This window comes from Calidifontibacillus oryziterrae (assembly GCF_000331575.1).
Taxonomy (GTDB): domain Bacteria; phylum Bacillota; class Bacilli; order Bacillales; family Bacillaceae_J; genus Calidifontibacillus_A; species Calidifontibacillus_A oryziterrae.
Window position 1 is genome coordinate 159,842 of record NZ_KB223527.1, and the last position, 115,343, is coordinate 275,184.

A 115,343-nucleotide genomic window follows, 5' to 3' on the forward strand; every position below is an offset into this window, starting at 1 on the left:
TACGGCCGTTTTGCTGATAGTAAACCTTATTTATCGTCAGCAAATTGAGAATACGGCCGTTTTGCTGATAGTAAACCTTATTTATCGTCAGCAAATTGAGAATACGGCCGTTTTGCTGATAGTAAACCTTATTTATCGTCAGCAAATTGAGAATACGGCCGTTTTGCTGATAGTAAACCTTATTTATCGTCAGCAAATTGAGAATACGGCCGTTTTGCTGATAGTAAACCTTATTTATCGTCAGCAAATTGAGAATACGGCCGTTTTGCTGATAGTAAACCTTATTTATCGTCAGCAAATTGAGAATACGGCCGTTTTGCTGATAGTAAACCTTATTTATCGTCAGCAAATTGAGAATACGGCCGTTTTGCTGATAGTAAACCTTATTTATCGTCAGCAAATCGAGAATACGGCCGTTTTGCTGATAGTAAACCTTATTTATCGTCAGCAAATCGAGAATACGGCCGTTTTGCTGATAGTAAATCCTATTTATCGTCAGCAAATCGAGACTACGGCTGTTTTGCTGATAGTAAACCTTATTTATCGTCAGCAAATCCCATCTGAATCAATTTTGGTGATAATAAAACTGATTTATCGTCAGCAAATCGAGAATACAGCCGTTTTGCTGATAGTAAATCCTATTTATCGTCAGCAAATCGAGACTACGGCTGTTTTGCTGATAGTAAACCTTATTTATCGTCAGCAAATCCCATCTGAATCAATTTTGGTGATAATAAAACTGATTTATCGTCAGCTAATCGAGACTACTGCCGTTTTGCTGATAGTAAATCCTATTTATCGTCAGCAAATCGCATCTGATTCAATTTTGGTGATAATAAACCTTATTTATCGTCAGCAAATCGAAAATACGGCCGTTTTGCTGATAGTAAACCTTATTTATCGTCAGCTAATCGAGACTACGGCCGTTTTGCTGATGATAACCGCTTGTGTCGTCACCAAGCTTTACTTCCAACCTATTAAATTAGCAATAGACAGTAAAAAAGCATAGTTCTACACTACAGTAGTACTATGCTTCCATTATGCTTTCATATAGCAATATTTAAATACACACCTTCAAAAATTCCAATACAACCATATTTTGCTAAGCGATAATTAGATTTTCAATATTCCGCCTTTGCTCGCATTTGTAACTAGCTTAGAGTAGCGAGCAAGGTAGCCAGTTTTAACCTTAGGCTCAAAGCCCTTCCAGTTTTCTTTCCGCTTGTTCCACTCGTCCTCAGGTACTTGAACATCCATTGTGCGGTTTTCAATATCAATTACGACATGATCACCGTTTTCTACAAATGCTAGTGGACCACCTTCGGCTGCTTCAGGTGATACGTGACCGATTGATAAACCACGAGATGCACCTGAGAAACGTCCATCCGTTACTAGAGCAACTTTTGTGCCAAGTCCCATACCAACAATTTGGGAAGTTGGCGCAAGCATTTCCGGCATACCAGGGCCGCCTTTCGGACCTTCATAACGAATAATCACGACATGTCCAGGCTTTATATCACCATTGACAATCCCAGCTAAAGCATCGTCTTGAGAGTCAAAAACAATCGCTGGACCTTCATGCCGAGTGATTCCGCCCTCAACTGCACCTGCTTTGATTATTGCACCCTCAGGAGCTAGGTTGCCGAATAACACAGCAAGGCCGCCTTTTTCAGTGTGTGGTTTGTCAATTGGTTTAATAACATTATAGTCTTTCACTTCATGACCAACGATATTTTCTCCTAATGTTTTACCAGTTACTGTTAAAGTATCTAAATGAAGAGCTCCCTCTTTCTTAGCAAGTTCATTAAGAACAGCGTGAACACCACCTGCTTCCTGTAAATCCTCAATAAACAGATCAGAGGCAGGGGCAAGCTTTGTTAAGTGAGGGACGCGTTCAGCTACTGCATTAATTCGTTCAAGCGAGTACTCTACATCCGCTTCATTGGCTAAGGCAAGGGTATGTAATACTGTATTTGTCGAGCCACCCATTGCCATATCTAAGGCAAATGCATTATCAATTGCTTTTTCAGTTACGATATCACGCGGCTTAATGTCTAGCTTAATTAACTCCATTAGCTGCTTCGCAGATTGCTTTACAAATTCTCTTCGTTCAGGAGAGACTGCCAAAATAGTACCATTGCCAGGCAAGGCGAGACCAAGTGCTTCAGCCAAGCAATTCATTGAATTTGCTGTAAACATACCAGAACATGAACCACAGGTTGGACAACCGTACTGTTCAATCTCGGTTAATGCCGCATCATCAATTTGACCTGCTTGGTACGCACCAACCCCTTCAAAAACAGACGAAAGTGAAAGTCTCTTTCCAGTGCTTGTTACACCAGCTTTCATTGGGCCACCACTTACAAAGATGGTTGGAATATTTAAGCGCATCGCTGCCATCATCATACCTGGTGTAATTTTATCGCAGTTTGGAATACAAACCATCCCGTCAAACCAATGTGCAGCCACAACTGTTTCAACAGAGTCAGCAATAATATCACGGCTTGGCAATGAATAACGCATACCAATATGACCCATTGCAATACCATCATCAACACCAATTGTATTAAACTCAAATGGCACACCGCCAGCTTCGCGGATTGCATCCTTTACAATTTTCCCAAACTCCTGTAAATGTACATGGCCTGGAACAATATCAATATATGAGTTACAAACTGCAATAAATGGTTTATCAAAATCCTCTTCCTTTACACCTGCTGCGCGCAGCAAACTGCGGTGAGGTGCTCGGTCAAACCCCTTTTTTATCATATTACTTCGTAATTCAGCCACCAATAACCCCTCCATTTTTAATTAAATTATCTGCAAATTAAGATTATTTAATAATTGTACCACTTCTTTTTCCAACATTAAATAATAATTTACATGGGTAATTTTGGTTATTCCCCCTATTACCTGTCTTCAGATTACCTTATAAACATATTAAGTCGCATAGAAAAGGTCTAGAAAGATCGGATTTTTTCAGAAAAGCAAAAAGATGGACTTAGGCTTTGGTCTATTGTTTGAAGGGTTTCTTTATCGCATTAGAAACTTAATTTATCGGGATAGATGATTCACTTTATGGTGTAGAAGGCTCAATTTATCGTGCTGGAAGATTCCCTTTATCGCATTATCTCATATTGTTTGGTATAATCTGATAGATATTATGAATTTGGAGGAATTGTCAGGAATGATTACAGTTAGTAATGTAAGTTTGCGTTATGGGGACCGGAAGCTATTTGAAGATGTGAATATTAAATTTACCCCGGGGAATTGCTATGGTTTAATTGGGGCAAATGGTGCGGGAAAATCTACTTTTCTAAAAATTTTATCAGGTAAAATAGAACCACAAACTGGCGATGTTTTTATGGGGCCGGGCGAACGCCTTGCCGTATTGAAGCAAAACCACTTTGAATATGAAGAATTTGAAGTATTAAAAACCGTCATTATGGGGCATGCACGCCTTTATGAAGTAATGCAGGAAAAGGATGCCATTTACATGAAGCCTGATTTTACTGATGAGGACGGGATGAAAGCCGCTGAGCTAGAGGCGGAATTTGCAGAAATGAATGGTTGGGAGGCTGATTCTGAGGCAGCCATTCTTTTAAAAGGGTTAGGAATAGAAGAAGACCTTCACTATAAAAAAATGGCGGATTTAACAGGTGCTGAAAAAGTAAAAGTATTATTAGCTCAGGCTTTGTTTGGAAAGCCCGATGTATTGCTCCTAGATGAGCCGACTAACCATCTCGATATTAAAGCGATAGGGTGGCTAGAAGAATTTCTTATAAACTTTGAAAATACAGTGATTGTAGTATCCCATGACCGCCACTTTTTGAATAAAGTTTGTACACATATTGCAGATTTGGATTTTGGAAAAATTCAAATCTATGTAGGTAACTATGATTTTTGGTATGAATCAAGTCAGCTAGCACTAAAAATGGCCCAAGATGCGAATCGCAAAAAGGAAGAAAAAATTAAAGAATTGCAAGCATTTATTGCCCGCTTTAGTGCAAACGCGTCAAAATCAAAACAAGCAACTTCTCGCAAAAAACTGTTAGATAAAATCCAACTCGATGATATTCGTCCATCATCGCGGCGCTATCCGTATGTTGGCTTTACACCTGACCGTGAAATCGGTAACGACTTGCTGCGAGTTGAAGGGCTGACAAAAACAATAGATGGAGAAAAAGTGTTGGATAACGTTAGCTTCACGATGAACAAAGGCGATAAAATCGCGCTCGTTGGTAAAAATGAAATCGCTAAAACAACTTTATTTAAAATTTTAATGGGCGAAATTGAGGCGGATAGCGGGAGTTTCAAATGGGGTGTCACAACATCACAATCGTATTTTCCAAAGGATAACTCAAAGTATTTTGAAAATAGCGACCTTAATCTCGTAGATTGGCTACGCCAGTTTTCACCAAACGATCAAAGTGAAAGCTTCCTTAGAGGCTTTTTAGGACGAATGCTATTCTCTGGAGAGGAAGTATTAAAGAAAGCCAGCGTTCTTTCCGGTGGTGAGAAGGTTCGCTGTATGTTATCAAAAATGATGCTTAGCGGTGCGAATGTGCTTTTGCTTGATGAACCTACGAACCATTTAGACCTTGAATCTATTACAGCGTTAAATAATGGACTTATTGCGTTTAAAGGGTCAGTTCTTTTTGCTTCACATGACCATCAATTTGTCCAAACAATCGCCAATCGGATTTTTGAGTTAACACCTAAAGGTCTTATTGATAAGCAAATGACGTATGATGAGTTTTTAGAAAACGAATCAATTCAAAAGCAAGTAGCAGAAAAGTATGCGTAATAACTTAAACTGCATTTAAAACAAAAACTAGACTGTAATTACTGCTGTTATAGTGTTTAACAATAGTTAGTCAAAAATAAAAACCCGACGATGCCAAAATCACTGGCTTTGTCGGGTTTTAACTGTATATGTATGAACTGTTATGTTTAAAACAGACATTTAATCATATTTTAGAACAGATATTCATTTATGTTTTAGAATAAACACCGATTTATGTCTAACAACAGACATTTAATCATATTTTAAAACTGATATTCATTTATGTTTTAGAATAAACACCGATTTATGTCTAACAACAGACATTTAATCATATTTTAGAACAGATATTCATTTATGTTTTAGAATAAACACCGATTTATGTCTAACAATAAACATTATGGATATTAAGGGATAGAAATGTATTCATCATAACTTACATATGAATTACAAAATAGTCATTGTTAGAACGATCAGATGTGTTGGTAAAAGTATCTCCATATTGTTTAACACCAAATGCGGTTCTAATCAGTGGAAATTCTAATCCCCAGCGACTAAACCATTCCTTTGCAATTTGATCTTTATAAAGGTTTTTCTGCGCCATTTGTATTAATTCATGCTCATATAATTCACTTATCTTTTTCGTCATTTTACTTCACTCCTTTCCCTACATTATTTGGTTTGCCCACATTTCATCGTCAACAATCTTTGCTTTGAATGACAACTAAAACTCCTGAAGAAATTGATATTCGTCCATTCGAATCAGTAAGGACGTTACTAATTCCAAGTGAATCACCAATTTTGAGACTAGCATTATGAAGCGGATATTGAAAACCGTTTAGCGTAATGCCATGTACTTCACTAAATAAGGGAAGCAATGAAACATATTGAAAATCATCTTTTGTTATTGTTATTGTGTTGGCAGTAAGCTGAATTTTATTCATTTTACCAATAATTGTACAGCAAATACCTGCTTGTAACCCTTTGTATAATAAGTGAATATTCGCAATAGAATGGTCAAATCGACTTCCTAGCACACCAAAAAGAAGAATCTCCGTTGGATTCAGTTTAATTGCATAGTTAAATGCCATTTCAGTATCTGATTCATCCTTATTTATTGGATCACATGCTATCGTTTCATTTGCATAAGATCTAATTTCATTTGCCTGCTCGTATGTCACAGAATCAAAGTCACCGATTGCTAGATTCATTTTAGCTTTATGCGAATAAAGAAAATATGCCCCGCGATCAACGCCAATTATGTAATCATCATCCTTTATATATGTAAGAGCAACTGTATCTAAATTCCCACCACTAAAAATGAGGACTCTCATCAATAATGTACCTACCTCTACTATGATAATATAAAACAAGACAAAATAGGTTAAAATTTGCATAAAATACTTTGAATATTTTTAGAACAATCTATGACAATATATAGAACCGCGAGAAAAATTGCAACTATATATAGTATAATATACGAAATTTAGAAGGGGTTTCACATCCAAAAAAATAGTAAGAGGAACTCTCCTCCTACTATTATTTTTTTATTAACTGTCCTCTCGTCACACCTAATTGGTTCGTTGCTTTTAACTGCCGCCAAACACTTGAACCAGTTCTCTTTCCTTCAAGCGCTTCACGATAAAGCCTGATAACCTCTTTCACCTTCTCGGCATTTTCTTCGAGAAATTCAATACGAAAATGATCAATACCTAGATCGGTAAAATTCGATAAGTATTCAGCACCTGATTGTTCAATAGCGTTATAAACGGTATTTCGACAGCCAATATCCACTCTTACTGGGTGCTCCATCCCTACTCGATCCTTAAGCGAAATCCGATGCTGCTCACAAGGGCGTCCACAATTTGTGAAATTAGTACCCTCGCTTAAAAATGTGCAATATACACAATGCTCTGTATGAAACATCGGCAAATGTTGGTGAATGACAACCTCTAAATTACTTGCAGGTGATTGCCCGATTAGATCAAGAACTTGTTGAATATTTAAATCATAAGATGGCGTGATCCGTTCTAATCCTCGTTTTAAAAATAATTCAACAGCCTTCGAATTCGTAATATTTAAAGAGAAATCACCAATTAGTGGAATTTCAAGCTTTTGCTCTGCATAAAATTGAAGAGCACCAAGGCTTCTTACTAAAATCGCATCTGGGTTTGCTTTCACAATTCCCATTAATATCCCATTTTCTCCCGGCATATGGATTCTTGGAGTGGCAAGCGCGATTTGTTTGTTATGTTGTCTAACAACATCAACTGCTTTTGGATAGTCTGTTGTAAATTCAAAATCAGCATAGATAAAATCAACATCTTCTTCGCACACCGCGTTTATTTGTTCCATTGTGCGGCAAAGCGTGTTTAACTCAGCACGATGATGTTCTGTTGTACGAAAATGATGAGCTTGTGAACGTTCTATTTTTAGCTCACTTTTTTTATACTTATATGGCGTTTGCCTTAAGGTAAGAAGCTGTTCAATTGCTTCACGACGAATTCGGTTTAATTCTTTTACTGGAACAATTACTTCTTCAGGTAAAAAGACATCTACCGAATCAAGAACAAATATTGTTCCACCTAAACGTCCTAGCTGTTCTCGCAAATAGTCCTTTGTTAACGGACGTTTAAAAGCTTTTTCCAAAGTCTCTATCGATTCAACAGTAACATAATTATCAGTCAGGATATCATGCCACACTGTTGTTAGAGGTTGCCCAATCGATCCGCTAACACTTACTGAAATAGGGAATAATCGATACGCTTGTTCTGTTTCAAATGTTTTACGCAAGCGACGGTCCAGCTCCTGATCACTCGTCTTCCAAATCTTATCCCCTACATGCAGCTTCGTTAAATTAATATCATGACGACCGGTTACAATTTCGATTAATCCATTTGAAACCCCGCCATCGAGCTTTTTCCCTTTTTTTCGAAGATCATATACACGTCCGCCCTCTTCTTTTTCCTCTGGCCTTCCGGCATCAAACACTATACCATCACCGCGTTTTAAAGGTGCTTCAAGCTCACAAACAATAGCATCGCGTAATACTCTTTTCACTGTGCCAACGTAAACACCTCGGCTTTTCGGAAAGGTTCCATCTAGTAACAGCTTATTATTTGTTCCCTTTAAAAACCCAAAAGTAAAGCCCCGGCTAAAGCTTTGTTGTAGCTCACGAACTTCTGCTTTCGTGGGAAAATATTCATTACCGGCTAAATACTCATCAATTGCTTTTCGATATTTACTAACAACATTTGCTACATATTCTGGAGATTTCAATCGCCCCTCGATTTTAAACGATGATACACCATTTTCGATGAGTTCGGGAACAATTTCCAACGCGGCTAAATCTTTTGGAGATAAAACATAGGCAATATTCCCCATTTCCTTTAGTTCACCATCAACAACTAAATCATAAGGAAGGCGACAAGCTTGAGCACACTCACCTCTGTTTGCAGAACGTCCACCCCACATTTCAGATGTGAGACATTGTCCGGAATACGATACACAAATAGCACCATGGACAAAAACTTCGAGGGGGATATCGGTTTTGTTTGCTATTGTTTTAATGTGTTGTAAATTGTTTTCTCGGCCAAGGACTACAACCTCCAGATTATATGGTTTTAAAAAATCAATTGCTTCCGGAGACGTAACGGTCATTTGTGTTGATCCATGAATTGGGAAATCAGGCGAGAGTTCCCGTATTAATTTAAGTAAGCCCATGTCTTGAACAATTAAAGCATCTACCCCAGCATCCATGCATGCCTCGACAAGTGAACTGGCTTGATTCAATTCATTTTCAAATACTACAATATTAAAAGTCACATAGCCACGTACATTGTATTTATGTAAATATGCCATGACAGCAGGCAATTCATTCATTTGAAAATTTTTTGCCCGAACTCTTGCATTAAAATTTTCAACTCCAAAATAGACAGCATCTGCTCCATTTGCAACTGCAGCCCGGAGAGCCTCCCAATTACCGGCAGGCGCTAGCAATTCAACCGTATTTCTTTTGATGCGTTTCACTATTTCAAATCCTCTCTACTCAAGTATGAGCGCCATATTACTCTGCTACTTCAAAATAATCCTTGTAATAGCCGCCTACTTTGCCAGTATTATCAATAATAAATACAAATTCATCCGTTTCATTTTTCACATCATATAATTTTCCAACTGTTAAAGCAGTGTCAACCTTGTATTTTGCAGCATTTGTATGTACACACTTTACCTTTTTAATTGTTTTTGCATTTTGCCATGAATTATGAATCATATTCCAAAAACCCCTTTCATTTGAAAAACATTTCTTCTCGTATTATATACGTTCATGCCCGATTTCCAAAGCTTTTTCGTTTTATAATTGTTCAAATTCGATAATATCCACTCACTTTCCACTGACGAAGCATTGAGGACCATCACCTCACACCTCAGCTCAGGGTCTCTCAGGCTCATTGAGCCGTAGGAGTGCCTCGTTTCCCGCTCATTTCTTTCACTTACAAGTCAACAATACAATTGCTTACAAATAAGCAGAAAAGAGATTGCTTATGTTCGCAATCTCTTACAAATAAAAAGTTGAATTATGATTCTTGACAGCATTCCTCAAACCACTCGTCTAAAACCTTTGCATCGAGAACTTTTTTTTCAATAAAACCAAGTTGATTCGTCGTAAAAAACGTTTTCCATTCGATATGGAGCTCTTCTGCTAATTTAACAATCGTTAACAACTCCTGCCAAGCAACATATCGCTTATACCAGAAGAAAGTCGGCTGTTCACTCATATAAGGATATAAATCGTCAAACTCTGTATGTTTACACTCAACTGTTCTTTCGAATTGAATCTTTGCAAGATTAATTTTCTCTTCAAAAAAACGTGCAAGCTTTTGATCGTCCATCCTTTTTTACCCCCATTTCATGTCCTCATAATATTAATGATTCAATAATGCATCAATTGTCATAACTAAAGTGGAATTACATATCCAAATTGAAATTATCCATAACTAATTTCATTATTAATTATAACACATCAGTTCGCCTACTTTTGTTTAATCATTTAAAAATTTTTCCCTTTCTTTGATTCAAAATAAGATCAAAATAAGATTATGAATTATATAGTAAAAAATAGTATTTTTAACCATTGTGGTATAATATTTATTTACGGCTATATACGAAATATAATGAATTGGGGATTTGATGATGGAACAGACAAACACGATTAACGAGAAGCTCAGTCAATTATATAAAATTTTGTTTCCAATTCTAATTACGCAATTAGGTATGTATGCGATGAATTTTTTTGATACAACAATGTCTGGAAAGGCTGGAGCAAATGATCTTGCAGGGGTTGCCATCGGTTCTAGTTTGTGGGTGCCAATATTTACTGGAATTACTGGTGTTCTGATGGCAATTACACCGATCGTTGCCCAGCAAATCGGAGCGAAACAAACAAACACTATTCCTTATTCGATCACACAAGGAATGTATTTATCAGTTGGCCTTGCTTTACTCGTTATTATGTCAGGCTTTTTATTTGTTGACATGATCTTGAACAATATGTCACTAACGAGTCAGGTTTCTTATATTGCTAAGCATTATTTAATCGGTCTATCCTACGGGATTATACCATTTTTTATTTATACAGTTCTTCGCTGCTTTATTGATGCTTTAGGTCAAACAAGAGTCACAATGATGATTACACTCATTTCATTACCAATTAATATCTTTTTTAATTATATCTTAATTTTTGGTAAACTAGGATTTCCAAAGCTGGGTGGAATAGGCACTGGTTATGCTACTGCTATAACATATTGGTTTATATTATTTTTAGCAATCATTATTGTCATAAAACAAATGCCATTTAAGACGTATCAATTATTCCAAACTTGGTTTAAAGTAAATTTGGCAGCTATGAAAGATATTTTAAAAATAGGAATTCCAATTGGCTTTGCAATGTTTTTTGAGACAAGTGTTTTTTCGGCTGTAACATTGTTAATGAGTAAATACAACACCATTACCATTGCTTCACACCAAGCAGCGATAAACTTTTCATCCTTTATATATATGATCCCGTTAAGCATTTCGATAGCTATGACAATTGTTGTCGGACATGAAGTTGGGGCAAGACGATATAAGGATGCAAAGGAATATAGCTATTTAGGGCTTACTGTTGCTGTTTTGCTTGCTGTTGTAACATCTATTTTGTTATTCCTTTTCAGAGAAGAAGTGGCAGGACTCTATACAAATGATCAAGAGGTGTTGCTTTTAACGAAGCAGTTTTTATTATATGCGATTTTATTTCAACTTTCTGATGCATTTGGAGCACCAATTCAAGGAGCATTGCGTGGTTATAAAGATGTAAATGCGACATTTATAATGGCGCTGATTTCTTATTGGTTAATTGGTTTACCGATAGGTTATATCGTAGCAAACTATACATCCTTTCAAGCTTTTGGTTATTGGATTGGTTTGATAATTGGTCTAGCGGTTGGTGCTACGACATTATACTTTAGATTAAACTTTATTCAAAAACAAAAATTTATCCCTATGCCAAAATCTGACCCAAAACTTAATAATGCGTAATGTTTGTTTAAGTCCCCTAAAATTTGTTACCATTTAAAAAAATTGGGAAGAAAACGACTGCGATGTAATACATATATAAAAACATTAAATGGAATCGCAGTAGTTTGAACTGCAAATGGTTATAAGGGGGGGCTTTTTTGCGTACTAAAGTTGCTATTATAACAGGTGGAGCGTCAGGTATTGGGAAACAAACAACAAAGGAATTAGCCACACTTGGTGTCAACCTTATCATTAATTACCGAAAAAGTGAACGACAAGCAATTGAGCTAGCTACTCAGTTAGCTGAGAAATTTAATATACAAGCTATACCAATCCAAGCTGATATTTCAAAGCAACACGAATGCGCACGATTAGTGAATAAGGCATTATCTTTGTTTGGTACAGTACATATTCTTATAAATAACGCTGGACCATACATTCACGAACGCAAAACGTTGATGGAGTATTCTGAAGAAGAATGGTCTTACATAATCAACGGAAATTTAAATTCGGTTTTCTATTTATGTAAAGAAATCATCCCAATCATGCGTAACAACAACTGGGGGCGAATCATCAATAAAGGATTTGATCGTGCCGAAACTGCGCCAGGTTGGGCATATCGTTCTGCGTTTGCTGCCGCCAAAGCCGGCCTTGTTTCGTTAACACGGACTATTTCTATTGAAGAATTCCCATATGGAATAACCGCAAATATGATTAATCCTGGGGATATTCGCGATGAATGGAAGGAAAGCTCTATCGAGAAAACAAAACGGCATGAAAATCAAACTGTGACATTTTCAAAACAAGGAACTGGCCAGGACATCGCCCGCGTCATCGCATTTCTTATTGATTCTCATTCAGACCTAATTACAGGAAGTGTTATACCGGTTTCTGGAGCGAACGATGTATTATCAAAAAGTAATCACATGTACTACAAAAAATTTTTGCCAGACCACTTTACATTATAATAGTCGTAGATAATATTTTATTAGTATAAGTAGATATGAACTCACAGTTGTGTTATTGTTCAATAGTTTGATTAAAGCTTTTAGTAGAATATAAGGTAGAAATGAACTCTAGGAGGAAGTACTACATTTTTAATTCCGAGTCAAACAATAAAGTACTAACAGGCTGAGTGCAAAATTTGCATCCAGCCTGTATACCTTTACATCTATAATTCAAAAATTTGGCTAATATTGCCTATGCTTCTGTTTGCTGTTGCTCATGAAGCTCAGCGATTTTCTCGTCACTTGGCAACCACATAGTAAATATTCCGATCAGCGGTAAAAAGCTTGCGTAAACAAGTGTTGTTGAAATACCGATTTGGTCCCCTAACCAACCTAAAACAACAGAGCCAATTGCGCCAAGCCCGAAGGAAAGACCAATGATCAAGCCGGAAACCATCCCGATTTTCCCCGGCATAAGCTCCTGGGCATACACAACTGAAACCGAAAAGCTACAAAGGAGAATAAAGCCAATCACAGTTAATAATATCATCGAAACTGCTAAACTAGCATAAGGAAGCATTATACAAAGCGGTGCTGCTCCAATCATTGAGAAAAACAAAACATTTTTCTTGCCAATTCTATCGGCTATTGGTCCCCCTAAAAACGTCCCTACCGCACCAGCAACAAGGAATAGAAAAATGTAATTTAATGCTTCATCAATATCTACCCCAAAATTTTCAATTAAGTGAAAGGTATAAAAATTGGTGATGGCAGCATGGTAAAACTGGCGAACAAACACTAAAAATACGAGGAGTACCATTGCAATTTTGATTGCTTTATTTACACCAACTGTTGCTGAGGGGTTATTCCCCTTCTTTTTTTCATATAAACGAACTTCATCGCCATACCATTTAGCGATATATATTAAAAATAATACCGCTATAAAGGCTACTAGTGTAAACCATATTGCTCCAAATTGGCCGAGCGGTACTAAGATTAGTCCTGTTATAAGCGGAGCCAACGACTGTCCGGTATTTCCGCCAACTTGATAAATTGATTGACCAAATCCTTTTCGTGTTCCAGATGCCATATGGGCAACGCGAGAAGCTTCCGGATGAAAGACAGCGGAGCCTAAGCCGATAAACATCACCGAAAGCAATATCAATATATATGAAGGTGCTAGCGCTAAACCTAACATACCAACAAATGATAAGCTTAAGCCAATAGGCAGTGCATAGGGCATAGGCTTTTTATCCGTATACGAACCAATTAACGGTTGCGATACGGACGCTGTCATATTTAATACAAAGGCGATTATACCAAGCTGCGTATAACTAAATCCCAATGAATCAGCAAGAATCGGAAACATTGCCGGAATAACAGCCTGGAGTGAATCATTTAGTAAATGAACTAATCCGATAATAAATAAAATATTATAAACAGGTCTTGTATTTGCTATTGCGTACTGTCCCATAAAAATTCCTTCCCTCTTCTGTCGTGCATCATTGCATCATATTATGAAATTAATTGCTATAATATCCAATCCTACAAATTTTCCATGAAAAGTACTTTACCACTAATGCGGTTATTTGAAAAGTATTAAAAAGTCACCATACCCTTCCCTCTCAAGATCCTCCTTCGGAATAAACTTAAGAGCAGCCGAATTGATGCAATACCGTAAGCCTCCTGGTTTTGGACCGTCTGTAAATACATGGCCTAAATGGGAATCACTATTTTTTGCTCTTACTTCCGTCCGAACCATCCCGTGTGACAAATCGACCTTTTCCTCTATTAAATCTTTATGAAGGGGTTTTGTGAAGCTAGGCCAACCGCAGCCTGAATCAAATTTATCTAAAGAAGTGAAAAGAACATCACCGCTAATAATATCAATATAAATGCCGGGGCGTTTTTCGTTCCAGTATTCATTTTGAAAAGGTGGCTCTGTGCCATTATTTTGGGTAACCTCATATTGCATCGAGGTCAATTTTTCCTTTAGCTCCTCGTTTTTGGGTTTTCCCCAATGCTTTTTGAGAAAGTTTTCACGACCTGAGCCTTTTTTATAGAGATGATAGCGAAAAGAATTCTTTTTATAGTAATTTTGATGATACTCTTCTGCTGGATAAAATGGCTTTGCTGGTAAAATTTCAGTAACTATCGGTTTCGAAAACCTTCCACTTTCCTCCAACTGTTTTTTTGATTGTTCGGCAATAAGCTTTTGCGTTTCATTATGATAAAAAATTGCAGTTTGATAGGAAAGTCCACGATCATAGAATTGTCCTCCCTCATCTGTAGGATCGATTTGGCGCCAAAAAATATCTAGCAGTTTTTTATATGAAAAAAGCTGAGGATCAAAGATGATTTGCACCGCCTCATAATGACCAGTTGTATGTGAACAAACTTCCTCATACGTTGGGTTTTCTTTATAACCACCCGTATATCCAGATGTAACACTTATAATTCCAGGTAGTTCATCAAAGGGAGAAACCATACACCAAAAGCAACCGCCAGCGAAGGTTGCAAGTTCATGTTGTCTATTATCCATTTCCTTCCGCTCCTCTTTTTTACTTTTGTCACCTTACCATCAGTATGTATATTTTATCTTTTATTATAAAAATTTACACTTTTTCGCTCTTTTACTTGAAAACAACCTTAAATTCTGTTAAAGTTTCAATAAACTTGATAATTTTACTTCAATTCAAATTGAAGTGAGAATAGAGGTGCAAAAACCATCAGTACACATTGGGAGGAAAATGAGTTCCATTGAACTTTGTGGAAAGGGGAATTTGCCGAAGTGATGAGAAGCTCATTATTCTTAGACACTGGTTTTGTAGTTAACAGCTGCAAGATTGTCATATAGCACATCTGCTATATGGAGGGCTATCTCACGCATAGGAATAAATAGATCATACTTCCAATGCAACAGCGATAGCCTTCGTTGTTGCATTTTTTATTCTTCTTGAATATTTATAGTAATATCATAGAAACGGGGATGATGAATATGAATTTTGGTCGTATTTTAACAGCTATGGTGACACCTTTTAAAGAAAATGGTGACGTAAATTCCGAAAAAGTAAATGAATTAGTTGAATATTTGATTGCTAATGGCACAGAGGGAATCGTTGTCGCCGGTACTACTGGAGAATCTCCAACTCTTACAAATGAGGAAAAGCTATCATTATTTAAGCAGGTTGTTGAAACTGTAAACGGGCGAGTACCTGTGATAGCTGGTACTGGTTCAAACAATACGAGAGCATCGATTGAATTAACTAAAAAAGCCGAAGCTTTAGGTGTTAACGGAATTATGTTAGTAGTCCCTTACTATAATAAACCTTCTCAGGAAGGACTTTATCAGCACTTTAAGGCAATTGCTCAAGAAACATCATTACCAGTCATGCTCTATAATATCCCTGGTCGTACATCCGTAAATATGACGCCCGAAACAATCATTCGCTTGTCAAAGGTTGATAATATAGTATGTGTTAAAGAGGCAAGCGGTAATTTAGAAGCAATGGCAAAAATTATTGAGGAAACTGATGATAATTTTAGTCTTTATAGCGGAGACGACAGTTTGACAATTCCGGTCTTAGCAATTGGTGGAACAGGGATTGTATCTGTTTCATCACACGTAATTGGTAACGAAATGCAAAGCATGGTGACAGCGTTTTTAAATGGTAATACAATAGAAGCTAGTGCCATCCATAGAAGGCTATTACCAATTATGAAAGCTTTGTTTACTGCACCAAATCCTACACCCGTGAAAGCTGCTCTTGTCTTAAAAGGCATCGATGTTGGTTCCGTCCGTCTGCCACTCGTACCTTTAAACGATCAAGAGATAGCAGCATTAGAACAAGCACTACAACCAATTTTAAATAAAAATTAATTGTGTTTTTGAAATGTGCCCAGCAGTTTTAGCTGGGCTTATTTTGTTTGAATAGTACTATGTATAAAAAGTGCTATACTGACGTTGGGACACAATGTGTCGTTTACGAACAACGGATCGATTATTTTGATTATGCGAGACCAATACATTGTTTGCGGACAGCAGATCCGTTATTTTGATAAATACATGACCAATAGCATTGTTTGCGGACAGCAGATCCGTTATTTCCTTATAATCATATAAAAATGGCTCGTACATTATCAATTAGCGGATTGTATGTCCGTTAACTAATAATACAAGCCAATTTTCATTAAATAACGGAACCCATGTCCGCTACCGATTTTAAATTTGCGTTGTGAACCCAAGTTGTGAACCCAAGTTGTGAAAAAGCCGAAAACACTTGTGACTTCTCAGTCTACTATTATTCATGACAGCTTAAATACGTGTGAAAAACCTTCGTCTTTTTAAACTCATCCCATTCATGGAAAATATCTTTTCCATCTCCAGAGTAACCCATTATTTCAAAGTGGTATTTATCATAGTAGACATGCTTAAAGCCATGTTTTTTCCAAAACGGCTGGGAATCATTCCATGCATCTAAATAAATGAAAAAATGGTGTTGGTTTGCGTAATCCATTATTACTTTTAAAATTTTAGAACCTAAGCCTGTCCTTCTCATAGTTTTTGGAAAGCGCAACAACCCGATAAATAGCACTTTTTCTTCTTCATCAAAAAAAACATCTAAAACGACATTGTCGCACCCAAAACCTGCATCGCACATCATTTCATCAATTCGAAACATAAATCTTCCTTCACATTCCATATAGCGGGCATTTAAACCATTTTCCTTGAATAGAGAAAGAATTGTATTTAGTGAATTTTTAAATCCAGTTAGCATTGGTTCGCACCTCCCTATCTATATATTACCAAGTTAATTACCAATAGTCTGTTAGTAATAGGAAAAATTAACGAACATTATGTGAAATATTTAACATATTTAGAAAATCCAGAAAAGCAAAAAGGCTTCATCCTTTTGATGAAGCCTCCTTACCGATCATATTGAAGCTCGTTTTAGCTAATAAAACATTTTGCTTTATGATTTTCTTCTTTTTGCTGAGTATTCCTCACTATGTGCAATTTCTTTCGCCATAACAGCATCCTCAGGTGTATGATTATTTTTCTTGGGCTGCTGGCGATTGCGGTCTTTTTTACCCAATCTTTACCCCTCCAAATGTTTATGGTTTCGGTCATAGTGTAGGTAAATTTATTACATTTCATGCATCTATTATATTGTTACGACACAAATAACTCATTGTTCTATTAGATGTGGTTCTTTCATTCACTTGCAGTTTCTATAAATTAGCATCTACATATTCTAACAGGATCTTTATAAGGATGGAATTAATTTTTTTTAAAAAGCACCTGTACATCGTAAACGTCACTTACAGATCATGCCATACAAAAGCTTTGCCAGTTTCTTTTGAAACAATGTCAACGCCGATTTGTGCACCTTGACCAGCTGCAATAACGCACTGCGTTGACAGATTGGCTAATAAGCCAGCAATAAATACGTTTTCAAGTGAAGTTTTTCCGTCAAAACCTACGCCTTGTACACGCTTGATTTTTCCACTAGGAACTTTATCATTGACCTCGACAACAAACCCTAATCGTTCTAATAGCTCCGTGTTAATATTTGTTGCAATTATAATGTATTTTGCCTCATACGTTTCATTATTTGCTGTTACAACATTGTAAATCCCATCGTTTTCTTTTAAATCTGTAACAACTGAATCCAACCAATCAGCACCGTTTTCAAGGGCTTGTCCTTTCATTGTTTGTAAAAGCTCTTCTCCTGTAGTTTTTTGAATGCCGGGATAGTTCACTACTTGACTGATTGGAATAATTTGAGATTTTTTTGCATCAATCACCAATGTTTTTAGTTTTCCGAAAGCAGTGTATATAGCGGCAGAACATCCTGATACGCCTCCACCAATAATAATTACATCATACATAATAACTCCTCCAATATACGTATAGTGGTATTTAGTAAAATTATATACTGAACTAAATTGTTTGTGAATTGCAATTCGATACAGATCGTTATATGCGCTAAAAATTTCTAAATTTGTTATAATTTATTTAGGGGGGGTGTCGATGAAAGTAAAGGTTTTCGCTAACTTAAGGGACATATGTGGATCAAGTGTTGTTGATGTACCGACACATTCACTTGTTGTAATTGATATTTTAGAAGATCTTGTAAAGATGTTCCCTGCTCTCGAGGATGAAATCTTTACAGACGAAAGAAAGTTGAAGCAATTTGTTCATGTGTTTATAAATGGACAAAACATCATTCATAAGGATGGACTATTAACGAAGGTAAAAGAAGACGATCAATTTGCTTTATTTCCTCCCGTGGCTGGTGGTTAAAATGAAATCTGAAAAGCATTTGGAATTTAGAGGAATTCAGTTAAAGCACTTAATTGATTACGTCAAAGAGCTAAATGGTGTGCAATTATCAGACACTTTTCCGATTAACTTTGAAGGGAATCAGTGGAGAATTTCAATTATTAAAGAAGAAGAGGTGAAAATTACGTCTACATTTATCGTAAATGCCGTCCATATCGTGTTTCGTGCTGAAACTGATGCAATATTACAATCTCTGCTCAAAGACTTCCGTAAGAAAACAACTCGTGTTGGCGGCTGAATAAGAACAAATGCGCAAGCGCCCTCCTTAGCGACGTATAAACTAAGAGCGCATCGACTGAGATAAACAAAACACGACGAGGGACGAGGCGATGTTGACTTAACGCAAAAGAGATGAGCGAAGTTTACCAGTCGCTGGGCGCTGGGGCTGGACGACTACACTCTTTGCTATAGTATTTATCCACAGGATCAAATGAATTTCCTACAGAACAAAAAAGACACGAGGAGTTCATTCCGATCGTAACTCAAAAAGCATAATAGTTGCTTTACGTATCGATCATTTACGAACATCCTCGTGCCTACTATTATTTTTCCCCTTAAATAATCTCTAACTCTCTCAGCTTTTCTTCAGGAACAACGCCATCCTTCCAGCCACGAACTTGATAGTATTCATCTAACATAATATCCATGCGGCTTAACATTCCAGCACTATTACCCGTACCTGGCTCCTCAGTGAACCGTTTAGGTAGAAAATCATCTTCACGTTTATTAAATCCAGCAAGATTATTGTAATAACGTTCAAGATTATAAATTCTCTCGCCAATTTTCATGACATCGTCAGCAGTAATCTCGTTTCCTGTCATTGCACTATATTGCTCCGCATAATGCTCTGCATTTTCAGAGAAGGAAGAGAACTTACAAATATTCATCGAATCTGAGAACGATAATAAATCCTGGAATATTTTTAATAGCTCTCCTTTGCCTTCAGCTTTCGTGCGGTCTGTCGGCTCTGGAATACCAGCGATTTCACTTGCAACTGTATAGCCACGTAAATGACACGCTCCTCGGTTACTCGTCGCATAGCCAAGCCCAATTCCTTGAATACCACGTGGATCATAGGCAGGAATTGCTTGACCCTTCACGCACATCGCAAGTTCAGGTGCACCAAATTTTTCGGCAGCACGAGCAGGTCCATCTGCCAATACATTTCCGATTCCATCACGGAAAGGGATAAGTCTCGCAACCTCAATCATCCGGTCAGCATCGCCCCAGTCAAGCTTTTCCTCCGTTAATCCACGCTCATACGCCTCCATTAAAACAGATAATGAATGGCCTAGTTCGATTGTATCCATGCCATGCTCATTACAAATATCAATTAAATAAGCGATCGCTTCTTTATCAGCTACCCCACAATTCGAACCAACTGCAAATGCAGATTCAAATTCAAAGCTTTCCACTCTAGTCTTATACTTGCCATCCTTCACTTCGACCTCTTTTTTACAAGCTACAGGACAAGCATGACAGGCATTATCACTAACTAGAATCGAAGAACGAACAGCTTCACCACTATGCTGCTCGGCACCATCAAAATGAGTAAATTTTGAATTCATCGTTGGTAAGGCACCAACCTCATTTATAATATTCATTAATACATTTGTACCATATACAGACAATCCACCCTTTTTAGGTGCTGTTAAGCCACCCTCCATAACGGCTTTTGTCGCTTTTTTATTCGCATCTAAATATTGTTGTTTATGTGTTGGTTCTGGCATATTTCCCTTTTGGGCAGCTTTAATAACAATTGCTTTTAAATTTTTATAGCCTGCAACGGCACCAGTACCACCACGACCAGCGGCACGATCGTGCTCATTCATCCAGTTCGCAAACAATACTTGATTTTCTCCAGCTTGACCGATTGCGAGTACACTCAAATCGTCCTTTCCATAGCGAGATTGCATCGCTTGAACAGTGGCACGAACACCCTTCCCCCATAAATCACTTGCATCACGAAGCTCCGCTTCACCATTTTCAATATACAAATAAACAGGTTTACTGCTTCTTCCAGAAAAAATTAAATTATCTATGCCCGCCCATTTTAAACGAGCCGCTGACCAACCACCCATATGCGAATCTGTCACAGTTCCTGTCAAAGGAGATTTCGTAACTACGCAAAGTCTGCCACTCATCGTTGAACGAGAACCTGTAACGGGACCTGTCATAATACAAAGAAGATTATCGTCTGAAAACGCTTCCACTTTTGGGCCGTTATCTAACATATACTTAACTCCTAAGCCTCTCCCACCAATATACTTTTTGGCTAAGTCTTCATTAATTGGCCGATATGTAACGCTCGAGTTCGTCAAATCAACAACTACCTCTTTGTTCTTAAATCCACCTAAACTCATTAAGTACACCCCTTTGTAAAAATTTTTACGAAAACAGAAGAAAATTAGTAACAATTATGCTAAAAATCTATCTTTTATTCCTCTATTTACAAGTTAATTATATTATAATAGTAGCAAGTTGAATAGTCCGTATTTTATGAACATTTAATAAATTTAGGAGAGATCCAATGAATAATAACATGTTGGAAAGGTATTCAAGACAACTATTATTCCCCGAAATCGGAATTACTGGACAGCAAAAACTAATAAACAGTAAAGCGGTGATTGTCGGCATGGGTGCATTAGGAACTGTTATTGCTAATCATCTTACGAGGAGCGGAGTTGGTTTTGTAAGAATAATAGATCGTGATTTTGTGGAGATAAGTAATTTACAAAGACAAACGCTTTATGATGAAAATGATGCATTAACAAACAAACCTAAAGCAATCGCTGCTTATCATAAACTAACCAAAATTAACTCTACTATTACTATAGAGCCAATTGTTACCGATATTCATTCGTGGAATGCCGAAGATCTTTTAAGTGATGTTGATATAATTATTGATGGAACAGATAATTTAGTAACACGTTATATCATTAATGATGTGTCAGCTAAATATAAAATACCTTGGATACATGGTGGTGCTGTTCGTTCTCGAGGCATGTTTGCGGTTTTTGACTCCAGTGTAGGTCCTTGTTATCGTTGTCTTTTCCCTACCCCTGTGGTAGGGCAGCTAGAAACGTGTGATTTAGTAGGAGTCATTTCACCTATTACCCATTTAGTCGGTAGTTTGCAAGCGACAGAAGCTATTAAAATTCTCGTAGGCGACCATAATAATAGAAATAGTAATTTAGTTCAATTTGATATATGGTTAAATGATGAAATGGAAATGGATTTATCACTTAGTAAAAATCCAAATTGCCCGGCGTGTTCCCTTCATCAATATGATTATTTAAAAAATGAACAACATGGCGAAGATTACACCGCATTGTGTGGTCGTAATGCTATTCAAATATCGCCAAAAACAGAAAGAGATATCAATATGACTGAAATGAAAGAAAAGCTAATGAAGATCGGTCCAGTCGAAATAAACCCTTATTTACTAAAATGCAAAATTGATTGTACTGTAACGCTCGTTATTTTTAAAAATGGACGCGTTGTCATTCAAGGAACAGATGATATAACAAAAGCAAAATCTTTATATGCAAAATATATAGGATCTTAGCACCCACCAACATAAAGAAAACTAGAAGCAGTACGGTAAACCCTATTACCCCCTGCTTCTAGTTTTCTTTAAGACCTTTATTTTATTTGAATTAAAATCGCATTGCTAATATCACGACCAGGTGTTGTGATATATTTCCCGTCATAATATAAACCACTTGATGCGCCGCCATCTAAATTCATAGCGTCATAAGCTCCTGCTTGCTTCATCATTTCAGCAACCTCATGCATTGTGGCAGCTGTTGTTAATAAAATCAACTTATTATCTTGAGTTATTCCAATTGCGCTTCTAGCAGCACTGCCTGTCCGTATTTTATCTTCAGTGAATTTCTCTAAATCAAAATCAATCGATGTTTTTCCTGCAGTAAGTAAACGAGGGCCTGCCCCAACTGCTCCTTCAATCGTACTAAAATCAATTCCATCACTCACAATTTTGTAATCGACTGTAGTACCCACTTTAAATCGACTTAATAAACTGTGTACTTCCGATCCCATAAGATTAATAACATAGCCATTTTGTGGGATCGCAACATCCTTACCACTGACAATTTCTTTCACTTTCCCGTCTTCGACAATTACATTTGTACCATGCGTAAAGCCAACAGTTTGTCCTCGATCTCGTGTAAATATGATCGCATTCGCAGCAGCGTTAGCTTGGGGCGTACGATTAATCCAATACGCATACCAATTATTTGGCCATTTATCCGACCCATCTGTTGCACCTTGTACAGTTGGATTCATAATAGCAAACGAGACATTATTTTCACCATCAAATGAGAACACTGTTCGTTCACGACCAAGGTGAACAATATTACCATCAACAATCAACATTCCATATGGTTCTTGTAGCTCTTCGGAATAGGCATCAAAAAATGTTCCGTTTATCGCGATTGTTGCATTGTTACGTTTTGCAATATCAGCTAATGACTCGACCTTTCCTACTTGATCCTTTGCAAGAGCAACCTTTAAATCAACAGACGGATTATTCAAGTCTACTGTCAAAACATTTGCATTAATTGTTTTTGTTCCTACTTTAAATGATTTTGAAGCAACAGTAATCGGAGTATCTTTAGATGTTATAGGTTGCGTTGAATGATATTTAACAACATTTAAAGTAATCGTCTTACCTTCTATTTCTATTGATACAGTTGCTGTTTTATCATTCCAAACGGGCTCTACACCAAAAACAGTCGAAATAAACCGCAAAGGAACATATGTAGTACTATCTTTTATAAATGGGGGAGCATCAATTGTTTTTGTCACTTTATCGACTGTAACGTTTGTATCGCCAATTTTAAGTAAAATCTTGCTATCTTGTTTTTCAATTAAAACAGTTTGATGAGGGCCATCCCAAGTTACTTTAGCTCCAAATTGTTCTGAAACAAAGCGAATTGGAACAAGAGTACGGCCTTTATTAACATCGAGCAAGGCGGTATTGGCGGTTGCTGCATCTCCTACTCTATCATTGAATAAAGCAACAAATAGCAAAACAATCATAAACAAGTTAATTTTTTTACACTTCATTAGCCTACCCCTCTGCAATAAGTCTATGTTTCTATCATACTACACATTATGTTTATAGGACTAGGCAAAAAAACCACCAATTATATACATTAATAAAATTTAATAGAATTTTGCTTTTGATTTATGGTTGGGATACTCATTCCGAGCATCAACGTAAAAGGATTTACCACTTTTTCAATATCAAAAAGCTTCGAGGTTACAGGTGCGATTAAACTATTGTCGTCAGTAGAATGAGCAGTTGACTTTTCAAAAGCAAAAGCCAGTGGTTGAATTCTTTCGTCAGTAGTTAATAAAGAATGGACATCTAGCTTAACTAGTCGGTCATTTTGTGGTTGCTGCTTAACATTAACAAATAATGTCTTTAAAAACGATTGGGCAACATACGTTCTTCCTTTATATATAAATAATTGATCGTTAGGTTCGTAAGTTTTATCATCGACAATAAGAGAATTTTTAAAAAACTTGACATTTATTTTTTTTACCTCTTTTTGATCATAATCATATCTTGCTTTATAAGCCCTCAATAATAGCTTTTTCGTATCAATATAGCGGCCATCTCGATTACCTTTTAATGTCACTACAAAATATCGATGTCCGTTATGCTCTGCGACCGTGGCTAACGTATGACGAGCTAAACCTGTATAACCGGTTTTCCCGCCAATTATTCCATCAGTATTAAAAGCAGAATTTTGAAATACATGATTTGTTGTCCTCCAGTTTCTGGTTACTTTTTTTCCATCTTTATTCTTGAAAACAGCTTTATATGTAGGTGTTTCTAACACCTCTAAAAATTGTGGATATTCAGATGCCGCCTTTAAAATTAAAGCTAAATCATATGGAGTTGTATAATGGTCAGGATGGTCATATCCATGGGAGTTAACGAAATTTGAATTTCTCGCACCTAGTTCTTGAGCTTTATTATTCATTAGCTCAGCAAATGCCTCTTCTGATCCAGCTATGTGGACTGCAATTGCGACTCCACAATCATTCCCAGAATTTAGCAATAAACCATATAGGAGCTGCTCTAATGTCAGTTCATCTCCTGGATTAATATAAGCTTTTGAACTATCATACGGAATTTTATATACGTCTTCTGTCACAATGACTTTGTCCTCTAAATTCCCATGCTCTAATGCAACTAAAGCTGTTAAAATTTTTGTTGTACTTGCGGGAAAAAATTTCGAATGAGCATTTTTTGCAAACATTATGTTTTGCTCACTATCTTCGAAAATTATTGCACCAGCAGAAGAAATGTTCTCTTTTATAGTAATAGTTGGCCAAAATTCTGATGAAGGCGACGTTTTTAGGTCTGGACTGTTTTCTATAGTATCAGAAGTATCAGAGCTTTCAATCACGATATTATTTGTTTGATGATCTAAGTAAATTCCTTTTCCAAGACGATTGGCAATTACTCTAAGAGGCAAGTATGATTTCCCCTCAAAGTAAATCATCGGTTCCGCAACTGTTTGATCTCCTTCTTCACTTTCAACAACCAAGTCTTTAAATACAGCATGACCACTTTGATCCTCAGCTTTGGCAGAAGGAGTTATTATAAACAACAGTAAAAATAATAAGCCTATGCGAAAGATTGTCCACCTGTCAATCATATATGCCCCCACCTTACGATCATTAATCATATTAATAAAACAATATGAGCTTGTATGAATGATTATGATAAGAACATACACTCGAATACAGGAAGGTGAATTGTAAGAGTTGAAAATATAATGGCAACATTTTGTCTATTATTTTAAAATATCTTAAAGTATGTTATCGTAAAATTTATGAAAAGACGATTAAACAGTAAGTAATGGAATGGACAATTTAAAATACTGTGAGGGAAAAGCCGTGACCAAAAAAGATGTGCAAATATTGGAATATAGTTTGTTCATTAGCTGGGGTGCTGCCCTAATCGCTACTCTAGGAAGCCTTTATTTTTCGGAGGTACTAAAATACATTCCTTGTGATCTTTGCTGGGTACAAAGAATCTTTATGTATCCACTTGTAATTGTACTAGGGGTGGCTATCGTCAAAAAAGATTATAAGATTTATCGTTATGTTTTACCTTTATCTATCGTTGGTGGTATTATTTCTATATATCATTATCTGATTCAAAAGGTACCTTTTTTTGCAGCTAATGCAAATACTTGTGGTGTAGTCCCGTGTACCGGTGAATACATAAATTGGTTAGGATTCATCACCATCCCAATGCTAGCGCTTATAGCGTTTATTATCATTACAATTTCAAACGCATTATTATTTAAGTTTAATAAGAAAGGTGGCAAATAATGAAGAAGATCATTATTTTCGGTTCTATTGTTGTTGCTTTATTTATTTTGCTTGCTGTTGTTACCAACATGAATAATAAACAACAAGCTGTTGGGAATCCATATGGAAAAGACACCCTTCATCCTGAAACAATTAAACAATTAGACGATCCGATCTATCAAAATCAAATCGTACCTAATCAATTAGATGAAGTATTACATAATGGCGGTTCGGCCTTTGTTTATTTTTATAGTCCAACCTGTTCGCATTGTAAAACAACCTCGCCTGTCGTCGTTCCATTGGCAAAAGAGATGGGGATTAATCTTCAGCTTTTAAATTTATTAGAGTTTGAATTTGGATGGGATCAATATCAGATTGAAGGAACTCCAACAATTGTTCATTTTGAAAATGGCGCTGAAGTCTCAAGAATTGAAGGCGGATTTGAAGCAGATGTATTTGAACAATGGTTTAATGAAAATAAATAATCAATTGTGATCTAATAGAGCTTAATAAAAAGAGGTTGTCATTGAACTATAACCAATTTGCATTACAAAATTGATTGTACAGTTCACTTGACAGCCTCTTTTTTATGTTATACTTGAAAATCTCTCTGTTTGTGGCGAGAGTACTTTGTATTTGGATCCTTTTCTTCAAATTTCATACAAGAGTGGCCTGATGCATGGAACACATAGTCAGCCGGAATATGTGGAGATTTAAACCCATACGCCCTACATCCTCTCGGGAATCTTTGATCCCATGTTGTATAAAAATATTTACATTTAAAACAATTTATTTTTCGTTGCTGCTGCTTCATTGTTATCTCAACCCTTAGAAAAAAGTATTTTCTCCATACATATTGATTTATAATAAAACATAAGTATGGACAAGAACGAAGTAATTGAAGGAAAGTGGAATTATGAACAAACCTATCATAACATACATCTTAATTTTTATAGGAGCAATTTTACAAGGGTTGGCTATGTCTTTATTTTTATTTCCACATGATATCCCTTCTGGCGGCGCAGCAGGTTTAGCAATTTTAGTGAATTACTTAATTGGAATTCCATTAGGGCTGGGATTATGGATTGTAAATTTTATTTTTTTAACCGTTGCTTTAAAATTTTTTGGATATAGCTGGACGATCAAAACAATGTTTGCTGTTACAACAACATCTGTAACTGTTAGTCTTCTTACCACATATTTAAAACTACCTCATATACATTTTTTCCTAGACCTACTTTTTGGTAGCATTATTTTTGGTACAGGTGTGGGTTTATTAATTCGAAATGGGGCATCAAGTGGCGGGATGGTCATACCAGCATTAATGATATCAAATTATTTTCGTTATCGACCTGGGCAGGTAATGTTTTTCATAAATTTATCTATTTTTCTACTAACTTCAATTGTTATTAATTGGAAAATAGTGATTTTTGCTATTGTATGCCAATTCATTTCAACGACAATTATTGATTTTGTAAATGAATTTGAGTTACCAAGCGTTTCGTCGCCTTCATTTGGCTGGCGTAAAAAATAAAATGCAAAAGAGCCTTTATTTAAGACAAGTGAAGACCGCATTCTGTTTTTTGATGGTTTTTCCAACGCCCGGCACGTAAATCATCATTGTGACTGACAGGCATTGTACATACTTCACAGCCAATACTTGGATAACCTTGATCATGTAGTGGATTATACGGTAGGTTATGAAAGTTAATGTACATCCAAATTTCTTCCCATGTCCAATGGATAAGCGGACAAATTTTAACAAGCTTAAATTTATCATCTTTATTAATATATTGAATCCCCTCTCTAGTTTTTGACTGTTCTCGTCGTAAACCAGATATCCATGCTTTGTATTGTAACAATTCTTCTCTCAATGGTTCAATTTTCCTAATTTGACAACATTGATCAGGATTAGTTTCCCAAAGCTTTTCTCCAAACTGATCTGCTTGTTGCGTCAAGGTTAAGTTTGGGTTTAGAAAATGAATAGTAAAGTTTGGGTATCTTTTCTTAATATGTTCAATTAATTTATATGTTTCTATGAAATGTAGGTTTGTATCAATGAAGGATATAGGACAGTCCTGTTTAATTTTACTTATTAAATCTAATAGAACGATACTCTCTGCCCCAAAACTACAAGCATAAACAACCTCATCCTGATAATGCTGAAAGGCCCACTTTAAACACTCCATGCTATCCTTGATCGTTATTGATTCAATATATGAATCGGTCCATGTATCATATGTGAGCACCAAATTCTCTCTCCTTCTTACGTGAAGTTTGAAAAGGAGCGTGCTAACACTTGATGATATCCCCTGATAATTGAAGATTAATCATTTCGTTATTCTTCACGGTCATTTTATTCATCTCTTGGATCGTACCAATACGAGAAATTGATAGCATCCCCCTTATCCAAGACCCGTGACCAAACACTAATACACGCGAATATTCTTTATAATAATTAATAAAACGAACTAGTCGCTCCTCAAAATCAATCATTCGTTCTCCAAGTATTAGCGCCCGAGGATTATGAATCCAGTCCGAAACTTTTAACAGCTCCTTTTTTTCCTTTCCTTCATACATTCCAAAATTTAATTCATTTAATAACGGTTCTATTTTTGGTTTATTATAACCGTACGCAAAAGCGGTTTGTTTTGTTCTCACTAATTGACTAACTAAAATAATTTCCGGGCTAAAATCTTCAATTGCTTTCCTTTTTGTTTGAATATCGTGCTTAACTTCATTGCATACAGGTAAAATCGGAATATCTCTTAATCCTTGTAAAACTTCATTTTGATTCCATTTCGTTGGAAGATGTCTAATTAAAAGAAGTTCCATGATTATTGCTCCTTATTATTCCTATTGAATTGTAGTTTTGTGTTTACAAGTAACAACTAAATAACGTTAAGCGCACCGCTAAAATTTGGTTTGAGGAAGAGTGTTTCACTTCGAAGTCCTACCCGTTCTGCTTCTAATAGGAGTACATCTTGTACTTTAACATTACCCAAATTGACATTCGGTCCAAAAGTATTAATAAAAAACATTTGTTGCTTATGGGTTGGAGCTTCAAAAATAATCTTATTTATATCCATTGATTTTGAAAGCTTAGTTACTAGTGACTTATTTACTTCACCTTTTGCGTTGTAAATTCCTGCAGTTCCAGAATCTCGTCCCTCTGTAATAACGTATTGACAGCCAGCATCTAGTAATTCTGTCATTTCAAGCGTCCAGTCGTGTAGTGATAAGTCCTTAGTTTGATCCTTGGAACCAATTTCTCCAACTAGATGAAAGTCTCCTTTTAATTGATTAACTAGCCTAATTCGTTCAGGTAACGAAATATCCAATGTACCATTAGAAATCTCTAGCCACTCTATTCCTAACCTTTTTAAGTACTGTATATATTCCTTAATCTTTTTTTGTAAATAACATTTTTCAAATAATGTTCCGCCAAAGTACACTTTCACACCATAAGCTTTATATAGACTAACCTTTTCCTCAATATTTGGTGTAACATATGCAGTACCCACACCTAGCTTTGCAATATCTATATAGTAATGATAATCCTCAAGAATATTTTTCAATTCCTTTACCGGTATACCAAAATCTGATACTGATGTTATTCCAAACGTACGCTCACGTCCTACTCTCTTTGGAAGATCTAGGAAGTTCATCAGGATTACCTCCTCCTTTAGCTTTCAATGGTTATGCTATTCAGCTCATACCTAATTGGTGCAATATTTAGGTTACATTCGTTTATTAAAATACAAGCATCTTTTTGAATATAAATCGTTAAAGTTCAAACAATAAGAAAGTCATAATTACTTCCTAAAAGGAGTTGTACGACACTTGTCAAAGCAAAATGCATCATTTATGACAATAGCAGCCATCGGATCCATTCCATTAATCCTAGTATTAGGAAATTCGATGTTAATACCAATCTTACCAAAAATGAAATCAGAATTAGCGATCTCCCAATTACAAGTAAGCTTAATTATTACAGTGTTCTCAATTGCAGCTGCAATTTCTATACCAGTATTAGGTTACTTTTCCGATCGTTTCTCGCGAAAGGCTGTCATAATACCCGCACTTATCGCTTATGGCGTAGGGGGTATAATAGCTGGATCTGCAGCGGCTTGGTTTTCAAATGCTTATATGTGGATTTTGATCGGACGTATACTCCAAGGTATTGGGGCAGCTGGTACAGCACCAATAGCAATGGCATTAACTGGTGATCTATTCAAAGGAGGCCAACAAAGCCGCGTACTTGGATTGGTTGAAGCATCAAACGGCTTTGGTAAGGTAGTTTCACCTATCATCGGTTCGTTATTAGCATTACTTGTATGGTATGCGGTATTTTTTGCATTTCCCGCTTTTTGTCTTCTGTCTGTATTACTAACATTATTTTTTGTTCATGAAAAAAAGAAAAAGAAGGAACCTCCTCCTGTAAAGAAATACATCTCAGGATTATTTTCAGTTTTTAAACAAGAAGGTAAATGGTTATTCACAGCTTATTTAGCTGGTGCTACATGCTTATTTACTCTATTCGGTATTTTATTTTATATATCCGATGTACTAGAGAAAACATATGACACAGATGGTGTGTTAAAGGGCAGTATATTAGCAATACCACTTTTGTTTATGACAATCACATCGTATACAACCGGAAGTAAGATTGGTAAAAATATGCAGTTAATGAAAAAACTCATTATCATCGGCTTTTTATTAATGACCGCTTCATTTGCGACCCTTGTTTTTTTTGAGAAACTAGTTCCTTTTATTGCAATCTTAGTTTTCTCAAGTATTGGAACTGGTTTAGTACTTCCATGTGTAAATAGCTTTATTACCGGCTCTGTTGAGGCTGCTAGAAGGGGGTTTGTTACTTCCCTTTATGGATCTGTTCGTTTCCTAGGAGTAGCAATCGGACCACCCATTTACGGTTGGCTTATGGATTGGTCACGTACTGGTATGTTTTTAACTACTGCAAGTTTAACTTTACTCGTTGGATTTCTTTGTATGGTTTTGATTCAAATTCAAAATGAGAATTCAAAAAGTCAAATTGGTGACTCTTTATTTAAACGCCTACAACTTAAAACGGAATAACGTGAGGTGAATGGAAATGCAAATATATTTTTCACCAGAACTAATAAAAAATGAATATCAGTTGTTAAATATCGTTGACCAAAATAATAAACCAGTTGGATTCGTGACTTTTTTATTTGATGAAAAAAAAGTATATGTGTATGGTCAGGCAGAGGATGGTGTTGAAGAGGACTTCAAGGATTTAATGAAGCCATTTATCCATGGGGTAAAAAAAGCTAAAAAAGAAATTGAAGAAGTCCTTTGCTACTTAACAATTGGCGGGAAAAATATTGAACTAAAGGAAGAAGAATAAAGTAGAGGAAGAGGTACCAAATTGGTGCCTTTTTATATTTAGGTCCACTACCTATATTTAAAAAACACAGGGCCGATTTTTCACAACGAAAGCTTTAATTGCAAAGCAAATTCTCGCCTTTCATAGGTAAACCGAACCCATATTTAGGATAAGTACAAGACTTAAATTATTTCTCGGGAAAGCGCAAATTTTGACATTGTGGTATTAATATGCTCGTTCGGTAGCGAAGATTGTAAAACCACCAACTCTGCTGTCTTAAATTGTTAGCTTTATTATTAGTTATCGGCGAATTTAGTTGTTCAGATCAGTCGTTACATCCTGCAAAAACTGATCTACAATTTTATTGAATTCCAGAAAGTGTTTTGTTGGGATTTGATGACGGGCATTTCCAATAAAAATAGTTTCTGTGTGCTTCACGTAGCTTTCAAATAACTTATAATGCTTATGCAAATAATGTATCTTTCCACCGTATGTTAGTAAAAAAGGTTGTGTTATTTGTGATAAACGCACAGAACAGTTATAGGCTAAACCCTCTCTATATAATTCGTAAAGAATGCGAGGGTTTACTTCTAAAATATAATGATATAGCTCCCATCGAAATTGTTTTTCAGTGGTATGACTCATTGAAAGAACTTTTGCTAGCAGTTTCACTCCCTTCCATTTAGCTGTCAACATACCTAGTCGAAATTGCTGTTCAAGTAGGTAACTGTTTACTTCTGGAAAACCACCTGATAAAATGACTGCCTTAGTTCTATCAGGATATGCTAAAGCAAATTCAAGAACAATTGAACAGCCGTTTGAATAACCAGCAATTATAGCTTTATCAATATTTAAATGGTCTAATAACTTTAACAAATCCTTTGCTAAGAGCGGCATCGTTATTTTTTCAGCTGTGAAACCACTACGTCCATTCCCTCTTATATCGTAGGTTATTACTTTATATTTTTTAGCTAATACTTTTTGTTTTTTGAATGTTACAAGCCCCATTGCTGGGGGGTGGACAAATACAATTGGGATTCCATTCCCCTCAACTTCATAGTACATGTCACAAGACTCGTCAATTGATAAATATGGCAAGCTTCCCTTCCCCCTTTCTGTTTTCTTCTTTATAACTAATGAATAAAAACCACCTGTTCGGTGGTTTTGTTACTTGTTTAGGAAATTATAAAATTTGATCCTGTGGATAAAATACTATAGCACAGAGAGTAGTCGTCCAGCTCCAGCGCCCAGCGACTAGTAAACTTCGCTCATCTCTTTTGTGATAAGTCAACATCGACTCGTCCCTCGACGTGTTTTGTTTATCTCAGTCGATGCGCTCTTAGTTTATACGTCGCTAATCAGTGCGCTTATAGCTTTTGTTACTGATCGTATCCCTTTTGTGGTATATCGAGGTTTGTACCATTTGCATTATAAATCTTCCCATCAATTGTACCCTCAATTAATGTATCGTTTGCTTGTTCATGTGTCATAGCCAATGCTATATCGATGTCTTGGGAGCTTTTGTAATTACTCCCTTGATGATTCTTTTCTGCAATTTTTGAACTTTGTTTGTTCTTTTCCGTCATTTTTTTCACCTCATTTTGCAAATTGTTTACGTAAGCTCAGCTTCCAATAATAGTTTGTGCAACTTTTGAAAAATGAATTCGTAAAAATATATGGGTAAAAAAAAGCTTAACTTTTAACAGATTAAGCTTTTTTGAGATAGAACATATTGATTTTTCCTATTCTATATTCCTGAACAGTTTTTTGAATATCTTGTGCTAATTCATTTGAATCTTGTTCTATTTTTAATAAAATTTTAAAAGGCTATCCTTTTAAAGGATAACCTCTTAAAATTAGTTTACATATTATCAGGTTCATACAAAACCTTGTAAGCCGTGTTCTGTTCATTCGGTGCTCCAAGCGAATACATAGTATTCTCGCACAGGAATGGAGAATCATCTATCTCATAACCATTAAGGTTATGGTGTCCTTTCGGTTTGATTCCCTCTAGACACTTCCCCTACCAAATTTGGGTTTCTCGCTCGTGGGGTTTACCTCGTTCCACCTCTAACGTTTCCGTCAGAGCTCCGTCACTGTGGCACTTTCAAGGTATTCACACCATATCCTGATGGACGTAGGTGTTTTCCCTGCCGTCAACTCGAAATGATTCGAGCTGCCCTAGCTTACGGTTTCGCTAGGCACGAACACTACAGGCATCGCAGCCTGTGCGAGCACGGACTTTCCTCACAGATCCAAAATCTGCGCGATTCTCTCCGGTTTTGTATGACTAATTTATAATTATATCTTACATTGCTTATAATAACAATAAACTTCATAGAAGTCAATTGTTTGTTAAAAAAATAAACACTTCTTAATGTGACATGAGGAGTCCTTTCAGGTCGCTGGTGAAAGCAAAATACGCTTTCAAGGCTCCTTCAAGGACATCCTCATGTCAAATAATAAATTTACTTCATGAACGTTCTGCTAGCCAATCACCAATCGTTGGATACGTTACATTATTTGCTTTAGGACCAAACGTAACAGAAACATGGCCGGTAGGAACACAAACATATTTTTTGTCACTGCTTGACACTACATTCATCAACGCTTCAACTTGATGTGGCATCGCAATTAAATCTTTTTCTGCTGCTATATTTAATATATTAGCTTCTATATTTCGCAAATTGACTTTTCGTCCTCGAATTGTTAATTCACCTTTCATTAGCTTATTTTGCTGATAAAAATCACGAATCCATTGACGATATGCCTCACCAGGGAATGGAATACCATCTGTTAACCATTTTTGCATTAGCTTCCATGAGTCTACAAACTTTTGATTTTGCGAGCGATCCATTAAGCTTACATATGGTCCATAAAAGTTCGTTATCGGTTTAAGCATTTTATTCCCAAAGTCAATCATTTCCGGTGGAACATTTCCATAAGTTTCAATGACATTATCAAGATTGAAATAACGCTCATCGAGAAATACTTGATAAAGACCTGTCTTTTCAAAGTCAAATGGACTTGTCATAAAGACAAGATTTTTAATCGGTAAGTTAGGATGAAGACTTGCAAAAATAGATGTCATTGTTCCACCCATACAGTAACCAAGAATTGATATTTCGTCGGTGTCGGCTGTCCGCAATACTTTTTTTACAGCTCTAGGAATGTAATCAAGTATATAATCATCAAGCTTCATATATTTATCTTCTTCACCAGGTGTCCCCCAGTCTAGTAGATAAACATCAAAGCCTCGATTAACAAGATACTCAACCATACTAAAGCCAGGTGTTAAGTCTAAAATATATGGCTTATTAATAAGAGCATATACCATTAATAATGGAGTTTTATACTGTTTTGGCTCATCTGTTATATAACGGTAAAGCTTCGTTTTATTCTTTTTCCAAATGATTTCTTTTGGAGTTAAGCCAACTTCTGGCTCGGCTTCAACCGTCATAATTTCAGAAGCCCGTTTAATCCTCGAATATGAATCCTTTATTTCAGTAGGAATTGTTTTTTCAAGCACAGCTTCCCATTCTTTTACTAATGAAGCTATCATTGTTCTTTTATACCACCTTTCTTAAATAAGAATCGCAAAGATAGAACGAATCCTGCTCCACGTCTTTTGTTATTTACATGTACAGTCCACCGTTAATATTTAACTGTTGACCAGTTATATACTCTCCATCCTGGCACAAGTATAGAACACCACGAGCGATTTCTTCGGCATGCCCGAAGCGTCTTGCCGGAATTCTTCCTTGAATTTGTTCACGGACATTATCTGGAACTTCACTTAGCATTTCAGTTTCAATAAAGCCTGGACAAATTGCATTTACTGTTACACCAGTACGTGCTAATTCTAACGAAAGTGATTTAGTGAAACCAATTAACCCCGCTTTTGCGGCTGAATAGTTGGTTTGACCAAATCCGCCTGCTTGACCGATGATTGATGAAATATTAATGATTCTTCCATTTCCAGAATCTATTAAATGTTGTAAAGCAATAGAAGTTGTATTAAAGACACTATTTAAGTTAACGTCGATTACTTTACGCCAGTTATTTTCATCCATTTTTTTAAAGGTACGATCACGAGTAATTCCAGCATTATTAACGAGAATATCTAAGCGACCATATTTCTCAATTGCTTCCTCGACTAAAACAGAAGCCTCCCTTAAATCAGACACGTCACCTTTGACAGCTATGGCACTCCCGCCGTTCGCTAAGATCTCGTTAACAACACGCTCTGCACAATCTTGACTGCTATTATAATTAACAACTACCTTCACCCCTGCATTTGCTAATTCTTTCGAGATTGCTGCCCCAATTCCTTTTGAACCACCTGTAACGATAGCTACTTTCCCCATTAAATTCATTTCATTACACCCCTATTTTTTAAATGATTTCTTTACACCCTAGTACTTTGACTCAGTAAAATTTCTTAGGATGATTTGTTATGGCTTTTGTAGAATATCTACTATTTGATCAATTTTTTTGTGAAGTTCTTTTACTTCTGATTTAAGTGTATTGATTTCACTCATTTGCTTTTGTTGAGTCATTTCAATGTCAAGAAATCCATCGACTACTTCTTCAATATGGTCGATTTTTTCTTCTACATTTATCATCATCGTTGCTAAATTGGCGAGATCTTCTTTTGATGGCATATTCATTTGTTGTAAATAAGCTTTAGTCGAGTCATTTACTAGTTTTTTGTATTGCAGATTCATATCAAGTACCTTTCCTAAGCCTCGTGAAAAGTCCTCTGTTGCAAGATTTTCATCTAATACTTTGCTCCAATACGTTTCCGCTTGATCATAGAGGTTTTTCCACATTTCAAAAGGATCGATCGTTTTCGTTCCGTTGTTCACAGTTATTACTCCTTTCTTGACTTTGTGTTTTTGCTCACAATTTAAAAAGTATGAAGCAATTCGTTAAGTAGAACTAAATAATTTATTTTTTTAAAAATATTCAATTTTAAGTTCTGCCTATATCCCCATATGTGTAAATTACATGTAGGAGAAGTTTTAAAATTAAGCAGGTGATAAAATGTCTAAACACACTAAAAGCTCGACAAGCGAATCCGATCATCCTTTTCAAGCTCCGAGAAATTTCATTATTCCTTTTGTCCTATTAAGCCTTCGTGATTTGAACCTACATGGATATAAAATAATGCAACAATTAATCGATTTTGGTTTTTCAACGATCGATCAAGGAAATTTATACAGAATGCTTAGACAATTGGAAAGAGAAGAAATGGTTCAATCAAAGTGGGATACTTCTGAGACAGGACCTGCAAAAAGAATTTACTCACTAACGGAGGTAGGTGAAAAATACTTAAGTACTTGTGTTAGTTCGCTGGAGCAATATCAGCTTTTAATCAATCGTTTTTTTAACATGTATACCGATATGTTTATGATTCAAACAACAAAGAATGGTTGGGAAGACAAAACATAACTATTTTAAAGTGAGGGGAATTTGTATGCTAAGTAACTCGAAAAATATAATAAATTTAATGTGGGATCGTTGGTATGATAGTATATCCATGATTTATGACGGACAAAAACAAATGGAATTGTTATTTTTCCAGTCTATTTCAAAGCAGAAGGAAGTATGGGAAATTCTAAATAATCAAGTAGATATTTATTCTAATGAAGTAAAGTCAGAGGTGAAAACATACCAAGAAAAAGCAAATGATTTCGTCGAGTCGATTTCAGATCAAGCAACAAAAGAATCCATTTTGAAAATCCAAAACCAATTAGATAATATTGTGGAGTTGTTCTCTAAAATGTCACTTACTCCACAAAATGTCATTAACCATTTCGTTTCTGAAAATTTAAGTCGTGTGGAGACAAATGTGAATGAGTTAATGAACCAGCAAGCCAAAAATCGTGAAGAAATGAAAGTTATGGTAGAGAAATATTCAGAGGAACTAAAAAACACCCTACTTAAACTCTGTGAAACAATCGAGGCAAAGCAAAATATCAATTTGACGTTAACTAAATAACTATATCGATTGTTTGTTTTTTTCATCACCATTTCTTAATAATAATTTTATACATTTTTTAATTATTTTTTAACGAAACTTGTCCCAATTTCCATTATAATGGTATTAGAAAGTTTATATTATGTGGGAGGAGGGACAAGTCATGGTATATGGATATAGACGTCATGAGGGCTTTCGTTATACTTTTAATGAACCGATTGAATGTTATTTTAAATTGATAAAAATTGATGATCGAGAAATAAACTCTGATTATGGGAATGGTCATATTATTGATATAAGTCCTACTGGTATAAAATTAAACGCATCTTTAAATTTATCCCACTCCAACAGCCTAATTAAAATTGAAATTAATTTTACTATTGCAGGAACTTCGTTCGATTTACCCGGTATTATACTATGGCAAAAGAAAGGGTACCATCAAGACTACTATTATGGTGTTAAACTTCTTGTTTCAACAGATACAACGGAGAGAATAGTGGAGCAAATCAAAATTCATGCCAAAAACTCTTTAACGAAAAAAGGGGTACAAAAAGTCGAAGTTAAAACAAAATCAACAACTTAAACAAATACAAAAGGCTGCAAAAACATTAAAGGTGATTTAGAAATCACTTTTTTGACAGACGCATTCCTTATAACGATGCTCAAGCAGCCTTTTTATTTTATAATTCAATTAAAATTTAAAATGATCAGGGTCCTGCCCCGTGCGTTCGTTTGTATTTAATGCATCAATAGCGTTCATATCAGTACCGTCTAATTGAAAATCAAATACATTTGCGTTTTCCTCGATCCTTTCTCTATGTACTGATTTTGGAATTATTACGACACCATTTTGTAAATGCCACCGTAAAACAATTTGCGATGGCTTCTTATTATATTTTTGTGCTAATTCGATAATAGTTGGATTATCTAAAATTCTCCCACGCATCAACGGTGCCCATGCCTCTATTTGAATTTCATTTTCATTACAAAATGATCTAAGCTCTGTTTGTGACAACCGTGGGTGTAACTCTACTTGGTTAACCATTGGCTTTATTGTGCAATTTGAAATGATGTCGTTAAGATGATGGATTTGAAAATTACATACTCCTATTGCCCGTACTGCCCCATCCTGATAAAGCTTTTCAAGAGCTTTCCACGTCTCAATATACTTTTCCTTTACAGCCCAATGAATTAAATATAAATCGATATAATCAACATCTAGCTTCCTCCTACTCTCTTCAAATGCAATTAGTGTTGAATCATATCCTTGTTGATCGTTCCAAACCTTTGTTGTAATAAATAGTTCTTCCCTTGGAATATTCGTTTGCTTGATCGCCTTGCCAACACCTTCTTCATTATTGTAAAGAGCTGCTGTATCAATGCTTCGATATCCGATTTCGATCGCTGTTTTTACAGTATTGATAACTTCATTCCCATCGTTTACTTTATAAACTCCTAAGCCAAGCCACGGCATCTTCACACCGTTATGTAAAGCCGTACAATCTTCAATCGTTTTAAAAGTCATCGTAAAAAATCCTCCTTTTTACAAAATTTAAGTCTTTCCTTCAATTTTTTTCTTACTATGTTAAGAATATCATAAATTATTTCCAAACATTAATAGCTACTCGTTACTTGTTATCATGGTAAAATGATAAATAGAGAATTTATGCAAAGGGGCTTTTTCAATGAAAGTCATTATATGCGAACCAAATGTTCCTCCATATGTTGAATTAATTAACGGAAATTATAAAAATTTAAAAGAAATACTTGGTAATGATATTAAAGCAATCCCAACAAGTGAACCTAATATTATTATTATATGTAACCTCGAACGGTATGAAAATAAAAAAAGCTGTATGGAAAACCGTATGAATATTCCCGGTAAATTTCTATTTGTTGGTCGGAGAAACAATAGACTACGAAGCTTAACCGACGATGAAATTAATCAAGTTATCGATGCGATTCGAAAAGATGATTTAACTGTTATTCATTAAATTTAATTTAATATATTGGACTCTAGCTGTTTATCTTAAGTTAAACGGCTTTTAATTTTGACTATTTTTTTGGTATTATCTTACATATATATTTATATTTTTATACTCGAACATAATAGTGAGGAGATTGATAACTAAAAATGGACAAATCAAAAGTTAAAGCAATCGTATTTGATTTAGACGGTACTCTATATGAGGATACTCATCATTTCGATTATTACGCAAATCAGTTAGAAAAAAGAATTACGGACAATCATAAAGCTGATTTTCGTGACGATTATGAACTCTCCATTGTTTATAAACATCCAATGCAAGTAGGTCGAATTTATGATGTCAAGCGAGACCTTATTTTAGTAACAGATAACGGGTATGTAAAGAAAGCATTTGAGTGGAATGGTACCCAACTTAATAAGGAATTAATCAATGAATTATATCCTGACCAAATTACATACGATTTCCACTCCATGTTAAATTGTGGTGATATATGGTGGGTATTAATTAGTATTGCTACACATTATGGACTAGATGGTAAAGAAAGTAATGAAGCGTTTTTAGAAACACGGAGCTTTATGATGTGTGAAGACTTTATCATGAAGCCAATCCCTGGTTTAAAACAGATGTTGAATTCACTTAAAGATAATCACATTGATTTATTTATGTTAACCAATAGTCCTGAGCCAGACAGTGAGGCTATCTTAAAAAAATTAAAAATTGATGAGCTCTTTTCAAAAAAATTTTTCAATGGAAATAAACCAATTTCAACACAAAAATGGTTTGAAGAAATTCAGCAACACTATCATGTTCCTTTCGATGAGATTTTGAGTGTTGGTGATAATTTAATTAATGAAATCGATCCAGCTCGTCAGCTAGGCTGTCAAACAATCCTTATTGATACGCACGGAGTAAATAAAGGAGCAGGAGCTGATTACATTGTTAGGAATATGAGTGAGGCTCTTCCAATTATCGCCAAGCTAACTAAGATAACTGAATAAGGAAGGAACTGTCCAAAAAGTCATAATGTAAGATTTTTGGACAGCCCCCTTTGTTCGATCTTTATTTTTCTTCTAATTCTGCAACAGGTACAATCATCACATCGTCTGGATTATCCTTCATAAATACACTTACAGACTGGTCCGTTTCATTTGTATGCTTTAACCATACAGATACACCATTATATTTCACTGTGACCTCGTTTGGCGAAGTAATAATTTGCTTGGCCCGCTTAATATCCATATATCATTCGCTCCTTAAGATTGTTTTCATTACTAGAATTCACTAGGGCGAATAAATGTATTCATCATGATCAAATCGGAATAAAAAGAATTAGTCTCGAGCTACATCTACAAGTAGTGCATCTCCATTTTCAGCAACCCGAACATAAGCATAGTTGATAATTTCTTGTAAATCCCATCCAGTTCCTTCGGGCACAAAATAATTTTCAATTCCATACTCAATATTTTCATACCCTTTAAATTTCCCTGTTATCCATACATCTGCACGATTTTTTATATCGTCGGGAACGGCTTTACCAGTTGCATAAACTCCGCTATATTCATATACACCGCCGGTCTTCTCCTCTAAACCTACAAAAATACGCTCGTTCCAAGATACATCCTCGTCCAGCTCAAGCGATGAAATGTCATAACGTAACACTAAATAATCGCCTTGGAGTAAAGAACGCGGGTCAATAGGGGCTAATTCCAGCTTGATTAATTCACCATTTGTTAATAGATGTTCACTTTTCTGAATTTGCACTCCAAGAGTCACAATTTGAACCGCAATAATGGTTACAATTGCTGTAACCATTGCCATTGTTCTTGGTTTCCTTCCACTACCTTCGAGTTGTATGTTATCAAATTTAATTGTAATTGCAATAATGATAAGACCTGTTATCAAAAATGTTACTGATTTATGCAATAATCCCCATACAAGGTCATAGTACTTATAAACGATAAAAGCAAACCAAAATAACAATAATATCCAGTGATGGACTTTATGATTTTGTTTTAAAGTTAGCAGCACATAAAGTGTGGTCAAAACGAAATAACTGCCATTTGTGAAATAATATAAGATCGGCTCATTTTCAAATAAAAAGGTTAAAAAGAAAAATGAGAACATCCCATAAAAGATACTGTTATTTATTAATACGTCTTTAAGACGCCCATCATCGATAACTTTTGTTGTACCAAAATAAATAGCAAGATTAATCGTTAGTATTAAACCAAAAACAAGTTCAATATCGTAATTAATATCATTAATTACAGCAAAAAACGAAATCATTGTTACTAGATAAGTTACATAGCGAAAGCCTGAGCTTTGAATACTCCAAAAAACAAATACTAATGCTCCGATAAATAATAAGCCTAACCAACTACTACTTTCTAAAAATGTAGCGGGTACTCCAAGAAAAAAGGCTGTAAACAAGAGTGTGTAACGAATAACTTGATCCCATTTTTCCATAAGAACCCCAATTATAATTAAGGCAATGGCGAAAAACAGGAAAAACGTAAATGATACATCGTCAAAAAAGAGATAGGAGATACCGAGAATAGAGCTTCCTGCAATAATCGAGGCAACTGCAGTGGCTACCCCAACAATTATTTTTTTCAAAAATGATTGTTGTTCTCCTCTTTGATTTTGCCTCCACTTCCTCAACCCAAATATGACGAAACCAACAATAACAAACGGGATAAATATTGTAAATAAAAAAACATATTCTGAACCAATATAATCAATAAATTCAATAAATTTAATGATGATAAATGCTATTGAAAATAACCCTACTAATACTAAAAATGGTTTATTAAATTGTTTTTTCAATATATAAATATATAAAGCGATGGATAGTAGGATGAATAAAGAACTGACAAAAACATTAAACCAATCAAATAATTCCTCCATCGTTAACCCAAGCAATATGATTTGCATCATAATAAAGCTACAATATTGAAGCGGTCTTGATTTCAAAATACCTCGGTCCGTTACTAAATACAAGATTCCGTTAACAAGCGCTGTTATAAGAAGTATCCATTGTGCGAACTCTTTCGGTACATATTGAAAACCTGATGATGGAAAAAGATAAAACCACAAAGTAAAATGAAGCAATCCATATGAAAGAATATAAAAGGGCTGATATTTCGTAAAAATACTAAATAATAGTGCAGGAATGGACCAAATCATAAATAGCATATAACTGTCCGCATGTGAATTATAAATCTGACCTAAAAGTGCAACTCCAACTCCAAATGATAAACATCCTAAAAAGAGAAACAAGTCACTTAAAAATGGATGTTTTTTAACAAGCTTTCCTAAAACAAAGGAAATAATATAAAAAAAGACGATCAAGCTAACGCTTAATCCAATTTTCATCCATTTGTCAAAACCTGGCCAGTTTGCAGCAAAAAAGTAAATAATTGCCGTAATAATTAAAGAAAGACCAAATATATAGGAAATCTGTATCCCTTTAACCTTCCATTCTTGCTTTTTTCCATATTCCACAGCGTACACTCCCTTACCTCTAAGCTTACCATATTATATCATGTGACAAGTTCAATAGTTTGTAGTACATAAAAAAAGAAAAAAGCCATTGAGAAATATCTCTAGGCTTTATTCACTATGTTGAGTTGTATTAAAAAATTGTTCCTCTGCTACTTCCATTTCTTCCTGAATGTTTTTTGACTTTTGGGAACCCATTTCTCCATCAGACTCATAGCTTAAATTGAAGTCTTCATTCTTCTTTTTCACCACAAGCACCTCTCTTCTGTTGTCGTAACCATATTAAAAAAGGTTCACCTTAGTTTTTACGAAAAAACAAGAAATGTATACACTTGACAGCACAATATTTCTATTTTCTAATCATTTTATAAAGGTTCATTAAATCCTCCGGCCAAGGTATTGAAACCTGGATTTGTTCGTTACTAAACGGATGGCTGAACGAAATGTGTTCTGCATGTAATGCTTGTCTTGCTAAGCCTCTAGCTGTAGCACCGCCATAAAGCTTATCTGCAACGATCGGATGGCCTAAATAGCTCAAATGAACACGAATTTGGTGTGTTCTCCCTGTATCAAGCTTTATCTTTAACATTGTTATATTATGTGTTGCGAATACCTCAGCTACTTCATAGTGAGTAACAGCAGAATCACCGCTCGTAGAGACCCTTCTCCTTGATGGATGATGACGGTCTCGTCCTATTCTCTCATTAATCGTCCCACATTTTCTCTTTACAATTCCATGTACAAAAGCTATGTATGTTCTCGATATTTGTCTTTTTTCAAGCAAAAGATCAAGAGCTGTCCCTGCAAGCTGGTGTTTCGCAAACACGATACCACCTGAAGTTTCCTTATCTAAGCGGTGAATATGGCGAACTTTCGTTGAAATTCCTTCAGATTGTAAATGAAAAGCAACTGCATTTGCCAATGTATGCCCTTGGCCTTCATTAGGATGGGTATTGATGCCAGCGGGCTTACCCACGATTAATAAATGGTCATCCTCATAGTAAATAGAAATCGGTATATATTCAGGAATTACACCATAGTCCTCATGAATAAACAGCCGTATTTGTAACCGATCACCTTTGTTTACCTGCATATTAAAGTGTGACAAGGCAGTCCCATTAAGTTGAACGTTTTTTTCCATTCGGTATTGGTGTAATAGCTTTTTTGGTGTTTTCCATTTTTCTTTAAGGATGGTGTCAACCGTTTGTCCAACCCATTCGTTAGTAATGAGCACGTCAAGCCATTCACCTTTTTTTACTGCCTGCATAAAAATACCCCTCTTACAATTTTTTACGATTTGTCTCATGATTTTATATTTTACTACTTTGACTACTAGTTTCTTTATACTTATCAATAATAACTATATTATATTAAACAGATGTAGTCTATTATAGGACTTCATTGTGGCTATCCTTAACGGTACATATGTTCATCTTCTTGCCATAGTACAATACCTGTAGATGTATCACGAAAAAACTCTTTATTATCATACGAGCTTTCATCCTGTAGCCTTTTCTTCTTAAGTTCAGTTGTTGTCCACTGATTCACATACATAGCAAGTCCGGTTAAATCAGGGAAAAGAGCTAGCTGATTCATGCCGCTCAAATTTAAAAACAAATCAATATCGTTTTCTAAATCACAATCTATTTGAATATGCTTTAATATTTTTTTCTTAAACAGGATGCCATTTTCTTCATCCTCAAGCCCATTTTTTGTATTCCCTTGAAGTGTGAAAAATCCTCGTTGAGACAAACTCCGATACGTATTCATAGTTGGACTAAGTGCCATTGTTTTATTAAAATTTATTCTTTCTTTTAGGAAAGAACCTGTTTTCGGCATACTTTTTAATTCTCCAAAGTTATGAAAGGTAAGGTTTAATTTGATAGGATCAAGAAGCCACACGGAGCATGGCTTATTTCGCTGCCAATTTTTTGTGGCAAAGTATAATGCAACCGCAAAGGATTCCGACCAATCAAGAAGTCGCGTTTTCACTCCATATTGTTGCATTAAATAAAGTAGGTCCCATTCATTATCAGTTTTGTGGAGTTCATAACCATTCTCAAAAAAACGCTTATAGCTAAGTTCCTCCCACTCGATAATTCTTTCTATCGGAAAGTTTAATCTAAATAACCCTGATAATAAAGAATAACGGTCGCCCTCACTATGATTGTTATTTTGTCCTCGATACCATACAACCTGGCTTTTTTTAGAAAAAAAAAGTAACCTCTTCTACTATTTCGAGCCATTTTTTTGAGAAAAAATGATTTGTAATATTTTGTTTTCTCTGCAACAAAATCACCACCTAATTCATAACAACCTCATTACAAATTATAGCCAAACTCACTAAAGTAATATGCAAAGTGATTTTTACATAACAAAAGCTATAGGCGCCCTGATTAGCGACGTATAAACTAAGAGCGCATCGACTGAGATAAACAAAACACGTCGAGGGACGAGTCGATGTTGACTTATCGCAAAAGAGATGAGCGAAGTTTACTACTCGCTGGGCGCTTGCGCTGGACGACTACTTTCTGTGCTATAGTATTTATCCGCAGGATTTTAAACAATAAAAAAAAGATAGCAGTACATAGCATCAGCTATTACTCGCTATCTTTTGTAAAAACGAATATATTCACTTCACTAATTTTCGATTATTGGACACCGGCAGCTATTTTTATTTTTTCTTGATGCTCAAAATCTATCTTTCCATCCTTATGACGTGTGCTATTTTTAAAGTGAATATCAAAATGGCCGTTAAAATTATTGTCTTCAATATACTGGATGTCATGGGGCATAAAGGACATGGAAGCAGCAATTTTTCGCCCACTTGCTTCAACAATGACTGGGCGAGTATTCCAATTAAATCCTCCCCATATTTGTTTTGCGATTTGGGAATCATTAGCGGTTAAAGGCTCATTATCTGCGTGATTTGCTCCGATTGTTCGTTTAACCTTAAAGCTTTTTCCAGTTTGGTAATCCGTGACAGTTGCAACCGTTCCAATTGAATAAATGTATTGAGCCTCTGACCACCAATCCAAATACTCTCCATGTCTTTCACTTACGGTTGCTTGAACTGGAATATGATGAACCGGAACTAATACCGTCTGTCCTTTACTTAGTTGACTTTTTGTGGTCAAGCTATTTAATGTTAGTATTTCATTCATAGGTACGCCGTACTTCACACTAATCCCCCAGATCGTATCTCCTGTCTGAATAATATACGGCTGAAGGCTGATAGTTGATAGACCTTCACTATTACTCTGTGAATCTATTTTTAATAGCTGACTGGAATGGATTATATCAGATTTTAATTGATTTAATGACTTTATGTCAGCAACCGTCATACCAAATTTTGAAGATATTTTAGATAATGTATCACCAGGTTTAACAGAATATAACTGAACCCCACTTACGTCACCGCTCTTAGGAACAACATCAGTATTCGCTTCTAGCTCAACTTGAACAAACCTTGCTTTTAATTTCGGAAAAGATTTAATATTGATTGTTCTCGATACATCTGACCATGTAACGTTCATACCTAACGCTTCACTTAAAAACCGTAATGGTACCCTCGTAATTCCGTTTGTTAGTAAAGCCTTGTCCATTTTAACTTGATCCCCATTCATACGAGCTACAGTTGAACCTATAATAAAGCTTACATCACGCCCATCCTTTGAAATACCTACACTATTTGATTCTTCATTCCACCAAACAGAGGCACCTAAGCTTTCGGCTACCTCACGGATTGGAATATACGTTCGATCATTTTTGATTATCGGCGCATTTTTAAAAGGATAAACTTCTTCGTAGATTACAATTTGAATTGAACTGTTTGCCTGTGAATAATCAGGAACTTGAAAAAAGGTAGTTGCTGCTATTGAAGTACCCAATAAAAGTTTCAAAAATTTCATGTGTTTCGTGGTTTTCCTATATTTCGTAGTCATCTTGTCCACATCCTAGTTGTAATTTCCACTCTACTAAAATAGTTAGGTTATTTTCTAACTTTATCATACTGTGAATCTAGCTAAAGATTATAGGACCAATATTTTCAAATCACACATCAAAACCTTTTTGAAGTTCAAATTAACAGTATCTATATCCACCATATTTGAGATTTGACAATAATGTGAATTCTTGTATTACATGATTACGCTCATTCAATAGGAAATGGAATTTGTTATTTGGTTATGCTATGTTTATAATGCTTTGAGATGATTTTAAGGAGTTTATACAAAATGGAGACTATCAATACTATTAGAAAAGGAGAAATAGGCGCGTGGATTAGTATTTTTGCCTATATCTTTCTTGCCGTTATAAAACTGATCATTGGTAATATTTCCGGTTCAGAAGCACTATCCGCTGATGGACTCAATAACTCGACAGATATTATTGCATCAGTTGCTGTCTTAATTGGATTAAAAATATCACGTAAGCCACCAGACCAAAATCACCAATATGGTCATTTACGATCTGAGACTGTCGCCTCTTTATTAGCATCTTTTATTATGATGGCTGTCGGAATTCAAGTTCTTTATAATGCACTGCTCTCAGTTATACATGTCAAACAAGAATCTCCTGATATGCTTGCCGCTTGGACTGCTTTATTTAGCTTCTTTGTAATGTTTGCTGTTTATAAGTATAATTTCAAGCTTGCAAAAAAAATTAATAGTCATGCTGTAATGGCTGCAGCACAGGATAATAAATCAGATTCCTATGTAAGCTTAGGTGCATTTATCGGTATCATTGGCTCACAATTCGGTTATGCGTGGGTGGATACTATCACTGCTTTAATAGTCGGGGTATTAATATGTAAAACAGCATGGGACATATTTAGACAAGCTTCACTTTCACTGACAGATGCCTTTGAAAGTGAAGAGCTACAGGAAATTGAACGTATTGTAATAGATACACCTGGTGTTCTTTCGTTAAATGATATAAAAGGTAGATATCACGGTAGTAGCGCCATGATCGATATCATTATTGAAGTAAATCCAAATATTACAATTTTAGCCGGCCATAAAATCGCTGATTTAATTGAGGAACGCTTAAAAATGAATTTGGGTATTCATTACGTCCACATACATGTTGAACCAAGTATGAAGAATCTTATGAGTAACGAAAGCACACATAAAAAATAGGTATTTCATGACTAGTTAATCTGCTTTTGCTCATAATACAACTAGAGGTGATTGCCCTTGAAGCTTTCCAAGGTTGAAAATCAAAAATTAAGTGACTCAATTGATCATATGCAGGAAGCACTGGATGTTTTCATCGATCTCTATAACCAATCAGAGGACGATGTATTTCATGTAAAACTTGAAGATGATGTCATAGAATTGATCCACAAGGCAAAGCATGTGTTAGGGGCAGAAATTGTCAACCAAAAAGTTAATACTCTTATAAAAGAAGTTCTTTCTTTTTTACCATTATATGAAATTTCTGAGCAAACCGCTAAAAATCATGATGAGGAAAATAAAGCTACTTAGATTTTAAAGATCAATGGATTATACACTTCGACTAAGTATGAGGTGATGACGGTGGAAATGAAAACAATTATGACTACTTTTACTGAAACGATTACAGGTACGATCCAGCATATTCAACAAGCAATCAGCAACTATCTTCAATCTGAAAAGATTACAGCACTTGATCTTGCTACTTTTATAAAAGATGATACAAGTACACTGAAATCAGCGAGACAGCTGTTAGGTATCACGTATCATAAATACGAACTAAACAAGGATGAACTCTTATTTGTTCTAGAAACAAAAGGTGAAGAAAATGAAAAGATCCTTTCATTAACTGTTTACAATAAAGGGCAAGCAATTATCAAATACAGAAGCTATGATCGAAATGCATCCCCTGATAAAACCTTTACCTTGATGCCACTTACACACTAAAATGTCTCAATCCTTTGACAATCATTTACTTATGCATAAAGGAACAAAAGCTATAGGCGCCCTGATTAGCGACGTATAAACTAAGAGCGCATCGACTGAGATAAACAAAACACGTCGAGGGACGAGTCGATGTTGACTTATCGCAAAAGAGATGAGCGAAGTTTACTAGTCGCTGGGCGCTTGCGCTAGACGACTACTCTCTGTGCTATAGTATTTATCCACAGGATCAAATTTTATAATTTCCTAAACAGCAAAAAAACTGACTTTGAAGTCAGCCTTCCCATTTTATTTGTTCATCATTTTCGTTAAAGAATTTAAATCCATTGGCATGTTATTATTTAAGATTGATTTTACAATCATGTCTTCTTTTTCCTTTGGAACTCGTTTCCCTGCAAGCTGAGCAACTTGAGCAATTACTTTTCTGACTGTTTTTTCATCCTTGAAATTAGCATTGGCTAAAGAGTTTGCCAGCTTCATAACATCACTCATGTTAACACCTGTTTTCTTTTCAATGTTTCCAAACATGTTATTATTTTTCTGCATGTATGAACGTTCCTCCATTTCCTTTGACGTTACTAGCATTGTATGGAGTAAAACCAAAATTGTGCAAAATCAGTAAGAAAAGGCTCAAGTGCCTTAGAAAAACAGGCAATATCTTTACTAACGTATTAGTGGCATTCATAAAATTTCACTATTATAATAATAATAATAACGTGAATATTGATTCGAGGAGCTTTAAAATGAGCAAACACTTAGTATTTAATTCAAAAATTGGTTCACAAAAGCCTAATAGTCTACTAAACTCTGATGCCGATTGTCCATTTTGTGATCGTGACAACCTAACAGATCTACTAGAAACTGAAGGCTCGATTATCTGGCTGAAAAATAAATATCCTACATTAGAAGATACTTATCAGACCGTAATCATCGAAACCGATGAATGTCACTCCGAGCTTTCCGAATATAATAAAGACCATCTCTATCGAGTCATCTCATTTGGTCTTAAGCATTGGAAAAATTTAATTCATAGTAAACGATATGAGTCGGTACTTTTATTCAAAAATCATGGGCCTTACTCTGGTGGTTCCTTACGTCACCCCCATATGCAAATAGTCGGGTTAGAAAAGATGAATTATTTGAAATCGATGAGCGACGAACATTTCAACGGAATTCAAATCGAGCATAAAAATGGGATTGAATATAATATTTCTAAATATCCAAGGATGGGATTTTTCGAATTTAACGTAATAATGGAAAATCACGACAATATTGAATCATTTGCCGATAACATTCAAATATCAGCCCACTATATTTTGAACCATTTTAATAAAAACTGTAATAGCTATAATCTATTTTTCTATGAATTAGGAGAAAAAATTGCGGTAAAAATTATGCCTAGATTTTCGACATCTCCACTCTTTGTCGGGTATTCCATCCCACAGGTTTCTAATCGGATAGAAGATGTTGTCAAAAAGATCAAAACTATATATTTTTAAAATAAGCTACGCTATATGCGTAGTTTTCCTTATTAAATTAAGCTTCAATATATCTAGTTGAAATATTAAATATATTCCTGTATTACCTGTGAGATAAAGCACTCTTTTTGTAGTGGTTTTTATGGTATGTTACAGTTGGTGAGGTTTAAATGGTAAAAAAACAAAAAATTTATTATGCACTTCTTATAGCGGTTTTAGCTGTTCCGATCATTTTTGTTTTGTTTTTATTTATTGCTGATTTTAATACTGACGATATAATTGTTGCGGTTATTGATACAGGCGTTGATTATAACCATGAATTTTTAAAGGGGAAGGTTCTTGATGGGATTGACGTTGTAGATTTTGATCAGAATCCAATGGATGAATTTGGACACGGTACCCATGTCTCCGGAATTATCGTTAAGAATGCACCTGCAGCAAAAATTTTGCCAATACGTACGTTAAATAAAAATGGCGTAAACGGCTATTTTCCAAATGGGCTTTGTATTCTTTATGCGATAATGAAAGGTGCCGATATCATCAATATGAGCTATAGCTCAAAGTCTGATCCAACAACGTCAATAGCTGTTAAATTTGGACATATGAAGGGGGTAATTTTCGTCGGTGCCGCTGGGGATCAAAACTCTGATGGCGTCAAATTCCCTGCTAGTCTTAACGAAGTAATTTCAGTTGGAACGGTCAAGCCGAGTATGAAAAAGATCTACAGACGCTCTAATTTTGGTGAAGATATTGATTATATAGCACCAGGTGTGGCAATTTTAAGCTCTGACACACAAAAGAGCTATTTTAAAAGAACTGGGACAAGCATGTCTGCTGCCTATGTTTCCGGAGCTATTGCATACTTAAAAACGAAAAACTCCCGAATAAACAGCAAAACAATTAAAGGATATTTGGATCAGGATGCAAATACGATAAATGATAAAATTAAGTATAAAGTAATCGATATAAATAAAATTAAAGCAATTAATGAGAATGCGCCTTATTTCGATATAAAAGATATCCCTCTTGATTATAAAAATGCGGAAATTAACATTTCATATGAAGCCCTATTTATCGATGAAATTAAAATCTTTAATAATCATAAACTTATAAGCACAGTCAATCCAATTGAACAGAAGAAAATATCGGTTGATTTAAAGAATGGTACAAATCTTATTCGCTTTGTTGCAAAATCCAAAACCAATCTATTTATTAAGGAAATTAAGGTTTATAAAAATAAACAGAAACGTATAATTGAAGATAGAACTGCATTATAACATTCAGCCCTCCTATGAGGGCTTTTTATCATTCTAAAACCTCTATTTCGTAAACGGACCAAAGTTCATCAAAAATTGTGACTGACTGAAGTGATGTATCCCCTAACTCTAAGTAATTACTAATTTCATAATAATCATGTGAATACTTTGGGAATCCATGGTCCTTGTATACTTCCTCTGCAAATTGACCAAACCTATCATTTTTTTTGGTAGTTCTATATTTTAACACAAATTGATAAAATGACTTTTTCAAGAAAAACCCCCCCTTATAACCAAGTATCTACTATTGTGACTTGTAGTGTGTCCCTCTATACTTTTCAATGTGTATACACAATGAAACACCACCGCTCAAGTGCCCATACAACTTGAGATTAGGAGTGATAGATGTGAGAAAACACAGGTTTTTTATCATTTTAACATGCATTCTTTCTTTTTCATTACTTTTTTCAACAATTAATGTAGATCAAGCAAATGCAAGTACTACAAAAGTAATTAAACAAGGAATGAACAGCGGTTATGTATATGACCTTCAGCACCGCTTGCAACAAACGGGCACTTATAAGGAAGCTATTACTGGTTATTTTGGACCAGTCACAAAAAATGCGGTGGTTAAGTTCCAAAAGAGATATGGACTTACTCCAGATGGTATTGTCGGGCCAAATACTTGGAGAGCACTTTATAAACACACATTTACCGCTAATGAAATAGAAATGCTTGCTAAGCTCGTCCATGGTGAAGCAAGAGGCGAAACGTTCGAAGGAAAAGTTGCAGTTGCTGCCGTCGTTTTAAACCGAGTCGATTCGAAAAAATTTCCAAATACCGTAAAGAGTGTAATATTTGAACCATACGCATTTACTGCTGTAGCAGATGGTCAATATTATACAAAACCTAATAAAGTTGCATACCAAGCTGTGTACAATGCTATTCAAGGTTGGGACCCTTCATATGGTGCACTGTTCTATTTTAATCCAAAAACAGCTACATCAAAATGGATCTGGTCGAGACCTCAAATAAAACAGATAGATAACCACATTTTCACACTGTAATATATAAAAAGCAGAATATTGAATCTATCCTCTATTGTTAGATATAATTTAACAATAGGGGGTTTTTTATTTCACTCTTGTTTTTTATTTCACTATTGTAGTGACGCCCGTTAAGCATATTTTGATTAAACTGAACTCAATGTGATAAATATCACACTTTTGAATAAAATGGTTTGCTATAGTGGAAAGAAATACTGGAAAAGATAGGTGATACTCGTGAGCTTTGAAATACCATATGAAGTAATTGGTGGTGCGGAAACGATCGAAAAGCTAGTAAAAGCTTTTTATCCAAAAGTATACTCCCATCCTGATTTAAAGCCGTTATTTAAGGATGACATGAAAGTGATTATGAGAAAGCAAAAAATGTTTTTAACCCAATTTTTAGGGGGTCCTACACTTTATAGCGATGAATTTGGACCCCCTGCTATGAGGTCAAGACATCTTCCCTTTGAAATTACACCTACACGCGCAAAAGCTTGGCTTACTTGTATGAAGGAAGCGATGGATGATATTGGCTTAGAAGGTTCCATTCGAGAACAAATTTATGAGCGATTAACACATGTAGCTACAATAATGATTAACACGCCTGATCAATAACAATCAGGCGTGTTTTATATTTTTATTTCATTACTTTAAGTGATAAGCAATAGTGCTATTCGTTCTTAACTGAACTTATCATTTAATTCACTATTTAAGTAGGTAAGTTGCTGTGCCATATCTGCAATTTGCTGCGATGCTATAGAAATATCTTGGAATGTTTCTTGAAATGCAGAAACGAAACCGCTAAAGTTGCGAATCTTTTCATCATTTTGTTTAACCCCGCTTACAGAGCTTTCGAGAACGTCTATAATATTACGGTTTATTTCTCTAAATAAACTTGTTTGTTCAACGATTTTATTAAAGGCATCCTCAAAATATTTTACCTTTTCCTGTACGTTAGTAATTTGTTCTTGGATGTGATCCAGTGCTTCTTGTGTTTGGTTGGCTAAGTTGCGTACTTCCTTCGCAACAACAGTGAACCCTCTACCATGTTCACCTGCACGTGCTGCCTCAATGGTTGCGTTTAATGATAACACATTGGTCTGACTGGATACATCACGAATCACCTTTACGACTTGACCAATCTTATTGGAGCTTTCACTTAATTCCGTTGTCATATTTTTTGTTGATTCAATCATATCTACTATCGTGTCAATCTCATTGAGAGAACTAGCTACATTTGTTTTCCCATCTTGAACTTGACTAATCATCTGTTGGGAGTTTTCTTGAATTAGGCGGATTCCTTCTAATATTTCACGTACTATTTTTTCTTTATCAGCTATAGTTGCTGTTGTTTCTTGGGCATTTGCTGCTAATGCAGTAGCTGATTCATTTAAGCGATGCTGTAATTCTTCAACTTCATTTAATTTCATCATAGAAGAAGTATACGATTCAATATATGTTGATATGCCGATTTGCATATCAAACGAACAAAGCTTTAAAAAAGATTGGTACGTTTCTTCAGCATCCTTATGTGGCAATTCTTTATTTAATATTGCTAATACCTCATTTTGAATTAACGTATAGGCACCAATATACCATTCCGGAAAAAGATTGATACGATTATGAACATTCCCTATGATCTTACGTCTAATAACATAATCAGCACCTACCTCACCAGAAACCATATCTAATAGATACCCTCTTAAAGTTTTCTTTAAGCGATCGATCGTCGAATGTTTATTTATTATATCCAGTAAGTGGGGTAGCTCTTGAAGTCGATTATAGAACGCAGTCACCATTTGCTCAGAATATTTTTCAAAAATGGGGCGAATGGTTGCCAACCGCTCAATGTCCTCAACTGTTAAACCAACAAATTTAACTTGCTCAGCCTCATCACTATTTAAGAGCTCTTGAAATCGCTTTGAAGTGGAGCTTTCTTTATTCGTATTAAGCTGTATATTTACCGTATTTGTTTCAATTGTATGATCTTTTTTGCCAAAGAAGATAGCACCAGTTTCATTTGCTAAAAGTCTTTTGAAAAGATGATTTACCATAATTGAAATCTCTCCTTTTTAGACATCATTACTAGGTTATAATTTTTTCATATAAAAAAATACTATCATATAATTTAAATGGATTAACATTAAAAATTTGTAAAAAACGTGACGTTCTCTCGTTTTTCATAATTTTGAGATTTAATCTATGTTAAAATAATAATAATACCTTTTTGGAGAGGAACCATCTTATGACAATTTTAATTGTTGATGATTCTACAGATGACCGCAATCATATTGTAAACCTGCTTCAAAAACATCGGCTTACGAATATTTTTCTGTTTGCTTCCGGTGTGGACGTGATTACATATATTGTGAAAAATTTAACAACTGAAGAACCAGAAGAGATTGAACTCATTATAATGGACATTGATTTACCAGATATGAATGGTATTGAAGCTTGTAAAAAGATAAAATCATATCCGATGATGAAGGATACACCAGTTATTATTACAACTAAATGTAGGGACAGTGAAATTATTCTAGCATCGTTTAATGCTGGTGCAACAGACTATATTGCAAAACCAATCAATAATGTTGAGTTAATTGCTCGTGTTAACCTCTCTTTTAAACTAAGACGAGAAATTGATGATAGGAAAAGAAATGAATTAAAAGTAATGAATCTCTTCCAAAAGATGCAATCTGATATACAAATTGCCAAACAAATACAAATTAGTATATTGCCTTCTCCACTTAAGTTGCCACATATATCAATTGATGCTAGATATTTACCTTCTGAACAACTTTCTGGCGACATGTATTACTGGGTAGAAATTTCACCGAGAAAGTATGGATTAATTTTAATAGATGTGATGGGACATGGAATTCATGCTTCCTTGATAAGCATGTCCATCCGGTCATTACTTCATGGATTACTTACAAGAGTTGAAGATCCCGTTATAATTTTTAAGGAATTAAACAAACATAGCCATAACCTTTTCAAAAACAGTACAAAGGGACATTTAAACTCTTATTATTTTTCCGGCATATGCATGCTTTTTGATTTCGCAAATAAACGAATTGAATACGTCAATGCTGGCCACCCGCCTGCCCTTTTGTTAACTGACAATAAACAAATCCAAAAGCTTGAAATTGGTTGTCCACCAATTGGTTTAATACGGAACTTACAGTTTGAAAAAGGCGTCATTCCTATAAAGAATAGCTCCAGAATCCTTTTGTATACAGACGGACTTACCGAACTATCCAATCATAAATTCTGGAATAGTAGGCTACAGGAGCTTTTTATCAAACATCAAAGCTTAGATCATCAAAGCTTTTTTGATGAAGTGTTATTAGAGAGAGCAAAGGAATCAACATGCGAGGACGATGTTTGCATAATCTCTGTTAAATTCAATCCAAATAAATAAGTAGTGTAAGCGCCTTGGTTAGTCCAAAAAAAGTACTGGCAAAAGTCGCGACAACCTGTCGCAACGCCAGTACTAGCGCTTTTTGTGCGTCGTGTTCTTCCCACAAAAGAAGTCGGATTTTGACTCGTGTGGGAAGAATTTTTATCCGAGGGAATAGGCGTTTAAGCTAGATTCGTATACTATGTATACCAAAGTTTAACAAATTCTCGGAAGCATCGTTCCTGCTAATCTGTTTAATCGTCTTTTGCTACCAATCGGAGTTGTAATAAATAATTGCCCTTTGTCCTTGGCTGTGACTTTACCGATTACACAGGCATCTTTACCCTCTTCATGCTGTCTCACTGCCTGTAAGACTTTATCTTCATCCTCTTTTGCAACAATAAAGATGATTTTCCCTTCGTTCGCTAAATAAAGAGGATCAAACCCCAGTATATCAGATGCACCATGTACTTGATTTTTAATTGGAACACGACTTTCCTCAATTTCCACCGTGACTTTGAAGTCTTCACAAATTTCTACAAGTGTTGTCGCTAATCCACCACGGGTTGGGTCCCTCATCATTTTAACATGTTCTGAAACTTGTACCACATCAGCAATCATCCGGTTAAGTGTTGCACAATCGCTACATAAGTCAGATTTTATTCCTAATTCGCCGCGAGCAGTTAAAATAGCAATACCGTGATCTCCAATCGTTCCGCTAATAATGATTGAATCACCGACCTCAATATTTTCAGGTTGAATCCGAACTTGGTTACTTTCAAATACACCAATACCTGTAGTATTTATGTATAAGCCATCCGCGCTTCCTAACTCAACTACCTTTGTATCACCAGCAACAATTTTCACGCCTGCTTTTTCTGCTTCCTCGTACATCGATTCGACAATGACCCTTAAATCCTTTATTAAAAAACCCTCTTCTATAATAAAAGATGCTGTTAAAAATTTTGGAGTAGCCCCAGTAACGGCCAAATCATTAACTGTTCCTGCAACTGCAAGCTTGCCAATATTTCCACCTGGAAAAAAAAGAGGCTTTACTACAAAGCTATCCGTTGTAAAAGCAATTTCACTGCTTGATAGAGATAGCAACGCAGCATCTAATTGAGCCTGTTTATCATGACCAAATTTTTCCACGAATACATCCTGAATCAGCTTATGGGCAAGCTCTCCGCCATCCCCATGAGCTAAATTAATCCGATCGCTCATTCTTTACTCCTCCCTCATATATTGATAATGAGCTGCGCAACTACCTTCACCCGATACCATACAAGGGCCAATAGGATTTGTTGGTTTGCAAGCCTTCCCAAATAACAGGCAATCTTCAGGACCTACTAAGCCTCTAATAATTTCGCCACAACGACATTTCGTTTTCTTCGGTTCACCGACAACAACCTTAAACCGCCTTTTCGCATTTAATTGGGAATAATCGTCATGAATATCTAAACCGCTGTTACGTATAACCCCAATCCCACGCCATGCTTCATCACAAGGCTGAAAATACGTCTCGATAATTTTTTGGGTGATTGGATTTCCATCCTCGGTTACTACACTCTTATAATCATTAATAATGTCGACTCGTTCCTCTAGCAAAATATCAATCAGCTTATAGATACCACTTAATAGCTCAACCGGCTCAAATGCTGTTATCATTCCAGGAATTTTATATTCATCAACTAAATATTGATAGCCTTTCCTTCCTAAAACAATTGATACATGACCAGGTAAAATAAAACCATCTAGCTTAACCTCACCTGAATCTAATAAAGTGCGTAAAACTGGCTCTACGAGCTTGGTCGTAACCCACATTGAAAAGTTTTTGACATCCTTTTCGTGGGCGGTTTTTAGAGCTACTCCTAAGATTGGTATTGTCGTTTCAAAACCTACCCCGAGGAAGATTACCTCTTTAGTTGGGTTCTCTTCTGCAATCCTGACAGCATCGGGCGGCGAATAAACGACACGGATGTCGGCGCCCTCAGTTTTCGCTTCCAGTAACGTTCGGTTCGTACCTGGAACGCGAATCATATCCCCGAACGTACAAATAATCCGATTTTCGCCTACTGCTAATTCAATCATCGCATCAATAGACTTTTGATCAGTGACACATACTGGACAACCAGGACCAGATATTAATCTTACATAATCTTGGAGCGCTTTTTTTACACCTGTACGTGCCAATGCCATTGTATGCGACCCACAAACCTCCATAAAAGCAGGCTTGTGACCGAATTTGGCTTCAAAGGCTTTAGCATGATTAATTGTTTTTTCAAGAAGCTTCTTGCTAATTTCTGGGTTGGAATTTTGTTCATGCATCTCTAGCATCAGCAAGACGCCTCCATTCCTCTAGGCTTAACCGAGCGTAGTCCTCATCAACAATCGACATCGCTTGACCTGCATGAACGATTACATATTGACCAATTTCTACTTCTGGAACAAATATAATACCTACAGTCATTTGTGAACCCATTACATCGACTGTTGCGCTAAATTCTTGCTTTTCAATTACTTTTGCTGGAACCCCTACACACATAACCTTTCCCTCCTACTTATCCATTCGTTCTATTAGCAGTAGCAATCATTAATTGTCCTAACGATAATCCTCCATCATTACATGGGACACGACTGTGGATAAATACACGAAAACCTTTCAATTCTAACATTCTCTTAATCTCTCTCGCTAAAAATGGATTATGAAAACTACCACCGGACAATACGACACTACGATTTAGTTTTTCATCATGATTAGCTAGCTTTACAATACTATCAACACATGAATGGACGACGGTCTCGTGGAATGCTTGAACGATTTCGGCATAATCACGTCCTTTTAAATAATCAGTAATGATCCCCTTTAGACAGGAAGAAAAATCAATTTCTAGTAGATTGCAATCATCCTTCAGTTCATATGGATATACGTCCCCACGACAAGACGCATTAAATGGTACTATTTCTGATAATTTTATTGCAGCCTCACCGTCATAGCTCTGTACCGTACAAATTCCAAGAATTGCGCTTACCGCATCAAATAGTCTGCCACATGTACCTGCTAATGGGCTATTTAAATTCTTTACAACCATATTACTAATTATTTCAATCTCATAGCTCTTTTCTGGAAAAAGCGTACCTGCTAATTCTTTTCCTTCATTTCCTAGATATTCTATCAACATTGCCACAGCGTTTCTCCATGGCTCTTTGATTGCTTTTTCACCACCAGGTAATGGTGAGTAGCGTAAATGAGCTAAACGTTTATACCCTTTTGCATCACCATATAAGACCTCAAAGCCCCAAATATTACCATCCTCTCCATAGCCCGTTCCATCCAAAATAATTCCAAAGCAACTGTCGTTAAGATGGTTATCGACCATACAGGAAACATGGTGAGCATGGTGATGCTGAATTTCTATGACATCACTATCCCTAAAATTCCTTATTAAATCTCGAACTGCGTAGCTCGGATGCTTATCAATTGCCAATATAGGTTTCGTAAACGGTCCAAGCCATTTCATTAAGTGTTTGAGTTCCCGTTTATAATGTTGCGTCATTTCGTAATGATTCATGTCACCGATATGAGGTCCTACAAATATTTCTTCATTTCTACCAATTGCGAATGTGTTTTTTTGTTGTGGACCTAGAGATACGACACCATGAATGTTTTTGTCCGTAATCAGCGGGTCAGGAACGAACCCGCGGGCCCGCCGTAAAAATGTTAATTTATTATTTATAATTTGAACGACTGAGTCATCAATTGGATGAATAATTTTTCGATCTGCTGTTAACACATAGTCTGCAATATCTTCTAAATAATGAAAAGCCTCTTCATCTTTATATAACATAGGCAGTCCTGATGGATTCGCACTTGTCACCACGAGAAATTCAAGGGAATTTCCAGAGAACAATAGGTGATGCAGAGGTGTATAAGGTAGCATCATCCCTAAAGTGTTTATACCTGGAGCCAGCTCATCTGGTAGAATCTCATTTCGGTTCTTCTGTAACACGACAATTGGAGCCGCAGTTGACGTAATCGCTTCTTCTTCCCGCTCATTAACGGCACATACTTTTCGAACCGCTTCAATATTTTTCGCCATAATTGCAAGAGGCTTTTGCGGACGGCTCTTCCGTTGCCTTAAGAGATTAATCGCCTGCTCATTTTTCGCATCACAGACAAGATGATAGCCGCCAATTCCTTTGATAGCAACAATTTCACCTATTGTTAATTTCTCTTTCACAGCAGTAATTGCAGCGCTTTCTGATGCTACTTCTTTTCGGTCAATACTATACAATATCACCTTTGGGCCACACTCAGGACAAGCAATTGGCTGTGCATGATGACGTCGATTTGTAGGATCCTCATATTCCTTCCTACACTTATCACACATAACAAAATCCTTCATTACCGTGTATGGTCGATCATATGGAAGTGCTTCAATGATCGTATAGCGCGGACCGCATTGTGTACAATTAATAAAAGGATATAGATAACGAAAATTAGCTGGATCATTCATTTCGTTAAGGCAATCCTCACAAACTGATGCATCAATAGGAATTACTAACGAAGAAGCTCCTGACCGTTCACTTGCGATAATTGAAAAATCAGTAAATCCATTGAGTTCTACATCCTCAACAAGGATGGAATCAATCCTGCTTAATCGTGGTGCATTCGTTTTGAGCTCATTTACTAAGTTTTCTAACGAGTTTTCATTACCTTCTGCAATAATACGGACACCATCCATATTATTTTGAACAGTTCCCGTTACTTTATATTTTTCAGCAAGTTGAAAGACAAAGGGACGGAATCCCACACCTTGAACCCGTCCTTTTACCTTTATTAAAATTGCTTCTGGCATCTTTCGTATGCGCTCCTAATCCAATTGATCCACTCGTCTATACCTTCATCCGTTTTAGCAGAAACCTCGATAATGCTAGATTCAGGGTTTATACCCTTTAAATCTTCTAGCGCTTTTTCGACGCTAAAATCAAGGTAAGGTAAAAGATCAATTTTATTCAAAATGACCATTTCTGTACGACGGAACATAACTGGATATTTAGGGATCTTATCATTTCCTTCCGGCACACTTAAAATAGCAATTTTATGATTTTGACCTAAATCATAGCCTGATGGACAAACAAGATTTCCAACATTTTCGATAAATAAAATATCTATTTCGTCTAAATTAAACTCTGGTAATGTTTTCGCTACCATTCTTGCATCGAGATGGCAGCCACCGCCAGTATTTATTTGTACAGCTTGTGCACCAGCTTCACGAATTCGATCCGCATCGATCTCAGTAGCTAAATCTCCCTCAATTACACCAATACGAAAATCCTGTGAGAGCCGTTGAACCGTTTTTTGTAGCAGTGTTGTTTTCCCAGCTCCTGGTGAACTCATTAAGTTAATAACTAATGTTTTGCTTTTCGTAAATTGATCCCGATTAAAAGCTGCTGCCGAATTGTTATCTGTTAATACATCTTGACCTAATGTTACTTTCATGTTGATAGCCTCCTTAATCACCTTCGTAAGAATCAACTTTAAACGTTTCACCTGAAATAAGTTTTCCCGTAGGAATATGACACATTGGACAGACGGCAATTTTTTGCTCTGGAATATACTCTGTCCCGCATATTGTACAAACTGCTTTTGCTGCTTCTTTTTGAATGATCAATTCAGAATGTATATCTAAAAAGTCAATATTTTGCCGCTTGTATACATCAAAAGCCAACTCAAGTGCATCTGGCAACGCATTGCTTAAATCTCCTACTATTAAATTAACTTTCTTTACTTTTTTTATATTATTCTTTCTTGCATCAGTTCCGACGAGATTTAAGATATCTCCCATTAACGCCATTTCATGCATACGCATCTTCCTTATAGTAGAAATTCACGGAAAAATTAAAGAATACCAATAAACCAAATGCCATTTTCGCACTTCGTTTCGTACTCTTTTAATTGTAAATCACCTTGTCGATCAATTACTGTGATAGAAGTATCACATCCAAAACATTTTAATTTCCTATCATAGCTAATCCATTGCACAATTGTTTGACATTTTGGACAGACTTTATCAAAAACGGTTACTTCTTCCCCATCAAAGTAACTTGCTAAATGGCGATTTTGAATATAAAGGTCTTGATAGCCTATCTTGTTATTAAGCGTTTCTCCATAAGCAGGTAGCCATTTAATTCCTGCCAAGCTGTCAACCATTTGGTCTACCTTTTTGAGATCGTCTTCTATAAATGGTGCACTAACCTCTTTAACTGTATCTACTACGCTTTTTTTTATAAATGAGAAAAAATCAGCTCGATCCATTTTCCTTGCACCACTTTTCAACTTGTACAACAACCATCTTAACGACTGTTGGCAATACATCCTTTACAGTTTGTGACATCTCAATCCCAAATTGTAAAGACTCAGGTTGAACACCAATCATCACCATCTTTTTAGGAAGCTGTTCACGAATTTTCGCTGCAAACAGTACCTCTTGAAAGCCCAATTGATGAATCGACATCTTTACGCCAAAATATTGTGGTATTTCATCATCGGTGATGGTAATAATCGTTCCACCAGCTTTTCCGGCATTTATTGCATCAATGATTACTAAATAATCAGCTTCCTCTACTGGACCAAGTAAGCGAATGCCGTCGGTCGCTCCCTCAATAATTTCAACATTTTCATAGCCTGCTAGCTCTTTCTCTAATAGTGGTAAAATATGAACGCCAACACCCTCGTCTGAATAGAGGGTGTTGCCGATTCCAAGTATTGTTATTTTATTAGTTTGCTTGTTTTCTAGGTTCGTCAATATGTTCACCTACATTATGGATTTCTTCATGCTTGTAACCGGTAAAAATGGATGACATTGTTCCATTTTTTTGGAGCCAGTCTTCTCGGAACGCCATGTAAATATGAACAATCATAAAAATCATAAAACCCCATGCAACAACATGATGCCATGAACGAATCGCAAAGCTATTTCCAAAAATATATGGTACCCAGCTAAACAACTGTCCTAAAGTAGATTCTGGCTGTGGTTCAAAAAACATATAAAATCCTGTAAATATAACCAAAATAGAGCCTAAGCCAATAAATATCCAATAGCTTAGCTGCGCCAATGGGTTGTGGCCAATGTAATGCTGCTTCTTATTTGGTAAAAACAAGTAGAATTTGAGAGTTTCAACTAAGCCTTTCCAAAAATCTTTTCTTAGTAAATTCGAAGTAGCATGTTCATTTCCGACAAAAACCCAATACCAACGAACAATTAAATTAAGCGTGAAGATAAAGGCCGTTACAAAATGAACAATTCTTACCCAGCCCATTAAAAAGTTATATGACGCATCTTCTGGTACTGGAGCACTTACAAATGGTTTCCCAATATAAATACCCGTTACCATTAAGATGATAATTGCAGCAGCATTAATCCAATGAAATATGCGTACTGGTGCCTGCCAAACGTAAAGACGGTCTTCTTTTGTTTCAGCAACACGCAAACCATCTGGATCAAATACGTTTCTAGAAGGGTTTGACATTGATTGAACCCCCTTATTAACCTAATTTAATTTCGGTAGTCTTATTATTTTCTAAATCGGTTAAATGGACTGCACATGCTAGACATGGATCAAATGAATGAATAATCCGGATAATTTCCAATGGAAGTTCAGGGTCATGAACTGGTGTAGTAGCTAAGGCCGCTTCGTATGCACCAATTTTCCCTTTACCATCGATTGGAGAAGCATTCCATGTTGTTGGAACTATCGCCTGATAGCTCTTTACTTTTTCATCTTCAATGACGATCCAGTGTCCTAATGCCCCACGTGGTGCTTCCATCCAACCTACTCCTTGGGCTTGCTTCGGCCATGACTTTGGTTCCCATTTGGTCCGATCAAATGTTACTTGATCACCATTTTTAATGTTAGCTAATAGCTTATCCATGTCTTCACGTGCCCACTTTACCATTAAAACAGACTCAAGACCACGTGCAACTGTACGTCCTAATGCTGAATGTAATGCTTCAATTCCAACACCGAGTTTAGCTAATGTGGCATCAACTATTTCAACAATTTCTGGTTGCCCTTTCGCATAGCCAACCATAATCCTTGCTAATGGACCAACCTCCATTGGCTCTTCCTGCCAGCGTGGCGCCTTAATCCAACTATATTTCTCGTCCGTATTTAGTTGTGTATACGGTGCTTTAGGACCTGTGTAGTTAAAGGTTGTTTCACCTTCAAATGGATGTTTACCACCAGTTTCACTTCCATCATAGGAATACCATGAATAATCGATAAACTCTTTCACTTGCTCAGGGTCTGTTGGATCAATATCTAACACATTGTTAATGTCCCCGTTTAAAATAACACCACGAGGCATCCGGTATGATGCGATATCATATATATCGCCAGTTGCGAAATCACCATAGCTTAAATAATTGCTCAAACCACCACCATGGAGCCAGTCCTTATAATACGAGCCAATCGCAAGTAAATCTGGAATATAAACTTGATTTACAAACTTATTCGCCTCATCAATTAATTGTGAAACATGCATTAACCGTTCAGCATGAATACCATTATCGCTATTAATGTCTAGCGGAGTAGCCATTCCACCAACAACATAATGTGGATGTGGATTCTTTCCACCAAAAATTGTGTGAATCTTAACAACTTCTTTTTGCCAATCTAATGCTTCTAAGTAGTGAGCAACTGCCAGCAAGTTTACTTCAGGCGGAAGCTTATAGGCTGGATGTCCCCAATAACCATTCGCAAACATTCCTAACTGACCACTATCTACAATTTTTTGTACCTTCGCTTTCACTTCAGCGAAATAGCCTGGTGAAGACTTTGGCCAATCTGAAATTGATTGCGCAATTTTACTAGTTTCATTTGGATCTGCACTTAATGCGCTGACGACATCTACCCAGTCAAGCGCATGTAAGTGATAGAAATGCACAACATGGTCATGAACAAATAACATTTCATTCATAATGTCACGAATTAGATGAGCATTTCTAGGGATTTTAATGTCTAAAGCATTTTCAACTGAACGAATGGATGCGAGTGCATGTGTTGTTGTACAAACACCACAAATCCGTTGCACAAACGCCCAAACATCACGAGGATCTCGATCTTTTACGATTAATTCAATACCTCGAACAGCAGTTCCTGAACTATATGCTCGTTCAATTACTCCATTATTTATATCTGCTTCAATCCGTAAATGACCTTCAATACGAGTCACCGGGTCTACTACTATACGTTCTGCCATTTCATTTCACCTCTTACTATCCGATTATTGTTTATCATCCATTTTTTTCTTGACTGCTGTTGCAGCTGCATGGATGGCAACACCAGCAGCAGTTACGCCAGCTGCATATACACCAAACTTCTCTGGATTAAATGTCGTTTGACCGCCAGGAATTTCTGCCAATCGTTCAAAGAATGGACCATTATCCCAGAAATTCTTCTCTGAACAACCAATACAAGGATTGCCAGATTGAATTGGATAGCTGACGCCGCCATTCCAACGCATTTCTGCACATGAATTATATGTTGTTGGGCCTTTACAACCAACCTTATATAAGCAATAGCCTTGTTTAGCTCCTTCATCATCAAATGATTCAGCAAACAACCCTGCATCAAAATAAGCACGACGATTGCATTTGTCGTGAATACGATGGCGATAAAAAGCCTTTGGTCTTCCGAAATGATCTAACTCCGGGATTGCACCAAAAGTTAAGAAATGCGCAATAACACCTGTCATAACCTCTGCAATTGGAGGACAACCTGGTACTAGAATAACTGGTTTATCTTTGATAATATCTGTCACAGCAACTGCATTTGTTGGATTTGGATAAGCAGCAGCAATTCCACCCCATGATGAACAGCTACCATATGTAATAACCGCTAATGCCCCTGAAGCTGTTTCAATTAAAGCATCCCTCGCTGATTGACCACCTACTGTACAGAAATAATCTTCACCTGGAATACTACCTTCCACACAAAGGATATACTCTCCTGGATAATTTTCCATGACTGCTTTACGAGCTGCTTCTACTTGGTGACCTGATGCTGCCGAAAGCACCTCAGAATACTCTAGTGAAACCATATCTAATAAAACGCTTTCAGTTTTTGGATGTGTTGACCGAATAAAGGATTCGGAACATCCTGTGCAGTCCTGGAATTGTAACCAAATAACAGGCACACGTGGTTTAGTTTCCATTGCTTGTACAACTTGATTAGTTTGTGTGTAGCTCAAACCCATTGTTGCAGTTAATGCTGTGCACATTTTCAAAAAATTCCGCCTTGAAATCCCGCGTTCCATCGCTGTTTCATAGATGGACTTTCTCTCTTGCATAAACACTATCTCCCTTCCGAGAATATGTAATTGTTTTCGAATATCATCTTATTTAATAAGACGATTTGTTTGTCACTCCATAATATATCAAATATTTGAACAAAAATTGGCATTTATTCACAATGTTCACAGAACGTTCTTAACAACTTAAAAACGGTGTTATTGTAGCAAATAATAATTGTAGTATATTTTTTCAGAATAATAAAAAGCTGTCCTAATCGGACAGCAAGTTGTCATTCTTTATTTGATTTTTCATCATTACCATCAACATCACTATCTACAGTTTCTTTGCCATCCTGATCAGTTTGATCAGAAGATTTCCCCTCCGCTGTTTTATCGTTTTCCTCAGAATCTGTCAACCCATATTCCTCAGCAAGTTTTTTCTCTTTTGCCAGTTTTTTTCGATACACAATTTTCGACATCGAAATACTTGCTTCATAAAGAATAAACATCGGGATCATAACTAATGTTTGCATTAGTAAATCTGGCGGCGTTACTGTGGCGGACACAATAACAAGAATAAAGTATGCATATTTTCGAATTTTTACTAGTTTAGGTGGATTAATTATCCCAAGACTTGTTAAAAACATTACGACAACTGGAAGCTCAAAAAGAATCGCAAACGGTAACGTGACTCTTAATAAAAATTGAAAATATTTTTCAATCGTAAACATATTTTGCATGTCCTCGGCTAATGTAACTAGAAAGTCAAATACAATAGGAAAAATAAAGAAATAACCGAAGCAAAGACCTACTATAAATAATACAAATAATGCCGGAATATAGGAAAGAGTTACTTTTCTTTCAAGTGGCTTTAATGCAGGTTTAATGAAAAGCCAAAGCTGCCATGCTATTACAGGAATCGTAGCTGCAATGGCAACTACGCCCGCAATTTTAAAATAAACAATAATGATTTCTGTTGGACTTAGAACAGTAAGTTGAAAATCCAAGTCCCTTACAAAAAAATCATAGATATCTTTAACAAATATAAATGCGGTAATAAAAAATACAATAAACGCTAATGCTGCAACAATAATTCGATTACGTAGCTCGTCCAAGTGCCCGACAAGATTCATGTTTTTATCTTGCTGTTCCAAATTATTTCCCCCAATCCGATCAGAGGTTTGTGTTTTTTTGTAATAACTAAGAAAAAGATGTAAGATGAGTATCCTACACCTTCTCTATCATAAGATTATACTATATCATTCTTTTGTTCATCAATTTTCTTTTCTTCTTCAATCTTCTTTGGCTCATCATCGTTATTAACGATTTCTTTAGTTGCTTTTTTAAACTCTTTCAAAGAACTGCCAACTGCTTTACCAATCTCAGGTAATTTAGATGGGCCAAAAATAACAAGTGCGATAACTAATATTAAAATTAAACCTGGAACACCAATGTTGGATAGCATCAAAATCAGCTCCTAAAAATAAGATAGTGTACGATCTTTTATTTTTTTAATTCTTTAATTTCGTCCTTAACTTCATCGAACTCTTCAATAACATCGCCAGTTAATTCTTTTGTTGATTTTTTAAATTCACGAATGGTTTGCCCAGTTGCTTTACCTATTTCAGGTAATTTCTTAGGTCCAAAAACAATTAACGCAAGCAATAAAATAAGTATCAATCCTGGTATTCCAATATTTGTTAACATTAAAAATCCTCCTACTCCTAGTTGAGAATTAATTTACTAGACTAATTTACTCTTTCATTATAAACATTTTGAAGATGTTTTTGTTAGAAAAGAGTTAATGTTCATGATTATTTCACATGTAAAAGTGTGGAAACAAATGTATAAGCAGCCCCTAATAGAACATAGACACAAAATCACAATCTACTTTATATCCACCTAATTCTGCAACTGTCGTAGCAAAATCTTCAGACCGTAAAACACTTTCTAGTAGTCTGCCACCTTCACTCTCGTAGAAATCACGAGTCATGAGTAAATCATACGATTCATCTGCTAGAGGGATAAAATCAAGATCCATAGCCTTTGCAGCCGAATAAATACCTAGACCTACACTCTTATTATCTTGTTTAACTTCCGCGGCAACACTCAAATGGGAGAACATTTCCCGTTGATAGCCGTTAATTTCAAATGAAGAAATATTAGACTTTTTAAGCAGGTGATCAAATAAAATCCTAGTCCCAGCTCCTTTTTGGCGATTTACAAAATGAAGCTGTTTTTCTTTTAGATCTTCAATTGCTTTTACTTCATAAGGATTTCCTTTTGGAACAATCCATCCTTGTTCTCGTTTTAAAAACCGCAGCAAAACAATGTTTTCACCTTTCAAGTACTTACTTATAAATGGAAGATTATACTCCCCTGTTTCTGGATCAAGTAAATGAATTCCAGCAATATGAGCCTCTCCTTTTTTTATTGCAATAAGGCCTGCCATACTTCCAGTGTGTGATGAAATAATTTGGCGGTTTATATCACGAGCTCGAATTAAAGATGAAATAATATCAATTGTTAAATCATGACTCCCACTAAATAAAATCGACTTTTCTATTACCTCTACTGGCTTATATAACTCGATGTCCACCTCTTCACCTTGTTCAAGACCTAAACTATCTGCAGGAACTACTAATAGTCCATCAGCACGTACCATCGACATCGTTACACCGGCAGCTCTAGTTAGCGGGTTTGCTATAAATTGTCCGTTTACATAGCCAATATTCATCCGTACGAAGTCCTCAGAGCCCATATTCGAAACAATACGACGGCCAAGCTTAACAGATAATGTTTCACGATTTGTCTCGGAAATCCCTAAATATTTGGAAATTAACGGTCTGACAAACCATTCCATCGCCAAATAAGCAGAAACAGGATAACCCGGTAGTCCAACAACAATAGTATCATTTACCTTTCCCAATACTACAGGCTTTCCTGGACGGGTTGCAACACCATGTGACAGAACCGTGCCTATTTCATTTATAATATGAACTGTATAGTCCTTCGAACCAGCTGAAGAGCCAGCATTAATAATAACAATATCAGCTGTTTTTGTGGCATTTAAAATTTCCGAGCGGATTAAGTCAGGATCGTCTTTGACAATCGGTTGAATATGCGGACAACCACCCCATTCCACAGCATATGAAGCAAATACAGTACCATTTGTCTCAATAATTTCACCTGGCTGTACATTAAGGCTTGGACTAACAATCTCATTACCAGTTGGGATGATCACAATGTTCGGTTTTTTCACTACCGGTGCTTCTAGAACACCACCAGCTAACAATGCACCTAAATCAACAGGTCGTAATTTATGTCCTTGTGGCAAAAGCATTTCACCTGTAACAACATCCTCGCCAATCGGCCGAATATGCTGCCAAGGTGTAGCTGGTTCGATAATTTCAATTGTATCTTCATTAATAATGTGAACATTTTCTATCATAATTACTGCATCAAACGGAGCTAGAATTGGGTTGCCTGTGTCAACATAAGTAAATTGCCCTTCACTAAGCTTAAGCTGAATTGGATTATCCTCATGAGCCCCATACGTATAACAGGCCGTAACGGCTATTCCATCCATGGCAGATGCATGATAATGGGGTTGAGATAAATTTGCATAAATCGGTAAAGCAGTAATTCTACCTAACGATTCAGCTGTAGGTATATATTCAATTTTTCTATCAAATTCAAATGCATTTAATAATTCTGTTAGTGCTTGTTGTTTCGGCTTATCCTCTAAATATATTTGTCTACGATATCGATTATCCTGCATCATTTTCCATCCCACCTATCCCCTGTTATTTAAATAAAAAAACAGGTACCGAATCTCCGACAGCAACGCCTTCCTTTTCCGAATCTATTTCGACAATTCCATCACTTTGAACTAATGTCTTTAACAAACCTGATTTCCCTAGAATCGGCTCAGCCCACCACTCTTCATTCTCGAAAATAAGTTTTACGCGAACATAATCAGAGCGACCTGGTGCTGAAGGAATATTTTTCTTTATTTTCACATTAATACGGGTCGGAATTACTCGCTCCTTTTTCCCCTTTAATCGATTTATAATTGCACTGCCAAATAGTTGAAATATGATCATTGCTGAAGCCGGATGACCCGGTAAACCGATAACAGGCAAATTTTTAGCATGTGCCAATAAAGTAGGCTTCCCAGGTTTAATTGAAATTCCATGTACGTATACTCCCGGATTCCCTAACGATTGGATAACCTCAGTTGTAAAATCCTTTGCACCAACTGAGCTCCCACCTGATAAAATTAAGACATCTACGTTGTCTGCAAGCTCACGTGCTTTCGACTTAAACGTCTCATAATCATCTGGAACGATCCCACCATACACAAATTCACAGCCCCATTGCTCAACCATTCCTCCAATTGTTAAAACATTTATATCGCGTATTTGGCCCATCTCTATTTGTTTTGTATCATAACGAACGATTTCATCTCCTGATGATAAATAGCCAACTTTAAGTTGTTTATATACATTAACAGTATCTATTCCTTGAGAACCAATTGCGCCTAGTTCTTGCGGTCTTAGTTCAGTACCCTTTTGGAGAAATATTGTATCCTTTTGAATATCTTCTCCAATACTAATAACATTTTCGCCAGGTGCTACCGAACGATACGTATTTAGTAATCCATTTATATCCTCACAATGCTCAATCATGATTACACTGTCGGCCCCATCGGGAACCATTCCACCAGTGGGAATGTACATAGCCTCGCCAGCGGATAGCCTTGTATTGATCATCTCACCCATTTTGACTTCGCCAATAACATTTACAAAACCTGGCATTGATTCAGAAGATCCAAACGTATCGGTAGCCATTACAGCATAACCATCAACAGTTGAACGACGAAAGCTAGGAACATTTTCAGGTGCTTTCAAATCCTCATAAAGGATTCTATATAATCCTTGCGATAGCGGTATATTTTCATATCGTTCTAACGGTTTAACGAATTGTTCTATTAACTCAAACGTTTCTTGCACAGTTTTTACTTTAAAAAATTGCATTAGTTGATGATTCCCCTCCCCTGAAAGTTATGAGACGATTGGAACACCCGAATTTTCAGGTAAACAACCTAGTAGTCAGACGATAACGCCCATTTTTTTACGTTTTCATAATCTGAAGGATAATTCATATTATAAAACACTCTTTCTAAATTGTGTGGGAATTTGTCTTGGGTAAGGTCTTTTTCATCCAGTACTCGGACATTCAAATCGTCTAATAAATTTTTAATGACCAATCTATCCTCAATCAACCGGCTTTCAATCAGCGGTAAGACTGACTTATGAAATACAGAAAATAACGGGTGGATTTTCCCGTTGATTTTCGGAACAACAGCATCATAGCCTTCGGATACAGAAACGAAATAGCGAGCTAGCTCTGCTGATATAAACGGCATATCACACGCAACAAAAAAATTAATATCATGACTAGAGGCTTTTAGACCTGAATGGATGCCCGCAAGGGGACCTTTTCCTGGATATACGTCCTGTACAATCGGGATTTTTAAAAACTCATACTGTTCAATATGGTTAGCAACTAGCAATACTTCAGGAAATACTGTTTGTAAACGGTCTTTTATTCTTTCTATATTGGTTTTTCCATCTATGTCTAAAAGAGCTTTATTTTTCCCCATTCTACTTGATTGTCCACCCGCCAGGATAATCCCACTTGCTTTCATCTTTTTCACCTCTAATTGTTTATATAAAGTCCGCCATCTTTTATGAAAAAGACCGGAATATTGTAGTTTTAGATTAATTTTCATCAACCGTAGCTTTTGTAATGCCATAGCCACGTTCTTGAGCAATAATGTCTAAATGAATCGTATTTAGGTCAACAATCGCTGGTTCTTCCTTCTTCAATCGTTGCCTTATATCAATAACTTTAACATATCCATTACAATGTTGGCACGTATGAATTCGCATAGAATCGTCACCTTCAACGTGAAGGTATGTCATTTTATCGTCGTTATCTTTCCCACAATGTGAGCATTTAGAACGTTTTTCGTTCCAATGAGCATAACAACGTGGACAATGAACAACCTTTCTACCAACAGAACCTTCTAAATATGCAAGTCGAATTGGTTCGCCGCAGCACGGACAAACACCTTTTGCATCGAGATCACTAATCTCCTGTTCATACTTTTGTGCTACCGCACGTAAATATGGACGGACGGTATGTTCTGCTAGAAAATGAGGAATCCATTCATCAATTTTATTTTCCTTAGCAAAATTTTGAAAATAAAACTCATTCAAACGAATTACTTCATCAACCCACCGATTTAATAAATGTTCATCTAACAGACCCTTTACAACGTCGAATTGTTCCTTAAGGGTAGGTTGGACAGTTCCCAAATAATCAATTAATTGTGATAGCCAATTTTTATATAATTCTATATCAATTTTGACATTCACTTGTTCAAATAATGGTAATAATGAATTTTGATAAGATTTTTCAGTAGAAGGTATTGTGGCCGTTATTTGTTGTTGCCACTCTCCTTGCCTTTTAATAATTTCCTTTTGTATTTTTAAGTATTCATCTGTAACAACTGACATCTAGTTCACCTCATTGGATTTATCCTATAAGAAAAAAAATTTTGTAAAATGAAGGCTGCCCGAAAAGGCAGCCTTTTATTATATTGATCTAAATTTAGTATCACTTACATAACTAAAACCTATGCACCTTTTGATTCGTTATCTTCTTTTTCCTTTACTTCATCGTACCATCGACCATGGTGCTCTTTAGCCCATTCCTCAGGTACATCACCTTTGATCATTCCGCCAAGTGCTTCTTTACCACCTGGAGCTAATGTACCCAAATAAATGTGTCCTACAACAACTGCCACAGCTAGACCTACTGAAATAGCGTGAACTGGATAACCAATATCAACAAGCCAATTTGGGAACCAGCCTGTATTCCAAATAATAATACCAGATCCGATTAAACATAGCGCTGTTATCATTTGTAATAAAGAATTTACCTTTTCACCAGCATTATAATAGTCTTGCTTAGGAATGTCAGTATGTTTCCCAAAGAACTCCTTTGCAAATGCAGGGAAAAACTTTAAATCGTGTGCTCTAAATGTTAAAGCTGATTTAATCCAATGGAATAACGCTTTTGGATCAGTAACAATCATAAATACAAGCGGTGCCATAAACATAAAGGCAAAGATTCGGTGTAAAAGACGAGCATTTGCCGGACCACCTAGGACTGGATAAAGCCAGTCGAAAAACTCTGTATACATTGGTAATGCAGTAATATATAGTGCGAAAAATGCGAATGCATTTAACCAGTGCGCAATTCTAAATGGCAGACCGAAGCGTCGAATCATTTTACTCTTCTTTTTGCTCATGTGAATCGCCTCCTTCATGGTCACCTTTTGCTAAAAACTTATTTGCAACAAAAGCACCAACGACAGCCATTGTAGTTGCTCCAAGCAACGCTTTACCAACTGGCTGAGCATAATCCTTCCAAATCTTCGCAGACGTTGGAACCTTTGGATTCGCTGGTAATCCATATGTTTCTGGCACATCAGCTAACACATAAATCGTATGCGTACCTTTAACACCTGCTGGATTATAAAGGTTTGCATTTGGATAACGCTCTTTAATTTCCTGCAACCGTGCCTCTGCAAGTGTTAACATTTCTTCCTTTTCACCAAACATTAAAGCATCTGTATGGCAAGATGTTACGCAGGCAGGCTGTAAACCTTCATCTAAGCGATCTGTACATAACGTACATTTTTGTGCTCTCCGTTGCTTGTCACCATTCTCATCAATATAATCAGCAAGTTTAATAACATCAAACGGACAGCCTTCTACACAATAACCGCATCCTACACACTTATCATAATCGACAACGACTGAGCCATACTCTGAATAGCTAATTGCATCTTCAGGACATACTTTCTCACAAGCAGCATCTGTACAATGCAAACATGATTTATGTCGGAATAACCATTCAAAGCGACCATTCATTTCTTTCTCTTCATATGTGATTAAATTCCAAGTATTTGCAGTTAAATCCTTATGAGACTGGATAGTACCGTTGAATTCCTCTGGTTCTGCTTCAAGGTCATTCCAGTTTTTACAAGCTACCATACAAGCACGGCAACCATCACATTTTGTTACATCGACATACTTTACATATTCCGCCATCCTTAAGCCCTCCTTACATTACAGAGGAACGCTTTATATTCCGGAATTTGTGAGTTAGCATCCCCTACGTTGATTGTTAAATCATTGGCAGACGCACCTGTTGCTATACCACTGTATCCATAGCTCCAAGGCATACCAATATGATGTACTAGCTGACCTCTAACTGTATAAGGCTTAAAACGCTTTGTAACAAGTGCGTATACTTCAATTTCAGAACGAGCTGAACTTAAAATAACTCGATCTTTATTTTTTATTCCTTTTTCCTTCGCTAATTCCTCACTAATTTCAACGTACATATGCGGCATTAATTCAGATAACCATTCTTGATTACGTGTCATTGCCCCAGTTTGCCAATGCTCACTTATACGATACGTTGTAGCAACAATTGGGAAGTCCTTTGGATTACCCTTTTTATTGCTCTTTTCACTGAAAATTTTTGCAGCAGGGCTAAAAGGAACACTAGAAAACGGATTTGGAATTGGGCTTTCATAAGGCTCATAATGCTCTGGTAATGGACCATCCTTCATTGGTGCAAACATATTTCCTACTCCTGATGCATTCATAATGAATGGATTTAAACCAGCTCCTTCATTAGGAACCGTTGTTTTACCAAAGTCAGGGACATCATAGCCAGTCCATTCCTTCTTCGCCTCGTCCCACCAAATAACCTTTTTGTCATCAGACCATGGCTTACCGTTATAATCTGCTGAAGAACGATTATAAAGAATACGACGATTCATTGGCCAAGCGTAAGACCAATTTAAGAAGTTACCCATTCCTGTATCCTTATTGTCACGTGCCTTCGATAAGTTCTTACCATCTTCAGGATAGAATCCACAATAGATCCAGTTCCCACATAATGTTGAACCATCATCTTTTAGACCACCGAATCCAGGAATTAACTTACCAGTTTTAGAATCAAAACCGTTGATTTCACGTTGAACAAGATCGATATCTGGGTGATCACTGCTTCCAAAATTCCAATCCATTGCGTTAAATGGTTGCGCTACTTCAGAATTATCATTTTTATAAAGCTCTTTTAGCTTTCGAGCTAACATATGAATCATTTCTAAATCTGCTTTAGAATCACCTTTCGGCTTAATGCCTTGCCAACGATATTGCATCCAACGTCCGGAGTTTGTTATTGTTCCTTCTTTTTCATAAGAGCTACATGCAGGTAAGAAGAACACTTCTGTTTTGATGTCTGCAGGGTTTTTTCCTGCTTCTTTTTTCCAGAACATTGAAGTTTCTGTTTCCCAAAGGTCAATAGCAACCATCCAATCTAAATTTTCTAGTGCTTTATGAGCCCTTGTTGCATTTGGTGCGCCAACAACCGGATTTTGTCCAAATAAGAACAATCCTTGCAGATTTCCTTCAAACATATCATCAAATAGTCCCATAAAGGAATAGTTTTTTCCTTCTTTCAATTTCGGATGGAATTGATAGCCAAATTCGTTATCTGCTGTTGCACTTTTTCCATACATTGCCTTTAAGTAACTAACAAAGAATTTTGGTTTATTGCTCCAATAGCCTGACTTAGGTGTTTCTGTTGTGTTAAAGGCTTCTAAAGTTGCCCATTTTTCACTTGCAGTTGGTACGTTTATATAGCCTGGGATGTTGTGAAATAATAATCCAAAGTCCGTTGAACCTTGTACATTTGATTCACCACGAAGTGCATTTACTCCTCCACCAGGACGTCCAATATTACCTAATAGCATTTGGATAGTGGCATACATGCGCACATTTTGAGATCCAGTTGTATGTTGAGTTCCACCCATTGCATACATAATGGTACCTGTCTTATCAGCTTTACCTGTTCCGCAGAATGCTTTCGCTACTTCTAAATAGACATCCTTCGGTGTACCTGTTGTAGCTGTTACAGTATCAATATCATAGCGTGAGTAATGCTTTTTCATGATTTGGAACACACAACGTGGATCTTGTAGCGTTTCATCCTTTAATGTTTTTCCTTCAGCATCCGTCTTGAATGCCCAAGTTTTTTGATCATAAGAACGGCTTGCTTCATCATACCCACTAAACAAACCATCGCTAAAATCATAATCGTCATTTAAAATGAACGCAGCATTTGTATACTTCGCAATATATTCTTTATGATAAAGATTATTTTCGATTGCGTAATTAATCAATCCACCGAGGAATGCGATATCAGTACCTGAGCGCATTGGTGCGTAAATATCAGCTTTTGCTGAACTACGTGTAAAACGCGGGTCAACCGAAACAATTTTTCCGCCCTTTTCTTTCGCCTTTAAAATCCAACGGAAGCTAATTGGATGGTTTTCAGCAGGGTTAGACCCCATAATTAAAATACAATCAGAATTTTGTAAATCATTCCAGTGATTTGTCATTGCTCCACGACCAAATGAAGGTGCCAGACCGGCAACCGTAGAGCTGTGTCATATACGAGCTTGGTGTTCAATATATGTTAGTCCAAGCCCTCTCATTAATTTTGCAAGTAAATATGTTTCCTCATTATCTAATGCTGCCCCACCTAAGCAACCAATTGCATCAGTGCGGTTAACCTTCATGCCCTTTTCGTCAGTTGTAACAAATGTTTTATCACGAGTTTCTTTGACTTTTTGAGCAATCCTATCGTACATCCAGTTCCAATCTTTTTCTTCCCATTTATCACTACCAGGGGCACGATAAAGAGGCTTTGTCATCCGACGATCGGATTCAAACACCTGACGAATTGTTGTCCCTTTACTACAAAGTGAACCCTCGTTAATTGGATGGTCTGGGTCACCTTCTGTATAAACAACTTTGTCATCCTTTGCATGCACCAAAATCCCACATCCAACAGCACAATAACAACAAATTGTCGGTGTAACAGTAGCTTCTGCTATTTTCAACTCTTTAGCTTTTGCTTTTGCTTCGTTTGTATTAAAACCAAGCTCCACAACAGCTAATGTCGCAGCAGTTGCACCAGACAATTTCAAAAACTGTCTACGTGTAAATTCTGCCATTTATTTTTCATCCCTTTCTAAGAACAAATATCTATTTAAAGTCGTTCATACCCCCATATGAAACCGACTTCAAATCTAGTGAAATTAATAATAGTGGTACTAATTAATTGCTATTCCCAGCAGCTTTTTCATTGAGATCATGAAGAACGCGCCCACAATTCGTGTAAACGTTTACCATCTTCCCCCTAATGTAACCAATCACTTCCACATTGAGGAAGTTTGCCAGTTGAATAGCTTGCTTTGTTGCTGCAGTTCTAGAACCAATTATTCCAAAACCAAATCTAGCAGCTTTAGAAAGCATTTCATAAGAGATACGACCTGTAGTTAATAGAATTAAATCCTCAGGCTTCATGTTATGACGCAATGCATAGCCAATTACTTTATCAACTGCATTGTGTCTACCAATATCCTCTTTAACATAGATTCTACCTTCACGGTCCACGATGCATGCACCATGCATACCTCCTGTTTCAAGGTATAAAGGAGAATTCATCGCGAATTCGTGTCTTTTCTTTAATAAATAAGATAGCGAAACGGTTCGGTTTGTTTTAACCTTATTGAATCTTTTTACATCTGACATCGAAAAAAAGGTTACACCCCTACCACAACCCGCGGTAAAATTGAGTTGTTTTTCTTTAAAACTATTAAAATCAAAATCACCTGTTGTTTCTGCTAATATCCTACCCCGTCCCTCATCGACTACAAGTTTTTTTAGATCATTAGGTGAACTAATGACAGCCTCGGAAAATAAATAGCCATATGCCCAATCTTCTAAATCTCGATTTGTTAGCTGATAGGTTGCTAGATTATGGCCATTCAAATATAACGTTATTGGATATTCTTCAGGGCATGTTTTTTTAATCATCATGAACCCCCCATTCATTGTCCGAATTCTTTACTCACTAATAATATTTTAAAGTAGGGAAGAATAAAAAATATTATAAGATAATAATAGTCCTCATGATGAAATCCGACTGTGAGTAATGTCACACTTCTGCGAAGAATTTCACATTTTGTTCAAACTAAAAAATATTAAGCGCTTACTTAAAAGTAAACCATGACTTAGATATTTTTTTACTATACTTATTCGACAAATTCGTGAACTTTTCGACAAATAAAAGAAGAATATGTCACCTTTATGACATATTCTTCATCACATTCATTAGATTAGTAAATTAAATAAATTCATATCTTTATTTATTTCTTGGAACCGAAAGCCTTTCTTTCTCATCCGATCAATTAAAGGCTCATAATCCTTTCTTTGTTTTAATTCAATCCCTACCAGTGCCGGACCGTTGTCTTTATTATTTTTTTTCGTATATTCAAAGCGTGTTATATCATCGTCTGGCCCTAACACTTCATCCAAAAACTCTCGTAGTGCTCCAGCGCGCTGCGGGAAGTTCACGATAAAATAATGCATTAATCCTTCATATATTAAAGATTTTTCTTTCATCTCTTGCATTCTACTGATATCGTTATTGCCACCACTAATGATACATACAACATTTTTCCCTTTAATTTTTTCTTTATTAAAATCGAGAGCAGATACAGATAATGTGCCTGCGGGCTCTACTACAATTGCATTTTCATTATATAATTCAAGAATGGTTGTACATACCTTTCCTTCTGGAACCACCGTGACATCTTCTAGAATTTCTTTACAAATATCAAATGTTTGTTGCCCAACTGTTTTAACAGCAGCACCATCGACAAATTTATCAATATGATCAAGTGTAATTACTTCGTCTTGGTCTAAAGATATTTTCATAGATGGGGCACCCTCAGGTTCAACTCCGATGATTTTTGTATTCGGACTAATACTTTTCATATATGTTCCAATCCCTGATATTAAACCGCCTCCACCTATCGCTGCAAATAAATAATCAACATTTTCGTCGATGTCATTCATAATCTCCATCGCAACTGTACCTTGTCCGGCTATAACATGGGGATCATCAAATGGATGAATAAACGTGCTTCCCTCTTTTTCACAACACTCCATCGCTTTAGCAAAAGAGTCATCAAACGTGTCGCCAATTAACACGACCTCAACAAATTCGCCACCAAATCGTTTCACTTGATTGATCTTTTGACGTGGCGTGGTTGACGGCATATAGATTTTCCCTTTAATTTTCAAAGCCTGACATGAAAAAGCAACACCTTGGGCGTGATTACCCGCACTCGCACAAACAACGCCATTTTTTAATTCTTCCTTATTTAAGCTTTGAATTTTGTTATAGGCGCCACGGATTTTAAATGACCGCACAATTTGTAAATCTTCTCTTTTCAAGTAAATGTTACATTGATATCGTTCGGATAAAATATCATTTCGTTGGAGTGGTGTGTGATTTACTACATCCTTTAATGCGTGGTTCGCAATAATGATATCCTCAATTTGCACTTTTCTCATTTGCTTTGTACCTTCCATTATATAAGATCCTTTCTAACGTAAACTTACATTTCAATTATTTAATTATTATAACATGGTTTTTTAATTATAAAGATTTTTTTCTAAATAATTTAAATGTTTGGAAAAAGATGGGCAATGTAATCCGACCCTACCTTTACGAAGAACAAAAAAGCTATAGGCGCCCTGATTAGCGATGTATAAACTAAGAGAGCCTCGACTGAGATAAAGGAAACACGTCAAGGGACGAGTCGATGTTGACTTATCGCAAAAGAGATGAGCGAAGTTTACTACTCGCTGGGCGCTGGAGCTGGACGACTACTCTCTGTGCTATAGTATTTATCCACAGGATCAAATTTTATAATTCCCTAACAATAATAAAAACTTCTAACGGTCTCGACAAGTCCGTCAGAAGTCTAATATCAAAAAGTTTTTAGCTATTTGCAGGTATTAGCGTCAATGGACAAGGAGTTAAATGAATAACGCCATACCCTACACTGCCTAAGGCTTTACTAACGTCAGGTCCCATTCCTCTTGATCCCATAATAATGCACCTTGCATTTGATTCTTTTGCTTCAGCGCAAATTTCCACTGTTGGTAAACCTAATCTAATTTTTGCAGTGTATGGAATATTTGATTCGTTTAGAACCTCCTTAGCCTTTTCTAATAGTTCTTCTCCTGCTTTGTGATGTACTTCATCTATTTCTTTATCAGATTTTGCAGGATCCCATGTCTCGTCAAATCTTGGTTGCACATTAACAAGGATTATATGATCACCCGTACAATTTGCGGTTTTTATTGCGAAATCAAGTGCTCGAATCGAATGCTCAGATCCGTCGATTGGGACAACAATTGATTGATTCATGATAAACCCCTCATTTCCATTAACATTTCATCTTGTAATACGACTATGTTATGCGTCTATTAATTATAACATTTTTCAAATAATTTGGTAGAATAAATCCAGAAATTAGTAGGGTTTGTTCCCAATTATTTTATCTTTTTTCATATACATGAAAGAAATAAGTATATGGATTTTTCTCATCCTTCGGACCCTGCTCACTTTTTGTCAGCATCCATTCCTCTTTATCAATTTTAGGGAAAAATGTATCCCCTAAAAACTCATGCTCGATCTCAGTTATATATAATCGATCAGAAATTGGTAATACCTCATGAAATATTTCTGAACCACCAATGACACAGACTTCGATATTGTTATCATGACTAAGCTTTTTTATATAATCTATTGAATGCTCTATTGTACATCCTTCAGCATGAAATTCCCTATTTCTAGTAATGATTATATTTTCCCGTCCCGGCAAAGGACGACCGATTGATTCATATGTTTTTCTGCCCATGACTATCGGCTTCCCCATAGTTACGGTTTTAAAATAATTGAGATCCGCAGGTAAGTGCCAAGGTAATTGATTATCTTTACCAATCACTCTGTTTTTATCCATAGCAACAACTATCGAAATCATCTAATCCCTCCATAGTATTTGCACTTTATCAAAATGCAAAAACATTCCTCGTTATCAGCACTTTATTAAAAAATTATACCCATTACTATTTACACTGCTACTGGTGCTGAAATAGTCGGATGTGGATGATAATCGACTATCTCAATATCATCCATATTAAAATTAAACACAGAATTGATATTTGGATTAAGCTTTAACAGCACTTTATTAAAAAATTATTCCCATTACTATTTACACTGCTACTGGTGCGGAGATAGTCGGATGTGGATGATAATCGACTATCTCGATATCATCCATATTAAAATTAAACACAGAATTGATATTTGGATTAAGCTTTAACGTTGGGAATGGCAGCGGTTCACGGCTTAACTGAATATTAATTTGCTCTATATGGTTTAAGTAAATATGCGCATCTCCAAATGTATGTACAAAATCGCCAACTTGCAAGCCACACTCATGAGCGATCAAATGAGTTAAAAGGGCATAGCTTGCAATATTAAACGGCACTCCGAGGAACACATCACCTGACCGTTGATAAAGCTGACAGCTTAACTTCCCATCTGCTACATAAAACTGGAAAAGACTATGACATGGAGGTAATGCCATTCCAGAAACTTCGCCTGGATTATAAGCAACTATAAGCAAACGACGACTATCCGGATTTCGTTTAATTTCTTCTACTACATTCTTTAATTGGTCGATCATTTCTCCACGAGAATTTTCCCACTGGCGCCATTGCTTACCATACACCGGACCAAGCTCTCCATACTTTTTAGCGAAATCCTCATCCTCAAGAACTCTTGCTTTAAACTTGTCCATTTCATTTTCATATAGTTTACTAAATTGTTCGTCGTGGAGACTTCGTAAGCCAAAGTTCGTCATATCAGGTCCATGATATTCATCACTTTCTACCCAATTTTTAAATGCCCACTCATTCCAAATATTGTTATTATGCTGTAATAAGTAGCGGATGTTTGTATCACCTTTGATGAACCACAATAGTTCACTAGCAATTAAACGAAAAGGAATTTTTTTTGTAGTTAACAATGGAAAACCTTTATTTAAATCAAATCTCATTTGGTAACCAAAAACCGAACGGGTCCCAGTCCCTGTGCGATCTTCTTTTAGATTGCCATTTTCTAAAATATAGCGACACATATTTAAATAGACATTTTCTGGATGACTCAAGCCTAAACAACTCCTTCGTTTATTTAATCCGATCGTTTTCTATCTATTATAATATAACAAAAACTACATAACATCGAAAATTACAATTCAATAACAGTTAATAGTCATTAAATTAACATATTTAAGATAATCTACCACCTTATTCCATTTATATCACAAATAATTCACATTTTTGGAAATTACACTTCGATTTCTTATGTAATAATTAAAATAAAAACGGGGTGTTTAGGAATGAAAAAACTATTTTCAATCCTTCTTATCATTATTTTTATTTTATCAGCATGTAGTTCTAGCACCACTTCATCAACGATGAATGTCCAATTAATGGAAGACAATGCTCACCTAGTTACGATTGATGGAAAAACACAGGTTAGCGATTTAATTGATGAAGACCGAGAATTTTTGGACGTGTTTCTGGAAAAGCACTATAACGATAAAGAAACGTTTAACTCCTATAATGAGAAAGAACAAGCGATTGTACTAGAAGCCGTAAAGATCATTGAAAGATTAAAAAATGAGAATTAAGCAATAATTTATGAGTACATATAGTAAAAAGACCTTAACCTGATATGCACCTCAAAGTTAGACGAACTAATTCTAACTTTTGGAGTTCAGCACAACCTTAATATCGGATAAGGTCTTTATTGTGTTTCTTTATTGTGTTTCTTTATCATCGTGTTTCTTTAGACGGTTTCTTTAGACGGTTTCTTTAGACGGTTTCTTTATCGTGTTTCTTTATCGTGTTTCTTTATCGTGTTGTTTGGTCCTGGTATACTTGCCGTTCAATTTCTTTACGGGCTCGAATTTCAAATTCAAGGTTCGCTTGGAGATTTTCAGTTTGCTTTTCTAATTGAGTTATTTTATTGGATAATTGTTCATGAACAATGTGATTTCCCTCAAGCAACCTTTGCAATTCTTGCTTTTCTTGATAGGTTTTTAAAAGATTTTGCTGTACTTCCTCTAGTCGCATTTGATGTTTCTTTCTTTCATTCTCCAATTGAGTTTTAAGTTGTTCTTTTTCTTTGTATAACTTCATTTGCTGTTCTTGAACTTGAACATGCAAACCCATCCCTTTTTCATTAAACTCATTATTGTATTTTTTTTGTACATTTTCTTTTATATTTCGTTCGATTTCCTCTTTCATACTTAAAAAAAGCAATACTAATTCTTCCGTTTCGGTTTTAATCCGAGCATCAAATGTCTCATCCTTCTCTATATAAGCTAAACTCTTAACACGAATAAGCAGTTCGTTAAATAAAGTAGTATACAGTTTAAATCCCTTCTCTCTTATCGATAAAGGTAAAATCATATGAAAACGAAAGATGTTTTATTCAATATGAACTTCTTTTATTATAGTACGTTTTTTATCACTTGTGTGATGTTTCCGTTTTTTATACATTAAAACTTAATTTATTGAACATTTTTTTAGTATTTGCATTAAATAATAATGTGTTTTTTTATTGTGTTTTTTTATTGTGATTTTATAACTGGTGTATGATATCTCAATTATTTGATAACAACATAATTAACCTACATTTTTGATTATGTGTGCTAAACCTATGAATGTGAGGTGCTAAATTGTTTATTCGTAGAGCCACTGAAGATGAAACCAATTATATTCAACATTTTTCAAAAGTGTTAACTGAAGAACTATCGAATGGGTACATGAACATTGAGCATGTAAAGAGCGAATATATGACGTCCACTATTATAGCAAGAGGTGGATACTATTTAGTGTTTCAAGGAGATTGGGGTATAGTTGGCTGGCTTCTACTTGGTATTGATACTAACTATTATAAAAATGAACCACTTGGCTTTGTTTATGAGCTATATGTCTTACCCTACTATCGTAGTCGTGGAATTGGAAAGGCCTTAATGCAGTATGCTCTTCAAATTTTTCGTAGTCAAGGAATGAAATCGGTGCAATTAAATGTATTTGCCGGGAATCCTGCTAGAAAATTGTATGAAAAGCTTGGGTTCACTGAAGTTACCTCATTGCTGGAATACAAAATTGAATAATACGAGCCCGCTTATAACGATATTTATGGTAGATACCGTCGTGTCATCCAACAACAATTTGTGAGTTAGCAATTATTAAGAGATGAAAAGATTTTTATTACCAGCAAATTGAGAATCCCGACATTTTGCTGATAGTAAATCCTTTTTATTATCAGCAAATTGAGGATCGCGACATTTTGCTGATAGTAAATCCTTTTTATCGTCAGCAAATTGAGGATCGCGACATTTTGCTGATAGTAAATCCTTTTTATCGTCAGCAAATTGAGGATCGCGACATTTTGCTGATAGTAAATCCTTTTTATCGTCAGCAAATTGAGGATCGCGACGTTTTGCTGATAGTAAATCCTTTTTATCGTCAGCAAATTGAGGATCGCGACGTTTTGCTGATAGTAAATCCTTTTTATCGTCAGCAAATTGAGGATCGCGACGTTTTGCTGATAGTAAATCCTTTTTATTATCAGCAAATTGAGAATCGCGCCGTTTTGCTGATAGTAAATCCTTTTTATTATCAGCAAATTGAGGATCGCGACGTTTTGCTGATAGTAAATCCTTTTTATTATCAGCAAATTGAGGATCGCGACGTTTTGCTGATAGTAAATCCATTTTATCGTCAGCAAATTGAGGATCGCGCCGTTTTGCTGATAGTAAATCCTTTTTATCGTCAGCAAATTAAGAATCGCGCCGTTTTGCTGATGATAAATCTAGTTAGCAATACGAATTCGCTACTGAATAACGGTTCATGGTAGATAATTCCGATTTGTTTAGCCTCTATTCATTCATCACTATATCTTAATGTCATTGTACTAACTCCAACTAGCTTAGCGAATTTCTGGTGCGTGGATTCCATGTTGTTTCCTCATTTGTATGTTTACACTACACCTTTACGTTACGTTATGGTCAAGAAGATGTTCATAATAGCACATTTCCAAGAACGCATAATTATAATTAAACAGCTAAACATACATTAATGTAAGGAAGTCGTTTCTTGACAAACAACAAAAATTTAATTCGAGGAGTGAATAAATTGGCTTTAAATATTTATATTAGTTTTAACGGAAATTGTCTTGAGGCAGTCAACTTTTACGCAGATGTATTTGAAACAGAAACACCACGATTGATGACATTTGGTGATGCTCCGCCAAATCCTGAATCCTCACTTCCAGATGAAGCGAAAAATTTAATTATGCACGCCGAAATGTACATAACTGGTAGTAGAATTATGTTTTCAGATACGTTTCCAGGTACTCCTTTTCAAATAGGAAATAATGTCACTCTTGCGGTTATTCATGATGACATTGATAAAATTAAAGCGTTTTTCCAAAAGCTGAAAGAAGATGGGACCGTTGAAATGGAACTGCAAGAAACATTTTGGAGTAAATGCTACGGTATTGTGCAAGATAAGTTCGGAATAACATGGCAGCTATCCTATGAGAGTAGTGAAACGTAAAAATAACTTTCGCGAGAGTTTCGAAATGGAAAATAAATTTCGTAAAATAATGAAACAGAAAATAGCATTCATAAAAGTAATAAAATGGCTTTCGTAAAAGTAGTAAAATGGCTTTCGTAAAAGTAGTAAAATGGCTTTCGTGAGAGTAGTGAAACGTAAAAATGGCTTTCGTGAGAGTAGTGAAACGTAAAAATGGCTTTCGTAAAAGTAGTAAAATGGAAAATGACATCCCAAAAGTATTCATAACAAAAACTGGATATAGATACTTAACGTATTCTATATCCAGGATATCATCATCATTAAATTTTCTTATTAATAATATTGGTAGTTTGTTCATCTTGTTGTACTGTTTTTAATTGTTCTTTTAAATCTCGTATCTCATATTTTAACATTTTAATTTCCATCGAAGAATCTATTCCTTTAGATACTGCGGCTTTTATTACTAAAAAAAGTATGAAGAGTATAAAAATACAATACCCGATTATAAGAAATGTCCCCATTCTCAAGCTCCCCTCAACAAAAGCATCCATTTTGATAATTTTACCATGAAATGATAAAGCATTTTGTAAATAGTCATGAAATTTTTAATTGTTTTATGATACAAGAGCTTTGTTTTGCAGTATCTTTTAAATACATGTATTCTTAAAATAAAGGCTTGTGCTTTCAAATTACAACATATAACCATCATTTCATAGGAATTTATAATGCACTATCACAGCCAAAATTTATAAATTAATAATACATAGATTATTACCGTAAGGATTTAATAGTAAGGAGGCTCATTAAGTTGAGTGATTTATGTAGGTTACAAACTGAAGCTATGGAAATATTAAAAGCAACAAGTAGGACGTTCTTTATTCCTATTAGCTATTTATCACCTGGATTGCAAGAAGCGGTAGCTTCCGCTTATTTAGGAATGAGAGCGATTGACGAAATTGAAGATCACCCAGAACTAGACGGAACTACAAAAAATAACCTTTTAACGACATTAAGTGAACTGTTAAAAAAGCCTTTTAATGAAAACGACATACAAACTGTATTGCGTCCGTATAATACAATTTTACCTGCCGTGACATTACGTCTTCATGATTGGATAAAGCTTTGTCCACCATCAATATTACCTGATATTTTAGATGCAATCTCAATTATGGCAAAAGGAATGGCTAAGTGGGCTTTAAAGGAATGGCGGATTCAAAATGAAAAAGATTTAGATGAATATACATATTATGTGGCCGGTTTAGTAGGGGTTATGCTTACTGACATTTGGAAATGGTATGACAATACTGAGACAGACAAGCAGCTTGCCATAGCATTTGGACGCGGATTACAATCTGTCAATATTCTCCGTAACTACGAGGAAGATAATGATCGGGGGGTTAACTTTTTCCCTAATGACTGGGAATTAGCTGATATGTTTTCATACGCTCGCCGCAATCTTGGGCTTGCGAACGAATATATAAAAAGTATAAAAACTGAAACGATCGTTCATTTTTGCAAAATCCCGCTTGCTCTTGCCTACAGTACTCTTGATGCGTTAGCAGCAGGAAAAGAAAAAATAAGTCGTTCTGATGTAAATAAGATTGTTCATCAAATTGTGAAAAAGCCATAGAAAACACGGACTTTATCCACATTGATAAAGTATGAACAAAAGCGCAAGCGCCCTGATTAGCGACGTATAAACTAAGAGCGCATCGACTGAGATAAAGGAAACACGACGAGGGACGAGTCGATGTTGACTTATCGCAAACGAGATGAGCGAAGTTTACTAGTCGCTGGGCGCTGGAGCTGGACGACTACTCTCTTTGCTATAGTATTTATCCACAGGATCAAATTTTATAATTTCCTAGAGAATAACAAAAGCGCAAGCGCCCTGATTAGCGACGTATAAACTAAGAGCGCATCGACTGAGATAAAGGAAACACGACGAGGGACGAGTCGATGTTGACTTATCGCAAACGAGATGAGCGAAGTTTACTAGTCGCTGGGCGCTGGAGCTGGACGACTACTCTCTTTGCTATAGTATTTATCCACAGGATCAAATTTTATAATTTCCTAGAGAATAACAAAAGCTGCATTGAAAGCAGCTTTTTTGTGTTAATCAACATATTTTTTATTTTTCCCTTTAATGAAACGGTAGGCTAGATAGGCGACATAAAGCGGTGTAGCAATATAAATTAAGTATGGAAACTGATCATATGTACCTTTATAAATAACATAAAGAAGACATCCTAAAAAAATGGTTACGATTGTCCCGTATTTAGGAAGAGGTACTTCCTTTAAGCTAGGGATTCTTATTCTACTTACCATTAAAAAACATAACGCTGTAAAAATCACAGTGGTTACAATGTTAGGAATCAAGTCTCCAAACAGTGTTAACAGCGCTAGAATACCCCCAGCTGCTGTGATTGGAACGCCAATAAAGTAATTCAATGTTGACTTGCTTGTTGTGATATTAAATCTAGCTAAGCGATAAGCACCGAATAAAGGAAATAACCCCGCAACAAAAAATCCTAATAAATCAAATTGATAAAAATATGTATAATAAACTAAAAACGATGGTGCAACTCCAAATGTTACAATATCTGCTAGCGAATCTAACTCTTTACCTAATACACTATCTGCATTTAACATCCTAGCAAGTCTTCCATCCATACTGTCTAACATCATTCCAATTAATATTAAAATCGCTGCATTTTTAAATTGACCACTTGCAGCGAATCCGATCGATAAAAAACCGCAATATAGATTCCCTAATGTAAACATGTTAGGGATTGTTTTCACTAATCGCATAAAGATCTCACACTCCGTCTGAATTTCCCCTATTGTCTTCCTATTATCATATTATCAAAAAGATTTTTATATACGATTTAGAACGGAATTCTCACTATTACATTATATCATAATATCTTTATTTTTAAGTTTACATATATTTATTTCCCAAATTTAAAAATGTTACTTTCATGATTTTAGGCTTTTAAATGATGTTATGAATGATGACGGATTCTCCTTTACTGAGAACGAATATACGCCTTGATTTGTGTGCAAGTATAGTAAACCTTCGTTTGAAGAAAATGATTTAAATGAAATATCAAATATATCCTTTAGCAAAAAATGCTTATCTTTCGTACTAATTCGATCATTATATAAATCAAGTTGATCATTCATTTGGGTAAAAAGTTGTTGGTCCCCTTCTATTCTTCGATTTACCGTCTTATAGGGCTGTGAATGAATAATTTTCATGAGAACTCCTTTCATTACAAGAATGTTTTGTATTTCTTAACAAAATTATAAATAATATAAAAAAAAGCGGGATTTTCTACTTACTTGGTTTTCCTTTAATGGTAAAATAATTACAAAATAAATCATGGCTTACAATACTATTATATGCAAGAAAGGAGTTAGCGAAAATGGAAAGCCGTAGACAATCAATTCGAAACCAACAAAAACATATGATTAGAAAGACAAAAAAACTTTGGATTGAGCGCATTAAATCTATTTTCATAACTTGTTTCTTCCTAAGTGTCATCATTTTTATTCTTTATTCTTTCTTATATTAAATATTAAAGAAGAAAAACGTTTAAATATGAGGATATCGCTAAAAAAGCAGCTATGATATTAGTTTATCAATGCTGCTTTTTAAACATAACAAAAATAATTACAGGTTATCAGTTTTTATTATTTTTTTCTATTTCGTATCCAGCTTGTTGCCATGCAGCTATTCCACCAGGTACGCGATACACTTCTGTAAATCCTTGTTCCATTGCAATAACTGCACCGACATCACTTCTTGCACAGCTTACAAATCCACAATAAACTACAATTGGTTTGCTCTTATCCTCACCTAGAAGTTCAATAAATGATGATATTTGATCCTCGGTTGCATCTACTAAGCTGGTTGCTGGAAGCTCAGCATTTACCGCCCCTGGGATATGTCCTTTTCCATAATAGTCTGCAGGCATTGTATCAACGATGACCATGTCTTTATTTTCACCGATCCATTTATTCAATTCCTCCGTTGGAAGCAGTTTATATCCTCCGGCTTCATATTCTTTAATAAACTTCATTGTACCCTTTTCAACATCCACTTCACTTCCATCTGGAGCTGTACCGATTTTGCTGCCATTACATCCTGTAATAACAAAAATCGACATTACGATCACCAATAAACTTACAACATTCTTCTTCATTCTACAATATCCTCCTAATTTATCCAAAATGCAATCTTATTATACTAGAGGATGTGGTAAATTTCTATAATTTTTTCTTATATTATTCATTACCTTTTTTTATAGATTTGAAAGCAAAAAAAATAGATCAACATTAATTACTTTATCTGCTAAAATAAGGTAAGATTCTGAAAGCATTCGATATTACTAAAACGGGAGATTAACCATTCATGAATAGAAAATGGGCATACGCTTATATCATAACAGCTGCAGTTTTTTGGGGGATTATTGGGATTTTTATTACCTTTCTATATGAAAAAGGGTTTAATCCAACACAAGTAGTGGCGATTCGTGCAATCTCCGCTACTATTTTTCTACTAACTTATATTTTGTTTAAAAATCGAGGTTTATTAAAAATAAAACTATCAGATAGCAAGTACTTCGTTGGAACTGGAATTTTTAGTTTTGTACTGTTCAATCTCTGTTTATTTTATGCCATACAAGAAACAACGATAGCGATTTCAGCAATATTACTCTATTCCGCACCTGCGTTTGTCACGATCATATCAAGGATTCTTTTTAAAGAAGCATTGACACCAAAAAAAATTCTCGCGCTCTTTACTACCTTTATAGGGTGTTCCTTTGTCGTTGGAATTTTTACTAAAAGCGCTGAATCGGTATCCCTTTTAGGAATTTTGCTTGGTTTGGGAGCTGGATTCTTTTATGCGTTGTATAGTATTTTTGGAACTTATGCACTGCGGAAATATAATACAATAACTGTAACTGTCTATACATTTATTTTTGCAACCATTGCGATAACCCCTTTTAGTGGTCTGTCATCCGCCCGCCATTTATTCCAAGTCGGTGAAATTTGGCTATATATATTAGGGCTTGGCTTAATATCAACAACATTAGCTTTTGTATTTTATACAAAAGGATTGGGTACAATTGAATCTAGTAATGCGTCGATCATTGCAACCATTGAACCCGTTGTTGCCGCTTTAGTCAGTTTCTTTATTTTCAAGGAAACATTAAATTTCACCCAATATTTAGGGATGCTTATGGTGTTGGCAGCGGTCATAATTATACAAGATCGAAGAAATAAGGATATGAACGCAGATCACTCTACTAATCATTTCGAAAATAGTAACTAATTTAAACAGAAAAAAAAGAAAGGAGCGTTCTTTTTCGATTAAGAAAGCTCCTTCATCTTAATTGCTTTATTAAAAACAACGAATATTTCCTATTCAAATTGAAAACTCACTATTATCGCTATTATCGCTATGATTTCTTTAAACTTGAAAACTCACTATTATCGCTAAGATTTCTTTAAACGGTAAAACGGTTGACTAACGCATTCAATTCATCCGCGATTTGCTTCAATGAGCCAACAGATGATGCTAATTGATTCATTACTTGTGCTTCTTCATGGATAGAAGAATTCATTTCGTTCGAACGTTCTTTTGTCATTTCGGCTACCATTGCTACGCCTTGAATACTAGCTGACGCTTCCTCGGTTCCAGCCGAGATTTGTTCTGAAGCAGCACTAACCTCTTGAATATCATCTGCTACATTTTGCATCCGTTCAAGAATATTCGAGAACACACTTCCCGCTTCCTCAACAAGAATTAACCCTGTTTGAGTCTCCCGCGTAACGTTTTGCATTGAAGACACTGAAATATCTGCATCATTTTGGATTCTTTGAATTAATTCAATAATTTGATCAGCAGAATTTTTTGATTGGTCGGCAAGTTTTCGTACTTCTTCCGCAACAACTGCAAATCCCTTTCCGTGTTCACCAGCTCTTGCGGCTTCAATGGCAGCATTTAATGCAAGCAAATTCGTTTGTTCTGCAATATCAGTAATAACAGCTACTATATTAGAAATCTCATAGGTTCGTTTCCCAAGAGAATCAATTTTGCCTGAAGACTCATCTACATAATTTGAAACAAGCTTCATTTGATTCATTGCTTTAACAATTGTTTCATTACCTTTAATGGATTCCCCATTCGTTTCATTTGCATATTCAGCAACGCGGCCAGCATTCTCTGCAATCCGATTTACCCCGATAGCTATTTCTTCAACCGCGTTCGATGCGTTTTGAGTATTATCCGCTTGCACAACAAAATCTTGGTTCACTTTCCCTATGACTTCTTGAATGGCATATGTATTTTTTTCAGATTGATCAGCAACATTATTCACTTCAATAATGGATTGATCTAGCTTCGATATAGCTTCCTTTGTTCTTGAAACAATTCCATGAACATTTTCTATAAAAGCGTTAATATAATGTGCTAATGCATTGATTTCCTTTAAAGAATTGATTTCAACCCGTTTCGTTAAATCACCATCACCATGTGCTACTTCTTTAATTCTTTCAATCATTACCTTCATCGGACGGGTAATTCCTTTAGATAAGAAGAAAGCAGCAATAATTACTAATAATGATACAGCTAACATAGCCATAATCATTTTCACTTTAATTGGTGTAAAAATATTGACAACATCTTCACGATGAACGTCCCAATATATGCCAAATCCTGTTACTTCAACGGGTGCGTAGAAAATAAAATCATCTACATTTTTGTCTTCTACTTCGAAGGATTGTGGTGTCTCAGGTTTTTTAGCTAAAATTTGTTTGACTGCTACTGATAAGTTTGTTTCTTCTAATGGCTTGCCAATGAGCTCTTCACTTCTTGATGCCATTCTTACAATATTTACATTATCTATTAAATAAATTTCACCTAATTGATCATCCTGTGAGGTGAATTCGCTAACAAATGCCGCAAAATTAATGCTACTTGCTAAAACTCCAATAATTGACCCATCACTTTCAACTGGAGTTGCGATGACAACTATCGGATTTCCAGTTGCTTTTGATACAAGTACATCTGAGAAACTTGATTCGCCTTTTAACGCCTTCTGGATATAATCACGATCTGAATAATTTGCACCAATACTACTAGCCGTTGTATGAGCATGTACAATTCCATCTGGTTTTACAAAAAAAGCGGTTTCAAAAACAGATGAATTGCCTTTAAACTCATTCATGATTGGCAACATGTCGGCCGCAATTCCGGATTTAACTGCACTAGTTTTGGAAAGTAAAGTAAGCATATCCATTTGCTTTTGTAACCATTGATCCATCCGTTTCCCTGTTTCGGAGACAACCTCAGTCATTGATTCTTTTTCTTTTATTAGTAATTGTTTTTCCATACTATTAAATACGTAATAAGAAAGCGCGCTAAGAGGTATTAAACTAACAACTAGAAATGCTATTAAGATACGGAATTGGATCGATTTCATTGAATTTCCCCCTTGTATTATATTATTCTAAATATTCCTACTATTTAGTCCGCATGTTGGGTTCTTTATATTTTTTAGTAGGAAAATAGTCCAAAGAAGCATTTGATAGGTTGGCCTAGTTAACAAGAGTATACAATTAATGTCCCTTTCAATCAATTACATTTTAAGTATTTTTTGACAATTATGTAAAACGATCGACAAATTAAGTAACTTTTTACAACTGGTAAAAAGAAAAAAGGTGACTTATATCCTTACAGTTCATACGGGATAGTCACCTATTATACTTAATAAATATTTTTTACATTTCTACTATATTTACATTTCTACTTCCTCTTCGATAAAACCGAGACAATAGGCTTCCTGTTAATGAAGCAATTATTTGTTGAAATAGCATGCCAACTACAACTGGTACAGCAACGGGAGCAGGGAAATAAGTTATGGCAATCGCAGCACCTGCGCCAATATTCCTCATTCCACCATTATATGTTAATGCAATTACGGTTTCGCGGTCCATTTTTAATAGTCTAGAAAAAATAAAGCCACTAATATATCCTATCAAAGCTATTGCAAAAACTACTATAATTAAAAATAGTAATTTCCCGTTGATATTCTTAAAATATGATGCAATTGCTGAACTATTAAGAGCAACTATCGCCCCTAATGATAACTTTGAAAATGGAGCCAAAATTGGACTTACTGATTCATTCACTCTTCCTTTTGTTAGTTGATTTAATAGCATTGCTGTTATTGAGGGAATAACAATCATCCAGATAAGACCTCTCATAATTTCAACACCATTAATTTCTATTGAAGCACCAACAAACATATGAAGTAGTGTGGGTACGAGAAAAGGAGCAAGCATAGTATCAATTAAAATAATTAATAATGTAAGTACCACATTTCCCTTAAAAATTGTCACCCATATTAAACTTGATACACCTGTTGGTACGATAAATGAGAGCACTAAGCCGGTTATTGTAAAGGGGTCCTCTGAAAATACCAGTTTCCCAACAGAGAAAGCAACTAACGGCATGAACACATGTAATAAAAATAAGCAAACGGTTAGTGGTAAAAGGTATGGACGCAAATTTGTAAAATCAGAAAGTTTAGAGCTAAGACTCCCAGAAAAAGTCATAAAAGCAAATATCCAGGGAACTAAAAATACATATGATTCTAGTGATTGTGAAAGGAAAATACCCGTTAATACACCAATCGGTGTTATAATTGGCATAATTCTCTGCAATAAGAGATTAAATGACTGCAACATGATGGAAAAGCCTCACTTTAGGTTCATTAAGTTTCTATAGGATACCATAGAATATGAATGTAGAGAAGAACAAAAAAGACAAAACCAAAATTATTAATGGTTTTGCCTACATTTCTATACTTATCCTATATATTATTTCTTTGCTGTATCCCAAGTTCTTTCGTCAACTAGTCGTTTTTCTGCTTCAGCTAGTTTTCTATCATAAGAAACAGTCACTACTGGTGTCACAATGATTACATCTTTTATCTTAGCAACTAGTTCGACAATTTGCTCTTCACCTATTATTTCTTTTGCTTCGATGAAGATTTCTATTTGATCTTGATTTTTTACTCTTGTAACAACTGCTTGGTAGTTAGGAAAGCCTAATTCATTCATTAAAGTTGTTAATTGTTTTTCACGGACAAACATTCCCTTTACTTTCACTCCGTCACTCACTCGACCAAGCACTCCAGCAATACGTTCGCCAACATACCCGTCCACCCACCGAGAGAGATCACCGGTTCCAAAGCGAATTAATGGATAGAAATGATCATAAACAGTAACTACAACCTCACCTTCACTGTCTGTAACAGGCTCTCCAGTAGCTGGATCACAAATTTGAACAATAACTGATTTTGAAATTTTCAAACCTGGACCATTTTTATCATCGAAGGCTATTAAGCCACAATCAGCCGTTCCATAGCCCTCATAAACAGCAATTTTTCCTTTATTGCAACGTTCACGTATCTCTGCTGTGACCATTTCAGCAGTAAAAAATGCCTTTTGCAGCTTGATTTCATTCCCAACAGACCAGCCTTTTTCTTCAGCCGCATCTAATAGTAACGCTAGAAAGCTAGGGGTACCGACATATCCTGTGACTCGTAAATCCTTCATAACTTGAATTTGGAGATCTCTGTTTCCTGTACCAGCTGGAATGACAGTAGCTCCTAACGAACGTAAAGCAGAATCAAACATAAATCCAGCAGGTGACAGATGATAAGAAAAAGTGTTTTGAACAATATCTTCGTTATTAAATCCAGCTACAGCCAGTGCTTCTGCAAAGCGCCAGTTATCCTCCTCAATAGCTTGTGGATCATAAATTGGACCCGGCGACATAAAGATACGTGCTGTTTGATTTGCGGGAATCGTTGTGAAGCCTCCAAAGGGCGAGACATTTTGTTGGAGTTCGGGCAAATCCTCTTTTTTTAAGATTGGTAGTTTGTATAGATCATCAATTGAATGAATATCTTCAAGAGTTATTCCTGTCTCAGACATCCGTTTTCGAAAACCATCTGCATTTTCGTATGCACGTTGCAAAAGGTTTTGAAGTTTGATCATTACATCCACCGCTTTCTTCGTTTATAAGATTTTATTTCACGGTAGTTTTTTCTACCTTTTTCACTCATTCCAAGATAAAATTCTCGAACATCCTCATTTGCTAATAGACGGTCAACTGGGCCATCAAGAACAATTCTACCGTTTTCCATAATATAACCATAATCTGCAATAGAAAGAGCAATATTAGCATTTTGTTCAACAACAAGAATTGTTGTCCCTTCCTCTTGATTTATTTTTTTTATAATCCCAAATATTTCCTTTACAAGTAATGGTGCAATTCCAAGAGAAGGTTCATCTAATAATAAGATCTTAGGCTTTGCCATCATACCGCGACCAATCGCAAGCATCTGTTGCTCTCCACCTGAAAGATAACCGGCTTGATTATTTTTTAGCATCTCAAGCTTTGGAAAGTAGTGATATACTTTTCGAATGTCATCTTTTATATTTTTGCGATCTTTTCTTGTATGGGCGCCCGCAATTAAATTATCTTCAACTGTTAAATGCTTAAAAACTCGACGTCCCTCCATACATTGAAAGATTCCCTTTTTTACAATAGTTTCTGCATCATTCATGTCGATTCTTTCACCAGATAACTCTATATAACCATCGGTTACCTCACCGCGTTCACTTTTTAGCAATCCTGAAATAGCTTTTAATGTCGTCGTTTTTCCGGCACCATTACTGCCAAGCAATGCTACAATTTTACCTTCTGGTATTTCCATGGACATCCCTTTTAAAACAAGAATTACTCTATCATACATTACTTCTACATTGTTAAGTGTGAGCATTGAATTCCCCCATTTCTATGAACAACAAAAAGAAGGAAAGTGCCAGACCTGTCCTTTCCTTCATTTAGCTAATAATCTAGCAAAGCTAACAACTAATTATGAAGTATGAAGAGCAGGCCGGACACTTATCACTTAGGTCCTTTTCTAAAAACAAATCTTAATAACCGATGTAATCAGTTATAATTTCAAACTTACCATTTTTCACTTGTGCAAGACGAATTTGATTCGTTCCAGCATGGTTATCAGCTGAGAAAGAAACAGGAGCCGCAAGACCACCAAATTCCAAATTATTAATCTTTTCTAAACCAGCACGAATTCCTTCGCCAGTTGTCGGATCATCGGCAAGTCTTACTCCTTCAACCATAATTTTCGCTGCCACCCAGCCTTGAACAAATTTCTGATTCTTATCCTCAAGCTTCTCGCCTTTACTTTCAAGGAATGTTCTAATTTCTTCTAACCCAGGTAGGTCCTCATATGGGAATGCATGTGTGATAACGCCGATAAATCCTTCAGCTGCATCACCTGTGATAGGAAGTAAACCTTCACCAGCAGCCCAGTTTAATCCGATAAATTGTGTGTCAATTCCTAGCTTCTTTGCATCTTTTAAAATTGTCGCAGTTGCTCCCCAAGTTTCTTGGATAATTGCATAGTCTGGATTTTTCTTTTCCATATTTAATAGTTGTGGTGTAGCATCTAAAGACTGTAAATCTACGATTTGCTCATCAACAACTTCAATACCGAGCTCTGCTGCAAAGTCTTTTGCATCTTGAATTGGTGATTTTCCAAATGCAGTATCATTGTATAGTAATGCTACAGTTGGTGTTCCACCAGTATGATTATCTTTAATCCATTTTAAAGCTGAACGAGCTTGGTCTGAATAAGACGCAGCTGTTAAGAAATTGTACGGACTTTCATCCATGTTTTTCAAGTTCTCAGAATAAGATGCTGAAATGAATGGCAACTTATCTTGTGCTACTAACTGACGAAGGGCTTCTGTATCACCTGTACCCCAACCTAAAATAGCTGCCACTTTATCTTTAGATTTTAACTTTTGATAAAGCTTAGTAGCTTCAGGAATACTATAAGCATAATCGTCACCAATTAACTCTAATTTGTAACCATTGACTGGGCCTTGTGTTGCTAAATACTCAAAATAAGCTTGTTCCCCTTCTGCATATGGCGTACCAACATCACCAGTTCCACCAGTTAAGTCAAAAAGACCACCGATGTTAATTGTACCTTTTAATTCTTCAGCAGCTGCTGGCTCCTCTGTTTGCGTCTCTGCGTCATTATTAGCAGGTTCAGCTGGTTGTGTAGCTTGCTGCCCACCTCCTGAACATCCTACTAGCATTCCTATTGCTAGTACAAACATTAAAATCATTGACCAAACTTTCTTCATTCTGCTCCCCCTTATCTTTTTATCATTTAATTTTATTGAAATACCGACAAGGTTGATCCTTATCGATTATCTCCAAAATAACAGTACTGCCTGTTTAATAAGAATATGGCCATAATTTAAAGTAATCTTTAATATTTTGCCATATTTTCGCTAAACCCTGCGGCTCATAAATTAGGAAGAGGATAATGACTAAACCGAAAACCACTTCTCTCATGCCAATTAAAACATCTGCCAAATCCGGGAAAATCCCACTAAAAACTTCAATGACTGCCCGAAGCACAACTGGCAATAATGTGATAAAAACTGCACCATAGATAGAACCGAAAACACTTCCTAATCCGCCTACCAAAATCATTGCTAAATACTCAATTGAGACAGCAGTACTATATAGCTCAGGACTTACAACCATCATGTAGTGGCCAAGTAAAGCACCTGCAATCCCTACAAAGAAAGAGCTAACAGAAAAGGCGATGACTTTATATTTAAATAGGTCTATTCCCATAACCTCTGCCGCTACATCCCTGTCCCGAACAGCAATGAATGCTCGGCCAACTCTTGAGCGAAATAGATTAAGTGTAAATACGGTAGTTGCTACTAAAATGACAAACATCAAGTAATAGTAACTAGTTTCACTACTAAATGAAAAACCTGCCAATTCCGGGCGGGACATGACAATTCCTGCTGTTCCACCTGTTAATGAATCCCATCTAGAAATGACAAATAATATGATTACCTGGGCAGCTAATGTTGCAATCGCTAAATATAATCCTTTCAAGCGCAAAGCTGGAAAGGCAAAAACAGCTCCAACTAACGCAGTAATGATTCCTGCAAGTGGCATAGCGAGCCAAAAGCTCATCCCAACTTTAGTCGTTAAAATTGCAGATGTATATCCACCAACACCTAAAAACGCACCAACACCGATTGAAATTTGCCCTGTAAAACCTGTTAAAATGTTAAGTCCGATTGCTCCAATTGCACCGATTCCACATAACGTCGCTAAGCCCACGATATAATCAGAAGCAAATATCGGAAATATCGTAAACAGGGCAACGATTGCAAATATTCTCATCCTAACTCTAGGTATTGTCCATATCGCCATATCTTGTTTGTAATTAACATGGAATTCACCACATTCCATGACAAATGGGTTCCTCATTGACTACACCCTTTCTATTTCTTTTTTGCCAAACAATCCGTATGGCTTAAACATCAAAATAAATACAAGGATAATAAATGGCATGACTTCTTTTAATCCGCCACCTACTAGAGGATCTAAATACCCACCAGTCATACTCTCAATGATTCCAATAATGATACCACCAATAATGGCACCTGGAATACTATCAAGGCCACCTAAAATCGCGACAGGTAGAACTTTTAAACCTATAACAGATAATGATGCGTTAACCCCATTAATATTTCCTAATAACACGCCACCTACAGCTGATACAATTGCAGCAATGGCCCAAGCAAATGCAAAGATTGTCTTAACGCTTATTCCCATTGACATTGCTGCTTGTTGATCATCCGCAGTTGCACGCATCGCAATTCCCATTTTTGAATATTTGAAGAAAAACGTAAACAAAAGGAGCATCACTATTACTATTGCGAGCGACCATAAATAAACTGGTGCAACAACAACACTTCCTAGGTGAACAGGTTCAACCGGAAAAATCTGAGGATAAACACGCGTTTCATGCCCCCAAATGATATGAACTAAACCTACTAAAACACTTGATAGTCCAATCGTTGCCATAATAAGCGAAATGATTGGCTCCCCAATAAAAGGTCGAAGTACTATTCGTTCGACCGCAAAACCTAAAGCTGCACTAAAAAGCAGGGTCAGCATTAAGGCTGGAATAAACGGGATATTATAGCTACTAATGAGTGTTAGACACACATATGTACCAATTAAGAGAAATTCTCCTTGTGCAAAATTTATTGCATCACTAGATTTATAGATAAGAACAAAACCCAATGCGACAAGTGCGTAGACACAACCTACTACAATTCCTGTTACTAGCATTTGTAGAAAAAACGTCATTATGCGGCCCCCTCTCCTTCTGGTAGTGCAATTACTCTCAATGTAGTGCGAATAATTTGTTCTTTTCCATCTCGATACCTAATTCGTCCTTCGACATTTATCTGATCATTCGATGAATATAATCCTTCTATTAAGTCTTCATATTTTTTTGCGACAAATTGTCGGCGTACCTTTTTCGTACGTGTTAATTCCTCATCATCGGCGTCGAGCTCTTTATAAAGAAGAACGAATTTTTTAATTCTTGCTTTTTCAGGTAATGTCGGATTAATCTCATTCACTTGCTTTTGAATTAATTCAAGTACTTCAGGCTTTGAAGATAAATCTGTATAGGTTGTATACGTAATTTGGTTTTTCTCTGCGTATCTTCCAACATTCTCCATGTCAATATTAATAATGGCGACAACATATGGCTTCCCACGTCCAATTGCAACCGCTTCTTTTATATATGGACTAAATTTCAACTTATTTTCAATAAATTGTGGTGAGAACATCTCTCCCGTATCTAAGCGAATAACATCCTTGACGCGGTCAATGATGTAAAGATGACCTTTTTCATCGAGATGACCAGCATCACCGGTATGCAACCAACCATCTTCAATTGTATCCTTCGTTGATTTTTCATTTTTATAGTAGCCTTTACAAACACTAGCACTTTTTATAAGAATTTCACCTTCATCAGATATTTTTACTTCTGTACCTGGGAGTGGAACTCCGACGCTATCAATTTTTATATCACCATCGCGGTGAACAATCGCAATCCCGGATACTTCTGTTTGTCCATAAATACTTTTTATATTGACACCGATACTATGGAAAAATCGAAAAACATCTGGACCGAGCGGTGCACCACCTGTGTAAGCCCGCCTCATTCTTAACAAACCGAAATGATCCCTGATTGCACTAAACATGAAATAATCAGCAATTTTGTATATAAATTTTGTCCCGAAGCTAACTGGTAGATTGTTTAGGTGTGCGTCAGCTACCTTTTCTCCGATCGGAAGACACCATTCATAAAACTTTCTCTTTAGCCAGCTTGCATCCTGGATTCGCACTTGGAACCGAGATAACATATCTTCATAAATTCGTGGAGGCGAAAACATTAAATGAGGTCCAATTTCTCTTATATTCTCTAAAACAGTTGTTGGTTCTTCAGGGAAGTTGATCGTTATTCCATTATATAACCCCATTGCCATCGACATCATTTGCTCACCAATCCACGCTAAAGGTAAGAATGATAGATACTGGTCGGATGGTTCTAATGGATCAATGGAAGATAAATTCTTCGCCATTTCAAATAAATTTTTATAAGTTAACATTGTTGCCTTCGGATTCCCTGTCGTTCCAGACGTATAGGAAAAAATTGAAATATCCTCCCACGAGCCAAGACTCAGCTCGCTTTCAAACAGTTCAGGCTCCTCATTGGCAAGTATTGTTCCTTTTTCTTGTACTTCTTTAAAAAATAGCAAATTATCAATATTATAGTTTCTCATTCCTCGGTCGTCATAATAAACAACCCACTTTACATTTGGAATTTCATCTTTAATCTCCAAAATTTTGTCAACTTGTTCCTGGTCTTCAACAACAACAAAGGTCGCATCTGAATCATTCAGAATATAGCTGATCTCTGCAGGTAAAGACTCTTGGTAGATCCCCACTGATACTCCACCTAAGCTTTGTGCAGCTAGTTCACTAAATATCCATTCAGGTCGATTATCTCCAATAATGGCTAGCTTTTCGCCCCTTTTAAATCCTAACTTTTTAAAACCGAGCGCTAAAAGTTTTACTTGTTCTAAAAAATTCGCATATGTGTATTCGTTCCAAATTCCAAAATCTTTCTCTCTTAAAGCTACTTTTTCACCCTCATTTTTAGCTCTTTGTAATAATGCTTGAGGAAATGTTGCGTTCATCACCCGAGCTCCCCCTTTATCATTCATTATCCAGTTTGCTCTTCTCCTAAATATGCTTCAATGACTTTTGGATTATTTTGAATCTCACTCGGAGTTCCATACCCAATTAATCTACCAAAATCTAAAACGGCAATATGATCCGACAAATCCATGACAACACCCATATCATGCTCGATTAAAATAATCGTTGTATTCATTTCTTCATGAATATCAATAATATAGCGGGCCATGTCCTCTTTTTCTTCTGTATTCATACCAGCCATCGGTTCATCCAATAATAAAAGCTCTGGGTCTAGCGCTAACGCACGCCCCATTTCTACACGCTTTTGTAACCCATACGCTAATGTTCCTACAGGAGTATTACGGATATCCTCTATTTCTAAAAAGTCAATGACATTTTCAACGTGGCGTCGATGCTCAATCTCTTCTTTTTGTGCTTTTCCCCAGTAAATTCCTCCTGCAAATACACCGGTTTTCATCCGAACATGTCTACCAAGCATTAAGTTGTCCAATACTGAAAGATGCGGAAATAGTTCAATATTTTGAAATGCCCTTGCAATCCCTAGAGCAGCTCGTTTATGTGGCTTTAAATGATTTATTTGTTGTCCATCGAAGTGAATATAACCTTCACTAGGTCGATATAGACCACTTATACAATTCAACATACTTGTTTTCCCAGCCCCATTAGGGCCAATTAAAGAAAAGATTTCACCTTTCTGTACATCGAAGCTCACTTGATTCAGAGCCACAACTCCTCCAAATCGTAACGATACGTTTTTAACTTCTAGAATCCCCAAATCTTCCCCCTCCTTGTTTCCCCTTAATAATGTAAACGTTTTCTCAAATTTTGCCTAAGAAGAAAATTTGTTAAATGAATCAGTACTTCTGTTTATTTGTTTGTGATTTCCTTGTTTTGGTTCAATCTTAAGATCAAAACCACCTTTTGAATATTCAAAATTTTAAGAATCCTTTAATTACTCTATCATTGTTCGTTCGTTTTGACAACACAATTTTATAATAAATTTATAATATTTTTACTTTTAATACTATAATTGCATACAATATATATGTTCAATCCATTTATCTGTATGCAAAAATTTTATATCTATTAATACCAACAACGTGTTTATCACTTTAAGCAAGAATTAGCTAGATTTATAGAATACTTTAATAACAAACGAATTTAGGCAAAATTAAAAGGCATAAGTCCAGTACAATACCGAACTCATGCCCTACGAGCTACCTAATGAAATAACCTGTCTAGCTTTTGGAAGTTACTTCAATAGAATTATTCTTATTAACATGTTCTGAAAATTTTTTTAATTCGTTTGAACGTTTTGTTTTTGTTCTTTATCTTTCTTAATAAAGATTTGTAATAATAATAGGACAATAAAGATTGCTAGTCCATATAAATCAGTATGGCCATTTGGATCAATTAGTAATAACCCTGCTGGGATTGCAACAAGTCTTTCAACTACGAGAAGTTTCCTAAACCAATAACCAATAACCCCTGCACCGATCACTAGCATACCACATATTGCGGTAACTGTTACCCAAATAATCTGCATAAAAGTAGCATCTATCATTAATAGTTCAGGCGATAACACAAAAGCATAAGGAATGATAAATGCTGCTATTGCTAGTTTAGCAGAATTTACTCCTGTTCGTATCGGTTCTCCACCAGAAACACCGGATGCAGCGAATGCCGCTAATGCAACAGGTGGCGTTATATCGGCAATAATTCCGAAGTAGAATACAAATAGGTGGGCAGATAAATCCGGCACCCCGAGCAAAATAATTGCTGGCGCTGCTATCGTAGATGTAATAACATAGTTAGCGGTAGTTGGGGAGCCCATCCCTAACACGATTGCGGCAAGCATAGTTAGCATTAATGTTGGAATTAATGCACCGCCAGCCAAATCAACCAAACTATTAGCTAACTTTAAACCTAAACCAGTTTTTGTAACAACCCCTACAATCATACCAGCTGCAGCGGTTGCTACAGCAACACCAAGAGCTGATCGCGCACCATCAACTAACGCTTGAATCATATCCCAAAAGCTAATCCGCGTATCTTTACGGATTGCACTAACTAAGATCGTAATTAAAATTGACCAGAGTGCAGCACGCATTACGCTCATACCTGTCATTAACAAAATAATAACAGCAAATATTGGCATCAATAAATAGATCTTCTTAAATACCTCTTTACGATTTGGCATTTCTTCGTCACTTAGTCCGCGTAAGCCAATTCGTTTTGCTTCAAAGTGAGTCATTACCCATATCCCAGTAAAGTAAAGTAACGCAGGAATTGTTGCCGCCTTGGCAATATCCCAATACGAGATTCCACCGCCGATAAACTCAACCATCAAAAAGGCAGCAGCCCCCATTATTGGCGGCATGAGCTGACCGCCTGTTGATGCAGCAGCTTCAACAGCCCCAGCAAATTCCTTTTTGTAGCCTAACTTTTTCATCATTGGAATTGTAAAAGCTCCAGATGTAACTACATTGGCTACAGAGCTTCCACTAATCGTACCTTGGAGAGCACTTGAAAAAATCGCAACTTTTGCTGGTCCACCAGTACGTTTCCCTGCTATCGACACAGCGAGATCATTGAAGTATTGACCAACTCCAGTTTTCACAAGAAATGCTCCAAATAGTAAGAATAAGAAAATAAAAGTTGCGGATACTCCAATTGGGGTACCTAAAATCCCTTCAGTGGTATAAAACATCGTTTGGACTAATCGTTCTAAATCTAATCCTCGATGTGCCAAAAAACCTGGCATATATGGTCCAAATAAAGCATAGGCAAGAAATGATCCGGCAATTATTGTAATTGGAAGACCAACTGCTCGTCGAGTTGCTTCAAGGACAAGAATTATTGCTAGTAATCCTACGTAAAAATCAAGATCAGTTAATCGTCCAACACGCATTACTAATTCCTGAATCTTTATAGGCCAATAAGCACCAACAATAATACCTAAAATAGCTAAAATTACGTCATACCAAGCAATTTTATGGTTCTTTTTACGCAACTTTTTACTTGCTGGGAACAATAAAAAAACTAAAGCAAGCGCAAAGCCCAAGTGAATGGAACGTTGTAATTGTGCAGTTAAAACACCAAAAATCCCTGTATATAATTGAAATAAAGAGAATGATAATAACATCATAAAAACAATCCAATAAACAGGTCCACCGAGTTTTCTTGTAGCCGATTCTGGATCGTACTTTTCCAACAACTCTTGTTGTTGTTCAGCTGATAATGTTTCAACTTTATTTTGTTCCAAGGATATTCACTCCTTTCATTTGCTGAATTAATGATAATTTATCTGGCTTTATGCGAATCAATGTCCCTGGTTCTACAAAATTTGACATTGGATATACCCTTTGTTTATATAAAAGGCGGTGATTCGCCCTAACTTTCCCAGTTCGCAAATCAAAATACGGAAAAACTCTCTGCATATTTTTTATATAATACTTTCCATCCTTCTGCAAAAACTTCTCACCGGCTTCTGCATTGGAAGGCATACCTATTGCAAAATCTTCATACATTAATTCATATTGGATTATTTTCTGATCATTACTTATTTTGTAGCTTTCCACCACATCAGATAAATGGATAGAATGGGTGTACATTATTTGGAAATTTTTTTGGTCAGTAAAAGGAAGATACGCAAGCACCCTTTTAGTATGTTGGTCGTAAAGGACTAGTGAGTCCTTATACGGGATGAAAACCAGCAAAATAATGAGCAATAAAAAGATGGGGATGAAAACGATGATTCTATATCGATAAATTTTATTCAAGTACAATCCCACCCACGAAATCAAATACATAGAATATTATACAACATAGGATAGACCGCAAAGTGCAGCCTATCCTATGATTGTCTTTTATGATAGGTTTATTACTTACCTACACCTATTTCATCATAGTATTTTTGTGCACCAGGATGTACTTCAATACCAACACCGTTCAAACCATTTTCAGCTTTAATTAATTCGCCTTTAGCGTGAGTGATTTTATCAGTGTTTTCAAAAATAGCCTTTGTCATCGTATAAACTAAATCTTCAGAAAGATCATCACGACATACAAGCATTGCCTGAACTGCAACAGTAGAAACTGGTTCAGTTAGACCATAAATGCCTGCAGGAACTTCGTCTTTAGCATAGTATGGATACTTTGCGATTAGTTCATCAATTTTTTCTTGGGTAATCGGTACGATGACAACATCTTCAGTAGCAGCTAAGCCTTCAACTGCACCAGTTGGAGCACCAGCAGTAATGAATGCTGCATCGATTGAACCATCTTGAATACCACCAGTTGATTCATCAAATGATAGGTTTTGAGCTTTAAGGTCATCAAATGTAAGACCATGAATTTCTAAAACTTGTTGTGCATTTGCAAGTACGCCTGAACCAGGAGCACCTACAGAAACAGTTTTGCCTTTCAAATCTTCTACTGATTTAATACCAGATTTAGCTGTAGTAACGATTTGAATCGTCTCAGGATATAATGTTCCAATTGCTTGAACATTGTCTACTACATTGCCTTCAAACATTAACTTACCTTCTTTTGCATATGATGCAATGTCAGTTTGAGAAAAAGCAATCTCTGCATTGCCGTCTTTAAGGGTAGTCATGTTTTCAGCTGATGCACCTGAAACTTCAGCATTTGTTTGAATACCAGTAGCATCTGAAATAATATTTGCTAAAGAACCGCCAAGTGGATAGTATGTACCGCCAGTTCCACCAGTTAATAGACTCATAAATTTCGGTGCTTCAGTCTGAGCTGGAGCTTCACCCTCTGACTCTGCAGGTTGTTCTTGAGTCTGATTACCGCCGCCACATGCAGCTAGAAACATAGAAAGCGTTAACAACATTATTGTTGCCAACAGAAAACTCTTTTTCTTCATTTGATATCCCCCTTATTTTTATTTGATACGGACATTATTGTATCATAAAAAATCTCTAAACTGTCAAATTTAAAAATGTTTTAAATAATAAAAATATTCGTTTAAATTTTACCACTGAACCTATATTCAGAAATAAAAAAAGTGGTAAATCAAACGACTTTCCACTTAGAAGTATGCTCCTTACCTATGATACATCTTTTTTTATATTGTTCGTTTGAACATTACTTTCCCTTACTGGAAGCTGTAACATGAAGCACGTACCTTTTCCAACTTTACTTTCAACCTCAATTACACCGTTCATAGATTCAATGATTCGATATACGACCATCATTCCGAGACCAGTTCCTTTCATACCTTTTGTTGAAAAGTATGGTTCCCCTAACCTGCTTACCTGCTCTTCAGTCATGCCAATACCTGTGTCCGCAATAAAAATCGTCATAGTGGAACCTTCGACATCAGTGTGAACTGTTAACTCACCGCCATTAGGCATTGCTTCAATCGCATTTTTAAATAAGTTGACAAAACATTGCTGAAATCTGGATTTTTCCCCTTTTATCATTCCATTGCATAAATGAGAACGAATGATAACATTATTCATATTTGCAAGTGGCTGAATAACATCAAGGGCACGTTGTAATTCAACTTTAACTTGAAATGTTTCTATCTTTTCAGGCAGTGGCTTTGCAAACGTTAAATAATCACGAATAATGGCCTCTGCACGGTCCATTTCGGCTATCGAAATATCAATGTAATTAATATAACGTTCAGGAACGTCTTCTTCACGTAATAGCTGCATAAATCCTCGGCTCGTTGTTAATGGATTTCGGACTTCATGAGAAATACTTGAAGCTAAGTGACTTACCGCCTCTAGCTTTTCATTACGAATCAACTGTTTCTGAACTAACTCGTGATGTATGGTATCTTCAACAATTTTGCTCGTAACCCATCCTCCAACCATGTATGCAATTATATAGCCTAACCATGCCTCCGTATTTAACAAGTTTATCGGGTTCATGATTTCTGATATTGATACTGCAGCAACTGCAGCAATAAGAGATAAAATAACAGAAAACGTTATTCTCTCCATAGTGTTCATAATTTGAAAACGCTTATAGGTTAATACCATTAAAACAACAACAGGTAGAAGTACTACAATAGTGGCATAAAAGCCAGCACCAGTACCTAAATAAAACCGATAGGCAATAGATACGAGTGATAATCCGACTGCTATAAATGGCCCCCCATATAATCCGCCGATTATTAGGGGAATGTATCGTAAATCAAATATGAAGTTATTGTTTACGTGAATCGAAAATGTCATGCATAATAGTACTCCTAGCGTTGAAAAAGCAAACACAAATACCCCTTTAGTTTTATTCGAGTACTCTTTATTTCTTGTCCAAAATTGATAAAGTAATACTAAGAAAGTGATAAAAAATAAATTAGGTGAAAGCTCTTTTATAAATAAATACATTTCTTTCCCTCTCCCAAAAAATATCCCAACTAAAAGTATTCGACAGTAATATTTTTATACCTTTTAACAATTACTATTTTTTATATTTTATAGGAAATTAAGGAAAACGAATTAGGAAGTTTTGACTACTTTCTATTTTTGATTATTTCTTAAAAGGGTTATAATTAAAGAAATGATTATTTAACTGTTTAGGAGGAGAAAAATTGGTTGTTACTACAGAAGAAGAATTAGAAGCCTTAAAAAAAATCGGAAAAATCGTCGCAACTATTCGAGATGAAATGGTTAAAAATACAAAGCCGGGTATTACAACAAAAGAACTAGATTATATTGGTGAACAACTATTTGAAAAGTACGGTGCTATTTCAGGTCCTAAAGGTGAATATGATTTTCCTGGGTTTACATGTATATCTGTTAATGAAGAGGTTGCTCATGGCATTCCTGGAAACAGGATTATAAAAGCAGGTGACCTTGTAAATATTGATGTGTCTGGTTCAAAAAATGGTTATTTTGCTGATACAGGAATATCTTTCGTTGTAGGCGATAATAATCCTAAATTAGTGGAGCTTTGTGATGTAACGAAAAAAGTGTTTGAAGCTGGTTTAAAAAAAATTAAAGCAGGCTCCAAGTTTAACGGAGTCGGGAAAACTGTATTCAATACTGCAAGAAAAAACGGATATACCGTTATAAAAAATCTAACAGGTCATGGTATCGGGAAGTCGTTACATGAAGAGCCTGATCATATTTTAAATTATTTTGATCCTTGGGATAATGCGCTTTTTAAAGAAGGAATGGTTATTGCTTTTGAACCTTTCGTTTCAACAAATGCAGAAGAAGTATTTGAAGAAGCTGATGGCTGGACGTTTGTTACTAGAGATAAAAGCTTTGTCGCTCAATATGAACATACATTAATCGTTACAAAAAACGAACCAATTATAATAACTGCATGAGTTCATTGCTACAAGAAATACAAAGGGATAAGCAAAAGTCATTATTTCATACTTTTGATTATCCTTTTTATCTCTGTTTAAGTATATAAACATTAAATTAAATACAGACTTTTCTTTATTAACGAGATTTTCCCATATTGTATATTCATTTTTTTCAATATAGATAAAATTATTGACAATATTTTTTATATAACTTATAATTTTTATTGTAAACGCTTACAATAGTAAAAAGGAGTGATCGAGTGAATATGTTAATACACAACTCAATAGAAAAAGATCATATCATCGATATCCTTTTAGATAATGGATTATTTAAAATGCCAGATGGACGTCAATTGTATGAAGCAAGTGAGCACGAACTAAAAAAAATAATATGTACTAAAATTGATAACGGATTTCCCTTTTGCTCAATTTCCTAATCATTATTCTATATTTTACAAATAACTTGGCCTGTACAAGAGGTCAAGTTTTTTTGTGTTTGTTTTTTATGAGATTCGTAATTAAGCTATCATTGTCCTGTTTGTCGCCTTATAACTTCACTTTCCCCTCCAACATATTCAAGTATTTTACAGTCTGAAACTACTTAAAATATAGTTGTATCTTGAAATGTGTGGAGCTGAGTAGTTAATGATAAACAAAAAAAGATTCGTTCTAATATTTTTTGTTTCCATACTTACGCTTATGAATTATAAAATTGTAAATGCAAGTAGGACTACCTTTATTCAAGAAGATATATCCCCTTTTTTCATTAGTTTTCAAGTAAAAATGGAAAAATGGCGGGATGTAGACCACCTCATACCGAAATATTCTACATTTCAAGTAATTGATTATGAAACTGGTGCATCATTTTCAGTACAACGCCGTGCTGGTTCAAAACACGCGGATGTTCAACCTCTAACAAAAAAAGACACTGAAATCTTTAAAAAAATTTATAACGGCCGATGGAGTTGGAACAGAAGAGCCGCTTTAGTTTTAATTAATGACCAATTAATTGCCGCCTCTATGCACGGTATGCCCCACGGAGCGGGTGCATTGATAAACGGATTCCCAGGTCATTTTTGTATTCACTTTTTTGAAAGTACAACCCATAGTTCAAACGTTCCAGATTTCGATCATTATTTAATGATTTTGCGTTCCGCTGGTAAACTTGATGAATACTTGGACAAAATCAATTCACATGATACCGCTAATGTTTTATTCACAGCACTGAACAACAACGATTTTAATCTTATTAAAAGTGTGGTAGTAATAGAAAAAAAAGATATGGGGGAGTTGTTAAAGCTTACAAATAACGTCGAGGGAATACGGTGGCGAATAGATAATGTTAATGATGTTGGCTCAGAATTAGTAAGCTTTTCACTACCAGTTGAAGTAAAGATACACATTAAGGATAAGGGATTGTTGAGGAAAAACCTAGAATTGCAAGTGATGAGAAACTCCCCTTTTGAAAGATGGAGGATCGATAGCAGTTCTTTATTAAGACTATTTGAATAGGAATAACGACTTAACACGATTAAATTGATAAAATTGGGGCTGTCAGATAAGGACAGTCCCTACAACTATTTTTAACGAGCAAAATATTTATAATGATTTTTTCGAGTTTATTAGAAACGCCGGACCGTTTATTCGTTCCGGAAGCTCTACAATTGATTTATTTAACGTATCAAGCTTCACCTCTATGCGATGAAGCAAATAAAACGTTACTACAATAGGAAAACTATACTCTTGAATAACCGCCAGCCATTGTTCCATTTAAGTCACTCCCTTCAAGTAAAATCAAAGGGAGCAAAACTGCCCCCCCTTTTTGTAATTACAATCCTAACTCCACTTCATTTACATTTCGTTCGACTATCCGAGCACCTTTTTTTGCTACGTAGTCACCACCAGTGGAAGTAAAAATGTTCTCTGTAAGGATTGTATCCATTGCAGAAGAAACCGCTGCTACGTTAACCGGTTCGATCGGATCATCAATTGAAATTGTAGCCGTTTTGCCCTCTAAATTTGTAAATTGTAACTCAAGCTTTTTACTCACATCATCCCCTCCTTCCTATTTAAAATTTTGTTATTCATTATTCCGCAAGAATTTCGTAGTTGCTGTTTCTTTGGACGCTCGCCAAAGCATGCTGCTGTAAGCCAGCAATTGCCTGCGCTACCGCTTGAATACCATTAGGTGCTGCTGTTGTTTTTAAATTATTGTAGTTCTTATTCTTGATGATCGGTTCACCATGTTCGTCAACACCTACATTGTATTCAATATGAAGTTGACTATCGTTCATAACTTCTACAGCCATCTTTATCACCTCCTCAACTAATAAATAGCTACCCAAACGAAAAAAGGGACGAAAAAATAAAAAAATCAGCCACTTCTTTTTGGAAATGGCTGATTTTCAAATTTAAATAATATCAATAATTTTATGATATTTAAGCTTATGATAGCTTTTCTTTTACTTCTCCAACAGTTAACAGCTTCCCTGTAGACACTACCTTTTCATCGATGACAAGTGCTGGCGTGCTCATTACACCATACTTCATAATCGTTGGAATGTCCTCAACCTTTTTTACTTGTGCATTGATCCCTAATTGTTCTACAGCTTCTTGCACATTGACCTCTAATTCCTTGCATTTTTTGCAGCCTGTCCCTAATACTTTAATGTTCATTATTTCTCTCTCCTCGTATAGTATATTTAATCCTTTTTGAACAACCACATACTAATGTCAGTTCACGGCTTGCTTATAAAATGAGATTGAACCCATATCCGATAATAATAATACCAATTGAAACAACGCCTGCAAATACTCCGATAAGCTGTGGCTTCATTAATTTACGAAGTAAAATCATTTCTGGAAGTGAAAGTGCAGTAATTGCCATCATGAATGCTAACGCTGTCCCAGCAGCAACCCCTTTTTGCATGAGTGCTTCGACGATCGGCAATGACCCCACTGCGTTTGAATACAATGGTACACCAAGTAGTACTGCAACTGGAACAGCAAATGGATTATTTTCTCCCGCATACTTAACGAGTAATTCTTCCGGTGCATACCCGTGTATAAAAGCACCAATACCAATCCCTATCAGAATATAGAGCCAGATTTTTTTCACGGTTTCAATGACGTTTTCTTTCGCGATGCTAAGGCGGTCTCTCACAGTTAATTGCTCCATAGCAGCTTGCTCACCCATTTTGATTTCATAAACGTAAGACTCAACATATCTTTCAAGCTTTAAGCGCCCAATAATGGCACCAGCAACAATTGCTAACACGACACCGACAATTATGTATAACACAGCAATCTTCCAGTCAAACATTGAAAACAACATAACTAATGAAATCTCGTTAACTATCGGTGAAGAAATTAAAAACGTAAACGTAATTCCGAGTGGGATCCCTGCTTCTACAAAGCCAATAAATAGAGGCACTGTTGAACATGAGCAAAACGGTGAAACAACCCCTAAAAGGGCTGCTAACACACTAGCCACTCCTTTTCTTCTTCCTTGCAGCCACATTTTCACTTTCTCCGGTGGAAAATAGCTGCGTATATAGGAAATGATAAAGATCATCACTGCAATAAGAGCTAGAATTTTCGTTGTATCATATATAAAAAAATGGACAGCTCCGCCAAATTTTGTTGCAGTTGACAATCCAAATATATCTTCTACAAGCCAGTCAGCTAACATTTTGAACATAATTATCCTTCTTTCTCTCTTCCTTATAAGTAGGGAGCTACTTCCTCTTTATTTAACGAGAAAATCGTAAATTTTCCTTCTTTTCGAGAATGAATAACGGCTCCTCGTTCAAGTACCTTCAAGTGATGACTAACTGTAGAAGCAGGTACATCTAGACCGGATACAATTTCACACATGCAAAGATCACTGACATATAGCATGCCGATTATTTTTAGACGGGTTTCATCACCGAGCGCCTTGTAAAAATCCGCCTTCACTCTTACCTTATTTTCATCGTTCAAAAGTACAAGCTGTTTCTGTGACTCGTCCACAATTTGTTTTGTTTCATCATCATTCCGAACATTCCATGTGTTTGTCATCATAATCACTTCCTTTTATATGTTATTATAAAACTAATTTTATAGTTTTGAAATATTAAGTTGTGACAAAAAAATGAACCCTAGTAATGATGGGCTCATCTTACAATTCATCTTCAATTGATAAAATTCCATGCTTCAACGCAAATCTAACGAGCATTGAGCGCTTATTAGCACCGGTCTTTTCCATGATTCTAGCTTTATACGTTTCAACTGTTTTAATACTCACATCAATTTCATCGGCTATTTCTTTTTGGGTATAGCCAAGCGCAATGTATTTTAAAACTTCGATTTCGCGCTGACTCAAAAGTTCAACCTCATCAATTGTATCTTCCTGTTTTATACCAAGTTTCGTTTTGTATAGTGCTGGCATTAAAGTTGGGTAAATATAATTTTCACCACGTAAAACGGTACGGATCGCAGTCACTAATTCGGTGTCGACCGCTTGTTTTAACACATATCCACTAGCACCTGCAGCAAGCCCCGCTTTCAAATAGGCTTCATCAGAGTACATCGTCAAAATCAATATTTTGATCTGATTATTATGTTTGTGTATCTCACGCGTTGCCTCAATACCATCCATATCAGGCATACTCACATCCATAATAATAATGTCAGGTTGGATATCGGATACAATTTCTATAGCTTCTCTTCCATTAGATGCTTCACCAATAATAGTAAAATCGTTTTCTGATATCAATATGTTTTTTAGCCCTGACCGAAAAACAGGGTGATCATCTACTAACAATACTTTCGTTTTCAAGATTTATTCCACCTCTTCAGCTATTAATGGAATTTTAACATAAATGGTTGTTCCATTCCCAAGGGCAGATTCAATATTTAGTGATCCTCCTAATAACGATATCCTCTCAACCATGCCATGTAATCCTAGATTATGTTGTGATGGTGTCTTTTCAAGTACTTCATCCGCTTTAAAGCCAACTCCATCATCCTCAATAACAATTGTAATTTGCTGCTTATTAGCGATAATAATAATACTAACAAATGATGCCTTAGCATATTTTGATATATTCGTTAATGCTTCTTGGACAACACGGAATATGGCAGTTTCTATTTCCGATTTCAAGCGAAAATTTTCTACTGAAAGCCCCTTAATTACTAAATCGATTTCAATCGGATATTTTACTAAATATTCTTCAACATACCTTTCTAAAGCAACCGTCAATCCAAACTTATCTAATATCGTTGGTCGTAATTGCCAAGCAAGATGATGTACCTCTTTCATTGTATTTTCGGTTATTTCTCTCAATTTAGCAACTTGTTGTGACCGGTCTTCGTCTGATTTTGCTTCATTCACTAATTTTAAACCGAGAAGAATGGATGATAACGAATGACTAGTTTCATCATGGAGTTCTCGTGCAACTCTTCTTCGCTCATCTTCCTGAGCACGAATGACTTTTTCTAACAGCTTTACTCTAATTTCTTCTTTCTTTTTAAGTTCATTCCATAATCTTACATTTTCGATGAACATCGATAATTGCTTAGCTAATGAATTTAAAATTTGGATTAAATGTGGATCCATTTCTTTAAAGCTACAGGTTTGGATTTCTCCGATTTTTTTGTTATTTATAACTAACGAAAATTGATGATTTATAGGCTTTATTTTGGATTTACACTTACAATTATCTGTGTTAATTTGAAACGTCTCATACATACAATCATGAACACAATATTTTTGGGAGTACTGGAAAACCTCTTCATTTTCAAACAATTTCACCTTCAAAATTCCTGTGCTAAGTGATAGCTCTTTGACTAGGTGTGTAACAAATTGATGGAGTATTGGTTTCACTTGTTCAATCGATGTAACAGTAGCAATGGATAATTCGTTCAATAA

At 35.8% G+C, this 115,343-nt stretch carries 119 protein-coding genes, 1 other RNA gene, 1 pseudogene and 1 riboswitch (1 of these 122 cut by a window edge); of the genes and pseudogenes, 34 read left to right on the forward strand and 87 right to left on the reverse strand.

The annotated features are described in order from the left end of the window. Window positions 1–1,009, forward strand: a 1,009-nt coding sequence (locus D612_RS0109255; RefSeq protein ID WP_161603224.1) for a hypothetical protein, incomplete at its 5' end; no start/stop codon positions are given. A 104-nt stretch (window positions 1,010–1,113) separates the two neighbouring features. Here D612_RS0109255 and ilvD read toward each other — a convergent pair. Further along, complete coding sequence (gene ilvD / locus D612_RS0109260) at window positions 1,114–2,790, reverse strand: dihydroxy-acid dehydratase (protein ID WP_017755181.1); 1,677 nt, start codon at window positions 2,788–2,790, stop codon at window positions 1,114–1,116. A 397-nt stretch (window positions 2,791–3,187) separates the two neighbouring features. Between ilvD and D612_RS0109265 the strand changes: the two genes are divergently transcribed. Continuing rightward, the gene (locus D612_RS0109265) at window positions 3,188–4,807 is read left to right on the forward strand and encodes an ABC-F family ATP-binding cassette domain-containing protein (RefSeq protein WP_017755182.1); all 1,620 of its coding nucleotides are present in this window, start codon (window positions 3,188–3,190) and stop codon (window positions 4,805–4,807) included. A gap of 412 nt (window positions 4,808–5,219) precedes the next feature. Here D612_RS0109265 and D612_RS0109270 read toward each other — a convergent pair whose 3' ends face one another. The 5 genes from D612_RS0109270 to D612_RS0109295 form a co-directional block, all read right to left on the reverse strand. Further along, window positions 5,220–5,432, reverse strand: coding sequence for a hypothetical protein (locus tag D612_RS0109270; protein WP_017755183.1), 213 nt, complete (start codon window positions 5,430–5,432; stop codon window positions 5,220–5,222). Between the two features lie 49 nt (window positions 5,433–5,481). Continuing rightward, window positions 5,482–6,117: a thiamine diphosphokinase gene (locus D612_RS0109275; RefSeq protein WP_017755184.1), complete on the reverse strand. Its 636-nt coding sequence runs from the start codon at window positions 6,115–6,117 to the stop codon at window positions 5,482–5,484. Between the two features lie 205 nt (window positions 6,118–6,322). Beyond that, window positions 6,323–8,812, reverse strand: a complete 2,490-nt coding sequence (locus D612_RS0109280) for a DUF3656 domain-containing U32 family peptidase (protein WP_017755185.1) — start codon at window positions 8,810–8,812, stop codon at window positions 6,323–6,325. Between the two features lie 37 nt (window positions 8,813–8,849). Then, a complete protein-coding gene (locus D612_RS0109285; RefSeq protein WP_017755186.1) occupies window positions 8,850–9,056 on the reverse strand; it encodes a DUF6501 family protein in 207 nt (68 codons plus the stop codon). Window positions 9,057–9,360: 304 nt separating this feature from the next. Next, on the reverse strand, window positions 9,361–9,675 hold the full coding sequence (locus tag D612_RS0109295; RefSeq protein WP_017755188.1) for a hypothetical protein: 315 nt from the start codon (window positions 9,673–9,675) through the stop codon (window positions 9,361–9,363). Window positions 9,676–9,976: 301 nt separating this feature from the next. On the opposite strand from D612_RS0109295, the gene D612_RS0109300 reads away from it, so the two are divergent. Both D612_RS0109300 and D612_RS0109305 read left to right on the forward strand, forming a co-directional pair. Next, the gene (locus tag D612_RS0109300) at window positions 9,977–11,359 is read left to right on the forward strand and encodes an MATE family efflux transporter (RefSeq protein ID WP_017755189.1); all 1,383 of its coding nucleotides are present in this window, start codon (window positions 9,977–9,979) and stop codon (window positions 11,357–11,359) included. Window positions 11,360–11,496: 137 nt separating this feature from the next. Next, entirely contained in the window at window positions 11,497–12,306 is an 810-nt protein-coding gene (locus D612_RS0109305) for an SDR family oxidoreductase (protein WP_017755190.1), read from the forward strand. 232 nt (window positions 12,307–12,538) lie between these two features. Here D612_RS0109305 and D612_RS0109310 read toward each other — a convergent pair whose 3' ends face one another. Both D612_RS0109310 and msrB read right to left on the reverse strand, forming a co-directional pair. After that, on the reverse strand, window positions 12,539–13,759 hold the full coding sequence (locus D612_RS0109310; RefSeq protein ID WP_017755191.1) for an MFS transporter: 1,221 nt from the start codon (window positions 13,757–13,759) through the stop codon (window positions 12,539–12,541). A 111-nt stretch (window positions 13,760–13,870) separates the two neighbouring features. Beyond that, window positions 13,871–14,827: a peptide-methionine (R)-S-oxide reductase MsrB gene (msrB, locus tag D612_RS0109315; protein WP_017755192.1), complete on the reverse strand. Its 957-nt coding sequence runs from the start codon at window positions 14,825–14,827 to the stop codon at window positions 13,871–13,873. A 162-nt stretch (window positions 14,828–14,989) separates the two neighbouring features. After that, a riboswitch (Lysine riboswitch) is annotated at window positions 14,990–15,173 on the forward strand. Between the two features lie 110 nt (window positions 15,174–15,283). Between msrB and dapA the strand changes: the two genes are divergently transcribed. Next, the gene (gene dapA / locus D612_RS18195; RefSeq protein WP_017755193.1) at window positions 15,284–16,165 is read left to right on the forward strand and encodes a 4-hydroxy-tetrahydrodipicolinate synthase; all 882 of its coding nucleotides are present in this window, start codon (window positions 15,284–15,286) and stop codon (window positions 16,163–16,165) included. A 421-nt stretch (window positions 16,166–16,586) separates the two neighbouring features. On the opposite strand, the gene D612_RS0109325 is transcribed toward dapA, so the two are convergent. From D612_RS0109325 to D612_RS0109335, 3 genes are all read right to left on the reverse strand, one after another. Then, window positions 16,587–17,063 (reverse strand): GNAT family N-acetyltransferase, encoded by a 477-nt coding sequence (locus tag D612_RS0109325; protein WP_017755194.1) that lies wholly within the window; start codon window positions 17,061–17,063, stop codon window positions 16,587–16,589. A 195-nt stretch (window positions 17,064–17,258) separates the two neighbouring features. Further along, on the reverse strand, window positions 17,259–17,381 hold the full coding sequence (locus tag D612_RS19955; RefSeq protein WP_017755195.1) for a hypothetical protein: 123 nt from the start codon (window positions 17,379–17,381) through the stop codon (window positions 17,259–17,261). 226 nt (window positions 17,382–17,607) lie between these two features. Beyond that, entirely contained in the window at window positions 17,608–18,177 is a 570-nt protein-coding gene (locus tag D612_RS0109335) for an NAD(P)/FAD-dependent oxidoreductase (protein ID WP_017755196.1), read from the reverse strand. Between the two features lie 142 nt (window positions 18,178–18,319). On the opposite strand from D612_RS0109335, the gene D612_RS0109340 reads away from it, so the two are divergent. After that, complete coding sequence (locus D612_RS0109340) at window positions 18,320–18,592, forward strand: ubiquitin-like small modifier protein 1 (protein WP_017755197.1); 273 nt, start codon at window positions 18,320–18,322, stop codon at window positions 18,590–18,592. Between the two features lies 1 nt (window position 18,593). Beyond that, window positions 18,594–18,869: a hypothetical protein gene (locus D612_RS0109345; RefSeq protein WP_017755198.1), complete on the forward strand. Its 276-nt coding sequence runs from the start codon at window positions 18,594–18,596 to the stop codon at window positions 18,867–18,869. A 316-nt stretch (window positions 18,870–19,185) separates the two neighbouring features. On the opposite strand, the gene D612_RS0109350 is transcribed toward D612_RS0109345, so the two are convergent. After that, window positions 19,186–20,994, reverse strand: a complete 1,809-nt coding sequence (locus D612_RS0109350; protein ID WP_017755199.1) for an aldehyde ferredoxin oxidoreductase family protein — start codon at window positions 20,992–20,994, stop codon at window positions 19,186–19,188. A 167-nt stretch (window positions 20,995–21,161) separates the two neighbouring features. Between D612_RS0109350 and D612_RS0109355 the strand changes: the two genes are divergently transcribed. After that, window positions 21,162–22,199, forward strand: a complete 1,038-nt coding sequence (locus D612_RS0109355) for a ThiF family adenylyltransferase (protein WP_017755200.1) — start codon at window positions 21,162–21,164, stop codon at window positions 22,197–22,199. Between the two features lie 77 nt (window positions 22,200–22,276). Here the strand turns inward: D612_RS0109355 and D612_RS0109360 are convergent, their stop codons facing one another. Further along, window positions 22,277–23,722, reverse strand: a complete 1,446-nt coding sequence (locus D612_RS0109360) for a phosphodiester glycosidase family protein (RefSeq protein WP_017755201.1) — start codon at window positions 23,720–23,722, stop codon at window positions 22,277–22,279. A gap of 89 nt (window positions 23,723–23,811) precedes the next feature. Next, complete coding sequence (locus D612_RS18720; RefSeq protein ID WP_017755202.1) at window positions 23,812–25,329, reverse strand: D-alanyl-D-alanine carboxypeptidase family protein; 1,518 nt, start codon at window positions 25,327–25,329, stop codon at window positions 23,812–23,814. Between the two features lie 208 nt (window positions 25,330–25,537). On the opposite strand from D612_RS18720, the gene D612_RS0109370 reads away from it, so the two are divergent. From D612_RS0109370 to D612_RS0109380, 3 genes are all read left to right on the forward strand, one after another. Continuing rightward, complete coding sequence (locus D612_RS0109370) at window positions 25,538–26,011, forward strand: disulfide oxidoreductase (RefSeq protein WP_051023176.1); 474 nt, start codon at window positions 25,538–25,540, stop codon at window positions 26,009–26,011. Next, on the forward strand, window positions 26,011–26,475 hold the full coding sequence (locus tag D612_RS0109375; protein ID WP_017755204.1) for a thioredoxin family protein: 465 nt from the start codon (window positions 26,011–26,013) through the stop codon (window positions 26,473–26,475). The genes D612_RS0109370 and D612_RS0109375 overlap by 1 nt, the downstream gene beginning before the upstream one ends. Before the next feature lie 431 nt (window positions 26,476–26,906). Further along, entirely contained in the window at window positions 26,907–27,524 is a 618-nt protein-coding gene (locus tag D612_RS0109380) for a YitT family protein (protein ID WP_017755205.1), read from the forward strand. Window positions 27,525–27,543: 19 nt separating this feature from the next. Here D612_RS0109380 and D612_RS0109385 read toward each other — a convergent pair whose 3' ends face one another. Genes D612_RS0109385 through D612_RS0109395 form a run of 3 tightly spaced genes read right to left on the reverse strand, consistent with a single transcriptional unit; the run spans window position 27,544 to window position 29,658 of the window. Beyond that, window positions 27,544–28,239, reverse strand: a complete 696-nt coding sequence (locus tag D612_RS0109385; RefSeq protein ID WP_017755206.1) for a phosphoadenylyl-sulfate reductase — start codon at window positions 28,237–28,239, stop codon at window positions 27,544–27,546. 43 nt (window positions 28,240–28,282) lie between these two features. Beyond that, the gene (locus D612_RS0109390) at window positions 28,283–28,825 is read right to left on the reverse strand and encodes a histidine phosphatase family protein (protein WP_017755207.1); all 543 of its coding nucleotides are present in this window, start codon (window positions 28,823–28,825) and stop codon (window positions 28,283–28,285) included. Window positions 28,826–28,881: 56 nt separating this feature from the next. Then, window positions 28,882–29,658: a phosphosulfolactate synthase gene (locus D612_RS0109395; protein ID WP_017755208.1), complete on the reverse strand. Its 777-nt coding sequence runs from the start codon at window positions 29,656–29,658 to the stop codon at window positions 28,882–28,884. A 199-nt stretch (window positions 29,659–29,857) separates the two neighbouring features. Here D612_RS0109395 and D612_RS0109400 point away from each other — a divergent pair, with 199 nt between their 5' ends. Continuing rightward, window positions 29,858–31,087, forward strand: a complete 1,230-nt coding sequence (locus tag D612_RS0109400; protein ID WP_233275012.1) for an MFS transporter — start codon at window positions 29,858–29,860, stop codon at window positions 31,085–31,087. A 16-nt stretch (window positions 31,088–31,103) separates the two neighbouring features. Further along, window positions 31,104–31,379, forward strand: coding sequence for a hypothetical protein (locus D612_RS0109405; protein ID WP_017755210.1), 276 nt, complete (start codon window positions 31,104–31,106; stop codon window positions 31,377–31,379). Window positions 31,380–31,670: 291 nt separating this feature from the next. Here the strand turns inward: D612_RS0109405 and D612_RS18205 are convergent, their stop codons facing one another. The 6 genes from D612_RS18205 to phaR all read right to left on the reverse strand — a co-directional run bounded on the left by D612_RS18205 (window position 31,671) and on the right by phaR (window position 36,226). Then, window positions 31,671–32,456, reverse strand: coding sequence for an alpha/beta fold hydrolase (locus tag D612_RS18205; protein WP_017755211.1), 786 nt, complete (start codon window positions 32,454–32,456; stop codon window positions 31,671–31,673). Between the two features lie 281 nt (window positions 32,457–32,737). Then, window positions 32,738–32,944, reverse strand: a complete 207-nt coding sequence (locus D612_RS0109415) for a YozQ family protein (protein WP_017755212.1) — start codon at window positions 32,942–32,944, stop codon at window positions 32,738–32,740. 301 nt (window positions 32,945–33,245) lie between these two features. Beyond that, window positions 33,246–33,641, reverse strand: an RNA gene (gene rnpB, locus D612_RS19020) — RNase P RNA component class B. A gap of 190 nt (window positions 33,642–33,831) precedes the next feature. Then, window positions 33,832–34,920 (reverse strand): class III poly(R)-hydroxyalkanoic acid synthase subunit PhaC, encoded by a 1,089-nt coding sequence (phaC, locus tag D612_RS0109420; protein WP_017755213.1) that lies wholly within the window; start codon window positions 34,918–34,920, stop codon window positions 33,832–33,834. 73 nt (window positions 34,921–34,993) lie between these two features. Next, window positions 34,994–35,734, reverse strand: coding sequence for a 3-oxoacyl-ACP reductase (locus D612_RS0109425; RefSeq protein ID WP_017755214.1), 741 nt, complete (start codon window positions 35,732–35,734; stop codon window positions 34,994–34,996). A gap of 78 nt (window positions 35,735–35,812) precedes the next feature. Continuing rightward, window positions 35,813–36,226 (reverse strand): polyhydroxyalkanoic acid synthase subunit PhaR, encoded by a 414-nt coding sequence (gene phaR, locus D612_RS0109430; protein WP_017755215.1) that lies wholly within the window; start codon window positions 36,224–36,226, stop codon window positions 35,813–35,815. Window positions 36,227–36,404: 178 nt separating this feature from the next. Here phaR and phaQ point away from each other — a divergent pair, with 178 nt between their 5' ends. From phaQ to D612_RS0109445, 3 genes are all read left to right on the forward strand, one after another. Then, on the forward strand, window positions 36,405–36,812 hold the full coding sequence (gene phaQ, locus D612_RS0109435; RefSeq protein ID WP_017755216.1) for a poly-beta-hydroxybutyrate-responsive repressor: 408 nt from the start codon (window positions 36,405–36,407) through the stop codon (window positions 36,810–36,812). A 25-nt stretch (window positions 36,813–36,837) separates the two neighbouring features. Further along, window positions 36,838–37,362, forward strand: a complete 525-nt coding sequence (locus D612_RS0109440) for a hypothetical protein (RefSeq protein WP_017755217.1) — start codon at window positions 36,838–36,840, stop codon at window positions 37,360–37,362. Between the two features lie 142 nt (window positions 37,363–37,504). Continuing rightward, on the forward strand, window positions 37,505–37,924 hold the full coding sequence (locus tag D612_RS0109445; protein ID WP_017755218.1) for a PilZ domain-containing protein: 420 nt from the start codon (window positions 37,505–37,507) through the stop codon (window positions 37,922–37,924). 108 nt (window positions 37,925–38,032) lie between these two features. Here D612_RS0109445 and D612_RS0109450 read toward each other — a convergent pair whose 3' ends face one another. Next, window positions 38,033–38,866 (reverse strand): aldo/keto reductase, encoded by an 834-nt coding sequence (locus D612_RS0109450; RefSeq protein ID WP_017755219.1) that lies wholly within the window; start codon window positions 38,864–38,866, stop codon window positions 38,033–38,035. A gap of 160 nt (window positions 38,867–39,026) precedes the next feature. Between D612_RS0109450 and D612_RS0109455 the strand changes: the two genes are divergently transcribed. Both D612_RS0109455 and D612_RS0109460 read left to right on the forward strand, forming a co-directional pair. Beyond that, window positions 39,027–39,335, forward strand: coding sequence for a DUF3846 domain-containing protein (locus tag D612_RS0109455; RefSeq protein WP_017755220.1), 309 nt, complete (start codon window positions 39,027–39,029; stop codon window positions 39,333–39,335). A 140-nt stretch (window positions 39,336–39,475) separates the two neighbouring features. Beyond that, window positions 39,476–40,327, forward strand: coding sequence for an HAD family hydrolase (locus D612_RS0109460; RefSeq protein WP_017755221.1), 852 nt, complete (start codon window positions 39,476–39,478; stop codon window positions 40,325–40,327). A 61-nt stretch (window positions 40,328–40,388) separates the two neighbouring features. Here the strand turns inward: D612_RS0109460 and D612_RS0109465 are convergent, their stop codons facing one another. The 6 genes and pseudogenes from D612_RS0109465 to D612_RS19025 form a co-directional block, all read right to left on the reverse strand. Then, on the reverse strand, window positions 40,389–40,568 hold the full coding sequence (locus D612_RS0109465; RefSeq protein WP_017755222.1) for an H-type small acid-soluble spore protein: 180 nt from the start codon (window positions 40,566–40,568) through the stop codon (window positions 40,389–40,391). 90 nt (window positions 40,569–40,658) lie between these two features. Beyond that, window positions 40,659–42,833 carry a GDYXXLXY domain-containing protein gene (locus D612_RS0109470; protein ID WP_017755223.1) on the reverse strand — a complete coding sequence of 725 codons (2,175 nt, stop codon included), beginning with the start codon at window positions 42,831–42,833 and terminating at the stop codon, window positions 40,659–40,661. A gap of 108 nt (window positions 42,834–42,941) precedes the next feature. Next, the gene (locus D612_RS19750) at window positions 42,942–43,079 is read right to left on the reverse strand and encodes a hypothetical protein (protein WP_017755224.1); all 138 of its coding nucleotides are present in this window, start codon (window positions 43,077–43,079) and stop codon (window positions 42,942–42,944) included. A gap of 100 nt (window positions 43,080–43,179) precedes the next feature. Further along, window positions 43,180–44,097: an RluA family pseudouridine synthase gene (locus D612_RS0109480; RefSeq protein WP_017755225.1), complete on the reverse strand. Its 918-nt coding sequence runs from the start codon at window positions 44,095–44,097 to the stop codon at window positions 43,180–43,182. Window positions 44,098–44,243: 146 nt separating this feature from the next. After that, window positions 44,244–45,011, reverse strand: a pseudogene (locus D612_RS0109485) (FRG domain-containing protein); the annotation flags it as partial. A 470-nt stretch (window positions 45,012–45,481) separates the two neighbouring features. Beyond that, entirely contained in the window at window positions 45,482–46,774 is a 1,293-nt protein-coding gene (locus D612_RS19025) for a copper amine oxidase N-terminal domain-containing protein (protein WP_017755227.1), read from the reverse strand. Window positions 46,775–47,065: 291 nt separating this feature from the next. Here D612_RS19025 and D612_RS0109500 point away from each other — a divergent pair, with 291 nt between their 5' ends. From D612_RS0109500 to D612_RS0109510, 3 genes are read left to right on the forward strand one after another with little or no spacing between them, the layout of a single operon-like run. Beyond that, window positions 47,066–47,968, forward strand: coding sequence for a cation diffusion facilitator family transporter (locus tag D612_RS0109500; protein WP_017755228.1), 903 nt, complete (start codon window positions 47,066–47,068; stop codon window positions 47,966–47,968). A gap of 57 nt (window positions 47,969–48,025) precedes the next feature. After that, window positions 48,026–48,316: a hypothetical protein gene (locus D612_RS18215; RefSeq protein WP_017755229.1), complete on the forward strand. Its 291-nt coding sequence runs from the start codon at window positions 48,026–48,028 to the stop codon at window positions 48,314–48,316. Between the two features lie 51 nt (window positions 48,317–48,367). Beyond that, window positions 48,368–48,730 carry a hypothetical protein gene (locus tag D612_RS0109510; protein WP_017755230.1) on the forward strand — a complete coding sequence of 121 codons (363 nt, stop codon included), beginning with the start codon at window positions 48,368–48,370 and terminating at the stop codon, window positions 48,728–48,730. Between the two features lie 285 nt (window positions 48,731–49,015). Here D612_RS0109510 and D612_RS0109515 read toward each other — a convergent pair whose 3' ends face one another. Further along, complete coding sequence (locus tag D612_RS0109515; protein WP_017755231.1) at window positions 49,016–49,273, reverse strand: stage VI sporulation protein F; 258 nt, start codon at window positions 49,271–49,273, stop codon at window positions 49,016–49,018. Between the two features lie 197 nt (window positions 49,274–49,470). Between D612_RS0109515 and D612_RS0109520 the strand changes: the two genes are divergently transcribed. After that, on the forward strand, window positions 49,471–50,226 hold the full coding sequence (locus tag D612_RS0109520; protein ID WP_017755232.1) for a DUF4931 domain-containing protein: 756 nt from the start codon (window positions 49,471–49,473) through the stop codon (window positions 50,224–50,226). Window positions 50,227–50,375: 149 nt separating this feature from the next. Further along, window positions 50,376–51,482: a S8 family peptidase gene (locus D612_RS18730; protein WP_017755233.1), complete on the forward strand. Its 1,107-nt coding sequence runs from the start codon at window positions 50,376–50,378 to the stop codon at window positions 51,480–51,482. A gap of 28 nt (window positions 51,483–51,510) precedes the next feature. On the opposite strand, the gene D612_RS0109530 is transcribed toward D612_RS18730, so the two are convergent. Continuing rightward, window positions 51,511–51,735, reverse strand: a complete 225-nt coding sequence (locus tag D612_RS0109530) for a YozE family protein (protein ID WP_017755234.1) — start codon at window positions 51,733–51,735, stop codon at window positions 51,511–51,513. 133 nt (window positions 51,736–51,868) lie between these two features. Here D612_RS0109530 and sleB point away from each other — a divergent pair, with 133 nt between their 5' ends. Further along, window positions 51,869–52,528: a spore cortex-lytic enzyme gene (sleB, locus tag D612_RS0109535; protein WP_017755235.1), complete on the forward strand. Its 660-nt coding sequence runs from the start codon at window positions 51,869–51,871 to the stop codon at window positions 52,526–52,528. 216 nt (window positions 52,529–52,744) lie between these two features. Beyond that, window positions 52,745–53,125: a globin domain-containing protein gene (locus D612_RS0109540; protein ID WP_017755236.1), complete on the forward strand. Its 381-nt coding sequence runs from the start codon at window positions 52,745–52,747 to the stop codon at window positions 53,123–53,125. Window positions 53,126–53,190: 65 nt separating this feature from the next. On the opposite strand, the gene D612_RS0109545 is transcribed toward D612_RS0109540, so the two are convergent. Beyond that, on the reverse strand, window positions 53,191–54,564 hold the full coding sequence (locus D612_RS0109545) for a globin-coupled sensor protein (protein ID WP_017755237.1): 1,374 nt from the start codon (window positions 54,562–54,564) through the stop codon (window positions 53,191–53,193). A gap of 191 nt (window positions 54,565–54,755) precedes the next feature. Between D612_RS0109545 and D612_RS18225 the strand changes: the two genes are divergently transcribed. After that, entirely contained in the window at window positions 54,756–55,931 is a 1,176-nt protein-coding gene (locus D612_RS18225; RefSeq protein ID WP_017755238.1) for a PP2C family protein-serine/threonine phosphatase, read from the forward strand. A gap of 195 nt (window positions 55,932–56,126) precedes the next feature. Here the strand turns inward: D612_RS18225 and hypE are convergent, their stop codons facing one another. From hypE to D612_RS0109685, 27 genes are all read right to left on the reverse strand, one after another. Beyond that, entirely contained in the window at window positions 56,127–57,134 is a 1,008-nt protein-coding gene (gene hypE / locus D612_RS0109555) for a hydrogenase expression/formation protein HypE (RefSeq protein WP_017755239.1), read from the reverse strand. Window positions 57,135–57,137: 3 nt separating this feature from the next. Continuing rightward, window positions 57,138–58,247, reverse strand: coding sequence for a hydrogenase formation protein HypD (gene hypD / locus D612_RS0109560; protein WP_017755240.1), 1,110 nt, complete (start codon window positions 58,245–58,247; stop codon window positions 57,138–57,140). Next, complete coding sequence (locus tag D612_RS0109565; RefSeq protein ID WP_017755241.1) at window positions 58,231–58,455, reverse strand: HypC/HybG/HupF family hydrogenase formation chaperone; 225 nt, start codon at window positions 58,453–58,455, stop codon at window positions 58,231–58,233. The genes hypD and D612_RS0109565 overlap by 17 nt, the downstream gene beginning before the upstream one ends. A 16-nt stretch (window positions 58,456–58,471) precedes the next feature. Continuing rightward, a complete protein-coding gene (hypF, locus tag D612_RS0109570) occupies window positions 58,472–60,769 on the reverse strand; it encodes a carbamoyltransferase HypF (protein WP_017755242.1) in 2,298 nt (765 codons plus the stop codon). After that, window positions 60,751–61,413 carry a hydrogenase nickel incorporation protein HypB gene (hypB, locus tag D612_RS0109575; RefSeq protein ID WP_017755243.1) on the reverse strand — a complete coding sequence of 221 codons (663 nt, stop codon included), beginning with the start codon at window positions 61,411–61,413 and terminating at the stop codon, window positions 60,751–60,753. The genes hypF and hypB overlap by 19 nt, the downstream gene beginning before the upstream one ends. 13 nt (window positions 61,414–61,426) lie before the next feature. After that, window positions 61,427–61,777 (reverse strand): hydrogenase maturation nickel metallochaperone HypA/HybF, encoded by a 351-nt coding sequence (locus tag D612_RS0109580; protein ID WP_017755244.1) that lies wholly within the window; start codon window positions 61,775–61,777, stop codon window positions 61,427–61,429. A 35-nt stretch (window positions 61,778–61,812) separates the two neighbouring features. Further along, window positions 61,813–62,229, reverse strand: coding sequence for a hypothetical protein (locus D612_RS0109585; RefSeq protein ID WP_017755245.1), 417 nt, complete (start codon window positions 62,227–62,229; stop codon window positions 61,813–61,815). Beyond that, window positions 62,216–62,719, reverse strand: coding sequence for a HyaD/HybD family hydrogenase maturation endopeptidase (locus D612_RS0109590; RefSeq protein WP_017755246.1), 504 nt, complete (start codon window positions 62,717–62,719; stop codon window positions 62,216–62,218). The genes D612_RS0109585 and D612_RS0109590 overlap by 14 nt, the downstream gene beginning before the upstream one ends. Next, a complete protein-coding gene (gene cybH / locus D612_RS0109595; RefSeq protein WP_017755247.1) occupies window positions 62,691–63,443 on the reverse strand; it encodes a Ni/Fe-hydrogenase, b-type cytochrome subunit in 753 nt (250 codons plus the stop codon). Before cybH ends, D612_RS0109590 begins: the two co-directional genes overlap by 29 nt. Before the next feature lie 16 nt (window positions 63,444–63,459). Then, window positions 63,460–65,175 carry a nickel-dependent hydrogenase large subunit gene (locus D612_RS0109600; protein WP_017755248.1) on the reverse strand — a complete coding sequence of 572 codons (1,716 nt, stop codon included), beginning with the start codon at window positions 65,173–65,175 and terminating at the stop codon, window positions 63,460–63,462. Window positions 65,176–65,199: 24 nt separating this feature from the next. After that, a complete protein-coding gene (locus tag D612_RS0109605) occupies window positions 65,200–66,264 on the reverse strand; it encodes a hydrogenase small subunit (RefSeq protein ID WP_017755249.1) in 1,065 nt (354 codons plus the stop codon). A gap of 233 nt (window positions 66,265–66,497) precedes the next feature. Beyond that, a complete protein-coding gene (gene tatC / locus D612_RS0109610; protein WP_017755250.1) occupies window positions 66,498–67,361 on the reverse strand; it encodes a twin-arginine translocase subunit TatC in 864 nt (287 codons plus the stop codon). Window positions 67,362–67,456: 95 nt separating this feature from the next. Then, on the reverse strand, window positions 67,457–67,672 hold the full coding sequence (locus tag D612_RS0109615) for a twin-arginine translocase TatA/TatE family subunit (RefSeq protein ID WP_017755251.1): 216 nt from the start codon (window positions 67,670–67,672) through the stop codon (window positions 67,457–67,459). A 38-nt stretch (window positions 67,673–67,710) separates the two neighbouring features. Further along, a complete protein-coding gene (tatA, locus tag D612_RS0109620; RefSeq protein ID WP_017755252.1) occupies window positions 67,711–67,914 on the reverse strand; it encodes a twin-arginine translocase TatA/TatE family subunit in 204 nt (67 codons plus the stop codon). 151 nt (window positions 67,915–68,065) lie between these two features. Beyond that, window positions 68,066–69,988: a molybdopterin biosynthesis protein gene (locus D612_RS0109625; RefSeq protein WP_034726563.1), complete on the reverse strand. Its 1,923-nt coding sequence runs from the start codon at window positions 69,986–69,988 to the stop codon at window positions 68,066–68,068. A gap of 25 nt (window positions 69,989–70,013) precedes the next feature. Then, complete coding sequence (locus D612_RS0109630) at window positions 70,014–71,246, reverse strand: molybdopterin molybdotransferase MoeA (RefSeq protein ID WP_017755254.1); 1,233 nt, start codon at window positions 71,244–71,246, stop codon at window positions 70,014–70,016. Between the two features lie 68 nt (window positions 71,247–71,314). Continuing rightward, a complete protein-coding gene (gene mobA / locus D612_RS0109635; RefSeq protein ID WP_017755255.1) occupies window positions 71,315–71,920 on the reverse strand; it encodes a molybdenum cofactor guanylyltransferase in 606 nt (201 codons plus the stop codon). 73 nt (window positions 71,921–71,993) lie between these two features. Continuing rightward, complete coding sequence (locus D612_RS0109640) at window positions 71,994–72,794, reverse strand: formate dehydrogenase accessory protein FdhE (protein ID WP_017755256.1); 801 nt, start codon at window positions 72,792–72,794, stop codon at window positions 71,994–71,996. Window positions 72,795–72,913: 119 nt separating this feature from the next. Further along, window positions 72,914–73,591: a formate dehydrogenase subunit gamma gene (locus D612_RS0109645; RefSeq protein WP_017755257.1), complete on the reverse strand. Its 678-nt coding sequence runs from the start codon at window positions 73,589–73,591 to the stop codon at window positions 72,914–72,916. Next, on the reverse strand, window positions 73,572–74,396 hold the full coding sequence (locus tag D612_RS0109650; RefSeq protein ID WP_017755258.1) for a 4Fe-4S dicluster domain-containing protein: 825 nt from the start codon (window positions 74,394–74,396) through the stop codon (window positions 73,572–73,574). Before D612_RS0109650 ends, D612_RS0109645 begins: the two co-directional genes overlap by 20 nt. 2 nt (window positions 74,397–74,398) lie before the next feature. Further along, window positions 74,399–77,380 carry a formate dehydrogenase-N subunit alpha gene (gene fdnG / locus D612_RS0109655; protein ID WP_083888502.1) on the reverse strand — a complete coding sequence of 994 codons (2,982 nt, stop codon included), beginning with the start codon at window positions 77,378–77,380 and terminating at the stop codon, window positions 74,399–74,401. Window positions 77,381–77,483: 103 nt separating this feature from the next. Further along, entirely contained in the window at window positions 77,484–78,245 is a 762-nt protein-coding gene (fdhD, locus tag D612_RS0109665; RefSeq protein WP_017755261.1) for a formate dehydrogenase accessory sulfurtransferase FdhD, read from the reverse strand. A gap of 297 nt (window positions 78,246–78,542) precedes the next feature. After that, the gene (ilvA, locus tag D612_RS0109670; protein ID WP_017755262.1) at window positions 78,543–79,808 is read right to left on the reverse strand and encodes a threonine ammonia-lyase IlvA; all 1,266 of its coding nucleotides are present in this window, start codon (window positions 79,806–79,808) and stop codon (window positions 78,543–78,545) included. 412 nt (window positions 79,809–80,220) lie between these two features. Further along, on the reverse strand, window positions 80,221–80,652 hold the full coding sequence (locus D612_RS0109675) for a universal stress protein (protein WP_017755263.1): 432 nt from the start codon (window positions 80,650–80,652) through the stop codon (window positions 80,221–80,223). A 130-nt stretch (window positions 80,653–80,782) separates the two neighbouring features. Beyond that, window positions 80,783–81,268 carry a dihydrofolate reductase gene (locus tag D612_RS0109680; protein ID WP_017755264.1) on the reverse strand — a complete coding sequence of 162 codons (486 nt, stop codon included), beginning with the start codon at window positions 81,266–81,268 and terminating at the stop codon, window positions 80,783–80,785. Window positions 81,269–81,357: 89 nt separating this feature from the next. Continuing rightward, complete coding sequence (locus D612_RS19450) at window positions 81,358–81,471, reverse strand: thymidylate synthase (RefSeq protein WP_071591157.1); 114 nt, start codon at window positions 81,469–81,471, stop codon at window positions 81,358–81,360. 28 nt (window positions 81,472–81,499) lie between these two features. Then, the gene (locus D612_RS0109685; RefSeq protein WP_017755265.1) at window positions 81,500–82,456 is read right to left on the reverse strand and encodes a thymidylate synthase; all 957 of its coding nucleotides are present in this window, start codon (window positions 82,454–82,456) and stop codon (window positions 81,500–81,502) included. Between the two features lie 231 nt (window positions 82,457–82,687). On the opposite strand from D612_RS0109685, the gene D612_RS0109690 reads away from it, so the two are divergent. Further along, on the forward strand, window positions 82,688–82,981 hold the full coding sequence (locus tag D612_RS0109690; protein WP_017755266.1) for a hypothetical protein: 294 nt from the start codon (window positions 82,688–82,690) through the stop codon (window positions 82,979–82,981). A 223-nt stretch (window positions 82,982–83,204) separates the two neighbouring features. On the opposite strand, the gene D612_RS0109695 is transcribed toward D612_RS0109690, so the two are convergent. Continuing rightward, on the reverse strand, window positions 83,205–83,765 hold the full coding sequence (locus D612_RS0109695; RefSeq protein ID WP_017755267.1) for a hypothetical protein: 561 nt from the start codon (window positions 83,763–83,765) through the stop codon (window positions 83,205–83,207). Between the two features lie 269 nt (window positions 83,766–84,034). Between D612_RS0109695 and D612_RS0109700 the strand changes: the two genes are divergently transcribed. Then, window positions 84,035–84,475 (forward strand): GNAT family N-acetyltransferase, encoded by a 441-nt coding sequence (locus tag D612_RS0109700; RefSeq protein ID WP_017755268.1) that lies wholly within the window; start codon window positions 84,035–84,037, stop codon window positions 84,473–84,475. Between the two features lie 75 nt (window positions 84,476–84,550). Here the strand turns inward: D612_RS0109700 and D612_RS19855 are convergent, their stop codons facing one another. Further along, window positions 84,551–85,078, reverse strand: coding sequence for a hypothetical protein (locus D612_RS19855; RefSeq protein ID WP_017755269.1), 528 nt, complete (start codon window positions 85,076–85,078; stop codon window positions 84,551–84,553). A 421-nt stretch (window positions 85,079–85,499) separates the two neighbouring features. On the opposite strand from D612_RS19855, the gene D612_RS0109710 reads away from it, so the two are divergent. Next, entirely contained in the window at window positions 85,500–85,922 is a 423-nt protein-coding gene (locus tag D612_RS0109710; protein ID WP_017755270.1) for a VOC family protein, read from the forward strand. Window positions 85,923–86,221: 299 nt separating this feature from the next. On the opposite strand, the gene D612_RS0109715 is transcribed toward D612_RS0109710, so the two are convergent. Continuing rightward, window positions 86,222–86,422 (reverse strand): hypothetical protein, encoded by a 201-nt coding sequence (locus D612_RS0109715; protein WP_017755271.1) that lies wholly within the window; start codon window positions 86,420–86,422, stop codon window positions 86,222–86,224. A 287-nt stretch (window positions 86,423–86,709) separates the two neighbouring features. Between D612_RS0109715 and D612_RS0109720 the strand changes: the two genes are divergently transcribed. Continuing rightward, window positions 86,710–87,531 (forward strand): squalene/phytoene synthase family protein, encoded by an 822-nt coding sequence (locus D612_RS0109720; protein ID WP_017755272.1) that lies wholly within the window; start codon window positions 86,710–86,712, stop codon window positions 87,529–87,531. A 485-nt stretch (window positions 87,532–88,016) separates the two neighbouring features. Here D612_RS0109720 and pssA read toward each other — a convergent pair whose 3' ends face one another. The 3 genes from pssA to D612_RS0109735 form a co-directional block, all read right to left on the reverse strand. Next, complete coding sequence (pssA, locus tag D612_RS0109725; protein ID WP_017755273.1) at window positions 88,017–88,712, reverse strand: CDP-diacylglycerol--serine O-phosphatidyltransferase; 696 nt, start codon at window positions 88,710–88,712, stop codon at window positions 88,017–88,019. A gap of 168 nt (window positions 88,713–88,880) precedes the next feature. Further along, window positions 88,881–89,162 (reverse strand): hypothetical protein, encoded by a 282-nt coding sequence (locus D612_RS0109730; protein ID WP_017755274.1) that lies wholly within the window; start codon window positions 89,160–89,162, stop codon window positions 88,881–88,883. 425 nt (window positions 89,163–89,587) lie between these two features. Then, window positions 89,588–90,109, reverse strand: coding sequence for a rhodanese-like domain-containing protein (locus D612_RS0109735; RefSeq protein ID WP_017755275.1), 522 nt, complete (start codon window positions 90,107–90,109; stop codon window positions 89,588–89,590). A 209-nt stretch (window positions 90,110–90,318) separates the two neighbouring features. Here D612_RS0109735 and D612_RS0109740 point away from each other — a divergent pair, with 209 nt between their 5' ends. Next, window positions 90,319–91,242, forward strand: coding sequence for a DMT family transporter (locus D612_RS0109740; RefSeq protein WP_017755276.1), 924 nt, complete (start codon window positions 90,319–90,321; stop codon window positions 91,240–91,242). A 175-nt stretch (window positions 91,243–91,417) separates the two neighbouring features. Here D612_RS0109740 and D612_RS18735 read toward each other — a convergent pair whose 3' ends face one another. From D612_RS18735 to D612_RS0109805, 13 genes are all read right to left on the reverse strand, one after another. Next, on the reverse strand, window positions 91,418–93,394 hold the full coding sequence (locus tag D612_RS18735; RefSeq protein WP_017755277.1) for a methyl-accepting chemotaxis protein: 1,977 nt from the start codon (window positions 93,392–93,394) through the stop codon (window positions 91,418–91,420). A gap of 298 nt (window positions 93,395–93,692) precedes the next feature. Then, window positions 93,693–94,661: a bile acid:sodium symporter family protein gene (locus D612_RS0109750; protein ID WP_017755278.1), complete on the reverse strand. Its 969-nt coding sequence runs from the start codon at window positions 94,659–94,661 to the stop codon at window positions 93,693–93,695. Window positions 94,662–94,793: 132 nt separating this feature from the next. Further along, complete coding sequence (locus D612_RS0109755) at window positions 94,794–95,978, reverse strand: phenylacetate--CoA ligase family protein (RefSeq protein WP_017755279.1); 1,185 nt, start codon at window positions 95,976–95,978, stop codon at window positions 94,794–94,796. Beyond that, window positions 95,978–96,766: an ABC transporter ATP-binding protein gene (locus tag D612_RS0109760; protein ID WP_017755280.1), complete on the reverse strand. Its 789-nt coding sequence runs from the start codon at window positions 96,764–96,766 to the stop codon at window positions 95,978–95,980. The genes D612_RS0109755 and D612_RS0109760 overlap by 1 nt, the downstream gene beginning before the upstream one ends. 157 nt (window positions 96,767–96,923) lie before the next feature. Next, complete coding sequence (locus D612_RS0109765; protein WP_017755281.1) at window positions 96,924–98,165, reverse strand: ABC transporter substrate-binding protein; 1,242 nt, start codon at window positions 98,163–98,165, stop codon at window positions 96,924–96,926. 94 nt (window positions 98,166–98,259) lie between these two features. After that, the gene (locus D612_RS0109770) at window positions 98,260–99,321 is read right to left on the reverse strand and encodes a branched-chain amino acid ABC transporter permease (RefSeq protein WP_017755282.1); all 1,062 of its coding nucleotides are present in this window, start codon (window positions 99,319–99,321) and stop codon (window positions 98,260–98,262) included. 3 nt (window positions 99,322–99,324) lie between these two features. After that, window positions 99,325–100,209, reverse strand: coding sequence for a branched-chain amino acid ABC transporter permease (locus tag D612_RS0109775; RefSeq protein ID WP_017755283.1), 885 nt, complete (start codon window positions 100,207–100,209; stop codon window positions 99,325–99,327). Beyond that, window positions 100,209–102,116: an AMP-binding protein gene (locus D612_RS0109780; protein WP_017755284.1), complete on the reverse strand. Its 1,908-nt coding sequence runs from the start codon at window positions 102,114–102,116 to the stop codon at window positions 100,209–100,211. The genes D612_RS0109775 and D612_RS0109780 overlap by 1 nt, the downstream gene beginning before the upstream one ends. Window positions 102,117–102,142: 26 nt before the next feature. Next, entirely contained in the window at window positions 102,143–102,913 is a 771-nt protein-coding gene (locus tag D612_RS0109785) for an ABC transporter ATP-binding protein (protein WP_017755285.1), read from the reverse strand. 522 nt (window positions 102,914–103,435) lie between these two features. Next, window positions 103,436–105,403 (reverse strand): TRAP transporter permease, encoded by a 1,968-nt coding sequence (locus D612_RS0109790; RefSeq protein WP_017755286.1) that lies wholly within the window; start codon window positions 105,401–105,403, stop codon window positions 103,436–103,438. Then, entirely contained in the window at window positions 105,390–105,920 is a 531-nt protein-coding gene (locus tag D612_RS0109795; RefSeq protein ID WP_017755287.1) for a DUF1850 domain-containing protein, read from the reverse strand. Before D612_RS0109795 ends, D612_RS0109790 begins: the two co-directional genes overlap by 14 nt. A 101-nt stretch (window positions 105,921–106,021) precedes the next feature. Then, complete coding sequence (locus tag D612_RS0109800; protein ID WP_017755288.1) at window positions 106,022–107,029, reverse strand: TAXI family TRAP transporter solute-binding subunit; 1,008 nt, start codon at window positions 107,027–107,029, stop codon at window positions 106,022–106,024. 184 nt (window positions 107,030–107,213) lie between these two features. Then, window positions 107,214–108,503, reverse strand: coding sequence for an ATP-binding protein (locus D612_RS0109805; protein ID WP_017755289.1), 1,290 nt, complete (start codon window positions 108,501–108,503; stop codon window positions 107,214–107,216). A gap of 203 nt (window positions 108,504–108,706) precedes the next feature. On the opposite strand from D612_RS0109805, the gene map reads away from it, so the two are divergent. From map to D612_RS0109820, 3 genes are all read left to right on the forward strand, one after another. Beyond that, window positions 108,707–109,450, forward strand: a complete 744-nt coding sequence (gene map, locus D612_RS0109810; RefSeq protein WP_017755290.1) for a type I methionyl aminopeptidase — start codon at window positions 108,707–108,709, stop codon at window positions 109,448–109,450. 248 nt (window positions 109,451–109,698) lie between these two features. Further along, window positions 109,699–109,869: a Fur-regulated basic protein FbpA gene (locus tag D612_RS19275; RefSeq protein WP_017755291.1), complete on the forward strand. Its 171-nt coding sequence runs from the start codon at window positions 109,699–109,701 to the stop codon at window positions 109,867–109,869. 208 nt (window positions 109,870–110,077) lie between these two features. After that, window positions 110,078–110,944: a hypothetical protein gene (locus D612_RS0109820; RefSeq protein ID WP_017755292.1), complete on the forward strand. Its 867-nt coding sequence runs from the start codon at window positions 110,078–110,080 to the stop codon at window positions 110,942–110,944. A gap of 87 nt (window positions 110,945–111,031) precedes the next feature. Here the strand turns inward: D612_RS0109820 and D612_RS0109825 are convergent, their stop codons facing one another. From D612_RS0109825 to D612_RS18740, 8 genes are all read right to left on the reverse strand, one after another. Next, window positions 111,032–111,202 (reverse strand): YvrJ family protein, encoded by a 171-nt coding sequence (locus tag D612_RS0109825; RefSeq protein ID WP_017755293.1) that lies wholly within the window; start codon window positions 111,200–111,202, stop codon window positions 111,032–111,034. Window positions 111,203–111,260: 58 nt separating this feature from the next. Beyond that, on the reverse strand, window positions 111,261–111,482 hold the full coding sequence (locus D612_RS0109830; protein WP_017755294.1) for a DUF2922 domain-containing protein: 222 nt from the start codon (window positions 111,480–111,482) through the stop codon (window positions 111,261–111,263). Window positions 111,483–111,519: 37 nt separating this feature from the next. After that, entirely contained in the window at window positions 111,520–111,741 is a 222-nt protein-coding gene (locus tag D612_RS0109835; protein ID WP_017755295.1) for a DUF1659 domain-containing protein, read from the reverse strand. 136 nt (window positions 111,742–111,877) lie between these two features. After that, window positions 111,878–112,108, reverse strand: a complete 231-nt coding sequence (locus D612_RS0109840) for a thioredoxin family protein (RefSeq protein ID WP_017755296.1) — start codon at window positions 112,106–112,108, stop codon at window positions 111,878–111,880. A 73-nt stretch (window positions 112,109–112,181) separates the two neighbouring features. Next, the gene (locus D612_RS0109845) at window positions 112,182–113,132 is read right to left on the reverse strand and encodes a permease (protein ID WP_017755297.1); all 951 of its coding nucleotides are present in this window, start codon (window positions 113,130–113,132) and stop codon (window positions 112,182–112,184) included. A gap of 23 nt (window positions 113,133–113,155) precedes the next feature. Continuing rightward, window positions 113,156–113,491, reverse strand: a complete 336-nt coding sequence (locus D612_RS0109850) for an ArsR/SmtB family transcription factor (RefSeq protein WP_017755298.1) — start codon at window positions 113,489–113,491, stop codon at window positions 113,156–113,158. A 100-nt stretch (window positions 113,492–113,591) separates the two neighbouring features. Continuing rightward, window positions 113,592–114,251 carry a response regulator transcription factor gene (locus D612_RS0109855; RefSeq protein ID WP_017755299.1) on the reverse strand — a complete coding sequence of 220 codons (660 nt, stop codon included), beginning with the start codon at window positions 114,249–114,251 and terminating at the stop codon, window positions 113,592–113,594. 3 nt (window positions 114,252–114,254) lie between these two features. Further along, a protein-coding gene (locus tag D612_RS18740; RefSeq protein ID WP_017755300.1) for a sensor histidine kinase crosses the window boundary here: on the reverse strand, window positions 114,255–115,343 show its 3' portion. The gene runs 819 nt beyond the window's last position; only the last 1,089 of its 1,908 coding nucleotides appear in the window; the start codon falls outside the window, past its right edge — the gene reads right to left on this strand; its stop codon occupies window positions 114,255–114,257.

What these genes read in the sequence shown, in the direction of transcription:
- D612_RS0109265 (WP_017755182.1), top strand. Translation starts at nt 3,188, where the DNA reads ATGATTACAGTTAGTAATGTAAGTTTGCGTTATGGGGACCGGAAGCTA.
- D612_RS0109270 (WP_017755183.1), bottom strand. Translation starts at nt 5,432, where the DNA reads ATGACGAAAAAGATAAGTGAATTATATGAGCATGAATTAATACAAATG.
- D612_RS0109275 (WP_017755184.1), bottom strand. Translation starts at nt 6,117, where the DNA reads ATGAGAGTCCTCATTTTTAGTGGTGGGAATTTAGATACAGTTGCTCTT.
- D612_RS0109285 (WP_017755186.1), bottom strand. Translation starts at nt 9,056, where the DNA reads ATGATTCATAATTCATGGCAAAATGCAAAAACAATTAAAAAGGTAAAG.
- D612_RS0109295 (WP_017755188.1), bottom strand. Translation starts at nt 9,675, where the DNA reads ATGGACGATCAAAAGCTTGCACGTTTTTTTGAAGAGAAAATTAATCTT.
- D612_RS0109300 (WP_017755189.1), top strand. Translation starts at nt 9,977, where the DNA reads ATGGAACAGACAAACACGATTAACGAGAAGCTCAGTCAATTATATAAA.
- D612_RS0109310 (WP_017755191.1), bottom strand. Translation starts at nt 13,759, where the DNA reads ATGGGACAGTACGCAATAGCAAATACAAGACCTGTTTATAATATTTTA.
- msrB (WP_017755192.1), bottom strand. Translation starts at nt 14,827, where the DNA reads ATGGATAATAGACAACATGAACTTGCAACCTTCGCTGGCGGTTGCTTT.
- dapA (WP_017755193.1), top strand. Translation starts at nt 15,284, where the DNA reads ATGAATTTTGGTCGTATTTTAACAGCTATGGTGACACCTTTTAAAGAA.
- D612_RS0109325 (WP_017755194.1), bottom strand. Translation starts at nt 17,063, where the DNA reads ATGCTAACTGGATTTAAAAATTCACTAAATACAATTCTTTCTCTATTC.
- D612_RS0109335 (WP_017755196.1), bottom strand. Translation starts at nt 18,177, where the DNA reads ATGTATGATGTAATTATTATTGGTGGAGGCGTATCAGGATGTTCTGCC.
- D612_RS0109340 (WP_017755197.1), top strand. Translation starts at nt 18,320, where the DNA reads ATGAAAGTAAAGGTTTTCGCTAACTTAAGGGACATATGTGGATCAAGT.
- D612_RS0109345 (WP_017755198.1), top strand. Translation starts at nt 18,594, where the DNA reads ATGAAATCTGAAAAGCATTTGGAATTTAGAGGAATTCAGTTAAAGCAC.
- D612_RS0109350 (WP_017755199.1), bottom strand. Translation starts at nt 20,994, where the DNA reads ATGAGTTTAGGTGGATTTAAGAACAAAGAGGTAGTTGTTGATTTGACG.
- D612_RS0109355 (WP_017755200.1), top strand. Translation starts at nt 21,162, where the DNA reads ATGAATAATAACATGTTGGAAAGGTATTCAAGACAACTATTATTCCCC.
- D612_RS0109360 (WP_017755201.1), bottom strand. Translation starts at nt 23,722, where the DNA reads ATGAAGTGTAAAAAAATTAACTTGTTTATGATTGTTTTGCTATTTGTT.
- D612_RS18720 (WP_017755202.1), bottom strand. Translation starts at nt 25,329, where the DNA reads ATGATTGACAGGTGGACAATCTTTCGCATAGGCTTATTATTTTTACTG.
- D612_RS0109370 (WP_051023176.1), top strand. Translation starts at nt 25,538, where the DNA reads ATGGACAATTTAAAATACTGTGAGGGAAAAGCCGTGACCAAAAAAGAT.
- D612_RS0109375 (WP_017755204.1), top strand. Translation starts at nt 26,011, where the DNA reads ATGAAGAAGATCATTATTTTCGGTTCTATTGTTGTTGCTTTATTTATT.
- D612_RS0109380 (WP_017755205.1), top strand. Translation starts at nt 26,907, where the DNA reads ATGAACAAACCTATCATAACATACATCTTAATTTTTATAGGAGCAATT.
- D612_RS0109390 (WP_017755207.1), bottom strand. Translation starts at nt 28,825, where the DNA reads ATGGAACTTCTTTTAATTAGACATCTTCCAACGAAATGGAATCAAAAT.
- D612_RS0109395 (WP_017755208.1), bottom strand. Translation starts at nt 29,658, where the DNA reads ATGAACTTCCTAGATCTTCCAAAGAGAGTAGGACGTGAGCGTACGTTT.
- D612_RS0109400 (WP_233275012.1), top strand. Translation starts at nt 29,858, where the DNA reads ATGACAATAGCAGCCATCGGATCCATTCCATTAATCCTAGTATTAGGA.
- D612_RS0109405 (WP_017755210.1), top strand. Translation starts at nt 31,104, where the DNA reads ATGCAAATATATTTTTCACCAGAACTAATAAAAAATGAATATCAGTTG.
- D612_RS0109415 (WP_017755212.1), bottom strand. Translation starts at nt 32,944, where the DNA reads ATGACGGAAAAGAACAAACAAAGTTCAAAAATTGCAGAAAAGAATCAT.
- phaC (WP_017755213.1), bottom strand. Translation starts at nt 34,920, where the DNA reads ATGATAGCTTCATTAGTAAAAGAATGGGAAGCTGTGCTTGAAAAAACA.
- D612_RS0109425 (WP_017755214.1), bottom strand. Translation starts at nt 35,734, where the DNA reads ATGAATTTAATGGGGAAAGTAGCTATCGTTACAGGTGGTTCAAAAGGA.
- phaQ (WP_017755216.1), top strand. Translation starts at nt 36,405, where the DNA reads ATGTCTAAACACACTAAAAGCTCGACAAGCGAATCCGATCATCCTTTT.
- D612_RS0109440 (WP_017755217.1), top strand. Translation starts at nt 36,838, where the DNA reads ATGCTAAGTAACTCGAAAAATATAATAAATTTAATGTGGGATCGTTGG.
- D612_RS0109445 (WP_017755218.1), top strand. Translation starts at nt 37,505, where the DNA reads ATGGTATATGGATATAGACGTCATGAGGGCTTTCGTTATACTTTTAAT.
- D612_RS0109450 (WP_017755219.1), bottom strand. Translation starts at nt 38,866, where the DNA reads ATGACTTTTAAAACGATTGAAGATTGTACGGCTTTACATAACGGTGTG.
- D612_RS0109455 (WP_017755220.1), top strand. Translation starts at nt 39,027, where the DNA reads ATGAAAGTCATTATATGCGAACCAAATGTTCCTCCATATGTTGAATTA.
- D612_RS0109460 (WP_017755221.1), top strand. Translation starts at nt 39,476, where the DNA reads ATGGACAAATCAAAAGTTAAAGCAATCGTATTTGATTTAGACGGTACT.
- D612_RS0109465 (WP_017755222.1), bottom strand. Translation starts at nt 40,568, where the DNA reads ATGGATATTAAGCGGGCCAAGCAAATTATTACTTCGCCAAACGAGGTC.
- D612_RS0109480 (WP_017755225.1), bottom strand. Translation starts at nt 44,097, where the DNA reads ATGCAGGCAGTAAAAAAAGGTGAATGGCTTGACGTGCTCATTACTAAC.
- D612_RS19025 (WP_017755227.1), bottom strand. Translation starts at nt 46,774, where the DNA reads ATGACTACGAAATATAGGAAAACCACGAAACACATGAAATTTTTGAAA.
- D612_RS0109500 (WP_017755228.1), top strand. Translation starts at nt 47,066, where the DNA reads ATGGAGACTATCAATACTATTAGAAAAGGAGAAATAGGCGCGTGGATT.
- D612_RS0109515 (WP_017755231.1), bottom strand. Translation starts at nt 49,273, where the DNA reads ATGCAGAAAAATAATAACATGTTTGGAAACATTGAAAAGAAAACAGGT.
- D612_RS0109520 (WP_017755232.1), top strand. Translation starts at nt 49,471, where the DNA reads ATGAGCAAACACTTAGTATTTAATTCAAAAATTGGTTCACAAAAGCCT.
- D612_RS18730 (WP_017755233.1), top strand. Translation starts at nt 50,376, where the DNA reads ATGGTAAAAAAACAAAAAATTTATTATGCACTTCTTATAGCGGTTTTA.
- D612_RS0109545 (WP_017755237.1), bottom strand. Translation starts at nt 54,564, where the DNA reads ATGGTAAATCATCTTTTCAAAAGACTTTTAGCAAATGAAACTGGTGCT.
- D612_RS18225 (WP_017755238.1), top strand. Translation starts at nt 54,756, where the DNA reads ATGACAATTTTAATTGTTGATGATTCTACAGATGACCGCAATCATATT.
- hypE (WP_017755239.1), bottom strand. Translation starts at nt 57,134, where the DNA reads ATGAGCGATCGGATTAATTTAGCTCATGGGGATGGCGGAGAGCTTGCC.
- hypD (WP_017755240.1), bottom strand. Translation starts at nt 58,247, where the DNA reads ATGCTAGAGATGCATGAACAAAATTCCAACCCAGAAATTAGCAAGAAG.
- D612_RS0109565 (WP_017755241.1), bottom strand. Translation starts at nt 58,455, where the DNA reads ATGTGTGTAGGGGTTCCAGCAAAAGTAATTGAAAAGCAAGAATTTAGC.
- hypF (WP_017755242.1), bottom strand. Translation starts at nt 60,769, where the DNA reads ATGCCAGAAGCAATTTTAATAAAGGTAAAAGGACGGGTTCAAGGTGTG.
- hypB (WP_017755243.1), bottom strand. Translation starts at nt 61,413, where the DNA reads ATGAAAGTAACATTAGGTCAAGATGTATTAACAGATAACAATTCGGCA.
- D612_RS0109580 (WP_017755244.1), bottom strand. Translation starts at nt 61,777, where the DNA reads ATGCATGAAATGGCGTTAATGGGAGATATCTTAAATCTCGTCGGAACT.
- D612_RS0109585 (WP_017755245.1), bottom strand. Translation starts at nt 62,229, where the DNA reads ATGGATCGAGCTGATTTTTTCTCATTTATAAAAAAAAGCGTAGTAGAT.
- cybH (WP_017755247.1), bottom strand. Translation starts at nt 63,443, where the DNA reads ATGTCAAACCCTTCTAGAAACGTATTTGATCCAGATGGTTTGCGTGTT.
- D612_RS0109600 (WP_017755248.1), bottom strand. Translation starts at nt 65,175, where the DNA reads ATGGCAGAACGTATAGTAGTAGACCCGGTGACTCGTATTGAAGGTCAT.
- D612_RS0109605 (WP_017755249.1), bottom strand. Translation starts at nt 66,264, where the DNA reads ATGCAAGAGAGAAAGTCCATCTATGAAACAGCGATGGAACGCGGGATT.
- D612_RS0109615 (WP_017755251.1), bottom strand. Translation starts at nt 67,672, where the DNA reads ATGCTATCCAACATTGGTGTTCCAGGTTTAATTTTAATATTAGTTATC.
- tatA (WP_017755252.1), bottom strand. Translation starts at nt 67,914, where the DNA reads ATGTTAACAAATATTGGAATACCAGGATTGATACTTATTTTATTGCTT.
- D612_RS0109625 (WP_034726563.1), bottom strand. Translation starts at nt 69,988, where the DNA reads ATGCAGGATAATCGATATCGTAGACAAATATATTTAGAGGATAAGCCG.
- D612_RS0109630 (WP_017755254.1), bottom strand. Translation starts at nt 71,246, where the DNA reads ATGCAATTTTTTAAAGTAAAAACTGTGCAAGAAACGTTTGAGTTAATA.
- mobA (WP_017755255.1), bottom strand. Translation starts at nt 71,920, where the DNA reads ATGAAAGCAAGTGGGATTATCCTGGCGGGTGGACAATCAAGTAGAATG.
- D612_RS0109640 (WP_017755256.1), bottom strand. Translation starts at nt 72,794, where the DNA reads ATGTCAGTTGTTACAGATGAATACTTAAAAATACAAAAGGAAATTATT.
- D612_RS0109645 (WP_017755257.1), bottom strand. Translation starts at nt 73,591, where the DNA reads ATGAGCAAAAAGAAGAGTAAAATGATTCGACGCTTCGGTCTGCCATTT.
- D612_RS0109650 (WP_017755258.1), bottom strand. Translation starts at nt 74,396, where the DNA reads ATGGCGGAATATGTAAAGTATGTCGATGTAACAAAATGTGATGGTTGC.
- fdhD (WP_017755261.1), bottom strand. Translation starts at nt 78,245, where the DNA reads ATGATTAAAAAAACATGCCCTGAAGAATATCCAATAACGTTATATTTG.
- ilvA (WP_017755262.1), bottom strand. Translation starts at nt 79,808, where the DNA reads ATGGAAGGTACAAAGCAAATGAGAAAAGTGCAAATTGAGGATATCATT.
- D612_RS0109675 (WP_017755263.1), bottom strand. Translation starts at nt 80,652, where the DNA reads ATGAATCAATCAATTGTTGTCCCAATCGACGGATCTGAGCATTCGATT.
- D612_RS0109680 (WP_017755264.1), bottom strand. Translation starts at nt 81,268, where the DNA reads ATGATTTCGATAGTTGTTGCTATGGATAAAAACAGAGTGATTGGTAAA.
- D612_RS0109690 (WP_017755266.1), top strand. Translation starts at nt 82,688, where the DNA reads ATGAAAAAACTATTTTCAATCCTTCTTATCATTATTTTTATTTTATCA.
- D612_RS0109695 (WP_017755267.1), bottom strand. Translation starts at nt 83,765, where the DNA reads ATGATTTTACCTTTATCGATAAGAGAGAAGGGATTTAAACTGTATACT.
- D612_RS19855 (WP_017755269.1), bottom strand. Translation starts at nt 85,078, where the DNA reads ATGGATTTACTATCAGCAAAACGTCGCGATCCTCAATTTGCTGATAAT.
- D612_RS0109715 (WP_017755271.1), bottom strand. Translation starts at nt 86,422, where the DNA reads ATGGGGACATTTCTTATAATCGGGTATTGTATTTTTATACTCTTCATA.
- pssA (WP_017755273.1), bottom strand. Translation starts at nt 88,712, where the DNA reads ATGCGATTAGTGAAAACAATCCCTAACATGTTTACATTAGGGAATCTA.
- D612_RS0109730 (WP_017755274.1), bottom strand. Translation starts at nt 89,162, where the DNA reads ATGAAAATTATTCATTCACAGCCCTATAAGACGGTAAATCGAAGAATA.
- D612_RS0109735 (WP_017755275.1), bottom strand. Translation starts at nt 90,109, where the DNA reads ATGAAGAAGAATGTTGTAAGTTTATTGGTGATCGTAATGTCGATTTTT.
- D612_RS0109740 (WP_017755276.1), top strand. Translation starts at nt 90,319, where the DNA reads ATGAATAGAAAATGGGCATACGCTTATATCATAACAGCTGCAGTTTTT.
- D612_RS18735 (WP_017755277.1), bottom strand. Translation starts at nt 93,394, where the DNA reads ATGAAATCGATCCAATTCCGTATCTTAATAGCATTTCTAGTTGTTAGT.
- D612_RS0109750 (WP_017755278.1), bottom strand. Translation starts at nt 94,661, where the DNA reads ATGTTGCAGTCATTTAATCTCTTATTGCAGAGAATTATGCCAATTATA.
- D612_RS0109755 (WP_017755279.1), bottom strand. Translation starts at nt 95,978, where the DNA reads ATGATCAAACTTCAAAACCTTTTGCAACGTGCATACGAAAATGCAGAT.
- D612_RS0109760 (WP_017755280.1), bottom strand. Translation starts at nt 96,766, where the DNA reads ATGCTCACACTTAACAATGTAGAAGTAATGTATGATAGAGTAATTCTT.
- D612_RS0109765 (WP_017755281.1), bottom strand. Translation starts at nt 98,165, where the DNA reads ATGAAGAAAGTTTGGTCAATGATTTTAATGTTTGTACTAGCAATAGGA.
- D612_RS0109770 (WP_017755282.1), bottom strand. Translation starts at nt 99,321, where the DNA reads ATGAGGAACCCATTTGTCATGGAATGTGGTGAATTCCATGTTAATTAC.
- D612_RS0109775 (WP_017755283.1), bottom strand. Translation starts at nt 100,209, where the DNA reads ATGACGTTTTTTCTACAAATGCTAGTAACAGGAATTGTAGTAGGTTGT.
- D612_RS0109780 (WP_017755284.1), bottom strand. Translation starts at nt 102,116, where the DNA reads ATGAACGCAACATTTCCTCAAGCATTATTACAAAGAGCTAAAAATGAG.
- D612_RS0109800 (WP_017755288.1), bottom strand. Translation starts at nt 107,029, where the DNA reads ATGAAGAAAAAGAGTTTTCTGTTGGCAACAATAATGTTGTTAACGCTT.
- D612_RS0109805 (WP_017755289.1), bottom strand. Translation starts at nt 108,503, where the DNA reads ATGTATTTATTTATAAAAGAGCTTTCACCTAATTTATTTTTTATCACT.
- D612_RS19275 (WP_017755291.1), top strand. Translation starts at nt 109,699, where the DNA reads ATGTTAATACACAACTCAATAGAAAAAGATCATATCATCGATATCCTT.
- D612_RS0109820 (WP_017755292.1), top strand. Translation starts at nt 110,078, where the DNA reads ATGATAAACAAAAAAAGATTCGTTCTAATATTTTTTGTTTCCATACTT.
- D612_RS0109825 (WP_017755293.1), bottom strand. Translation starts at nt 111,202, where the DNA reads ATGGAACAATGGCTGGCGGTTATTCAAGAGTATAGTTTTCCTATTGTA.
- D612_RS0109835 (WP_017755295.1), bottom strand. Translation starts at nt 111,741, where the DNA reads ATGGCTGTAGAAGTTATGAACGATAGTCAACTTCATATTGAATACAAT.
- D612_RS0109840 (WP_017755296.1), bottom strand. Translation starts at nt 112,108, where the DNA reads ATGAACATTAAAGTATTAGGGACAGGCTGCAAAAAATGCAAGGAATTA.
- D612_RS0109845 (WP_017755297.1), bottom strand. Translation starts at nt 113,132, where the DNA reads ATGTTCAAAATGTTAGCTGACTGGCTTGTAGAAGATATATTTGGATTG.
- D612_RS0109850 (WP_017755298.1), bottom strand. Translation starts at nt 113,491, where the DNA reads ATGACAAACACATGGAATGTTCGGAATGATGATGAAACAAAACAAATT.